Below are 98,256 nucleotides of genomic sequence, written 5' to 3'. Positions count from 1 at the left end.
ACCCCAACCCCTCCCCTGAAGGGAAGGGGTTTTGATAGGGTTACGCCTCCTGGGCGAGCTTCTCGGCCTTGGCGACCACCTCGTCGATGCCGCCGACCATGTAGAAGGCCGCCTCGGGCAGGTGATCATATTCGCCGTCGACCACCGCCTTGAACGAGCGGACGGTGTCCTCGATCTGCACGAACTTGCCGCTGATGCCGGTGAAGACCTCGGCGACGTGGAACGGCTGGCTGAGGAACTTCTGGATTTTGCGCGCGCGCGTGACGGTCAGCTTATCCTCTTCGGACAGTTCGTCCATGCCGAGGATGGCGATGATGTCCTGCAGCGACTTGTAGCGCTGGAGCAGCGACTGGACCGCACGGGCGGTGTCGTAATGCTCCTGGCCGACGACGCGCGGCTCGAGCACGCGGCTGGTCGAATCGAGCGGATCGACCGCCGGATAGATGCCGAGTTCCGAGATCGCGCGATTGAGCACGGTGGTCGCGTCCAAGTGGGCGAAGGACGTCGCCGGCGCCGGATCGGTCAGATCGTCCGCGGGAACGTACACGGCCTGCACCGAGGTGATCGAGCCCTTGTTGGTCGAGGTGATCCGCTCCTGCAGCGCGCCCATGTCGGTCGACAGCGTCGGCTGATAGCCCACCGCCGACGGGATGCGGCCGAGCAGCGCCGACACTTCCGCGCCCGCCTGGGTGAAGCGGAAGATGTTGTCGACGAAGAACAGCACGTCCTGCCCTTCCTGATCGCGGAAATATTCGGCGATGGTCAGGCCCGACAGCGCGACGCGGGCGCGGGCGCCCGGCGGCTCATTCATCTGGCCGAACACCAATGCGACCTTCGAGCCCTCGCTGATCGGATTGCCCTCGGCATCCTTGGCGATGACGCCCGCGTCGAGGAATTCGTGATAGAGGTCGTTGCCCTCGCGGGTGCGCTCGCCGACGCCGGCGAACACGCTGGTGCCGCCGTGGCCCTTGGCGATATTGTTGATCAGCTCCTGGATCAGCACGGTCTTGCCGACGCCGGCGCCGCCGAACAGGCCGATCTTGCCGCCCTTGGCGTAGGGCGCGAGTAGGTCGATCACCTTGATGCCGGTGACGAGGATCGCGCTCTCGGTCGACTGGTCGACGAACTCGGGCGCCTTGGCATGGATCGGCGCGCGCAGATCGGTGGCGACCGGGCCGCGCTCGTCGATCGGCTCGCCGACGACGTTCATGATGCGGCCGAGCGTCGCCGGGCCGACCGGGACGCTGATCTGCGAGCCGGTGTCGCGCACCGTCTGGCCGCGGGTCAGCCCCTCGGTCGCGTCCATCGCGATCGTGCGGACGGTGTTCTCGCCGAGATGCTGCGCGACTTCGAGCACCAGCCTATTGCCGTTGTTGTCGGTCTCTAGCGCCGAGAGGATCGCGGGCAGATTGTCCGGGAAGTGGACGTCGACGACGGCGCCGATGACCTGGGCGATCGTGCCGGTGGTGTTGCTGCTGCCCGTCGACTGGGTCGGGCGGATGTCGTCTGCGGCGGTGGCCATGGCGGTTCTTCCTGCTTCGGATTCGTTAGAGCGCTTCGGCGCCGGAGATGATCTCGACCAGTTCGGTCGTGATCGCGGCCTGGCGCGTGCGGTTGTACTGGATCGACAGGCGATTGATCATGTCGCCCGCGTTGCGGGTGGCATTGTCCATCGCGTTCATGCGGCTGCCCTGTTCCGACGCGGCGTTCTCGAGCATCGCGCGGAAGATCTGGATCGCGACGTTGCGCGGCAACAGGTCGGCGAGGATCTGTTCCTCGTCCGGCTCATACTCGACCACGGCGCCGGCTGAGGTGGTGGCGACGGGCGCATTGCCCTCTTCGACCGCGACCGGGATGATCTGACGGCCGACCGGCAGCTGGACCAGCGCCGAGACGAACTTGGCGTAGAACAGATGCGCGACGTCGAACTCGCCCGCGGCATAACGCGCCAGCAGATCGTCGGCGACTTCGCGCGCCTGTTGGAAGCCGAGCGTCTTGTGGCCGCCAAGCTCATGATCGGCGAGGATCGCCTTGGGGTAGAAGCGGCGCAGCACCCGCCCCTTCTTGCCGGCGAGATAGAAGCGCACGGTCTTGCCCTGCGCTTCCAGCTCCTCCGCCTTGCGGCGGGCGGCGCGGACGATGTTGGTGTTGAACGCACCGGCGAGGCCGCGTTCCGAGGTGGCGACGACGAGCAGATGCACCTGATCCTTGCCGGTGCCCGACAGGAGCGGCGACACGCCCGGACCGCCGGCGAGCTGCCGCGACAGGCTGGAGACGACCGCCTCCAGCCGCTCGGCATAGGGACGGCCGGCCTGCGCCGCTTCCTGCGCCCGGCGCAGCTTCGCGGCGGCGACCATCTTCATCGCCTTGGTGATCTTCTGGGTCGACTTGACCGAGTTGATCCGGATCTTGAGGGCCTTCAACGACGCCATTGTTGTCCTTCATGTATCCCCGCGACGGCGGGGACCCAGTACTGGGCTCCCGCCTTCGCGGGAGCACATTGAGCGGTTACGCGAAGGTCTTCGCGAACTGGTCGAGCGCGGCTTTGAGCCCCGACTTGGCCTCGTCGCCGAGATCGCGCGTCTCGCGGATCTTGGTGAGGACGCCGGCGTGGTTGGCGCGCAGGTCGGCGAGCATCGCCGCCTCGTAGCGCGTCACGTCCTGCACCGCGACCTTGTCGAGATAGCCGTTGGTGCCGGCGAAGATCGACGCGGTCTGCTCCTCGAACGGCATCGGGTTGAACTGCGCCTGCTTGAGCAGTTCGGTCAGCCGCGCGCCGCGGTTGAGCAGGCGCTGCGTCGAGGCATCGAGGTCCGAGCCGAACTGCGCGAACGCCGCCATCTCGCGATATTGCGCCAATTCGAGCTTGATGCTGCCCGACACCTTCTTCATCGCCTTGGTCTGCGCGGCCGAGCCGACGCGGCTGACCGACAGGCCGACGTTGATCGCCGGGCGGATGCCGGCGAAGAACAGATCGGTTTCGAGGAAGATCTGGCCGTCGGTGATCGAGATCACGTTGGTCGGGATATAGGCCGACACGTCGCCCGCCTGCGTCTCGATGATCGGCAGCGCGGTCAGCGAACCGCCGCCGTTCGCGTCCGACATCTTGGCGGCGCGCTCGAGCAGGCGGCTGTGCAGATAGAAGACGTCGCCCGGATAGGCCTCGCGGCCCGGCGGACGGCGCAGCAGCAGCGACATCTGGCGATAGGCGACCGCCTGCTTCGACAGATCGTCGAACACGATCAGCGCGTGCATGCCGTTGTCACGGAAGAACTCGCCCATCGCGGTGCCGGTATAGGGCGCGAGGAACTGCAGCGGCGCCGGCTCCGACGCGGTCGCGGCGACGACGATGGAATATTCCATCGCGCCATTCTCTTCGAGCGTCTTGACGAGCTGCGCGACGGTCGAGCGCTTCTGGCCGACCGCGACATAGACGCAATACAGCTTCTTCGATTCGTCCGAGCCGGCGTTGACCGTCTTCTGGTTGATGAAGGTATCGATCGCGACCGCCGACTTGCCGGTCTGGCGATCGCCGATGATCAGCTCGCGCTGGCCGCGGCCGACGGGGACGAGCGCGTCGATCGCCTTGAGTCCCGACTGCATCGGCTCGCTCACCGACTGGCGCGGGATGATGCCGGGTGCCTTGACCTCGACGCGGCTGCGCTTGTCGGCGACGATCGGGCCCTTGCCGTCGATCGGATTGCCGAGGCCATCGACGACGCGGCCGAGCAGGCCCTTGCCGACCGGCACGTCGACGATCGTGCCGGTGCGCTTGACGATGTCGCCCTCGCGGATTTCCGCGTCCGAGCCGAAGATCACGACGCCGACGTTATCGGCTTCGAGGTTGAGCGCCATGCCCTGCACGCCATTGGCGAATTCGACCATCTCGCCCGCCTGGACGTTGTCGAGGCCGTAGATGCGCGCGATGCCGTCGCCGACCGACAGCACCTGGCCGGTCTCGGTGACCTGGGCCTCGGTGCCGAAGTTGCTGATCTGGTCCTTGATGACCTTCGAGATTTCTGCGGCGCGGATATCCATCGTGAGTTAGCCCTTCATCGCCTGCGCGAGAGAATTGAGACGGGTGCGGATCGACGAATCGATCATCTGTGAACCGATGCGGACGACGAGGCCGCCGAGCAGTTCGGGGTCGACCGACAGGTCGACGGAAACGTCGCGGCCGACGCGCTGGCGCAGCTGCTGCTTGAGCGCATCGACCTGCGCGCCGTCGAGCGGATGCGCGCTGACCACTTCCGCGGCGACCTCGCCGCGATGCCGCGCGGCGAGCTGGCGGAAGGCGCGGATGATCGCAGGCAGCTGGCCGAGACGGCGGTTCTCGGCGAGCACGCCGAGGAAATTCTTGGTGGTGCCGTCGACGCCGAGCAGATCGGCGGTGGCGAGCACCGCCTTTACCGCCGCGCCGCGTGCGACCAGCGGGCTGGTGGTCAGCGCGCGGAAGTCGGCGTTCTGCGCGAGCGCGTCGCGGACCGCAGCGAGGCTGGCTTCGACGGTATCGATCGTGCGGGCGTCGCGCGCGAGATCGAACAACGCGATCGCATAGCGCCCACCTAAGCTTGCCTGAATACCGCCGGATGTCTCCACGGAGCTGAAGTCCTCGTGCCGAAATGTTGGCCCATGGGGAAGAGGGCGCGCGATGCACGCCTGCTATGGGTGGCGGGCGGCTAGCATGAGGGGGCGGCAAGCGCAAGTACAGGGGGGTGCAAAGTGCTGACGCTTCGGCACTACCGATGCCGGCAGCCTGGGTTCAGATTGGCCGTGTTAGAGGAGCTCCCATGGCTGTGCAGCGTTTTTCGGCAGGGCTGATCGGACTGGCGATGCTGGCCGCGGCGCCGGCCGCCGCGGAGACGCTGCACGTCACCGGCGTGTTCGCGGCGGGCGCGCGCGATGCCCGCCGGCTGTCGACGATCGCGGTCGGCCCGTTCGGCGGGGCGGACGGGGCGGCGCTCGGCGATGCGATCGAGCGGCGGTTGCGCGCGCTCGACCGGGAGCCCCTGCCCCATGTCCGGGTGATCGCGGCGTCGCTGCGCCCCGATGCGGTGCTCACCGGCCGGACCAGCGTCGGCGTGGTCGACGACGCCTATCGCGAGCCGCGCGAGCGCTGTGCCGAGACCAAGGACGGCAAATGCGTGCGGCGGCAGCGCTACAGCGTTGGCTGCATCCGGCGGACGGTGACGCTGCGCGCCGACCTCACGCTCGACGGCCGCGGCCGCTATGCGCCGGTCAGGACGCGCGACGATCGCCACGACTGGTGCGAGGATGGCGGCGTTCCCGGCAATGTCGCGGCCAGCGTCGCGGCGATGATCGAATCGGTCGCCGCCGAGACGCGCGACGACCTCGCGCCGAAACCCGCCGACTATACGATCCGCCTCGACGAGACGCGCGACGGCCTGCCGCCGCCGCTGGCGGCCCGGTTCAAGGCGGCGGTGCGGCTGACCAAGCACGATCCCGCCGCCGCCTGCGCCGCCTTCGCCGCGATCGACCAGGACGCGCCCGATCACGGCCCGACGATGTACGACCTTGCGCTCTGCGCCGAGGCGGCGGAACGCTATGGCGAGGCGGCGGATCGCTATCTGCGGGCGCGGGTGCTGCTGCCGCGCGCCGGCGGCGAGATCAGCCGCGGCCTGGCGCGGGTCGCATCGCTGGCGGCGGGGGCGGAGGATGTCGCGGCGCTGCGCCGCCTGCCGCCGGTGGTCGGCAGCGGGCTTTGACCGCAAGCCGCGGGATGAGCGCCGCGGCGCGATCGGCTAGACACCTCATATGACGACGATCGATCAGGATGCGGCCTGGGCCGCCTTTGCCGCGCGCGACCGGCGCCAAGACGGCCAGTTCGTCGCGGCGGTGCGCTCCACCGGCATCTATTGCCGGCCGAGCTGCCCGGCCCGGCACCCGCGGCGCGAGAATGTGTGCTTCCTCCCCGACGGCGCGGCGGCGCGCGCGGCGGGGTTCCGCGCCTGCCTGCGCTGTACGCCCGACGCGGTCGCGCGCGACAGCCGCGCGGTCGCCGCCGCGATCGAGGCGATCACCGCCGCCGCGTCGCCGCTTCCGCTCGCCGAGCTGGCGGCGCGGGTCGGCTATGCGCCGCATCATTTCCAGCGGCTGTTCACCCGCGCCACCGGGGTCAGCCCCGCCGCCTATGCGCGCGCGCTGCGCGCCGAACGCGCGGGCAGCGCGTTGCAGCGCGAGCGGAGCGTCATCGCAGCGATCTACGACGCCGGCTATGGTGCGGCGAGCCGCTTCTATGCCGAGGGCGCGCAGCGGCTCGGCATGACGCCGTCCGCCTGGGCGCGGGGCGGCGCCGGGGTGACGATCCGCTGGACGATCGCGGCGACGACGCTCGGGCCGCTGCTCGTCGCGGCAACCGACCGGGGGCTGTGCCGCGTCGCCTTCGACGAGGATGAAGCGGCGCTGGCCGCGCGCTTCCCGCAGGCCGAGGTGACGCCGGGCGATGCGTCGCTCGCCACGCTCGCCGCCGCGGTGGTGGCGCTGGTCGAGGGGCGCAGCCAGGATACGACGCTGCCGCTCGACGTGCGCGGCACCGCCTTTCAGGAGGCAGTGTGGCAGGCGCTGCGCGCGATTCCCGCGGGCAAGACGCGCAGCTATGCCGAACTCGCCGCCGCCGCCGGCCGCCCCGGCGCGACGCGGGCGGCGGGCACCGCGTGCGGCAGCAACCCGCTCGCCGTGGTGGTGCCGTGCCACCGGATCACCCGCAGCGACGGCGGGCTCGGCGGCTATGCCTGGGGCGTCGCGCGCAAGCGCGCGTTGCTGGCGCGGGAGAGCGGCGACTGAGCCGGCTCAATCCTCGATCATAAGCGGCGCCCCCAGCGCGGCGAGCGCCTGCGGCCCGGTCTTGCCGGCGTCGAGCGCGGCGAGCAGGCGGGCGGCGGGATTGTCGGTCTGGCTGTGCGCCGAATAAGCGAGCGGGCGCAACACCAGCCGCGCCGCGTCGCGCTTGTCGTCGAGCAGCATCTGTACCGCATAGGTCAGCGCCAGGCCCTCGTCCTGCGGCACCAGCTCATGCGCGCGGCGCAGCGCCGCCTTGGCATTGTCGGTCGGCGGCGTCCCCGCCATGCGGAAGCTCTGGTAGAAGAGCTGCAGCGCATAGGCGTCGTTGGTGTCGATCTTGTTGGCGCGGAGCAGCCAGTTCCGCGCCTCGCGCCACACTGCCGGGTCCGTCGCGTGCGCGGCCGACGCGCGCCGGAGGTGTACCTGCGCCTTGTAGACCAGCGCCTGCGACGATTTCGGGTCGATCGCCAGCGCCCGGTCGGCGGCGGCATCGGCGAGGTCGAGCCGCCCGGCGTCGAGCGCCATTTCCGCGAACCAGCCCTGCACCACTGCATCCTTCGGATAGCGTTCGGCGATCGGCGTCGCCTCCGCCAGGATCGGCTGCGCGGTCTCGCGGTTGACGCCGCGGTCCGAGCGCATCCGCAGCGTAATCATCTCGCGCTCGCCCGGTGACAGCGCGCGGACGCTGACCACCGGCTTGGGCAGCCGCGTGATCGGTATCCGGTATGCCGCCATCGTCGATTTGTGCAGATAGGCGGACAGCGATTTGTCGAGCGTGCGCAGATCACCGAAGGCGGCGCGCGCCGCCTCCGCGCCCGGCGTGCCGGCGTTGAGCGCGCGCAGATAGGCGTCGAGCTGGGCCTTCCGCGTCGGGTCCATCACGAGATAATGGGTGAGCAGCCAGCCGCGGGCATAAAGCGCCGCCGTCTGCGTATCGCGCAGCTTCTGCGACATGTTGAGCGAGAAGAGCTGCTCCGCACTGAGCGGCGCGGCCATCAGCAGATCATAGGCGCGATGCTGCGCCGGCGTGCCGAGCCAGATGGCGTCCTTGTCGAACCTCGCGGTGGAGAGGAATTCCGGATAGCCCTCCCCGAACCACGCCGGCAGCGCGGTCTCGTAATTGCCTAGCAGCAGATGATGCCCGTATTCGTGGAACAGCACGACCTGCGGGTGGAGCGCATTGATGTCGTCGGGCCGCTCGTCGCGCGCCGGGGTGAAGGCGACCGATCCGCTCGCCCGCCCCTGGTAGAAGCCGGCGATATGGTCGCCGCCCTTGCCGAACAGCCGGCGGACGGCGCTGTCGTCGGCGACGACATAGACGGTGAGCTTGTTCGATCCGTCCCCCTCGTTCGCCGGGATGGCGTTGAACATCCGCACGAGGCCGTCGAACCATTCGAGCCGCTCGGCGCGCTTCTGGACGAGATCGGCGCTGCCTTGCGCATAGACGATGAAATGCTTCGACGTCGCCTCATACCATTCCGCCGCCACTGGCTGTGCGACGGCGAGCGCGAGCAGCGACACCCAAATTTTGCCGAACCGCATCCTCATCCCCCCCCTGCGGCACGAGGGTAAACCCGTGTCAGCCCGCATGGCAATTATAGACGAGCTTCTCATTGGGCAGCGGCGGCAGCAGCGCGCGGATCGCCGCCTGCTGCTGCGCGATCCGTTCGATCGCGGCGGGATCGACGGTACATTGCGACGCCTTGCCCTGATCCGCCTGCGCCTGCTGCTTGCGAACCTGCGCCATCGCCTGCGCGCCGAGCATGTAGCGCGTGTCGGTATAGCGGCGGGTGACCGGATCGAAGGTGACGACCGAGACGGTCTGCTCCTGATCGGGCACCACCACCCGCTCCCACCGGTCGGCGGTCGGCAGATATTGCACGCCGCCGGCACAGCCGCTGCGCCCCCAGCGCAACGCGACGTCGCTGGTCGGCGAAACGGTGACGCGGCTGCGATCGGGCTGGAAGGTGCAGACCAACTTGCCGAGCGGGGCATTGGGCACCGACTGGCTGACCACCACCGACACCGGCGGATGCGTCGGCTCGGCGGCCGGGCGCAGCACGAAGACGACGATCGCGACGATCATCGTCAGGCCGCCGATGCCGCCCGCCCATAGCGCCGCGCGTCGCCGCCGCTGGATCGCGCACAAGGCCGCGGCGCCGACGCCCATCGCGCCGAGCACGAGCAGCAGCCCGGCAACGCCCATCACATTCTCGCGCCTCGTCTGCGCCGCCTGCCGAGCGCGGGCGAGCGCCTCCTCGCGATCGATCTCGGCATGGGTGGCGGCGTCGCGCTGGCGGGTCAGCGCATCGGTGCGGGCGCGGACATCCGCCTCGCTGTCGTCGCGCAGCCGTTCCTCGATCGAGGTGCAGGGCGTGCCGACCGCGACATAGGGCTGTTTCGCCTCGCGCAGGAAGGCGGCCAGCTCGGTATCGGCGATCGCGAAGCCGAACGAGCCGTCGCCCTCCTCGCCGCGGGTGATCGCCGAATTGATGCCGATCACCCGGCCGCAGCGATCGAGCAGCGGCCCGCCCGAATTGCCGCGCGCGATATTGGCGGTGTGGAGCAGCACCTCGGTGCCGGTCAGGCTGCGTCGCCCGGAGAAGACGCCTTCCGACCGCACCGGCGACGTCGGCCGGATATAGTCGGCGGCGGATTGCGCGGTGGCGAGATCGACGTTGCCGGGATAGCCAAGCGCGATCACCGCATCACCCTCCCCGACCGGCCCGGTGTAGAGCGCGGCGGGCGGCAGCCGCGCGCCGGCAAATTCGATCAGCGCGAGGTCGCGCTTGGCGTCATAGGCGACGACGCGCCCCTGATAGCTTTTGTCGCCCTCCGACGGCACGACGCCGATCACGACATTGTCGGGATAGCGTTCGGCGAGCTCCATGACGTGCGCATTGGTGACGATGCGGTTGGGCGCGATCGCGACGCCGCTGCCGTGGCCGAAGCCGACCACCTGCCCGTCGACCACCGCAATGGTGACGACACGGACGACGCCGCGCGCGGTCGCGCCGATATCGTCGGCGGCGGCGGGACCGGCGCCGAACAGCAGCCAGATCGGAGCGAGAAGAAGAAGCAGGCGGCGCATCGCGCGCCTTCGAACGGCAGCGGCGCCGCCCTGTCAAGCACGGCATCCAGGCTGCATCGCTACCGTTTTGGTTTGGTTAGGAAAATCTCAAACTCTCCTGCCTAGGCCTGAACGCCGAAGGTCGAGGATAGGTGTATGAGCGCGTTCGGACGTCGGAACGGAATGAGCGGACAGCCGGTGCGGCCGGCGTTTGGCGTGGCGCGGCCGATGCAGGGCGGCGCGATGCCGCGTGCGGAGGACGCCGCCGGCAGCCAGTTCCCGCCGATCGAGACGATCCCGCTGCCCGGCAGCGATGACGCGGGCGCGATGATGCCCGCCGGCACGGTCGACGCGATCCAGCGCCTCACCGACCGGCAGAACGCCAGCGGCGACGCCGGCAGCAGCCGTAACGAGGGCTTCGAGGCCTCGATCCACAAGATCAAGGAACAGGTGCTGCCCCGCCTGCTCGAACGGGTCGATCCGGAAGCGGCGGCGACGCTCGGCAAGGACGAGCTCGCCGAGGAATTCCGCCCGATCATCGGCGAGGTGCTCGCCGAGCTCAAGCTGACGCTCAACCGCCGCGAACAGTTCGCGCTCGAGAAGGTGCTGGTCGACGAGCTGCTCGGCCTCGGGCCGCTTGAGGAACTGCTCGCCGATCCGGCGATCACCGACATCATGGTCAACGGCCCCGACCAGACCTATGTCGAGCGCAAGGGCAAGCTCGAACTCGCGCAGATCCAGTTCCGCGACGAGGAGCATCTGTTCCAGATCGCGCAGCGCATCGTCAATTCGGTCGGCCGCCGCGTCGACCAGACCACGCCGCTCGCCGACGCGCGCCTCAAGGACGGCAGCCGCGTCAACGTCATCGTCCCGCCGCTGAGCTTGCGCGGCACCGCCATCTCGATCCGTAAATTCTCCGCCAAGCCGATCACGCTCGACATGATGGCGGGGTTCGGCTCGATGAGCCCGAAGATGGCGACCGCGCTCAAGATCGCCGGCGCGAGCCGCTTCAACGTCGTCATCTCTGGCGGCACCGGCTCGGGCAAGACGACGATGCTCAACGCCCTGTCGAAGATGATCGACCCCGGCGAGCGCGTGCTGACGATCGAGGACGCCGCCGAACTGCGCCTGCAGCAGCCGCACTGGCTGCCGCTCGAAACGCGGCCCGCCAATCTCGAGGGCCAGGGCGAGGTGAGCATCCGCGACCTCGTCAAGAACGCGCTGCGTATGCGCCCCGACCGCATCATCCTCGGCGAGATCCGCGGGTCCGAATGTTTCGACATGCTCGCGGCGATGAACACCGGTCACGACGGCTCGATGTGCACCCTCCACGCCAACTCCCCGCGCGAGGCGCTGGCGCGTATGGAGAACATGGTGATGATGTCGGACATCAAGGTGCCGAAGGAGGCGATCAGCCGCCAGATCGCCGATTCGGTCGAGCTGATCATCCAGGTCAAGCGCCTGCGCGACGGGTCGCGCCGCGTCACCAACGTCACCGAGGTGATCGGCATGGAAGGCCCGGTGATCGTCACGCAGGAATTGTTCAAGTTCGAATATCTCGACGAGAGCGCCGACGGCAAGATCATCGGCGAATACCGCTCGATGGGCCTGCGCCCGTACACGCTCGACAAGGCGAAGCAGTTCGGCTTCGATCAGGCGTTCCTGGAGGCGTGCCTGTAGGGGGCGGACGCGGGTTGTGGGAAAAGGCCTGACCGGGCCCGCATTCAACGCAATATCCGTTCCCGCACGGCGCCTTTGCCGCTATCTTCGCCGCCATGCGTATCCTGCTTCGCCCGCTCCTCGGCCTTGCCTTGCTGCTCGGGACGCTGTTCGGCGCGGGGCCGGCCTTTGCGGCGGTGACGATCACCTTCTGGAGCCATGAGCTCGGCAACAGTTTCCCGCACGCCTTCTTCACGCTGCGCGGCGTGCCGGACGCAGGCGGCGCACCGGTCGACGTCAATTACGGCTTCACTGCCAAATCGGTGTCGCCCGCCTTGCTGATGGGCAGCGTCGCCGGGCGGCTCGATATCTCCAGGTCCTTCTATATCGGCACCAGCGACGCGCAGTTCGCGGTGGTGCTGAGCGACGCGCAATATACGCAGGTGCTCGGGCTGATCGCGGCGTGGGACGAGAAGACCGGCGACGGCCGCTACAATCTCAACGACCGCAACTGCGTCCACTTCGTCAAGGAAGCCGCGCGCATCGCCGGGCTGACCGGGCTCGATCATCCCAGGCTGATGAAGAAGCCGCGCTCCTATCTGCAGGCGGTGGCGGCGGCCAATCCGGGACGCGTCACCGTCATCCACCAGCATGGCAAGGCCTATCTCGCCTCGCTGCCGCCGCTCGCCGCGCGGCCGGTGGCGCAGCCCGCGCCGGCGTTGCCGGCGGCCGCTGCCGCCGCGCCCCCGCTGGCGACGGTGCAGCCGCTGCCAGCCCGCTGACACCATTCGATTCGTCGCAGCTGTGGAGCGGCTGAACGCGGATCGCGGCGACTGACCCGCCCGTGTCGCCGGTCCATGATCCCTCCCCTCTATGATGGGGCAGGGATCATGGGGTCATGGAAGCGGGATCGCTTTGAACAAGCCGAAACCGCATCGCGCGGGCCAATCTGTCGCTCGCGTCACCGTTCGACAACGGTTGACCGACGTGCGCGCGCGCGTCGCGAACTGGTTTCCCGACCGCGAATTCATCATGCGCTCGCAGGGGCAGGTCCGCTTCCTGCGCGTCTCCGGGCGGACACAGAAGCGTGCCGCGGTCGGCGTCGTCGTGCTGACGCTCGCCTACGGCGGATCGCTGACCGCGCTGACCGTGATCCGCTGGCATGAATCCTACGATATCGACGAATTGCTCAGCCGGCAGGCGCGCGTCGAGAAGGCGGAGAATCGCGTCGCCGCCTATCGCAAGAACGTCGACGGCGTCGCGTCCGACCTGCAACGCCGGCAGGACTTCATCGAGAAGGTGACGCAGACGCGGCTCGGCGAGCTGCCCAAGGCCGCCAGACACGGCGACACCGTCACCAACAGCAGCACCGAAGCCGCCAAGACCGTCCGCAAGGTCAGCGCCGCGGTGCCGGAGGCCGCCAATCTCGCGCGGATGGAGGCGCGGCAGCTCGCCTTCGTCGAGAGCCTGACGCGCTATGCCGATCATCGCAGCGCCGCCGACGTCGCGATGCTGCGCAAGCTCGGCCTCAACCCGCAGATGATGCTCGCCGCGCTCGACGACCGCGACGCGATGGGCGGGCCGCTGTTCCCGATGTCGACCGACGCCGACGGCTCGATCGATCCGCGCTTCGCACGGCTCGGCGCCAGCCTGTCGCGGATGAGCGCGATCGAACAGGGCCTCGCCCGCGTGCCGCAGGTGCTGCCGGCGAGCATGAATTCGATCTCGAGCGGCTTCGGCTTCCGCTCCGATCCCTTCACCCATCACGGCTCGTTCCATCCGGGGCTCGATTTCCGCGGCCCGCGCGGTGCGCCGATCTATGCCGCCGCGCGCGGCGTGGTGACCTTCGTCGGCCAGCGGTCCGGCTATGGCAATTGCGTCGAGGTGACGCATGGCGATGGCCTGGTCACGCGCTACGGCCATATGTCCGGTTTCCACAGCCATGTCGGCCAGCAGGTCGCCGCCGGCCAGACGATCGGCGCGATCGGCTCGACCGGGCGATCGACCGGACCCCATCTGCATTTCGAGGTGCGGATCAACGACCGCCCCGTCAACCCTCGCCCATTCCTGGAGGCGCGCACCCATGTTTCACCGCCGATCACCCGCCCCGACTCCCGTCCATCATCATCAGCCAAGGGTAGCGACTGAGCCCATGAACAAAGCGTCCACCTTCTCGATGATCGGCGCCGACGTCTTCATCGAAGGCAATCTCTCCGCCACCGCCGACCTGCATATCGACGGCCAGGTCCAAGGCGACATCACCTGCACCTCGCTGGTCCAGGGGCCGTCGAGCGAGCTGACCGGGCTGGTCAGCGCGCAATCGGGGCATCTCGCCGGCACGGTGCGCGGCACGATCACGATCAGCACGCTCGTCATCCAGCGCAGCGCGCATATCATCGGCGACGTCCATTATGAATCGCTGACGATCGAACAGGGCGCGCGCGTCGAGGGCCGCTTCGCCAAGGCAGGCAGCGAAGTGCCGATGCCGGTGCCCATGCCGGTCGACGACCATCCGCTGATGCTCGAAAGCGACTGACGCCCGGGCCGGCGGTGCCGGGACCTCGGCGCGGTCGAGACCGCTGCGAACGTCTCGCCGCCGCCCCGGCCTAGTTCCCCGCTCCGACGAGCCGCGAGGTCAGGGGCTGATGCTCCTGCGGAACCGCGGGTGCCGGAACACGGCCGGCATGTCGGCGGCAAATTTGCAGAGGTTGCGTTCAGTCGGGCACAACCTCGATCACGTCGAGCGTCGAGTGGAAGCCGGGAAAGGGCAGCACCAGCCGCCAGCGCGCCGCGTCGATCCGTTCGACCAGCCCCGCCATGTCGCGCTGGCGGTCGCGGCCGTAGCGCATCGGCCGATCCTCGTCGCCGAGCGCGAGCGTGCCGAGGAAGATGGTGCGCGAATCGGTGCTGTCGAACAGATTGCCGCTCGCCCGCTGATCGCCGTCGGTGACGAAGCGACGCTCCATCCCCGCTTCGGTCACCCGGCAGGCGGTCCAGCTGCCGGTGAGCAGCGGCGGCCCGCCCGCGCCGATTCCGCCCAGCCGGTGCGTCCGGCAGCGGTAGCGGCCGGGATGCAGCGCCGCACCCTCGATCACCCGGTCGGGATCGAACAGCGCCGGGTCGGCAGCGAGTCGCGCCCGCCCCGCCTCGCTGCCGCGGACCTTGGCGAGCGCCTGCACCCAGGCGTCGCGCCAGCCGCGCAGCCGTTCGCGATCCTGCCGCGTCGCCACCTTGCGCCAGTCGCGGTCGCTCGTGTCCTGACCGCGCACCGCGGCGGTGGCGAGCATTGCCCCGGCGAGCGAGACGGCGATGATCCGCGCGATCCTCATGCCGCGGTCCAGCCGCCGTCGACCGACAGATTGGCGCCGGTGATCGCCTTCGCCTCGTCGCGGCACAGGAACAGCGCCAGCGCGGCGACCTGTTCGGGGGTGACGAATGCCTTGGTCGGCTGCGCGGCGAGCAGCACGTCGTTCATCACCTGCTCGCGGGTCATGCCGCGCGCCGTCATCGTATCGGGGATCTGCGCCTCGACCAGCGGCGTCCAGACATAGCCGGGCGAGATGCAATTGACGGTGACGCCATGCTGCGCGGTTTCCAGCGCGATCGTCTTGGTCAGCCCGACGAGGCCGTGCTTGGCCATGACATAGGCCGATTTGTTGGGGCTGGCGACGAGGCTGTGCGCCGAGGCGGTCGAGATGATCCGCCCCCAGCCCTTCGCCTTCATCAGCGGCACCGCGGCGCGCATCGCATACCAGGCGCTGGTCAGGTTGATCGCGAGGATCGCCTCCATCTTCTCGGGCGGAAACGACTCGATCGACGCGACGTGCTGGACGCCGGCGTTGTTGACGAGGATATCGGCGCTGCCGGTCTCGTCGGCGGCCCGCTCGACCAAAGCCGCGATCTGCTCGGGTTTCGTCATGTCGGCGGCATCGTAGAGCGCCGCCGCGCCGCTTGCCGCGGCCAGCTCGCCGCGTATCGTCTCGATCGCCTCCGCGTCGCCGAAGCCGTTGATCACCACCGCCGCGCCCTCCGCGGCGAAGGCCCGCGCATAAGCGAGGCCGATGCCCGAGGTGGAACCGGTAATCACGGCGGTCTTGCCCTTGAGGATCATCGCGCTGCTCTCCTGCTGTCGCCTGCCGTGTGCGTCGTCGGCGCGGCCGTTGCAACCGGGAGGCGGGTTGGGGCATTCGTAACGCAAGCTAAACGGAGTTCCGCATGCGCCTCGACGATTTTGACCCCAACATTGACGTCGGCGATCAGGGGAATCGCGGCGGCGGTTTCGGTGGTGGTGGCGGCGGCGGCGGTCTGCTGTTCGGCCTGCTGCCTTTGATCGGCAGTCGATTCGGCTGCGGCGGTATCGTCGTCGTCCTGCTGCTGATGGCGGTATTCGGCGGACTCGGCAATTTGGGCGGGATGCTCGGCGGCGGCGGCAGTGGCACGCAGGTGACGCGCTCCGCTCCGGCGGACGGCGGCTCGGCCACACAAGTCTGTACGTCCGACCCGGCAAAAAAGGCAGCGTGCGATGCCTTCAGCTCGGCACAGAAGACATGGACGGCGCTGTTTGCACAGAGCGGTAAGCGGTTCGAAGCGCCCGGCTTGCGGTTCTTCTCGCAGAACGGCCAGTCTGGCTGCGGCGCGGCGCAGTCGGCGATGGGGCCGTTCTACTGCCCAACGGATCAGCGCATCTATCTCGACACCAGCTTCTTCAACGAACTCGCCAACCGCTTCGGCGCCAAGGGCGATTTCGCGCAGGATTACGTGATCGCACACGAATTCGGCCACCATATCCAGAACCTGCTCGGCACCTCCGATCAGGTGCAGCGCATTCAGCGCAGCGGCAGCGAGACGGAGGGCAATGCCGCCTCGGTCCGGCTCGAGCTTCAGGCGGATTGCTATGCCGGCGTGTGGGCGGCGCAGAACCGCAGCCGGATGGACCAAGGCGATCTCCAGGAAGGGCTGACCGCGGCGCAGGCGATCGGCGACGATACGTTGCAGAAGGAATCGACCGGCCGCGTCGTCCCCGACAGCTTCACCCACGGCACCTCGGCGCAGCGCATGCACTGGCTGCAACGCGGCATCGAGACCGGCGACCCGGCGCAGTGCGATACGTTCAGCGGTGCGATCTGATCGGCGCCGCCGGCGGGGCGATCACCGCCCCGCCAGTTGCCGCGCGAAATGCACCTCGACCGCCTTGGTGACGCTGTCCGCGATCCGCTCGCGGCCTTCCTTGCTGTCGAGGAAGGCGGCGTCGACCGGGTTGGAGATATAGCCCGTCTCAAACAGGATCGAGGGCAGGTCGGGCGCCTTCAGCACCATCAGCGAGGCCATGCGGTGGAACACCGGCTTGGTCGGGATCAGCGGCTTGGCCTCGCGACCGAGCAGCCGCGCGAAGCTCGCCGAGCTGTTCATCGTCTCGCGCTGCGCAAGGTCGATCAGGATCGACGAGACGTCGGCGCCGGCATCGCCGAGATTGACGCCGGCGATCACGTCCGCCTTGTTCTCCCGCATCGCCAGCCGCGCCGCTTCCTTGTCGGAGGCGACCTCCGACAGGGTATAGACCGACGCGCCGCTCGCATCGCCGCTGCCGACGCTGTCGCAATGGATCGAGATGAACAGGCTGGCCTTCAGCCGCCGCGCGACGCCGTAGCGCTCGCGCAGCACGAGGAAGCGGTCGTCGTCGCGGGTCAGCGCCACCCGCACCCGCCCGCTGGCGAGCAGTGCGTCGCGGATCGTCCGGGCGATCGCCAGCGTCACGTCCTTCTCGCGCAGGCCGGTGACGGGGTTGATCGCGCCGGGATCGACGCCGCCATGGCCGGCATCGATCACCACCAGCGGCCGGCTGGCGTCGCCCGTCACCTCGGGTAACGGCGCGCGGCGGGCGGGCGGCGGCACCGGGATCGACAGTTTGTAGCGCGGCCGCGCGCGCCATTGGCCGAGGTCCATGGTGAAGAAGCGCAGCGGCCCTGCCGCCACCGCCGCGGCGACGCGCGCCGGATCGGCGGGTTCGAGCGACACCGTCAGCCGTCCGGCCGCGTCGAAGCCGCCGTCGCCGATCACCGCGGGACGACCGAGATCGAGCAGCAACCGCGTGCCCTGCCCCGCTCGCCATTGCCGCACGCGCGTCACCAGCCCGCCGCCGAGCGCCTGCGCACCGGGAATCGCCTGCGCGATATCGATCGCGATCTGGCGACTGTCGTGGAGCAGGACCGCGGTGGCGTCGCCGACCGGACCGTCGAAACCGATGACGACGCGCCCGCCGCTCACCGCGACGCTGCGGATCGCCGCCGCCTGCGCCGGCACGCTGGTGCACCAGCCGACGATAAGGGCGAGCAACGCAAGCATCGGGCGACCTTGCCGCGTCGCGCGGGCGCTGGTCCAGCGAAAAGCCATGACGAATTCCTTGGCCGACGGTATCTGGCCGTCGCCTGAACCCGATCGGTACGCCGCCGCCTGCCAACACCGGGTTGCCCGGCAAGGTTAAGCCGCCATTCGGCATGATCTTGCCGCAGAGTGCGGCCAATTCGTGCCAGTTGCGATACGAGAAGCGCAATGCTACCAACCGACTGCACCCATGCGTCGCGCTTCATTCGTGCAAGCGACGCATCGGTCGCCGCGCCGTCCTGGCGCGGTTTTAACCAGGTTGACGCTCGCATGACGCATTTTCTCAACGTTCGACACCGCCCGGCTCCGGCCGGCGGCGTGTCGGATGTGTGGGAGGGCCGTGCCCCCCGACATGCGCGGCGAGCAGACGCATTCTCACCATCCCGCGCCGGTCCGCCCGGCGCCACCTATCAACGCGCAAGCGCGCCCTCCGGCTTATTCCTTTCAGGACCGTCCGCAGGAGCGCCACGCGCGCGGAGACCGTTCAATGACCACGCGTATGCTGATCGACGCACGCCACCGGGAGGAAACCCGGGTCGCCGTCGTCAAGAATAACCGCATCGAGGAATTCGACTTCGAGAGCGCCGAGCGCAAGCAGCTCAAGGGTAACATCTATCTCGCCAAGGTGACGCGCGTCGAACCGTCGCTGCAGGCGGCGTTCGTCGATTACGGCGGCAACCGCCACGGCTTCCTCGCCTTCAGCGAAATCCACCCGGATTATTATCAGATCCCCAAGGAGGATCGCGACGCGCTGCTGCGCGAGGAGGCGGAGCATGCCGCCGAGGAAGCCGCGCTGCGCGCCGAGCATGACGACGACGACGCCGAGGGCGACGATCACGACGAGGGCGACGATTACGACGATCACGACGACGCCGATCATGACGAGGCGGGCACCGACGAAGGCACGCCCGACGGCACGTCGAAGAAGCCGCGCACCGCGAACGACGAGGAGGTCGAGGCGCTGCGCCAGCGCCGCATGAACCTGCGCCGCCGCTACAAGATCCAGGACGTGATCCGCCGCCGTCAGGTGCTGCTCGTCCAGGTCGTCAAGGAAGAGCGCGGCAACAAGGGTGCGGCGCTGACCACCTATCTCAGCCTCGCCGGCCGCTATTGCGTGCTGATGCCCAATACGTCGCACGGCGGCGGCATCAGCCGCAAGATCAGCAACGCGTCGGACCGCAAGCGCCTCAAGTCGATCATGGCGGACATGCAGTTGCCGCCGTCGATGGGCTGCATCGTCCGCACCGCCGGGCTGCAGCGCACCAAGGTCGAGATCAAGCGCGACTTCGATTACCTGGCGCGGCTGTGGGACGGCATCCGCGACGCGACCCTGGGCTCGTCGGCGCCGGCGCTGATCTATGGCGACAGCGACCTGATCAAGCGCGCGATCCGCGACATCTACAACAAGGACATCGACGAGGTGATCGTCGAGGGCGAGGAGGGCTTCCGCCACGCCAAGGACTTCATGAAGCTGCTGATGCCGAGCCACGCGCGGCGCGTCCGGCAATATGCCGACGCGGTGCCGCTGTTCCAGCGCGCACATGTCGAGGATCAGCTCGCCGCGATGTACCATCCGGTGGTGCAGCTCAAATCGGGCGGCTATCTGGTCATCAACCCGACCGAGGCGCTGGTGTCGATCGACATCAACTCCGGCCGCTCGACGCGCGAGCATAATATCGAGCAGACCGCGACCGCGACCAACCTCGAGGCGGCGCAGGAGATCGCGCGCCAGCTGCGGCTGCGCGACATGGCCGGGCTCGTCGTCATCGACTTCATCGACATGGACAACAATTCCAATGTCCGGAAGGTCGAGAAGGCGATGAAGGAGGCGCTCAAGGACGATCGCGCCCGCATCCAGGTCGGCCGCATCTCGTCCTTCGGCCTGATGGAGATGAGCCGCCAGCGGCTGCGCACCGGCGTGCTCGAAGCGTCGACGCGCGCCTGCCCGCATTGCGAGGGCACCGGGCTCGTCCGCACCGCCTCGTCGGCGGGCCTGTCGGCGCTGCGCCTGATCGAGGAAGAGGCGGCGCGCGGTCGCGGTTCGCTGCTGACGCTGCGCGCCAGCCAGGAAGCGACGATCTACGTGCTCAACCGCAAGCGCGCCGATATCGCCGAGATCGAGGATCGCTACGGCGTCCAGGTCGAGATCATCCCCGATCGCGAGGAGGAGGGCGCGCGCATGTCGGTCGAGGCATCCGGCCCGCCGCCCGCCTATGCGCCCAAGATCGAGGCGCTGGTCGAGGAAGACTATGACGACGTCCCCGAGGAGATCGAGGACGAGGAGGATGAGGAAGAGGTCGTCGAGGCCGAGGCGGAGCCGCGTCGCGAGGGCGGTCGCCGGTCGGAACAGCGCGAGGAGCGCAGCGATGACGACGGCGAAGGCCGTCGGGGTCGCCGCCGCCGTCGGCGCGGGCGTCGCGGTCGCAAGGACGAGAATGGCGAGACGTCGCAGGACGAAGCCGCGCTCGACACCGAGTCGGTCGACGGCGAAGCCGAAGCCGAGCCGGTCGAGGCCGATGCCGAAGCCGATGGCGACGCCGAAGCACCGGTCGAGTCGGGCGAGCGTGCCGAGGGCGAGGGTCGCCGTCGCCGCGGCCGTCGCGGTCGCCGCGGTGGCCGTCGTCAGGACGCCGCCGGTGACGTCGTCGCGACGGAGGAGGCCGACGGTGGCGCCGAAGCCGATCTGCCGCCGGCCGATCTCGAGCCGATCGTCGAGGCGGCGGATGCCGGCCCGGTGATCACCGGCCTCGATGCGCCCGAGCCTGCCGCCGTCGGGGATGCGACGCCGGTCGAAGCGCCCAAAACCCGCCGCCGTCCGCGCGCCCGTGCCGCCGCTCCGGCTGCCGAGAGCGTCGAGACGCCGGCCGCCGCCGAGCCGGTCGAGGCGGCGCCGGCCGCGCCGGCCGAGCCGCTCGCCGAAGCCAAGCCGAAGCGCACGCGCAAGAAGAAGGCCGACGCGCCGGTCGCCGAGGCGGCAGAGCCGGCCCCCGTCGCCGAGGTGGCTTCCGAGGAGAAGCCGAAGCGTCGCCGCACCCGCAAGGCGGCGACCGAAGAGGCCGCACCGGCGATCGAGACGGCCGCGCCCGCCCCGGCCGAACCCGAAGCCGCCGCAGAGCCTGCGGAAGCGGACGACGCCGCGACCGACGCCGGTGGCGAGACCCCGCGCCGCGGCTGGTGGCAGCGCACCTTCGGCGCCTGAGCCCTGCCCCTTCCCCGTCCGCGCGCCGGACGGGGAAGGAACCCGGCGAACGTCTTGACTTCGCTATATAATGTCTGAATTGGACACAATGGCTGCCGCGGTATACGATCCTGCGGCATGTTCCAGTCGCCCCCTGTCGCCGACCGCCCCCGCATGGTCGTCCGGTCGGCCGCCGTCCTGCTCGTCTATGTCGTGGCGATCGCGCTCTTCTGCCGGTCTGCGCTGGTCAGCGGTTTCGATCTGGGCTTCGGCGAGCGCGGCGATGCGATCATCCAAATCGCAATCCTCGAACATTGGCGCAACGTTCTCGCCGGTGTCGCCGCCTGGGACACCAGCTTCTACTTCCATCCCTATCACGCGACGCTCGGCTATAACGACGGCTATCTGCTCTACGGCCTCGTCTACAGCGGCTGGCGGCTGATCGCCGACCCGTTCCACGCCGACACGCTCAACATCCTCACCTTCAAGACGATCGGCTTCGCTGCGGCGTACGCCCTCGTCGCGCGCAGTCTCGGCTGGGGGCAACGCACCGGGCTGGCGGTGGCGCTGCTCTGGACGGTCGCGAGCAATATCACGCTGCAAGCGGTCCATGCCCAGTTGCAGAGCGTCGCCTTGCAGCCCGTCGCGATGATGCTCGCGATCGCCACCGTCCGCGCCGAGCAGGCCGGTCGGCCGACGCGGGCCCGGTTCGCCGCCATGGGGCTCGCGCTGCTGCTCGCCGCATGGCTGCTCACCTCTTTTACATGGCGTGGTTCACGCTCTTCTCCGCTTGTCTTTATCTCGCCTGCTGGGCGGTGGTGACGCGGACGTGGCGGCCCGCTGACTGGATCGCCCTGCTCCGCCGGCATGCCGGGACGATCCTCGCCGGCGTGGCGACGTTCGCGGTCGCGATCCTGCCCTTCCTGCGGCTGTATCTGCCCAAGGTGCGCGAGACGGGCGGCGAGGCGGTCGACGATATGCTCGGCTATCTGGTGACGCCGGTGATCGACATGATCAACGTCGGTCCGGGCAATATCGTCTGGGGATGGCTGTTCCTGCCCCTGTTCGTGCTCGTCCACCGCCTGCTTCCCGACGATCCGGCCCTCCCCGGCCGTGTGCTCGGCGGCGAACATGAGGCGGGGTTTCCGCTGCTGTTCTCCGCGCTGGCGCTGCTCGCCGCATGGCGGATCGTCGCGACGCGGCGGATCGACGGCTGCCGTCCGGCGCCTGCGACGCTGCGCGCCTTCGCCCTGGCGATGCTCGTCGCCTGGCTGTTGACGATACAACTCTGGAAGGCCTCGCCGTGGCTGCTGGTCTTCCACCTCGTCCCCGGCGCCAAGGGCCTGCGGACGATCTCGCGCTACCAATTGTGGCTGACGCTGCCCTTGCTGCTGATCGCCGCCGCGGTCTGGCGGCAGCGGGCGCGGCGGCTGTTCCGCCGCCGACCGTGGCTCGCGACAGGGCTCGCCGCGCTGCTCGTCGCCGAGAATCTCAGCGCCGAGACGCCGGCGCAGCTCAGCCGCGCCGAGCAGCGCGCCGCGCTGATGCATATCCCGCCGCCACCCCCCGGTTGCGCCAGCTTCTACGTCGTCGCCACCCGCCCGACCGAGCCGCTCTACATCAGCCGCGAGTTGCACGCCCGCTACCCGCACAATGTCGATGCGATGCTGCTCGCCGAACTGTGGCGGGGGCCGACGATCAACGGGTTTTCGACCCTCCACCCGCCCGACTGGGGTTTCGCGGAGCCGCGCGCCGCCGATTACGACGCGCGGGCCCGCCGCTATGCGCAGCGCCATCGCCTGCGCGGGCTCTGCCGGCTCGACGTTCGCGCGCGGCCGCCCTGGTCGCGGGTTACACCTTGACCAGCATCTTGCCGGTATTGCCGCCCGAGAAGAGGCCGAGGAATGCCTCTGGCATATGGTCGAGGCCGTCGATCACCGTCTCGTGACGCTTGAGCCGGTCTTCCTTGAGCCAGCCGCCCATGTCGCGATAGAAATCGGCGGCACGATCGGTGAAGTCGCTGACGATGAAGCCTTGGATGCGGATGCGATTGCCGATCAGACGGGCGAGGTAGCGCAATGCGGTCGGCTTGCTGCTGTTGTAGACGTCGATCATCCCGCAGATCGCGAAGCGCGCGCGGAGATTGGCGTGCGCCAGCGCCGCATCGAGATGATCGCCGCCGACATTGTCGAAATAGACGTCGATGCCGTTGCGCGCGACCTCGCCAAGCGCCTTCACCACCGGCGTGCCGCTCTTATAGTCGATCACCGCATCCGCGCCGAGCGACTGGACCCAGGCGCATTTCTCCGCGCCGCCGGCCGAGCCGATGACGTGACAGCCCTTGGCCTTGGCGATCTGCACCACCGTCGATCCGACCGCACCCGCCGCGGCGGAGACGAAGACGGTATCGCCCTCCTTCGCCTGCGCGACCTCGAGCAGCCCGAAATAGGCGGTCATCCCCGGCATGCCGAGCTGGCCGAGAAACGCCTGCGGATCGACGTCGAGCTCGGGCAGTGGCTGGACCTGCGACTCGGGCAGCACCGCCTCGTCGCGCCAGCCGGCGAAATGCTGGACGGCATCGCCGGGCTTGAACCGCTCCGACCGGCTTTCGGTGACCGTGCCGATCGCACCGCCTTCCATCGGCTTGCCGAGCGCGAACGGCGGCGTGTAGCTTTTCACGTCGTTCATCCGGCCGCGCATATAGGGATCGACCGACAGCCATTGATTGGCGATGCGCACCTCGCCCTCGGCAAGATCGCGCTGCGGCAGGTCGATCAGGGCGAAATGCTCGTCGCTCGGCAGCCCCTCGGGCCGGGAAGTCAGGCTCCATGCACGTGCCATCGTATCAATCTCCGTTGCTGGTGATGAAGGGGGATCGGGTTGCGCCGATCCCCTGTCCACCGCAACGCAAAAGGCCCGGGACATGCCCGGGCCTTCGCGTGACGGTCGCTCGGGCTCAGTAGGTGCCCGAGAAGCTCTTGTTGAGCGTCTTGCCGTCGCCGTCGGTGCTGCTCGTGCTGGTGCTCGTGCTGCCCGTGGCGGTCGACTGCGTGTTCGACGTCGGGTTGGACGATCGCGTATTCGCATAGGGCTCGCGACGCGACTGGTCCTCGCCGAACATCGCCTGGCTACGCTCCTCGTCGCGCCACGCTTTCTTCGCCTCGGCAGCTGTCTTGCTCAGCGTCACCTTGCCATCGACGCTCTGCAGCCAGTTCGACGGGATCGAATGGTGGCGGCCGCCGGCATCGACATCGTTCTTGGTCAGGATGATGCGATCGCCGCGCACCTTGTCGACGGTGCCGACATGCTCGCCGTCCGAGCCGACGACGTCCATATGCTCCTCGACCTTGTTGAGCGAGTCACGCTGCGTCTGACGGTTCGAACGCCACGAGCTGAACTCGTTTTCGAACTTGGTACGGTTTTCCTGGCGATACTCGTGGTAATCACGGTCGAGCGCGTCGATCTGGCCACGGCGCCAGCTATGATAATCGTTGTCGCGATCATGGTTGGCTTGCTGATCCTGGCGCGAATCGAACTCGCGGCGACGCTCGGCGTCCTCATCCCCGAACCACGAGCGGACCTCGTCCCCGGCACGCGCCAGGAAGCCGCGGTCTTCGTAATCATAGCCCTGCGGCTGGCGGCCATAGCCCGGCTGGCCGCGGCCGCCGGCGTTGCGGTTGCGATCGCGGTAATTGTCGTCGTCGTCGTGACGGTGCGACCCGAAATCCTCGAACCGGCGGCTGCCGCTGCCGTAGCTGCCGTGATATTCCTGCTCGCTGCCGCGATACTGGCCCGCATCGGCGCCGTAGCGGTTGCGATTGTCGGAGCGATCCTGGCCGTAGCGGTCGTCCTGGCCGTAGCTGCTGCGCCCGTAGTTGCTGCGACCATAGTCGTTGCCCGAGGCGCCATAGCCGCCGCGTCCGCCCTCATAGCCGCGATCACCGTCATAACCGCGCCCGCCGCCATAGGACTGGTCGCGCTGGCCGTACCGCTGGTTGCCATAGTCGCGTGCGCCATAGTCCTGACGATCGTTCCGGCCGTCATTGCCGTACCGCCCCGCGGCCTGATAGTCGCGTGCGCTCGAATAGGTGTAATCGCGGCCGTAGCCCTGATTGCCGCCGCTGTTGTAATCGTCGCCGTGCGCGTCGCCTCGGGTATTGCGTTCGTAGACCATGATCGTCTCCTTCGACAAAAGCTCCTGCGGGTGCCGACCGCGTCGTTGCTGCGCGACCGTGCTCCTGATCGAAATAAAGATTAAAATGGCCCTTCGTTCCGACTGTTAGCGCCGCGTAACGGCTTTGCGTCGCAACCAGCCATCGGCCTGCCGCAGCATCGGAAACGCGGGCGCCCACACGCCCCGGGGGATTTTTTGGCAGCAGGCGCAAGCGGCTGTTGCATCGCCCGGATCGTGCGGCTAATGGCGTCGCTCTCGGGCTGGTCCCGAGCCGGGGTGCGGGGCTGTAGCTCAGATGGGAGAGCGCTGCAATCGCACTGCAGAGGTCAGGGGTTCGATTCCCCTCAGCTCCACCACCGCACCCCCATCTTCCGCCTTGTGCTTCCATCGCCGCCGCTGAGACGTTCTGCGTGCGATGACCGATCCGATCCCCGCCGCGACACTGATCCTGCTGCGCGACCGCGACGCCGCGCCGCCCGACGTGCTGATGGTCGAACGCGCGCGTGCGCTGGCGTTTGCCGGAGGCGCGATGGTGTTTCCCGGCGGGCGGATCGATCCGGGCGACGTAGCGCTGGCCGCGGCGATCGGCGCGGGCGCGGACGGCGCGGCGCGGATCGCGGCGATCCGCGAGACGATCGAGGAGGCGGGGCTGGCGATCGGGCTCGATCCGCCCCCCTCGCCCGCCGTGGTCAAGACGATCCGCCGCCGCCTGCATGGCGGCGAGCCGTTCGGCGCGATCCTCTCCGACTATGGCATCGCGCTCGATCTCGCGGCGCTGGTGCCGTTCGCGCGCTGGTTGCCCGATCACGTACCGGTGCGCGTCTTCGACACCCTGTTCTTCCTGGCCCGCGCGCCCGCCGATGCGACGGCGAGCGCCGACGCCACCGAGACGGTACGGCTGTGCTGGAGCAGCGCGGCGGCGGTGTTGCGCGAGGCGGATGCGGGCGCGGTGACGCTGATCTATCCGACGCGGCGGACGCTCGAACGGCTTGCTCTGTTCCCCGACCATGATGCCGCGGTCGCGCAGGCGCGGCGCCACCCGGTCCGCACCATCACGCCCTTCGTCGAGACGCGCGACGGTCAGGACTGGCTCTGCATTCCGGACGATTGCGGCTATCCGATCACCGCAGAGCCCGTCTCGCAGGTGCAGCGCGGCTGATGCGGGCGCTGCGCCGGCTGATCGGCGGCCTCGCGCTCCTCGTCGCGCTCGCCGCCGCGGCGCTGCTGCTGTGGGGGCTGCTGCGCGGGCGGTCGGAGGATCTGCCGTGGACGCCGCTCGATCTCGCCGCGCCGGTCGGGCTGTCGACGGGGCGCAAGCTCACCGCCCTGACGCGTGACTTTCCGCTATGCCGCGCGCTGCTCGACCAGGCGGGGGTGCGGTATCGGGTGCTGCCGCCGCGTGAGGAGGGGCGGTGCGGCTATCGCGACGGGGTGCGCTTCGCCGACGGGGGCGCGCGCGCGATCGACTATCGCCCGGCGGGGCTCGGCATCGCCTGCCCGGTCGCCGCGGCGCTGACCGTATGGGAGTGGCAGGTGGTGCAACCCGCCGCGCAGCGCCGCTTCGGCAGCCGCGTCGTCGCGATCGACCATTTCGGCAGCTATGCGTGCCGGCGCATCTATGGCCGCGACGCAGGGACGTGGAGCGAACATGCCACCGCCGACGCGGTCGATATCGCCGGCTTCCGCCTCGCCGACGGCCGCCGCATCACCGTCGCGCGGGACTGGCGCGGCGACGGCGATGATGCGGCCTTCCTGCACGAGGTGCGCGACGGCGCCTGCCGGCTGTTCGCGACGACGCTGTCCCCCGACTATAACGCCGCGCATCACGACCATCTGCACCTCGATCAGGCCGACCGCACCGCCGGCTGGCGCGCCTGTCGGTGACGCCGCCGCCGGCGTGATCAGTGCGGCGCGGCGGCCGATCCCGTGTCGACCTTCTCGACCCAGTGCGGGAAGAACGCCGGCTTGCGGTTCGACCAGCCCGAGGCGGTCGCCGCCGCTTCGCTGATCGACTGGAGCAGCTTGCGGCGCAGCTCCGGGTGAAGGTGCGGCAGCGCCGCCGCGGCGCAGAAGGCGCTCGGCAGCCACGGCCGCGCCGCCGCGCCGATCAGCCGCTCGTAGAGGAAGCGGAACGCGGAAAAGCTGGTCAGCCGCCCCTGCCCCAGATCGAAGCCGACCAACGTCACCAGCGGCGCGAGGAACGGCTCGACCGCGGCGAGATCGGCGTCATCCGGCACCAGCAGCCGCAGATCGGGGAGTGCCCGATACAGCCGCGCCTGCGCGCGGATGCTCGCCGCCTCGACCACGTCGCGCGACCAGCGGACCATGGCGTCGTCGCGATCGAGCCCGATATCGAGGCTGCGCCGGATATAGCGCTGCGTCGAGCTGGGGAAGCTCGCGAATTCCTTCATTTCGGCCAGCGTCATCGCGCCTTCCGCCGGTCTGTTCTTGGCACCCATGTCGTCACCCCACCCGCCAGAGAAGTCGGCACGATCCTCGCTCATGTTGGTTAACAACATCCTGAACGTGGGACGCCCCGCGTCACAAAAGCATCATGAAAGCTGCTGCGGCGCAACATAGATTGCGACGAGCGGAGTGATTTTGGTCGCAAACGTCGCAGGATAGCCGGATCGCCCATAGCAAGACGGCGGCCCCTCGCGGAGCCGCCGTCTTTATCCAATCCGATCGGTGCGTGCGTTACCGGTTGCGCTCGGCCTCTTCGTCGAAGCCCGACGAAGGCGCCGGCTCACGATCGTGACCGGGCTGCGTCATCGAGGGCGGATCGCTCGCATCCATCGATTCGTCGAGACCGGCATCGAGCCGGGCGTCGGCGCTGTCTGGGTTCTTCTCGAGCCGCTTGTTGATCGACTTGTCCTGGCCGGCATCCTGGCGCGGGTCACGCTCCTGGTTGCTGGCGTTCGGCGCGACCGACAGGCTGTCGAGAGCCTTTTCGTCAATTCCGGTCATGATGACACCCTCCTGAGTTTACCAACCAGCAACGTTCGCCCGCGCCGTTCCGTTCCTGCCGGTCAGTCACGCCGCGGTGACCCGGACCGTCTGATTGACGAACTGCGCGATGCCGAACACCGTCATGAAGGCGATGTCGGTCGCGTCGCGTCCGACGCAGACGCGCGCGATCGTCTCGGCGGGCGCCATCCGCGTCGCATCGACGAGCCGCCACGCGCCGTCGAGCCACAGTTCGGCGACCGCATGGAAGTCCGGCGGATCGACGCCGGGTGCGTAGGCGGCGACGCAGCGGGCCGGGATCTCGCCCGCCCGCGCCAAGGCGACGAGCAGATGCGCGTAATCCCGGCAGACGCCCGACCGGCTGGCGAAGGTATCGATCGCGGTCGTCTCGCCGCTGCTGGTATTGGCGCGATAGTCGAGCGACTCCGCCACCCAGTCGGCGAGCGCCGTGGCAAGCGCGCCGCCGCCCATGCCGCCGAAGCGACGGCGGACGAATCCTTCGAGCCGGTCCGACTGGCAATAGCGGCTCGGCAGCAGATAGGGGATGAGCGCGCCGTCGAGCGCGCGCGCCGGCGTCGCCGGCAGGCTGGCGAGATCGACCGGCGCGCGCGTCACCTCGACCTCCGCCCGATAATGCGCCTTGAGCCAGCCGTCGGCGCGGATCCAGCAGCGCTGGCCGATCCCCTCCTCGCCGCGCGCCGCCACCACCGGCGTGTCGCTCCACACGGTCAGCGATTCGGAGACGATCCGCTGGTCGGGCATCGCCGCCGCCTCGATCTGCAACAGCACGTCGCTCGGCGGGCCGAGGATGGCGTAATCGAGCGCGACGTCGATCGAGAGGCGCATCGGCCTATTCCTTCACACGAAAAAGCCCGGCGGCCGTGGCCACCGGGCTCGTTGAACCAGACGGAGGTCCGGTCGGATCAGTTGCGCTGCGAACCGAAGAGACGCAGCACGAAGAGGAACATGTTGATGAAGTCGAGGTAGAGCGACAGCGCCGACATGACCACGGCCTTGCCGACCATGTTGGTGCCCGCGACCTGGAAATACAGGCTCTTGGTGCGCTGCGTATCGTAAGCGGTGAGGCCCGCGAACAGCAGCACGCCGACGATGCTGATCACCAGATTGAGCACGCTCGACTGAAGGAACAGGTTGATCAGGCTGGCGACGATCACGCCAACGAGGCCGATGATCAGGAAGGTGCCGAATGCCGACAGATCCTTCTTGGTCGTATAGCCATAGAGGCTGAGACCGGCGAAGCCCGCCGCGGTCGAGAAGAACGCACCGGCGATCGACGTCCCGCTATAGACGAGGAAGATCGTCGACAGCGACAGGCCCATCAGCACCGCAAACGCCCAGAACAGCATCTGCAGCGTCGAGGTCTGCATCCGCCCCTGCCCGAAGCTCATCGCGAAGACGACGCCGAGCGGCGCGAACATCAGCACGTAGCGCAGCAAGCCGCCGCCCATGAACACCTGGGCCGCGGGCGACGAGGCCCCGCCCCAGGCGAACAGCAGCGCGACGATGCCCGTCAGCAGCACGCCCGAGCCCATGTAATTATAGACCGACAGCATGTACGAGCGCAGACCCGCGTCATAGGCACCGCTGCGCGCTGTGTCGGTGCGCGTGGCCCCGAACGGCGCGGCGCTCGGCCGGGGGTCAGACCAGTTAGCCATGGTATCCAAAACTCCTTTACCGACCACATGCCGGATGACCGAAATATCGGCCTGCCGTGGTCCCATTTCAAGCGAAACCGGCTAAGTCCCGGTTCCAAAGCAACAGAACTTTACAAAGAGGCGTTACCCTCGCCATGCGTCTGTTCGTCGCGCTCCGCCCGCCCGCCGCGATCCACGATTCGCTGCTCGACGCGATGGACGGCGTACCCGCCGCGCGCTGGCAGGACGATGCGCAATTGCACTGCACGTTGCGCTTCCTCGGCGATGTCGACCGGCCGCAGGCGGAGGATGTCGCCGCGGCGCTCGCCGCGCTCTATGCGCCGGCGCCCTGCGTCCGGCTGCACAGCGTCGGCCAGTTCGCGCACAAGGGGCGAACCGATACCTTGTGGGCGGGGCTCGCCCCGACCGCGGCGCTGCACCACCTCGCCCGCAAGGTCGAACAGGCGTGCACGCGCGCCGGCCTCGCGCCCGAGCGGCGCGCCTATCTGCCGCACGTCACGCTCGCCCGGTTGCCGCGCAGCGCCGGTGCCGCGCCGGAGATCGATGCCTGGCTGGCGCGCCACGCCGCGCTCGCCAGCGATGCCTTCGTGCTGCCGCATCTCATCCTCTACCAGAGCCATCTCGGCCACGGCGGCGCGCTGTACGAGCCGGTGATGCGCTGGCCCCTTGCGCCGCCGGCGGAACCGCCGCAGGTCCTGCCGGTTCGTTCGGAAACCTCGGGAGACCCTTGATGCGCGTTATCCTCGTCCTTGCCGGCCTGTCGTCGCTCGCGCTTGCCGCCTGCGCGCAGAAAGACCCGGTCGCCGTCGGCAGCGCCATCTCGGGCGGCGCCCGTGCCACCGCGAGCCTGCGCACCGCCAACGGCCTCGACGCTGGCCACGCCAATGTTGCCGAGGTGGCCGGCGGGCTGCGCTACACGGTCGACGTCAAGGGCCTGCCGGCGGGGACGCATGGCGCGCATATCCACACCACCGGCCGCTGCGACGCGCCCGACTTCACCACCGCGGGCGGCCATTGGAACCCGACGTCGGCAAAGCACGGCAGCATGAACCCGCAGGGGCCGCATGAGGGTGACCTGCCCAATCTGATCGTCGGCACCGACGGCCGCGGCACGCTCGGCGTGACGGTGCCGGGCGCGACCATGGCGGGGCTGCTCGACGCGGATGGCGCCGCGATCGTCATCCATGCCGGCGCCGACGATCTGATGACCGATCCGTCGGGCAACAGCGGCGGCCGTATCGCCTGCGGCGTCTTCACCGCCGCCTGATCGACGCGGCGGCGGGTCATTCCACCGCCGCCGCCCTCGCCTCGCGCGTCGCCTCCGCGGCCGGCACCAGCCGGTAGGCGGCGACCGCGCAGGCGACCGTCACCGGCACGACGGCGAGCAGCGACAGCATTCCGATCGACAGGCTGCTCGACAGCGTCGAGATCCGCCCTGCCGCATAGGGACCGAGCGCGAGGCCGAGCAGCGTCGTGCCGATGAAGAAGGTCGCGGTCGCCGCACCGCGCATCCGCGGCAGCACGAGGTCCTGCGTCGTCGCCGCCGCCGCGCCGAGCGCGCCGCTCGCGGTCAGCCCGGCGAGGAACAGGCTGGGATAGAACACCCACACGTCGCCCGCGGTGAAGGCACCGATCAGGAACGGCACCGGCAGCGTCGCGCCGGCGAGGACGACGATCAGCCGCCCCGCCGGATTGCGCCGCCGCAGCCGGTCGGCGACCAGCCCGCCGATCGTCACGCCGAGGAAGCCGGCGAGCGCCCCGCTGCTGCCCAGCCACAGCCCGGCATGCGCCGGCGTCTCGCCGAGCACACGCAGCGCGTAGGGCGCGGCCCAGAAATTGGCGGCATAAGCGAGGAAGGCGATCAGCCCGTACGCCACCACGGTGCAGACGAACGCCGGCGTGCCGACGATCAGCGCAAAGGTCGCCGGATCGCGCCGCCGCAGCGCGCTGCCCCAGGAGAAGACCGCATAGACGCCGGTGCCGACCGCGATCCACTGCGGCGCCGGCTCGCCCAGCGCGATCAGCAGCGTCACCAGCGCCGCCACCCCGGCCAGCGCGGCGAGATTGACGAACAGCGCGCGCGCCCCGCCCTGCCACGCGCCCAACAGCGTCAGCGGCGGCAGGATGGTGAGCAGCTCGGCGGCGAAGGCGCGAAACGGCGCGGGATGCGGCGGCGGTGCGGGCAGCCCCTCGACCAGCCCGCGTACCGGCTCCCGCAGCGTCGCGATCCACAACGCGACGAGCAACCCCGGCAGGCCGACCACGAGGAACGCCGCCTGCCAGCCGACCAGCCCGAGCGGGCCGCCGGCCGGAAAGGCGCGGTTCCAGTTCTGCACGACCATCCCGCCGAGGAACAGCGACACGCCGCCACCGACGTACAGGCCCGCCGAATAGATCGACAGAGCGGTCGCCCGCAGCCGTTTGGGGAAATGGTCCGAGATCAGCGAATAGGCGGCGGGCGATGCCGTGGCCTCGCCGACCCCGACACCGATCCGCGCCGCGGCAAGCTCGCCCCCGGTCCGCGAGAAACCCGACAGCGCGGTCATCGCCGACCATAAGGCGAGCCCCACCGTCATCAGCCGCACCCGATGCCAGGTGTCGGCGAGCCGCCCGAGCGGGATGCCGAACAGCGCGTAGAAGACGCCGAATGCGGTGCCGTAGAGGAAGCCGAGATCCTCGTCCTTGAGCCGCAGGTCCCGCTTGATCTCCTCGGCGAGAATGGCGATCACCTGCCGGTCGATGAAATTGAGCACATAGACGACGAACAGGATGCCGAGCACGTACCAGGCATAAGGCGACGCCCGCTGCTCGCCTGCCCCCGCCGTCGCCTCGGCCATCGCCACCCCCTCGCCTTGCCGGCTCACGCTAGCAGAGGCGTGGCGGGAAGACGATACCCGATGCTCTAAACTGGTCGGGCGCGGTCGGCGGGCGGGTTAGGGATGCACGCGGAAGCGCAGAGGACGCAGAGAGAATGGGGTGAAGCGTCCGTGCAGCATCGGCGAGGAGAGGAAGCGCCCGCAGCACACCTCTGCGCCCCCCGCGCCTCTGCGCGACAACATTCGTCGCGGTGCTAAGCGCGCCGTCGCTGCCGCGTGCCGCGCTCGAGCCGGTCGAGCAGCGATTCGATCGATGGCACTTCCGCAGGCGCAGACGCGGGTGCGGGTGCGGGTGCGGGTGCGGGTGCGGGTGCGGGAGATGCAGCGGGGGCTTCGACTATCGGCTCAGCGACAGGTTCGGTGATGGCCGGCGCGGCTTCGACAATCTCTTCGTCTTCCGGCTTCACCTCGGGCTCAGGCTCAGGCTCAGGCTCAGGCTCAGGCTCAGGCTCAGGCTGAGGCTCAGGCTCAGGCTCGATCGCCACCGGCTCCGGCTCCACGACCGACACCGGCGGGCGGAGCGGCATCACCGGGCGGACGGGTTCGCGCGGCACGTCGGGCAGCGCGCCGGGGTGATAGGCGGCAAGCGGCTGGTTGAGATCGACCGGGATCGATTGCACCACCGGCGGCTCGCCCGCCTCCGTCTCGTCCGCAGCGGCCGGCGGCGTCGGCGGCGGCAGCGGCGTACCGAGATCGGCCGCCGACATCGGCCGGCGCGCCGGCGCATCGGGATGCGCGTCGGCGCGGCGCAGCACCGGCACGCCGGTGTCCGCCGCAGCCGTGCGCGCGAACAGACCACCCGCGCCGAACAACAGGAACAGCGCCGACCAGACCACCGCCGCGGTGACCAGCCCGCCGCCGAGCGCGAGCAGCGCACGCGCCGTCGCGCCGAGCGGCGGCGCGGCGGCGGCGATCAGCGCCGGCATGCCGCTCTGCCATACCCAATCCTCCAGCACGGTCTGCGGCACGAGCAGGAAGAGCGCCGCCACCGCGATGCCGCCGGCGATGCCGCCGGTCGGCGCGATCCAGGCGGTGGAGCGTGCTGTCATCGATTGGCCGGGGAACGCTGCCATGATCCATCCACTGTCGCGGCCATGGTCAGCCGCTGGTAAATTGGTTCGTAACGACCAATGTTTGACGACCAGTTACGCTCCTGTTCGACGAAGGCGCGCGCCGCCGTCCGCCGCCGCGCCCAGCCGCTGCGATCGGCGAGCAGCCCGGCGAGCGCTGCCGCGATACCCGCCGGATCGTCGGCGGGAAAGAGCGTGCCGATGACGCCGTCGCGGATCAGCTCGCGATGCCCGCCGACGTCGGACGCCGCGACCAGCTTGCCCTGCGCCATCGCCTCGAGCGGCTTGAGCGGCGTCACCAGGTCGGTGAGCCGCATCGCCTTGCGCGGATAGGCGAGCACGTCGACCAGCGCATAATAGCGCTCCACCTCGGTATGCGGCACCCGGCCGACGAAGCGGATCGCCGCCGCCACCGGCGACGCCGCCGCCTGCGCGCGCAGCGCCGCCTCCATCGGCCCGCCGCCGACGAGCAGCAGCCGCGCCTTGGGCCGTGTCGCGACCAGCGCCGGCATCGCCGCGATCAGATCGTCGAGCCCTTCATAATCGTAGAAGCTGCCGATGAAGCCGATCGTCTCGGCATCGCCGAGCCCGAGACTGTCGGCGAGCGCGGCGTCGCGCGCGGCGGGCTCACCGAACAGGTCGAGATCGACACCATTGGGCGAGACGACGATCTTCTCGCGGTCGATGCCGCGTGCGATCAGGTCGTCGCGCAGCCCGTCGCAGATCACCGCCACCGCATCGGCGCGCTGCACCGCCCAGCTTTCGAGCGCCCGCGTCGCGCGATAGCGTGCCGAGCCCTCGCGCCCGGTACCGTTGCCGACCGCGGCGTCCTCCCAAAAGGCGCGTATCTCATAGACCAGCGGCAGGCCGCGCTGCCGGGCGACGCGCAACGCGGCGAGCGCGCCGAGCACCGGCGAATGGGCGTGCAGGATATCCGGCCGGAAGGCATCCACCGCCGCCGCGATCCGCCGCGCGAAGGCGGCGATCCCCGCCACCTCGCCGACCAGCCCCGCCGGGCGCTTCGCCAGCGTGCGGTGGAAGGTCAGCCCGTCGACCGACTCGACCGCATCGGCCACCGCCCCCTGCCGCGGCCCGGTCACCGCCGCCACCTGCCACCCGCGCGCCTCCTGCGCCTTGAGGATCGCGCGGGTGCGGAAGGTATAGCCGCTCTGCAGCGGCAGGCCGTGATCGAGGACGTGAAGGATGCGCATCGCCACGCCTTATGCCACGCGGGTTTAAGGACGCGTCAATCGCGGCGACGCGCGGGACTTAACGTGACATCAACCCGGTGCGCCGCATAGGCTGCGGCCATGCGGACCGGCGCCCTTCGATGATCGACAATCTGTCGCTGGCGATCACCCATGCGCTGATGCTGCTCGCCGCCTGGCTGCTGCTCAAACGGCCGGACCTTGATTCGGAATCGCCGGCGCCGCGTCACTGGCGCGCACGCGGGCGCGGCGCGACTCCGCCGCCGCCGCAGGATCTGCCGCCCGGTGCGTGACCTCGTCTTCGTCGCCTTTCTCGCCGCGATCTTCGGCATGGGGTTGCGGCGGCCGTTCCTGCTCGTGCTCGCCTATGTCTATATCGACATCGTCTCGCCGCAGCGGCTGACTTATATCCTCCTCAACAGCGTGCCGATCTCGCTGATCGCGGTGGCGCTGGCGGTGGGCGGCTGGCTGCTGATCGACGACAAGAGCGACAGCCGGTTCGCGCCGCGGCAGGGGCTGATCGTGCTGCTGCTGCTCTACTGTTGGGCGACCACGGCCGGCGCCGATTTCCCACACGACGCCAAGGACAAATGGGACTGGGTGTGGAAATGCCTCGCCTTTGCCGCCTTCCTGCCGCTGACGCTGCGGACGCGGCTGCGCATCGAGGCGCTGCTGCTGTTCATGATCCTGTCCGCCGCGTCGATCATCATCGTCGGCGGGATCAAGACCGCGGCGGGCGGTGGCGGCTATGGCCAGCTCGACCTGATGGTCAACAACAATTCGGGGCTGTACGAGGGCAGCACCATCTCCACGGTCGCGGTGGCAATCGTGCCGCTGATCGTCTGGTTCATGCGCCACGGCACGATCTTCCCGCCCGACTGGAAGGTGAAGGGCTTTTGCCTGTGCCTGGTCTTCGCCTGCCTGCTGATCCCGGTCGGCACGTCGACGCGGACCGGGCTGCTCTGCATCCTGCTCGTCGCGGCGCTCTCGTTGCGCAACACGCAGCGCAAGCTGCTCTACCTCGCGATGATCGGCGCCGCCGGCTTGCTCGCGGTGCCGTTCCTGCCGGCGAGCTTCACGCAGCGGATGAGCACGATCAAGAGCCATGACGCCGACGAATCCGCCTCGACCCGGATCGCGGTGTGGCAGTGGACGATCGACTATGCCAAGACCCACCCGTTCGGCGGCGGCTTCGACGCCTATCGCGGCAACCATATCCGCTACGAGATCCGCAAGACCGACGGCAGCGGCGCCGACCCCGGCATCACCGACCAGGCGATCACCGACAAGGCGCGCGGCTATCACAGCGCCTATTTCGAGATGCTCGGCGAACAGGGTTATCCGGGGCTGTTGCTGTGGCTGAGCATCAGCGTGATCGGGCTGGTCCGGATGGAGGTGCTGCGCCGCCGCTACCGCGATCCGGCGGGCGAGTTCGGCTGGGCGGGGCCGCTGGCGGCGGCGTTGCAGACCGCGCATCTCGTCTATCTGCTCGGCGCGGCGTTCATCGCCATCGCCTTCCAGCCCTTCGTCTACATGCTGATCGGGGCGCAGATCGGCCTCGATTCCTATCTGTCGCGGCGGCGCGCGGAAGCGGGGCAGACGCCGATGCGGCGGCCGCGCCCGGTGGCGGCGTGAGCGACGCGATGGCGGGCCGCGATCGGCTTGGGGTACCCGTGCTCCTGCGAACGCAGGCGCCCAGGGTTGCGGGCGTGACGCGCCGTTGCGCGGCGTGGCTGCGGATTGATGCTCGCGCGGGACCACGGCGACACCCCTGCCGTCATGCCGGACGTGGTCCGGCATCCACGGTTCAGCAGGAGCCAGAGCCGTCAGATTTGCGGCACGGTGGACCCCGGACCAAATCCGGGGTGACGGCGTGGTTCGGGCCCGGTCGAGACGGCCGCGGCGCTCGCGCATGTACGGCGATATGGGATAAGCATCGTCGGCGATTATCCCGGCGCCGCCGCCTTGTCCGTGATGCCGGCCCGGCGCCTAGCAGCCGCCTTCCATGACCGAGCTGCGCGCGCTCACCAGCCTGCGCGGGATCGCGGCGTGGCTGGTCGTCCTCTACCATATCCGCGGCGGGATCGCCGGTCTGCCCGCTGCCGGCGAGCGCCTCCTCGCCAAAGGCTATTTGGCGGTCGACGTGTTCTTCCTGCTGTCGGGCTTCGTCATCTGGCTGACCTGGCATGCGCGGCTCGCTGCGCCGGGCGCGGTGGCGCGGTTCCTGCGCAAGCGGGTGGCGCGGATCTGGCCGTTGCACACGGTGATGCTCGCCGCGGCGGTGGCGCTCGCGCTCTTGTTGCGCGCGACCGGGCGCAGCGACCCTGCCTTTCCGTTCGCCGAGCTGCCGCTGCACCTGCTGCTCGTCCAGAATTGGGGGCTGACCGACCGGCTGCACTGGAATGATCCCGCATGGTCGATCAGCTGCGAACTTGCCGCCTATCTGCTCTTCCCGCTGCTGGTGCGCGCGATCGACTGGCGGCGGGTGCCGCTGGCCGCGCTCTGTGCGGTCGCCGCGGCGCTGCTGCTCGCGCTGCATGGTGCTATGCGCGGGGCGCCGACGCTCGGCACCGATATTCCGCGCTTCGGGCTGGTCCGCTGCCTCGCCGAATTCGGCGCCGGGACGATCCTCGCGGCGATCTTCCTGCGCCGGCCGCCACTCGTCGCGCCGGTCGCGATCGGCGTGATCGCCGCCATCGGCTGGGCGCTTGGCGCACCCGAAACGCTCGTCGCGCCGGCGACCTTCGCCGCGTTGCTGCTGGCTCTCGCCCTTACCGCCGGACGTCCGCGCCATCCGTTGGAGGGGCGCCTGCTGCACGGTCTCGGCGAGATCAGCTATGCGACCTATCTCGCGCATTTCCTGCTGTGGAAGGCGTTCCGCATCCCGCTCGCCGCACCGGTGCTCGGGCCGGGGCTGATCGCGGTCTATCTGCTGCTGCTGCTGGTCGCTTCGGTCGTGCTCTACCGGTGGGTCGAGCGTCCGGCGCAGCGCTTCATCAACGGAGCGTCGCTCTAGAGTATCGGGTTCGCGCGGAGGCGCGGAGGGTCAGGTTTCGGAGACGCTTTGCCTCTCCTCAACTGAGTCAAAGCCGCTGCGCGGCACCTCTGCGTCCTCTGCGCGAACCGATACGGGCGAGCAAGGCTCGCCCGCAGGACTTCAGGCGTCCTCGCTTTCCTCTTCCAACTCGTCCGCCAGCGCGTCGAGGATCGCCTGGTTGAACGCCGGGATATCGTCCGGCTTGCGGCTGGTGATGAGGTTGCCGTCGACCACCACAGCCTCGTCGACCACATCGGCGCCGGCGTTCTCCAGATCGGTGCGTACCGACGGCCAGCTCGTCACGCGACGGCCGTCGACCACGTCCGCCTCGACCAGCAGCCACGGCGCGTGGCAGATCGCCGCGACGATCTTGTCGTCTTCCATGAATTCGGTGACGATCTCGATCGCACGCTCCTGCAGGCGCATCTTGTCGGGATTGCCGACGCCGCCCGGCAGCAGCAGCGCGTCGTAATCGTCGGTATCGACGGCATCGAGCGTTAGCTCGGGGGTGATGCTCTGCCCCTTTTCGCTGTCGTTGATGACGCCGGTGATCGGATCGGTCTTGATCGAGGCCAGCGTGATCTGCACGCCGGCGTCGAGCAGCGCCTGACGCGGCTTGAACAATTCGTCCTGTTCGAACCCGTCGGTGGCGAGGATCAGCACGCGCGCTTGGGCAAGGTCGGCCATGTCATGTCTCCTGGGATGCGCGGCACCAACCGCCACCCCGGCCCGACGTTCCCGGAACACTCCGCATGGTCCACGCATTTCCTCTTTCCCCGTCGACGAGGAGCAAAGGGTGGCAGCGCGTCTGGTCTATTGCGACGATTCGAAACCCGGCATCACCCGGCGCAAGATGCGCCACGGCTGGGGCTATTTCGATGCGTCGGGCGCGCGCATCACCGACCGCGACGAGATCGACCGGCTCAATGCGATCGGTCTGCCCCCTGCCTATCGCGACGCCTGGTTCTGCCCCAAAGCCAACGGCCATATCCAAGCGGTCGGCTGGGACGAGAAGGGCCGCAAGCAATATCGCTACCACACCGGCTTCCGTGAGGCGCAGGAGGCGGCGAAATACGAGAAATGCGCCGATTTCGGCCATTGCCTGCCGCGCATTCGCAAGCAGGTGGAGGCCGATCTCGCCAGCCGCGGCCTGACCAAGGACCGCGCCGTCGCCGCGGTCGTCCGCCTGCTCGACATCGGCCATATCCGCGTCGGCAACGAAGCCTATACGCAGGCGAATGCCAGTTATGGCGCGACGACGCTGCGCAAGCGCCATGGCGAGGTGCGCGGCGCGACGCTCAAGCTGCGCTACAAGGGCAAGTCGGGCAAGGAACGCGACATGCGCGTCACCGACAAGCGCCTCGCCGCGGCGGTGCGCAAGATGCAGGACCTCGACGAACAGCATCTGTTCGCCTGGGTCGACGACGATGGCATGGCGCATCCCGTCACCTCGTCCGACGTCAACGACTATATCCGGCGCGTCGGCGGCGGCGACTTCACCGCCAAGCATTTCCGCACCTGGGGCGCGAGCGTCACCGCGTTCGAGGCGCTCGCCCATGCGCAAGCCGACCTCAGCCTCAAGGCGTTGCTCGAGCCGGTCGTCGCGCGGCTCGGCAATACGCCGGCGATCGCGCGCAAGAGCTATGTCCACCCCTCGCTCATCGGCCTCGTCAAACAGGGCCAGAGCGCATTCCGCAAGGCGCTGCGTCTGCCGCGTTCCGCCCGCTACCTCAGCCGCTGCGAACGCGGTCTGATCGCCTTCCTGGAGGCGGGCACCCCCGCGGCGCTGCCGATGCTCAAGGCAGCCGCCTGACAAGGTCGATCATGTCCAATACCACCTCCGCCGCCGCCAAGGCGCCGATCTTCGACGCCGGTTCGGTCCAGAACCAGATCGGCGACTTCTACACCGCCAGCGAGATCTGGCTGCACACCCACTGGCTGCAGATCCTGATTGCCTTCGCGATCGGCACGGTGATCGTGGTCGCGTTGCACGGGCTGCGCCGGCTCGGCCAGAAATTGTGCGGCGCGGAGGTCGGCCGGCGCGGCTGGGGGACGATCCTCGGCCGGGCGGTGACGCGGACCAGCAACTTCTTCATCATCATGCTCGCCGCCAAACTGGTCGTCGGCTATGCCGGCGCGCCGAGCCAGGTGGCGACGACGGTCAATTTCCTGTGGACGGTCGCCTCGGTCTTCCAGGCGGCGATCTGGGCGCGTGAGCTGATCCTCGGCGCGATCGAGCATCGCACCAGCGGCGAACATTACAGCGGCGAGGCGTTGCTGTCGGCGATGGGGCTGATCCGGCTGCTCGTCACCGTCGCGCTGTTCGCCATCGCGCTGGTCGTCGTACTTGATAATTTGGGCGTCAACGTCACCGGCCTCGTCGCCGGGCTCGGCGTCGGCGGCATCGCCATCGGTCTCGCCGCGCAGGGCATCTTCGGCGACCTGTTCGCGGCGCTGGCGATCATCTTCGACCGGCCGTTCCGCCGCGGCGACAAGATCAGCTACGGGACCACCAACGGTGTGATCGAATCGATCGGCCTCAAGAGCACGCGCATCCGCGCCTTTACCGGCGAGCTGCGGGTGATCAGCAACAAGCAGCTGCTCGACAAGGAAATCCAGAACACCAGCGTACGCGACCATATCCGCATCGCCTTCACCATCGGCGCCGCCTACGAGACGCCGCCCGAGACGCTGGCACGCATCCCGGCGATGCTGAGCGAGATCGTCGTCGCGGAGGGCGGCAAGGTCGCCCGGTCGGGCTTCGAGACGTTCGGCGCGTCGAGCCTCGACTTCGCGCTGCAATTCGACATTCCGGGCGACGACTGGGCGACCGCGCATCCGATGCGCGACCGGATCATGGTGGCGATCATGACCCGCTTCGCCGAGGAAGGCATCACCATTCCCTATCCAACGCAGACCAACTACACCGCCGCACCCGACGGCACGCTGGTGATGCCCTATGCCGCGGGGGGTGAGCCGGGCGCCAAATAGTCGCGCTCGTCATTCCTTCGTGTCGGGCTCGTCCTCTGCATCGCTCCCACCCTGTGCGCGTCCGCGCAGACGGCCGGCAAACCCCTTGGCGTAGCGGGTGATGGCGGCGCCGGCGGCGAGGAAGAGGATCAGGAACTTCTTGCCGAAGGCGAGCAGGATCGCGAGCAGGCCCAGCTTCTTCGCCACGGCGACGCCGGCGCCCGCCGCGACCAGTCCGGCAAGGCCATAGGCCGCCGTCTTGTCGACCGAGGGGTCGTAATCGGCATAGGCGGCGCCCCTGGCGAACTGCGCCGCGCCGGCGAGCGCCTGCGCCGCGCCGCGCACCTCGACGAGCTGCGGCATGCCCGAGATCATGTTGAGGCTCAGCACGCCGTCGCGGCCGAGCAGCCGCACGTCGTAATTGAGGACGTTGGTCTTGCTGTCGGAGAAGCGGATATTGCGCGCCCAGATCAGTGCGTGGCGCGCCGAATCGTAGGTCGGCGCCTGCGCCCAGCCGACGAAATATTCGGTCGGATAGCCGGCCTTCTGCCGCTTCGGATTCTCCGCCTGTTCGTTCGCCCGGATCTCGGCGACCAGCGCGTCATAATCCTCGGACGCCGCGTCCTCGTCGCTGACGTGGCCGGTCCGATCGTAGGTGACGACCGCGCCCCAATCGTTGTCATAGCTGGTGCGGTCCTTTTCGAAGACGATGCCGAGCACGCCCTCCCCCGCGTCGGGCGGGTTGCCCCATAATTTGACGATGACCGCCTTCGCATCGTCGGCCGGGACGAAATAATAGCGGGTCCCGAGATGCAGCGTCGCCTTGGCGGGGCCGACGACGACATCGCCATATTGCCGGGTGAGCGCCTTGTCGAAGGCGACGATCGCCGCCTTGTCGTGCAGCACCCCCGGTTGCGCCGCCGCCGGCACGGCGGCGCCCTGCAAGCCGAGACACACCGCCAGCGCTGCCACCCACGTCTTCATGATGCCCCCCCGTCTGATCCGTTATAGAGGATCATTCCGGTGGGCCGTTCACGCCGGGGCGCAGGTGTGCGGGAGGGCAGCTGGGTGACCCGGCGCGGCTGATTTCATCCTGCCGCTTGTGGGTTCATGTGGCCCGGACGCGCATCTCCGCGCCTCCGCGCGAACTATATTGCGGCCGTCTTTCAGATTTTTGCGTCCGCCCGTCTTTGCGGGACACTTGCTCGCAATGCTCCCGCGAAGGCGGGGAGCCCAGGTTCTTCTTGCCGCAAGCCGTTGTTCTGCTTGGATACTGGGCTCCCTCCTTCGCGAGACCTCTGCGAAAGTAGCAACCTGACCTGCTCACGCACCACCCCGGCGCAGGGCGGGGTCCAGTTTGGTGAAGCTTTGCAATCAGTTACAACGGCCTCCCGACTGGGCCCCGGCCTTCGCCGGGGCGGTTTCGAATCTTTCGCAGAGGTCTCGCGCAGGCGGGAACACTGGTCTTCTGGCGGGAGGCGGGTTTTCACGGGCCCTGAGCATGCGAAGCGATGCGTCTCAGGACTTTCTAGAGCCGCCACGGCCGGGCTATCCGGCGCGGCAATCGCGGCCACTCTTCCGCACGATCCGCCCGCGCCTCCCACACGCGGGCCGCCGCTCAGATCCCCCCTTCGTCGAGCGAGAGCAGCGTCGCATTGCCGCCGGCCGAGGTGGTGTCGACCGATACCGCGCGCTCGGCGCAGAAGCGGTAGAGATAATGCGGACCGCCCGCCTTGGGGCCGGTGCCGGACAGGCCCTCGCCGCCGAACGGCTGCGAGCCGACCACCGCGCCGATCATCGACCGGTTGATGTAGAGGTTGCCGACCGCCGCCGCTGCCTCGGTCACCTCGGCGGCGCGCGCGATACGGCTGTGCAGGCCCATCGTCAGGCCATAGCCCTTGGCATTGACCCGCGCGATCGTCTCCTCGAGCTTGCCCGCCTCCCAGGTCGCGACGTGCAGGATCGGGCCGAACCATTCGCGGTCGAGGTCCTCGATCCGGTCGATCCGCACCAGTGTGGGCGGCACGAACAGACCCTCGGCCGGCGCGGGCAGCGTCTTCACCGTGCGGTCGGCGACGCTGGCGCGATAGGCCATCAATTTGTCGTAAGAGGCGCGATCGATCACCGGCCCGACGTCGGTCGCCGGATCGGCCGGATCGCCGAGCCGCAGCGTGTCCATCGCGCCGGTGAGCATCTCGATCACCGTCTCCGCGACATCCGCCTGCACCAGCAGCAGCCGCAACGCCGAACAGCGCTGCCCCGCCGACCGGAAGGACGAGGTGACGACGTCCGCCACCACCTGTTCGGGCAGAGCGGTGCTGTCGACGATCATCGCGTTGATCCCGCCGGTCTCGGCGATCAGCGGCACGATCGGGCGATCGTCGTCCGCCACCAGCGTGCGCGCGATCCGCTTGGCGGTGGCGGTCGATCCGGTGAAGGCGACGCCGGCGATGCGCACGTCCGCGGTCAGCGCCGCGCCGACCTGCGGCCCGCCGGGGACGAGGATCAGCGCGTCGCGAGGCACGCCGGCCTGATGCGCGAGCTCGACCGCGACGCGGGCGATCTCGGGCGTCTGCGGCGCCGGCTTGGCGACGACGGTATTGCCGGCGACCAGCGCCGCGACCGTCTGGCCGAGGAAGATGGCGAGCGGGAAGTTCCACGGCGCGATCGTCGCCCAGACGCCGCGCCCCTCGATATGCAGCATGTTGCGCTCGCCGGTCGGTCCGGGCAGTTCGACCGCGCGCAACCGGCTGCGCGCCTCGCCGGCGTAATAGCGGCAGAAATCGGCGGCCTCGCGCACCTCGCCGATCGCGTCGGGGATGGTCTTGAACGCCTCCTGCACGCAGATCGCCATCAGCCGGTCGCGATGCGCTTCGAGCAGGTCGGCGAGCCGTTCGAGGCACGCGGCGCGCTCGTCCACCGGCGTGCGCGACCAGGCGGGGAAGGCGGCGTGGGCGCGGGAGACGGCCGTCGTGACGATCGCCGCATCATCCTCGCCGCCGGCAGCACGGGCCAGCGGCTGTCTGACCGCGGCGACCGTCGCCTCCAGCGTCGCGACATCGCTGAGGTCGAGCCCGCTCGAATTGCGGTGGCCCGGCGCGAACAGATCCTTGGGCAGCGGGATGCTGGGATGGCGCGCGCCGCCGACCGCGGCGATCTTCGCGACCGGATCGGCGAGGATCTCGTCCTCGCTCAGCCGCGCGTCCGCGAGCTGGTGGACGAAGCTCGAATTGGCGCCATTTTCCAGCAGGCGCCGCACCAGATAGGCGAGCAGGTCGCGGTGCCCGCCGACCGGCGCGTAGATGCGGCAGTGATAGCCGTTCTCGCGCACCAGCCGCTCGTACAACCCGTCGCCCATGCCGTGCAGCCGCTGGAATTCGAAGTCGCGCGCATTGCCCGCCCATTCGAGGATCGTCGCGACGGTCAGCGCATTGTGGCTGGCGAAGGCGGGGCGGATGTTCTCGGCAGCCAGCATGTCCTTGGCCACCGCCAGATAGGAGACGTCGGTCGCCGCCTTGCGGGTGAACAGCGGATAGTCGCTCAGCCCCTCGACCTGCGTGCGCTTGATCTCGCTGTCCCAATAGGCGCCCTTGACCAGCCGCACGTTCATCACCCGGCCGAGTTCGTTCGCCCAGGCGACCACCGGTCGCGCGCGCTTGCCATAGGCCTGCACCGCCATGCCGAAGCCGTCCCAGCCCTTGAGGCTGGGCAGCGCCGCGACCGCGCCGATGATGTCGAGGCTCATCTCGAGCCGCTCGGATTCCTCGGCGTCGACGGTGAGCGCGATGCCCTTGCCCGCCGCCTGCACCGCCAGCGCCTCGAGCATCTCGGTCAGCGCGGGGACGCATTCGCTCCACCGCGCGACTTCGTAGCGTGGGTGCAACGCCGACAGCTTGACCGAGATCGAATGGCCCGCGGCGGGATCGCGCCCGACCGCGTCGATCGCGCCGACATAGGCCTCGTAATAGCGGCGCCCGTCGGCAAACGTCCGCGCCGCCTCGCCCAGCATGTCGAAGCTGGCGGTGAAGCCCTTGTTGTCGGGCTTCTTCATCCGCCGCATCGCCTCGTCGATGGTGCGGCCCATGACGAAGATCTCGCCCATCCGCTTCATCGCCTCGCCGACCGCCATGCGGACGAACGGCTCGCCGGCGCGGCCGATCAGCCGGCGCAGCGGTCCCGACGGCCCTTCGCCGACGAGCACGCGGCCGACCACCAGCCCCCAGGTGGCGCCATTGACCAATTTGCTGTTCGACTGGCCGGCATGCGCGCGCCAGTCGGCGTCGCCCAGTTTGTCCGCGATCAGCAGGTCGGCGGTCTCCGGATCGGGAACGCGCAGGAACGCTTCGGCAAGGCTGAGCAGCGCCACGCCCTCCGACGAATTGAGCCGATATTCCTGGAGGAACTGGTTGACCCAGCCGCGGTTCTGCGCCGCGCGCAGATCGGCGAGCAGGCCGGAGGCGTGGCCGATGATCCGCTCGCGCGAATCGGGCGACGCGGAGGCGCGGTCGATGAGCGGCTTTAGAACATCGGGTTCGCTGGCCCGATAGAGTTGGGCCATCGATTTGCGGGCAGCGGAGGCGGAAGCAGCGGACATTTTCAAGCTTTCGGTCGGTCCAGGCTTGCGAGGAACACCCTGCCGTGCCTAGAAGATGCGCCGCCTCTAGCGCCCCAGGCCAGCGAAGGAAATCCGGTGACGTTTCTCAACGCCGAGCAGATGCGGGCCCGGATCGGTAGCGAGACGGTGTCCGACTGGGTCGAGGTCAGCCAGGCGATGATCGATCGTTTCGCCGCAGCGACCGGCGATGACCAGTTCATCCATGTCGATCCGGTCGCCGCCGCGGCGACGCCGTTCGGCGGCACGATCGCGCATGGTTTCCTGACGCTGTCGCTGATGCCGCTGCTCGCGTCGAAGGTGCCGGATGCGCCGCGGCTCGCGGGTGCGCGGATGGGGATCAATTACGGCGGCAACAGCGTCCGCTTCCTCACCCCGGTACGCGCCGGCAGCCGCGTCCGCGGCCGGTTCCGCCTGCTCGCCTTCGACGAGAAGAGTCCCGGCCGCTTCCAGCAGACCACCCAATTCACTGTCGAGATCGACGGCGTCGAGAAACCGGCGCTGGTCGCCGAATGGATCGGCCAGATCGTCACCTAACCCGCCCCCGCACGTCCGTGCCTTGAGGATCAACCGTCTATGCGTTCCGCCGTCATCGTCTCCACCGCCCGCACCCCGATCGGCCGCGCCTATCGCGGCGCGTTCAACGACACCACGCCGCAGGCTCTCGCCGGCCATGCGATCCGCCACGCCGTCGAGCGTGCCGGGATCGACGGCGCGGAGGTCGCGGATGTCGTGCTCGGCGCGGCGCTCCAGCAGGGGCATCAGGCGGGCAATATCGCCCGCCAGGCGGCGTTGCGCGCCGGGCTGCCGACGTCGGTGCCCGGCATGTCGCTCGACCGGCAATGCGCCAGCGGCCTGATGGCGATCGCCACCGCCGCCAAGCAGATCGTGCTCGACGGCATGGACATCGCGGTCGGCGGCGGGGTCGAGAGCATCAGCCTCGTCCAGACGCCGCAGATGCGCGTCGCGCCCGACCGGCAGCTGATCGCGATGCACGGCGACATCTACATGCCGATGCTCCAGACCGCGGAGATCGTCGCCAGCCGCTACGGCATCAGCCGCGAGGCGCAGGATGCCTATGCGCTCCAGTCGCAGCAGCGCACCGCCGCCGCCCAGGCCGCCGGCCGTTTCGACGCCGAGATCGTGCCGCTGCCCGCGACGATGACCGTCACCGACAAGGTCACCAAGGCAGTGAGCCAGCAGGAGGTGACGCTCGACAAGGACGAGGGCAATCGCGCCGATACGACGATCGAGGGGCTGCAGAAGCTGCAACCCGTCGTCGGGCCGGACGGCGTCATCACCGCCGGCAACGCCAGCCAGCTCTCGGACGGCGCCTCCGCCTGCGTGCTGATGGAGGAAGGCGTCGCCGCCGCGCGCGGCCTGACGCCGCTCGGCCGCTACGTCGGCATGGCGGTGGCGGGGACCAAGCCCGACGAGATGGGCATCGGCCCGGTCTATGCCGTGCCCAAATTGCTCGAAGCGAACGGGCTCACGATGGCCGACATCGGCCTGTGGGAACTCAACGAGGCGTTTGCGGTGCAGGTGCTCTACTGCCGCGATACGCTCGGCATCCCCGACGAATTGCTCAACGTCAACGGCGGCGCGATTGCGATCGGCCACCCCTATGGCATGTCGGGCGCGCGGATGACCGGCCATGCGCTGATCGAGGGCAAGCGGCGCGGCGCGAAATATGTCGTGGTGACGATGTGCGTCGGCGGCGGCATGGGCGCGGCGGGGCTGTTCGAGGTGCTGTGAGGTTGATCGCCAACCGGCCCGACGGTATATATCGTCGTCGGAAGGGTCATGCGCTCTCTCTATCGAGCCCCGGTCGCTGCTACGGCCGGGGCTCAAATCGTTTGGAGCTCAGGCTGCTACCCGAGCCCCGCCCGTGCACCTCTTGCCTACGTGCCACTTCCACGATCTTCAGAACGAAGGTTCCGAAGCCGCAAAGCGCACCCAGGAACAGGCACAGTTCGGAAAGAGTCATGCATGCGCTTTTCCATCACGACGGCGGGATTGCCGCCGGCCCGATCATGACCGGGCCGGCCCTACCGCGCAACCAACCCACGGCGCGCTCGTTCTCCCGCAAACCCCCGCACAAGGAGACGCGTCATGGCCGATCACGACAATCCGCAGGAAATCGCTGCCAAGTTCCTCGACAAGCTGCGCAGCAGCCCGTTCGTGATGATCGGCCTGACGGACGGCGAACATGCCGAGCCGATGACCGCGCAGATCGACGACGATCAGCCCAACACGCTGTTCTTCTTTGCCGGCCGCGACAATCGCATCGCCAAGGGCGGCGACGCGATGGCGCAGTTCGTCGGCAAGGGGCATGATTTCTTCGCCTGCCTCGCCGGCACGGTCAGCACCGACAACGATCGGGCGCAGATCGACAAATTGTGGAATAACCAGGTCGAGGCGTGGTTCCCCGGCGGCAAGCAGGACCCGAACCTGACGCTGCTCCGCTTCGACATCGACAGCGCCGAGCTGTGGGAGACCGACATCTCGATCTCGGGGCGCGTCAAGATGCTGTTCGGCGGCACGATCCGCGGCGATGAATCGAGCAGCCACGCGGTGGTCGACTCGGTCGCCTGACCCGCGCCGGGGGCGGCGTCTGCCGCCCCCGATCGGTCAGGCGTTGGCGGCGATCCACTCCTCGACCACCGGCGCGACCCTGTTGCGCCACTTGGAGCCGTTGAAGATGCCGTAATGGCCGGCACCTTCCGCCATATAATAGCGCTTCTTGTCCTCGGGGAGCGCGGTCGCCAGCGTCAGCGCGGCGCGCGTCTGCCCCAGGCCGGAGATATCGTCGCGCTCGCCCTCGATCGCGAGAATGCCGACATCGGTGATCGCCGCCGGATCGACGCGCCGGCCACGATGCATCATCTCGCCGCGCGGCAACGCATGGCGCTGGAACACCAGTTCGATCGTCTGCAGGTAGAATTCGGCGGTCATGTCGCAGACCGAGCGATATTCCTCGTAGAAGTTTTTCGTCGCATCGGCGCTCTCGCCGTCACCCTGGACGAGGTGTTTGAACATCTCCCAATGCGACATCATGTGGTTGCCGAGGTTCATCGACATGAAGCCGGCGAGCTGGAGAAAGCCGGGATAGACCTTCCGGCCGGCGCCCGGATACATCATCGGCACGGTGACGATGACATTCTGTTCGAACCAGGCATGCGGCCGTTCGGTGGCGAGCGTGTTGACCGCGGTCGGCGCCTCGCGCGTGTCGACTGGGCCGCCCATCATCGTCAGCGTCTTCGGCCGGCAGGGATGACGGTCGGCGCTCATCAGCGCCACCGCCGCATAGCAGGGCACCGACGGCTGGCACACGGCGAGCATATGCGTGCCGCCCTGTCCCTCGTTCGGCCCGATCGCTTCGAGGAAGGCGACGAGATAGTCGATATAATCGTCGAGATCGAAGCTGCCGTCGCCGAGCGGCACCAGCTTGGCGTCGCGCCAGTCGGTGATGTAGACGTCCGCGCTCGGCAGCATCCGCTCGACCGTGCCGCGCAGCAGCGTCGCGAAATGACCCGACATCGGCGCGACGATCAGTAGCTTCGGCCCGCCCTCGACACCGTCGCGGCGAAAGCGCTTCAACTGGCCGAACGGCTTTTGCAGCACGATCTCCTCGTGCACCGGCACCGTCCGGCCGTCGATCACCGTCTCGGTCAGCCCGAAGGCGGGCTTGCCGCGCGTCGCCGAGGCATGCGCGAAGACCTCGAGCGCCGAACTGACCACCGATCCGCCGTCGAGGTACGACCAGGGGTTGGCGGGGTTGCGCATCCAGTCGGCGCCGAAGCTCGCCATCGCGCTGGCGCCGGCGAGCATCGAGCGCTGCATTTCATAGGCATCGTAGAGCATGGTCGGGATCTTCGCCTGAAAAGGTTTCCGTATACGTAATGTATTTTCCGCAAGGTGCAAACGAACCATTCGCACCCGCACAATCGGCTGAACGCCCGACACGGCCGACAGGGCCCCTGCCGCCGGAGTGGGCGGCGTTGAGCCGGTCCGCCCCGCCTGCTAGGCGCGGGGACGATGGCCCGTACCCCGCTCCCGACCAACCGCCGCCTCGGCGACCTTCGCCTCGTCTGGGATCGCGTGCTCTGCTACCCGCGCCAGTTGACCGTGGCGCTGCTCGCGCTCGCCACCACCTCCGCGGCGACGATCGGCATCCCTTATGGGTTCAAGCGGGTGATCGACCGCGGCTTCGCCCCCGGCGGCGAAGGCTCGGTCGCGGCGTCCTTCCATTATCTGCTGATGATCGTCGCGGTGCTCGCGGTGGCGACGGCGATCCGCTTCTACTGCGTGTCGTGGCTCGGCGAGCGCGTCGTCGCCGACATCCGCACCCGCGTCCATGCGCATCTGCTCGCGCTCACCCCGCGCTTCTTCGAGGAGAACCGGCCGTCGGAGATCGCCTCGCGCCTCACCGCCGATACCGTGCTGATCGAGGGCGTCGTCGGCAGCACGGTGTCGATCGCGCTGCGCAACACCTTCACCGGCGTCGGCGGGATGATCTACCTGTTCGCGCTGTCGCCCAAGCTCGCCGGCATGCTGCTGCTCGGCATCCCGCTGATCATCCTGCCGGTGACGATCCTCGGCCGCCGCATCCGCAACCTGTCGCGCGCGTCGCAGGATCGCGTCGCCGACGTCAGCGCGCTCGCCACCGAGATGCTCGGCGCGATGAAGATCGTCCAGGCGTTCGGCCAGGAGCCGCGCGAGGCGCAGCGCTTCGCCGGGGCGGTGGATGCGACCTTCGCCGCCGCGAAGCGGCGCATCGGCCTCCGCGCGGTGATGACCGCGATCATGATCTTCCTGATCTTCGGCTCGATCACCCTCGTCCTGTGGGAGGGGGCGACCGACGTCGCGGCGGGGCGCATCTCGGGCGGGGCGATCGCCGCCTTCGTGCTGACCGGCGGCATCGTCGCCGGCGCGTTCGGCGCGCTCACCGAAGTCTATGGCGACCTGCTGCGCGGCGCCGGCGCCGCCGGCCGGCTCGCCGAGCTGCTGCGCGAACAGCCCGAGATCACCCGCCCCGCGGCGCCGATCCCGCTGCCCGTGCCGGTGAGCGGTGCGCTGACTTTCGATCATGTCCGCTTCCACTATCCGACCCGACCCGACGTCGCCGCGCTCGACGACGTCACGCTGGCAATCCGCGCCGGCGAGACGGTGGCGGTGGTCGGCCCGTCGGGGGCCGGCAAGTCGACCTTGTTCCAGCTCGCCGAGCGTTTCTACGATCCGGCCGAGGGCCGCATCCTGCTCGACGGCGTCGACCTGCGCGAGGCGGACCCCGCCGCGATCCGCGCTCAGATCGCGATCGTGCCGCAGGACAATGTCATCTTCGGCGCGAGCGCGCGCGACAATCTGCGCTACGGCCGCTGGGAGGCGGGCGACGACGAGCTGTGGGCCGCCGCGGAGGCCGCCAATGCCGCCGACTTCCTGCGCGCCCTGCCCGAGGGACTCGACACCAACCTCGGCGAAGGCGGCGCGCGTCTTTCGGGCGGCCAGCGCCAGCGCATCACCATCGCTCGCGCGCTGCTCCGCGACGCGCCGATCCTGCTGCTCGACGAGGCGACCAGCGCGCTCGACGCGGAGAGCGAGCGGCTCGTCCAGCAGGCGCTGCAACGGCTGATGGAGCATCGCACCACCCTGGTGATCGCCCACCGCCTCGCGACGGTGCGCGCCGCGCAGCGCATCGTGGTGATGGACGCCGGCCGCATCGTCGAGGAGGGCAACCACGCCTCGCTCATCACCCGCGGCGGTCTCTACGCACGGCTGGCGAGCCTGCAGTTCAGCGAGGCGGCGTAGGGGCGGGCTTCTTCCGCGGACACTCTACCGTTGACCGCCATCCCTCGCCATCCCATCATTCGGACCCTGCATTCGTGTGAGCGCGCCGCTAGACTAGTCCGCGCCTTGATCCCCCGCCCCCGGCGGCGCATCATCGTCGCGCACAGAGCAGGAGGCACAGATGCGCGACCATGACCTGATCGTCTATGGCGCGACCGGCTTCACCGGCCGGCTCGTCGCCGAATATTGCGTCGAACGGAAGCTGGAGCGGTGGGCGATGGCCGGGCGCAGCCGCGCCAGGCTGGAGGCGGTGCGCGATGCGATCGGTGCGCCTGCGGACACGCCGCTGATCGTCGCCGAGGCCGACGATCCCGCCGCGCTCGCGGCGCTCGCCGCCTCGACCCGCGCGGTGATCACCACGGTGGGGCCGTATCAGCTCCACGGCGCGCCGCTCGTCGCCGCCTGTGCCACGGCGGGCACCGGCTATCTCGACCTGTGCGGCGAGCCGGCCTGGATGCGGCAGATGATCGACGCGCATCAGGCGGCGGCGCAGGCGAGCGGCGCGCGCATCCTCTTCTCGTGCGGCTTCGATTCGATCCCCTTCGATCTCGGCGTGCTGACCTTGCAGGAGTGCGCGCTTGCCCAGCACGGCCGCCCCGCGCCGCGCGTCAAGGGTCGCGTCCGCGCGATGCAGGGCGGCTTCTCCGGCGGCACCGCGGCGAGCCTCAAGGCGACGCTCGCCGCCGCGGCGCGCGATCCGTCGATCCTCGGGCTGCTCGCCAATCCGTTCGCGCTGACGCCGGGATTCAGCGGCCCGCATCAGCCGACCGGCCTGTTCCCGGAATTCGACGCGACGCTCAACACCTGGGTGGCGCCGTTCATCATGGCGGCGATCAACACCAAGAACGTCCACCGCACCAACTTCCTGCTCGGCCACCGCTACGGCACCGACTTCGTCTATGACGAGATGGTCGTCGCCGGACTGGGCGAGATGGGCAAGGCCGCCGCCGAGGCGATCGCCAAGCTCAATCCCCTGCTCGGCAAGGGGCCGCAGCCCGGCGAAGGCCCGAGCAAGGCGGAGCGCGACGCGGGCCATTACGACCTGCTGTTCGTCGGCCTGATGCCGGACGGCACACGCCTCGACGCGGTCGTCACCGGGGATCGCGATCCGGGCTATGGCTCGACCAGCCGGATGATCGTCGAGACCGCCTTATGCCTGCTCGACCGGGAGGGCGAAACCGTCGGCGGTGTCTGGACGCCCGCCGCGCTGCTCGGCACGGCGCTGCGCGACCGGTTGCAGGCGCGCGCCGGCCTCGGCTTCACCGCGGGCTGACGCACCGGCGCGCGGCCCCCGCGCCGCCAGCGAGGGTGGCAAGCGCGCGCGAACCTGCTACACGCCCGCGGCGTTATGGCGTCCGAAGCTCCCCGATCCCGCCTCCAGGCGTTCCGCGACACCGGCGGCCTCCGCGGCGCGGTGCGGCGTGCGTGGCGACGCTGGTGGATCAAGGGACTGGCGATCCTCGCGGTGCTCGCGGCGATCGGCTATGGCGTGCTGTGGGTGACGATCCTGCGCGCCTTGCCTTCGGTGGACCAGTTGCGCACCTATGAGCCGCCGCTGCCGACCAACGTCCGCGGCATCGACGGCACGCCGATCCAATCCTATGCGCGCGAGCGCCGCGTCGAGCTGAGCTTCGCCGAATATCCGCCGCTGCTCGTCCGCGCCTTCCTCGCCGCCGAGGACAAGACCTTCTTCGAGCATCACGGCGTCGACTATCCCGGCCTCGGCGGGGCGGTGATCGATTACGCGCGCAAGTTCGGCAGCGGCCGCCGCGCCAAGGGCGGTTCGACCATCACCCAGCAGGTCGCCAAGAACCTGCTGATCGGCGCCGAATATTCGCCGACGCGCAAGATCAAGGAAGCGATCCTCGCCTATCGGATCGAGGATACGCTGACCAAGCCGCAGATCCTCGAACTCTATCTCAACCAGATCGCGCTGGGGCGGAACGCTTTCGGCGTCGAGGCGGCGAGCCACGCCTATTTCGACAAGGAGCTCGACGAGCTCGATCTCGCCCAGCTCGCCTATCTCGCCATCCTGCCCAAGGGGCCGTCCAACTACGATCCGGTCCGTCATGCCGATCGCGCGCTGGCGCGGCGCAATTACGTGCTCGGCGAGATGCTGCGCAACGGCTTCATCAACCAGGCGCAGCATGACGAGGCGGTCGCCGAGCCGCTCGGCACGATCCTGCGCCGCACCCCCAAGTTCGAACGCGTCGGCGGCTATTTCGTCGAGGAGGTCCGCCGCCAGCTGATCGGCAAGTTCGGCGAAACCGCGCGCGACGGGCCCTATGGCGTCTATCAGGGCGGGCTGTGGGTGCGCACCTCGCTCGACACGCGTTTGCAGGACCTCGCCGCGCAGGCGCTGCGCGACGGGCTGCTCCGCTACGATCGCGGGCGCGGCTGGGCCGGGCCGATCACGCACAAGGAGGTCGACGCCGATTCGTGGCAGCAGACGCTGCTCAACACCAACATCGGCCTCGACTACAGCGACTGGCGCGCCGCGATCGTCATCGCGCGCGACGGCGATGCGTGGCAGCTCGGCTTCGCCGACGGCCAGACCGGCCGCCTGCCGCGCAGCGGCGCGCAGATGCCGGTCCGCGGCAAGGGCGGCACCAGCTTCGCCGCGATCCGCGCCGGCGACATCATCGCCGTCGCGCCGGAGGGCAGCAGCTACGGCCTGCGCTCGGTGCCGAAGATCTCGGGCGGCTTCGTCGTCGAGGAGCCGGCGACCGGCCGCGTGCTGGCGATGCAGGGCGGCTTCGACAGCCGCCTGCAGCCGTTCAACCGCGCGACGCAGGCGCTGCGCCAGCCGGGATCGACGATCAAGCCGATCGTCTATTCTGCCGCGCTGGAGAACGGCATGACGCCCGCGTCGATCATCATCGACGGCCCGTTCTGCGTTTACCAGGGCGCGGCGCTCGGCAACAAATGCTTCCGCAACTTCGGCAATTCGCGCGGCGCCGGGCCGCATACGATGCGCTGGGGGATCGAACAGTCGCGCAACCTGATGACGGTGCGCGCCGCCGCCGCCACCGGCATGCCCAAGGTGGTCGACGTGATGAAGCGGATGGGCGTCGGCGACTATCAGCCCTATCTCGCCAATGCGCTCGGCGCGGGCGTCACCACCGTCAGCCGGATGGTCAACGCTTATGCGACGCTCGCCAACAACGGCCGCGCGCACAGTCCGACGCTGATCGACTTCGTCCAGGACCGCCACGGCAAGGTGATCCTGCCGGAGAATTGGCGCGCCTGCGACGGCTGCAACGCCCCCGACTGGGACGGCAAGCCGATGCCGCGGCCGGGCGATCGCGCACGCCAGGTGATCGACGCGATGACCGCCTATCAGATGGTCCATATCACCGAAGGCGTCGTCCAGCGCGGCACCGCGGTGGTGCTGCGCGACCTCGACCGGCCGATGTTCGGCAAGACCGGGACGACCAGCGGCCCGACCGACGTCTGGTTCATCGGCGGCACGCCGCAATTCATCGGCGGACTCTATGTCGGCTATGACACGCCCAGCAATCTCGGCGGCTATGCGCAGGGCGGCACCTTCGCCGCGCCGATCTTCAAGGACTTTGCGGTCAAGGCCTATGAAGGGATGGAGAAGATCCCGTTCCGAGCGGCGCCCGGCATCCGCATGGTCCGCATCGATCGCGCCAGCGGCAAGCCTGTGTTCGGCACCTTCCCGACCGACGCCGATCCCAAGGCGGCGGTGATCTGGGAAGCGTTCAAGCCGCAGAGCGAACCGCGCCGCGCCATCCACCGCGGCCCCGCCCCCGCCGCCGCGGCGACCACCCCGGCACGCGCCCGCGCCGCACCGCGCGACAGCGATTTCTTGCAAAGACAAGGCGGAATCTACTAGCGCCTGCTCCTACATAGGCGTCATCGCCCCGTTCCTTCGCTTACCGGAGACTTCCCATGCGCGCCGAAGCGCAGTCCCACGTCGACAGCATCAAAGAGGCGCTGGCGCTGCTGCGCCGGTTCCTCGATTGGGACCGTGCGCTCCGCCGTCTCGACGAGCTCAACGCCCGCGTCGAGGATCAGGCGCTGTGGAGCGACCCCAAGGCGGCGCAGGAGGTGATGCGCGAACGGCGCCGGCTCGACGAGGCGATCACCGCGACGCGCGCGATCCAGTCCGAACTCGACGACACCGTCGAGCTGATCGAGATGGCCGAGGCCGAGGGCGACACCGCGATGGAGGCGGAGGGCGTCGAGGCGCTCGCCGCGCTGGCGCAGCGCGCCGATCACGACAAGATCCAGGCGCTGCTCGCCGGCGAGGCGGACGCCAACGACACCTATATCGAGATCAACTCGGGCGCCGGCGGCACCGAGAGCCAGGACTGGGCGGGCATGCTGCAACGCATGTACACGCGCTGGGCGGAGCGCCGTGGCATGAAGGTCGAACTGATCGACTATCACGCGGGCGAGCAGGCGGGCATCAAGTCGGCGACGTTGCTGGTCAAGGGCGAGAACGCCTATGGCTATGCCAAGACCGAGAGCGGTGTGCATCGCCTCGTCCGCATCAGCCCCTATGACAGCGCGGCACGGCGCCACACCAGCTTTTCGAGCGTGTGGGTCTATCCGGTGATCGACGACAATATCGAGGTCGAATATAACGAAAGCGACCTGCGCATCGACACCTATCGGGCGAGCGGCGCCGGCGGCCAGCATATCAACACCACCGATTCGGCGGTGCGCATCACGCACATCCCGACCGGCATCGTCGTCCAGTGCCAGAACCAGCGGTCGCAGCACAAGAACAAGGCGGAGGCGTACAACCAGCTGCGCGCGCGCCTCTACGAACGCGAACTCGCGATCCGCGAACAGGCGGCCAATGCGGAAAATGCCACCAAGACCGATATCGGCTGGGGCCATCAGATCCGCTCCTACGTTTTGCAGCCGTATCAGCTGGTCAAGGACCTGCGCACCGGCACGACCTCGACCGCGCCGGGCGACGTGCTCGACGGGGCGCTCGATCCGTTCATGGCGGCGGCGCTGTCGCAGCGCGTGACGGGCGAGAAGGTCGAGGTGGAGGACGTCGATTGAGCCTGCGCCCGGCCTTGCTGCTGACCTTCGCGACGATGCTCGCCGCGACCGCGTGCGACGGTTCGAAACCGCTGATCCGCCAGGATGAGAAGCCGATGCTCTTCCCCGCCGCGGATCGGCCGGTGGCGCATATCGTCTCGGCGCGCTGGTCGAACGAGGAAGCGCGCGACCGCGTCAACGAGGCGGGCGAGGTGATGAGCAAAGCGGGGATCGCCAAGGGCATGACCGTCGCCGACATCGGCGCGGGCGAAGGCTATTACACGATCCGCCTCGCCAGCCGCGTCGGCAAGGACGGGCGCGTGCTCGCCGAGGATATCGTCGCCAGCGTCCGCGACACGCTCGCCGAACGCGTCGCGCGCGAGGATCTGGAGAATGTCTCGGTGCGGCTCGGCACGCCGGACGATCCCAAATTGCCCGACGCGAGCTTCGATCGCGTGCTGATGGTGCACATGTATCACGAGATCGCGCAGCCCTATGAATTCCTCTGGCGGCTGCGGCCGTCGCTCAAGCCCGACGGGCTGGTGGTGGTGGTCGACGCCAATCGCCAGACGCAGAACCACGGCACCCCGCCCGCGCTGCTGCGCTGCGAGTTCGAGGCGGTCGGCTATCGCCAGGTGTCGATGAGCGACATGCCCTCGGCCGGCGGCTATCTCGCCACCTTCCGCGCCGTCGGCCCCCGCCCCGAACCCGAGGCGATCAAACCCTGCGTCCTGCGCTAGCGACGGTCGTATCGCCGCGGTGACGGAAGTGGGCGGATGCCGCGCAGTGCCGTGTCCGCGCCTCTGTGCGAACCCGCCTCTCCACCATCCGAGCTGACGCCCGAATCTCAGAGCAACCGAACGTCGAACAGGCTTGTCACCTGCCCTGCGGCGAGGATCAGATGATCGGCGAGCATCATGTCGAGCGCCTCGGCGACGCGCGCCAGCGTGCGGGTATAGTCGAGATCGGCGGCGCTCGGCCGCGGATCGCCGCCGGGATGATTGTGCGCGAGGATCAGCCGCGCGGCATCGAGCCGCAGCGCCTCGGCGATGATCGCGCGCAGTGGCGGCGCGACCTGCTCGCTCGTCCCGTCGAAATCGAGCCGGCCGAGATATATCCAATTCGGATCAAGATACAGGACGGTCGCGCGCTCGAGCGTCGCGTCACCCAGGTCCGCGAGCAGACGGATGACGGCGTGAGGATCGGTGATGAGGATCGGGACAGGATCATCCGGCACGACGGTTTGTCGCGCACGCGGCGGATCGTCGCAGCAAAAAGCTCGCCCAAAACGGCGCCACGCGATAGGCGGTCGCGATGCGCCAATATCTCGACCTGATCGATCGCGTGCTGACCAGCGGCACCACCCAGATGGACCGGACCGGCACCGGCACGCGCGCCGTCTTCGGCGCGCAGATGCGATTCGACCTGGCGCAGGGCTTTCCGGTGCTGACCACCAAGAAGCTGCATCTGCGCTCGATCATCATCGAATTGCTGTGGTTCCTGCGCGGCGACACCAACGTGCGCTGGCTGCAGGAGCAGAAGGTCAGCATCTGGGATGAATGGGCGGACGAAGCGGGCGATCTCGGCCCGGTCTATGGCAAGCAATGGCGCGACTGGGCAACCGCCGATGGCCGCCATATCGACCAGATCGCCGAGCTGATCGCCCAGATCCGCAGCCAGCCGGCCTCGCGCCGCCAGATCGTCTCGGCATGGAACCCCGGCGATCTCCACGCGATGGCGCTGGCGCCCTGCCATTGCCTGTTCCAGACGCACGTCGCCGACGGCCGCCTCTCGCTCCAGCTCTACCAGCGGTCGGCGGACATCTTCCTCGGCGTGCCGTTCAACATCGCCAGTTATGCGCTGCTCACCCATATCCTCGCGCAGCAATGCGATCTGGCGGTCGGCGAGTTCATCTGGACCGGCGGCGATTGCCACCTCTATACGAACCACCTCGATCAGGCGCGGCTGCAACTGACGCGGACGCCGGGGCCGCTGCCGCGACTCGAGATCACCCGCCGCCCCGATTCGATCGACGCGTATGCCTATGAGGATTTCGTGCTGCACGATTATGTCGCGCAGCCGCATATCAAGGCGGCGGTGTCGGTGTGATCAGCTTCCACCTCGCCCGCGCCGACAATGGCGTGATCGGCCGGGACGGTCGCCTCCCCTGGCATCTTCCCGCCGACCTCAAGCGGTTCAAGGCGATGACATTGGGCCGAGCGATGCTGATGGGGCGCAAGACGTTCGACAGCTTCCCGGCGCCGCTGCCGGGCCGCCGCCATATCGTGCTGACCCGCGACCGCCAGTGGTCTGCGCCCGGGGCCGAGGTCGCGCATGATGTCGACGCGGCGCTGGCGCTCGCCGGTGCGGATGTCGCGGTGATCGGCGGCGCGGAGATCTTCGCGCTGCTCCGCGACCGCGCCGACCGGATCGAATTGACCGAGGTCCATTGCGACGCCGACGGCGACGTCACCATGCCCGGCTTCGCCGACTGGCGTGAGATCGCCCGTGAGGACATCGCCGCAGCGGACGGGCGCCCCGCGTACAGCTTCGTGACGCTGATACCGCGATAGCCGCGGCAATTTGACCGACGGCCGGGTCGGAGGCCGCTGCGGCGCCCCGCCCCACCGCTTTCGCCGTGACCTTCCTCCGCCGCCTGCCTATATGGAGCGGGTGATCGCCCGCTCTCCCCGCATCATGCGACTCGCTATGTGCACCGCCGCCGCCGCGCTGGTCTGCGCCGCGCCGGTGCAGGCGCAGTCGATCCTGCGCGATGCCGAGACCGAGGCGATGTTCAGCGACATGTCCGTGCCGCTCATCAAGGCCGCCGGCCTCTCCCCGCGCGACGTCAAGGTCGTGCTGATCAACGACGATTCGATCAACGCCTTCGTCGCCGGCGGCCAGACCGTCTACGTTCATTCCGGTCTGCTCCAGGCAGCGGTCAACGCCAATCAGGTGCAGGGCGTCATCGCGCACGAACTCGGCCATATCGCCGCCGGCCACGTCGTGCTGGCCGACAATGGCATCAAGCCGGCGATGCACATCACCTTGCTGTCGATGGTGCTCGGCCTCGCCGCGGTGGCGGCCGGCGCGGGCGAGGCGGGCGCGGGGCTGATGGCGCTCGGCCAGTCCGCCGGCATGGCCAAATATCTGTCGTTCAGCCGCACGCAGGAAAATGCCGCCGATGCCGCCGGTGCGCGCTTCCTCAACAGCGCCGGCGTCACCGGCAAGGGCATGCTGAGCTTCTTCGGCACGCTCCAGCAGCAGGAATATCGCTACGGCGTCGAGAATATCGATCCGTTCATGCAGACGCACCCGCTGTCCGGCGACCGCATCGCCAGCCTCACCGCGGTGCTCAAGGCGTCGCCGTCGTGGAACAAGCCGTCCGACCCGGCGATCGAGGAACGCTTCCGCCGCGTCAAGGCGAAGCTCGAAGGCTATGTGATGAGCCCGGAGCGGACGCTCAAGGACTTTCCGGAGAGCGACACCAGCATCTACGCGCATTACGCCCGCGCCTATGCCTGGCATAAGGCGGGCTATCCCGACAAGGCGGATGCCGAATCGGTCGCGCTGATCAAGGCCAAGCCCGACGACCCCTATTTCCAGGAGATCCGCGGCCAGATCCTGCTCGAAGCGGGCCATCCCGCCGACGCCGTCGCGCCGTTGCGCGCCGCCACCGAAGGCTCGCGCAACAATCCGCTGATCGCCACCACCTTCGGCCACGCGCTGATCGCCACCGAGGACAAGGCCAATTATCCCGAGGCGGTGCGCGTGCTGCGCGTCGCGGTCGGCCGCGATGACGAAAACCCCTTCGCCTGGTATCAACTCGGCACGGTCTATGAACTGACCGGCGACACGCCGCGCGCCGCGCTTGCCACCGCCGAGCGCGCCAGCATGGAGGGCGATCAGCGGACCGCCGCACAAAGTGCGCGCTATGCGCTCGCCAACCTTCCCGCCAACTCGTCCGACTGGATCCGCGCGCAGGACATTGCGATGGCCGCACAGAACGACATGGACGACAATCCAAAGAAATATAAAAAACGATGACGCGTTTTACCTTGCCGCTGGTCGCGGCGCTCGGCGGCCTGATCGGCGCCGGCGCGGTGTGGAGCTATGAGCGGTTCGCCAGCCCCGGCGGTGCCGATCAGGCGCGGATCGAGCGTGTCGTCCACGATTACGTCCTCGCCCATCCCGAGATCATCCCGCAGGCGATGCAGGGGTTGCAGGAGCGTCAGTCGGGCGAATTGGTCGCCGCGAACCGCGAGGCGATCGTCACGCCGTTCGGCAGCGCCTGGGCGGGCAATCCGCAGGGCGACGTCACGTTGGTCGAATATTTCGACTATAATTGCGGCTATTGCCGCGCATCGCTGCCGATGATCGCCGATCTGCTCAAGCGCGACGGGAAATTGCGCATCGTCTATCGCGACCTGCCGATCCTGTCCGAGGCGAGCCGCACCGCCGCCCGTGCCAGCCTCGCCGCGGCGCAGCAGGGCAAGTTCCTCGCCTTCCATGACGCGCTCTACGCCGGCGGCCCGGTCAGCGACGCCTCGATCACCGCCGCCGCCGCCAAGGCCGGCGTCGGCCTCGGCGCGGTCGACAGCGGCACGATCGACGCCGAGATCGCCAAGAACATGACCGTCGCCGCCAAGCTCGGCATGAACGGCACGCCGAGCTGGGTGGTCGGCAACCGCGTCCTGTCCGGCGCGCTGCCGATCGAGGAACTGGAGAAGGCGATCGCCGCCGCGCGGGGGGTGTAGAGGCTTCGAGTCGGGTGTGGGGTGTCGGGCGCGAGGCGTCGGATGTTGAGCGCGGGGCGTCAGCCGTCAGTCGTTGGCTGGAACGCCCCTCTCCTTCGTCATCCCGGCGCAGGCCGGGATCCATGGATACGGCGCCACCCATGGCAGCACGCGCCATCAGCCGACCGCCTCCATGGATCCCGGCTTCCGCCGGGATGACGAATGGGGGGGAGCGACCCGGCCAAGACAATGGAATGGACCCTCAATACCCTAGGGTTCCGTATCGCGTTCATTGTCCTCTCGCCGTCCCGCGCGCGGAGCGAACCCGGCTGCACGCTCCGACAGCCTCCGACGCGAGAGGAGCGCCTGAGGCCCCCCTCATCCAGCGCCATCCCGCCGAGGCCCCTTATCAACCCGCCCTCGCCCCCCTATCTGCGGCGCAACCGGGGGACGTCCGCATGCCAGAACCGATACTCGCCGTCGCCGGCGTGTCCAAGACGTACAAGGGCGGCTTCACCGCGCTCCACCATGTCGACCTCGCCATCCGGAAGGGCGAGATCTTCGCGCTGCTCGGGCCCAATGGCGCGGGCAAGACGACGCTGATCAGCATCATCTGCGGCATCGTCACGCCGAGCAGCGGCACGATCACCGTCGCCGGCCACGATGCGCTCGGCGATTATAAGGCCGCACGGCGCCGCATCGGCCTCGTGCCGCAGGAGCTGTCGGTCGACATGTTCGAGACGGTGCTCGCCACCGTCACCTTCTCGCGCCGGCTGTTCGGTCATCCCGCCAACCCCGCGCATATCGAGCGCGTGCTGCGCGACCTGTCGCTGTGGGACAAGCGCAATACCAAGATCATGGCGCTGTCCGGCGGGATGAAGCGCCGCGTGCTGATCGCCAAGGCGCTGGCGCACGAGCCGGAAATCCTGTTCCTCGACGAGCCGACCGCCGGCGTCGACGTCGCGCTCCGCCGCGACATGTGGAAGCTGGTGCACGGCCTGCGCGAACAGGGCACGACGATCATCCTCACCACCCATTATATCGAGGAGGCCGAGGAGATGGCCGACCGGGTCGGCGTGATCGACAAGGGACGGCTGCTGCTCGTCGAGGAAAAGGCCGCGCTGATGCACAAGCTCGGCAAGCGCGAGCTCGACCTGACGCTGGTCGAGCCGCTCGCCGCGGTGCCGCCCGGCCTGGAGCGCTGGCAGCTCAGCCTCGTCAACGACGGCAAGGTGCTGCGCTACGTCTTCGACGCGACCGAGGAGCATACCGGCATCCCGTCGCTGCTGCGCGCGCTGGCGGAACAGTCGATCTCCTTCAAGGATCTCGAGACGTCCAAGTCGAGCCTCGAAGACATTTTCGTCGATCTGGTGGGGGAACGCGCATGAACCTGCACGGTGTCTGGGCGATCTATCGCTTCGAGATGGCGCGGGCGCTGCGCACGCTCTGGCAGAGCCTCGTCGCGCCGGTGCTGACCACCAGCCTCTATTTCATCGTCTTCGGCGGCGCGATCGGCAGCCGGATGCAGACGGTCGACGGCGTCGGCTATGGCAGTTTCATCGTCCCCGGCCTGATCATGCTGTCGCTGCTGACGCAGAGCGTCGGCAATGCCTCGATCGGCATCTACTTCCCCAAGTTCACCGGCACCGTCTTCGAGCTGCTGTCCGCGCCGATCTCGGCGATGGAGATGGTGCTCGGCTATGTCGGTGCGGCGGCGACCAAGTCGGTGGTGCTCGGCCTGATCATCCTCGCCACCTCCGCCTTCTTCGTGCCGATCACGGTGCTGCATCCCGGCGCGATGATCGCCTTCCTGCTGCTCACCGCGCTCGCCTTCAGCCTGTTCGGCTTCATCCTCGGCATCTGGGCGGGCAGCTTCGAACAGCTCAACTTCGTGCCGATGCTGCTGATCACGCCGCTGACCTTCCTCGGCGGCAGCTTCTATTCGATCGACATGCTGCCGCAGCCGTGGCGGACGGTCAGCCTGTTCAACCCGGTCGTCTATTTGGTCAGCGGCTTCCGCTGGAGCTTCTTCGGCAAGGGCGATGTCGACATCGCGCTCAGCCTCGGCGTGACGCTCGGCTTCCTCGTCGTCTGCCTCGCGATCATCGCCTGGATCTTCAAGAGCGGCTGGCGGCTCAAGAGCTGAGCCGCCGCCGCACCCGCGCCGACAGCGCCGGCCGCAGCACCAGCGCGTTGAGGTCGACCAGCACGTGCACCGCCATCGGCACCCACAGCGCGCCGGTGCCCATATAGAGCGCGGAGAGCAAAGCGCCGCCGACGAAGGTCGCGGCGACGCCGATCCAGCCCTGATAGCGGTGCATCGCCGCAAAGGCGGTATTTGCGACGATCACGCCGGCAAGCCCCGATCCGCTCGCCATCGCCACCACCACCGGCAGATGCAGCCGGTAGAAGAGCTCCTCGGCCGTCCCCGCCGACAGCGCGAGCGCGGCGGCGGGCCACAAATCGGCATCGCTGGTCGGCATCACCGCTCGCGCATCGCCCGCGGTCCACGGCGCCCGGCCGCGCCGCGCCCGCCACCAGGTCAGCAGCAGCCCGAGCAGGCTGCCGCCGACAAGCCCGATCGCCACCGTATCCGCGCCGATCGAGCCGGGCGGCACCTCCGCGACGACGGCGAGCGCCCAGAACTCCGCCGGCAGTCGCCAGATGCCGGACAGGCGCTGCACCGCCGCCAGCCCGGCGAGCGCGACGAGGCCATAGCCGATCCACAAGGTCAGCGCCCAGCGCAGATGCCGCGCCTCGAACCGCACGCGCGCCCAGACGAACATCCGCCCGCGCCGCAACAGGGCGATCTGATAGGCGAGCGTCAGGACGAGGATGATGGCGAGCATGTCCGTCCATCACCCCGGACGCACGGCGAAGTCCATGGGTGAGAGCGTCACAGCCACTCCTTCAATCGTCATCCCCGCGAAGCCGGGATGACGATTGGGAGGGAGAGGGCGCCGGCCCCGACGTCCGAGCGGCACCGGCATCGGCCTGGCACGGCACAGACACGCCAACGCCACCGGCACCCCGCCCCGGTCAATCGGTGCGGTGTTCGCCCTTGACCCAGCGCACCGTGCCGGTCGAGGCGCGCATCACCACGCTCTCGGTGGTCATCTTGCCCTTCCTGCGCTTGACGCCGGCGAGCAGCGAGCCGTCGGTCACGCCGGTCGCGGCGAAGATGCAGTCGCCGCGCGCCAGCTCCTCGAGGTCATATTGCTTGTCGAGATCGGCGATGCCCCATTTGCGGGCGCGGGCGCGCTCGTCGTCGTTGCGGAACAGCAGCCGGCCCTTGAACTGGCCGCCGACGCAGCGCAGCGCGGCGCAGGCGAGCACGCCCTCCGGGGCGCCGCCCGAGCCCATATAGACGTCGATCGTCGTGTCGGGATCGGCGGTGGCGATCACCCCGGCGACGTCGCCGTCGCCGATCAGCATCACGCCGCAGCCGATCGCACGCAGTTCGGCGATCAACGCCTCGTGCCGCGGCCGGTCGAGCACGCAGGCGATGATCTCATTGGGGGCGACGCCCTTGGCGGCGGCAATCGCATGTATGTTCTCGGTTGGCGTACGGTCGAGGTCGATCACCCCCGCCGGCAGGTTCGGCCCGACCGCGATCTTGTCCATATAGACGTCGGGGGCGTTGAGCAGGCCGCCCTTTTCGGCGATCGCCAGCACCGCGAGGCTGTTCGGCCCGGCCTTGGCGCAGATCGTCGTGCCTTCGAGCGGATCGAGCGCGATGTCGATCGCCGGGCCGTTGCCGGTACCGACCTTCTCGCCGATGAACAGCATCGGCGCCTCGTCGCGCTCGCCCTCGCCGATCACCACCGTGCCGTCGATGTCGAGTTCGTTGAGCGCGGCGCGCATCGCCTCGACCGCGGCGGCATCCGCCGCCTTCTCGTCGCCGCGCCCGGTCAGCGTCGAGGCGGACACCGCCGCCGCCTCGGTGACGCGCACCATCTCGAGGACGAGGACGCGATCGAGGACCTGGCTGGCGGTTTGCATGCTATACCTCTGTTTAACGTGTATAACACCGGTCTACCCCGGCCGCGGCGGCACGACAAGCACGGATCGCGTCCCGGCGCGGGTCAAGGCGAGCCGACGCGACGCGCCGGCCAGAGCGTCACCGCCGACCGGCGCCCCTGCTCACAGCGTCACCGCCGCCTTCATCCCCAGGATGCCGACGTCATGCGCTTCCCGGATGCCGCCGGGTTGGTGGATATATTGCAGATTGGGACGCAGCTCGAGCCAGGCGGCGGGGTGAATGCTGTAATAGACCTCGGCGGCATATTCGGCGTCGCGGACCGGCGTGTCGGGCACCAGCCGGTCGGCGATCGCGGCGCGGCCGTTGACGTTGGTCCGCGCCGCCGCGACGCCGAGCACGTCGCCCGGCACCGCCGGCACCAGCCCCTTGTAGAACAGGCCGAGCGACACCTGATTGTCGGTTACCGAGGTCGCCCGGTCCGCCTGCGTGACGTTGGCGAACATCGACAGCCCGGTCAGCGCCTTGCCGTCCTTCGACTCGCCCGTCAGCTGCTGCTGCACCGTCGCATAGACGCCGTACCGGCTGGCATGTTCGAGCGGCGACAGGCCGGTGACGACGCGCGGCGCGCGGTTCACGTCGAGCAGCACGTCGTCGCCGCGCGCCGTGCCGATCCAGCCGCCGACCTTGTACGATCCGACATGGCCGTCGTCGCCGCCGCGCGTCCAGCCGACCTCCGCCGGGATCAGCGCGCCGGTCGCGCCATGCAGCCGCCACAGGAAGAAGCCGGTGTCGAGATTGCGCGGATTGATCTCATAGACCCCGCCCTGCACGTAGAGGTCGTGCGGCAGGTCGACGCGGACCCGCCCGCCCCATTGGCCGACCGGCCAGTTCTGCCAATAATCGCCGACCAGATTGCCCGGCTGCGCGCCGCAGAAGCTGAGATTCATGAAGTGGCAGGAGAAGACCGCGAAATCCTCGCCCGGGTTGGTGCGGCCGAGCTTGACCTCGACGCGCTGGCCGAGCCTTTGCTCATACCATAATTGCGTGACGCGGACGGTCTGGCCGCGGCCATAGACCTCCTGCACCTGTTGCAGCGCATCGATCCCGGCGTCGGCGGTCAGGTTGCGACCGCGCCGCCACGTCACCGTCGCCTGGAAGGCGCCGCCGGTCAGCCCGACGAGCTTGTCTAGGTCGAGCAGCATGCCCGCGTCGAATTGCCCCGTCTCGCGCAACAGCTTCCGCGTGCCGCCCGCGATATTATAGCCGCTCTCCGACGCATAACGCGCGGTGACGCCGATGCCGCGGGCGCCGAGCCGGGTGCGGATCGTCTGCCAGTCGCCGATCAGCCCCGGCGGCGGCGCGCTCTGCGTATCGCCGATCAGCGCCGATGGCGACGTGTCGCGCGCGCGGCGGATCGGCGTGCGCGGCCGGTGCTGGGTATCCGCCTGGCCGTTGGTGGGCGTCGCCGCGTCCGGGGCTGCCGGAGCGCCGACATCCACCTGTTGCGCCTGCACGGGTGCGGCCGACAGCGCGGCGCACGCCGCGAGCAGGAAAGATCGTGTCATCATGCTCGTCCCCCTCATTGGCGAGGGGTAGAACCGTTATGAACGATGTTTGTTCTACCTGCGCAACGACAGGGTGCGATGGACGGCGGCTCGGTCGCGCTCAGCTGCGGCAGCCGACCAGCCCGGCGACGGGGAGGACGAGCGCGTCCTGCCCCGGTCGGTCGACCTGCAACGAGGCCTGCGGCACGCGCGCGCCGGCGGTGAGGCCGTCCTGCTGGACGATCGTCATCGCCAGCCGGACGTGGAGGTCGCCGCCGACATAGTCCGTCGCCTCGGCAAAGCCGAGCGCCGCCGCCGCCCCGCCGCCGCTGCGCGCGAGATCGATCGTCTTGCCGCCGACCGCGATGCGCAACGTCGCCGGGTCCGCGGTCGCCATCGCGACGAGCTGGCGGTCGGCCGGGTTCCACAGATAGGCGGCACACCCCTTCGCAGGCAGATGCTGCTGGCCGATCGCGCCAAGCCCGGTCGGGGCGGCGGGCGCGGCGGTCTGCAGGGCGGCGGCGAGCAACAGCGCGATCATGGCGCCCACCCTACCATGGCGAGCCACGCGGGGTAAGCCGCGACTCCCAGCAACGCGCCGAACGGCAGCGCCGTATCGCGCGCGATCGCCCGGCCGGTGACGCGGGCGAACAGCGCGACGCCGAGCCCGACGAGGCTGGCGATCACCAGCACCGCGGGCAGCATCCGCCAGCCGAGCCACAGGCCGATCGCGCCGAACAATTTGGGATCGCCGCCGCCCATGCCGTCATGCCCGCGCCACGCCTTGTAGCCCCAGGCGATCGCGGCGAGCGCACCATAGCCGGCCCCCCCGCCGATCAACCGGTCGGTCCAGCCGGGGGGCAGATCCGTGAGGCCGCTCGCCAGTCCCGCCGCCGCGAGCAGCGCGGTCAGCCGGTCGGGCAGCCACAAGGCGACGATATCGAGCGCGGCGAGGGCGAGCAGCAGCCAGCCGAAGGTCGCGCCGGCGATCCCGCCCCAGCCCGGCGCCACCGCCCCCGCCGCCGCGCCGATCGCCACCGCCGCCAGCTCGATCCACAGATGCGTCGGCTCGATCCGCGCGCCACAGGCGCGGCAGCGTCCGCGCTGGGCAAGGAAGCTGACGATCGGCACCAGCTCGAGCGGCGACAGCGTCCGCTCGCATGCATCGCACGCCGACCGGCCCTGCAGCACCGATCGGCCCGCCGGCCAGCGGATCACCAGCGCGGCGATGAAGCTGCCGAAGATCGCGCCGAGCCCGCCGAGCGCGAGCGCCCAGCCGACGCTCACGTCACGCCTCGCCGGGAGCCGGCTCGCGAATCAGATAGCGGTAGACGCCGAGCAGATCGATCAGCAGCAGCACGATGTTCTGCGAGCCCAGCGCCCAGTCCCGCATCATCGCCGCGCCGGCGAGCCACGCCACTGCCGACAGGCAGAACAGCACCATCGCCCAGCCGGTATCGCGCCGCCCCCAGTCCAGTGCCACGATGGTCGCCGCGATCATCCCGCTGATCGACGCGAACCAGCGGATCGGCTCGATATACGTCTCCATCCCCGCTGAGCGAGTGGTGCCGCAAAAGTATCCCGTGGAAATAAAGGCTTACGGACGATTTGCCGTGCCGCGAAGGTATCTCCGCCGCGAAACCCGACGGCGGCGCGACGGCGCTCGCAATGTCGCTGACGAGAAGGGGGGACCTCGGCAAAACCCCCGCCGTCATGCCGCACCCGGTCCGGCATCCACGCCGCAGGAGCGTCAGCCGGTGATGGCGCGGCAGGGTGGACCGCGAAACACGTCCGGGGTGACGGCGCGTTTCGGGTGATGCCGAGACTTTTGCGAGAGCCTCGTCAAAACATGAGTCTGCCGATCGTCGCGCCTCAACCAGTCGCTCTGCCCGGCTCCCGCAACTCCGCCTGCGCACGACCGCTGCGACACCCTCCCGACCACCCCGGCGGAGGCCGGGGTCCAGTTGGAGACCCGTACTGAGGCAGGACAACGCTTCACCCGACTGGACCCCGGCCTCCGCCGGGGTGGTAAATCGGTGAGTGCATCCGTCCGAGGTTCGCCAGGCTCTCAACTCGGTCCGGCAGCCACAAGCACGCAGCCGCCGAGCTTCATGCCGGCGCGGCACGGCGGGCGCCCGGACGGGTCCGGCATCCCCCCTCCAACCAAGGGAACGCACGCCCGCCGGCCGGCACCGCCCGGCCGCTTTCACCGCACACCGCATTGCCCCGCCTCCCGCCACCACCTAGATCGCACGTAACTAGAAACACCGGAGAGCGCATGTCCACCGATCCCGTCGTCATCGTCAGTTATGCCCGCACGCCGATGGGCTCGTTCCAGGGGTCGCTCGCCGGCGCCTCGGCGACCGAGCTCGGTGCCGCCGCCGTCGCCGCGGCGGTCGCGCGCGCACAGGCGCCCGCGGAGGCGATCGAGCGGATCTACATGGGCTGCGTGCTGCCCGCCGGGCTCGGCCAAGCGCCGGCGCGGCAGGCAGCGATCGGCGCGGGGCTCGGCACGCATGTCGAGGCGACGACGGTCAACAAGATGTGCGGATCGGGGATGCAGGCGGCGATCATGGCCGCGGATGCCCTCGCCGCGGGCTCTGCCGACCTGCTCGTCGCCGGCGGAATGGAGAGCATGACCAATGCCCCCTATCTGTCCAAGACGCATCGCAGCGGCGCACGCATCGGCCACGACACGATGTATGATCATATGTACCTCGACGGGCTGGAGGATGCGTACGAGCCGGGCCGGCTGATGGGCCATTTCGCCGAAGAAACCGCGGCCGATTACCAGTTCACGCGTCAGGCGATGGACGATTATGCGATCGAATCGCTGCACCGGGCGCAGCGCGCGCAGACCAGCGGTGCGTTCGATCGGGAGATCGTTGCGGTCGAGGTCAAGGGCCGCAAGGGCAGCACGACGGTGGCGCGCGACGAGCAGCCGGCGCGCGGCGACGTCGCCAAGATCCCGACGCTCAAGCCCGCCTTCTCGCGCGACGGCACGATCACCGCCGCCAACGCCTCGTCGATCTCGGACGGCGCCGCCGCACTAGTGATGACGCGCGCCAGCGTCGCCGAGCGGCTCGGCCTCTCGCCGGTCGCGCGGATCGTCGCACATGCCGCGCATGCGCATGCGCCGGCGAAGTTCACCACCGCGCCGGTGTTCGCGATGCGCAAGGCGATGGAGCGCGCCGGCTGGAGCCGCGACGACGTCGACCTGTTCGAGGTCAACGAGGCGTTCGCGGTGGTGTCGATGATTGCGATCCACGATCTCGGCCTCGATCCGGCGCGGCTCAACGTCCATGGCGGCGCCTGCGCGCTCGGCCATCCGATCGGCGCGAGCGGCGCGCGCATCCTCGCGACGTTGCTATCGGCGCTCGAGACCAACGGCCAGCGCCGCGGCCTCGCCTCGCTGTGCATCGGCGGCGGCGAGGCGACGGCGATGGCGGTCGAACTGGTGTGACCTAGCGGTGTCGCGCGGAGGCGCGCAGGGAGCGCTCGGGACTTGCCGAGACCTTGCGGGTCGCCGCGGCGCCAGCCGCTACCCGGGCGAAGCCCCACCCTTTCGTGTTCGCGCCTCCGCGTGAATCATTGGCCCGTGCTGTGAACGCACGTCGTTGCGGATCCACGCGACGCCGCGAAGACGCGAAGATAAGAAGAGGTTCACGCGGAGGCGCGGGGGCGCGGGGGCGCGGAGAAGAAGGAGGGATTGGCGCAGTCCAGCCGTCGCTCACACAGGTCGAGGGAGTGCGCTCACGCGCACCATCTTCTCGTCTTCGCGTCCTCGCGTGCATCATTCGGCGTCAGCCGTCTGACCGGGCGAGGCGGTCGCGCCGTTCCACCAACGACCCTACTCTGGCTCTCTGCGCCTCTGCGCCTCTGCGCCTCTGCGCCTCCGCGCCTCCGCGCCTCCGCGCGAAAACATCCGGCCGCGATAAGCGCTGCGGCAGGAAAATGGAGGACGGCGCACAGGGGCACTTGGACCGCGGCAGACGCGGTTACGGCAGCTGCTCGCCCGGCTCGACGCCCCACAGGCCGCTCGACTCGACATAGCCCGCTTGACCGTGGACGTCGAAGCGGCACCAGCCGCCGCCGCAGGCGCTGAGCCGGCCGACGACGCCCGGCGCCGCGCGCCACAGCAGCTTGGTGCCCGACGAGGCGCGTTCGTGCATCTCGAGCGGCTGGGGGCCGCGGACGATCGCGGTGCGTCGGTCGCTGAGCAGCGCGGCGAGCATCCACCCCTGCGTGCCGCCGGGGTCCTCGACCTTGCGCCATTGCTTGAACACCGCGACCACCCGCACCGGCAGGTCGGCACGCTGGTAGAGCCAGCTCGCCGGATAGGTGCGGTCCGGCCCGGTGCGCATCCGCGCGCGGCCGGCGCTGATCGACGCGTAATAGGGGAGCGTCCGCTTCGCTTCGGCTGCCTGCGCGCTGCCGTCCGCCGTCAGCATCGCCAGCCCTGCGATCGCTAAAGCCCGAAGGCGCATGGTAACATTCCTTGACCGTGAAGCCCCTCTCTAGCGCAGGCGCCGGCCGGAGCAACGATCCGTTGACGCGGCGGATAGGCTCCGCCAAGCCGCTGGACGCGATGCCACAGCCCCGCCAGACCCCGACGGTGATCGTCACCCGCGAACTCGCCGACACGGTGATGGACCGGCTGGAGGCGCTGTTCGATACGCGCAACAACCGCGGCGACACGGTGATGAGCCGCGCGGCGCTCGCCGCGGCGATGGCGGAATGCGACGTACTCGTCCCCACCGTCACCGACGATATCGACGCCGCGCTGATCGCGGGCGCCGGCCCGCGCCTCAAGCTGATCGCCAATTACGGCGCGGGCGTGAATCATATCGCGCTCCAGGCGGCGCGCGCGCGCGGCATCATCGTCACCAACACGCCCGGCGTGCTGACCGAGGATACCGCCGACGTCGCGATGGCGCTGATCGTCTCGGTGCCGCGGCGGCTGGCGGAGGGCGAGAAGCTGGTGCGCGAGGGCGGCTGGCACGGCTGGAGCCCGGGGGGCATGCTCGGCCACCGCATCGGCGGCAAGGCGCTCGGCATCGTCGGCATGGGGCGGATCGGCCAGGCGGTGGCGCGGCGCGCGCGCGCCTTCGGGCTCGCCATCCATTACCACAACCGCCGCCGCCTGCCCGCGGTGCTCGAGGACGAGCTCGCCGCGACCTATCACGCCGATCTCGACGCAATGCTCGGCGCGATCGACATCCTCAGCATCCATACGCCGCTCAACGCCGACAGCCGCGACCTGATCGACCGGCGCCGCATCGGGCTGATGCGGCGCCACGTCCATGTCATCAACACCTCGCGCGGCGGCATCCTCGACGAAGTCGCGCTGGTCGATGCGTTGGAGGCGGGGCAGCTCGCCGGCGCGGGGCTCGACGTATGGGAGCATGAACCGCGCATCGATCCGCGCCTGCTCGCCCTCCCCAATGTGGTGATGACGCCGCATATGGGATCGGCGACGTTCGAGGGCCGCCGCGCCTCGGGCGAGCGGGTCATCCAGAACATCCGCATGTGGGCAGACGGCCATCGCCCGCCCGATCAGGTGCTCGACGGCTGGGCGTGAGCCGATTGGCTCACCGATCGTGAGAAAATGTGTCTGATCGGAACACTTTGCTGCGCAGCACCATTTAGGGGCCTTCCAGTCAGAACAAGGATTAGCCCCATGTCCCGCAAGCCGCTCGCCTCCGTCGCCCTGCTCGCCGGCGTCGCGCTCAGCCTGTCGGCCTGTTCGACGCTCAAGGGCGCCGGCATCGGCGCGGCGGGTGGCGCGGGCGTCGCCGCCGCCACCGGCGGCAGCGTCGAAAAGGGTGCGGCGGTCGGCGGCACCGCCGGCGCCGTGGTCGGCACCGTCGCCGACTGAACCAGGTTCGGGAGCGCCGAGCGCCTCAACCCGGCGCTCCCGTACACTCTAGAATGTGCGCCCGTTCCCGGTCCTTGTCGCGGCCGAAGCGGGTGAGGATCGCGATCATCTCCGCCCGTCCGGGAACGTAGACGGTCGATGTCGCGACGGGCCGGGCTTGGCGCGTGCGCGGTGTCATCGACTGCCACGCCGGGCCGTCGGCGAGCATCAGCTCACCCATGATCTCGACGTCGCGATCCGCCCGCTGCCAGCGGGCGAAGAGCCGCGACCGAAACTGCGGATGGCGATCGGGCGCGGCGACCGTGAGCCCGAGCCGCAGCACCAGCGCCTCGGCATCGCGCCGGCTCGTCAACACATCGATGTCGGCGACACTGGTCGCACCGCCCAGCAGGACGGCCGCGGCGCTGCCGATGATCCACCACGGATCGCGCGCCGGCCGCATCGCCTCCGCGACGGCAATCAGCGCGGTGGCGATATCCAGGTCCATCGCCACCGGGCCGCCGTCCTCAGTCCCCGGTCAGGATGCGATCGACCAGCTGCTTCACCGTCGGCACGAAACCGTTCGAATAGAAGGGATCGCGCTTGAAGTTATACGCCGCATGGCCGGCGAACATCAGGTTCTGGTCGATGTCGCCGCCATGCGCGATGTCCTGCAACGTCTTCTGAATGCAGAAGCTGCGCGGATCGGCGAGTCGGCCGGTCGAATTGGTTTCGCTGTCCGCCCAGCTTGAGAAGGAGCATTGCGACAGACAGCCCATGCAATCGGCCTGGTCCTTGCGGATGATGCCCTTTTCGGTCGGCGTCACGAACACCAACGTATTATCGGGCGTCTTGAGCGCGTCGGTGAAGCCCTCGCCGAACCACTGCCGCGCGCGGAGCAGGTCGTTGCGCGTCACCCAGAAGTTCTTGCCCTTCACGCCGACGTCGAGCTGGAAGACGTGGTCGCCGGCCTCCTGCGTCGAAAAGGCGATCTGCCGCTCGGAGCGCGCTTCGAGATTGCGCAGGAAGGGATTGCGCACCGCCGACGAATAGAAGCCGGTCGGCGAGAAGCGATGGAGCAGCACCTCGCCTTCCTCGATCTCGGTCAGCTTCGCCTTCCACGCCTCGGGGATCGGGCTTTCCTGCGTCAGCAGCGGGCGGGTGCCGTATTGGAAGGCGATCGTGCCGAGTTCGGGATGGTCGATCCAGTCGTTCCAGTCGCGCAGATACCAGACGCCGCCCGCCATCACGATCGGCGTCGTGTCGGGGATGCCGCCTTCGCGCATCACCGCGCGCAGCTCGGCGACGCGCGGGAACGGGTCCTGCGGCTTGAGCGGGTCTTCGGCGTTAGACAGGCCGTTGTGGCCGCCGGCGAGCCAGGGGTCTTCATAGACCACCGCCGCCAGCCATTCCGCCGCCTTCGAATAGGCGCGCTTCCACAGCGCGCGGAAGGCGCGGCCCGACGAGACGATCGGCAGATAGGACACACCGTAGGAAGCGGTGATCTCGGACAGCTTGTACGGCATGCCCGCGCCGCAGGTGACGCCCGCGACCATGCCGCGGGTGCGTTCCAGCACGCCGTGCAGGATCCGCTGCGCGCCGCCCATCTCCCACAGCACGTTGATGTTGATCGCGCCCTTGCCGCCGGCGATCTCGAACGCGCGATGGACCTGCTGCACCGCGCCCTCGATCGCATAGGCGATCAGTTCCTCGTGCCGCTCGCGCCGGGTCAGCGCGCGATAGACCTGCGGGATGATCTTGCCCTCGGGGTCATAGCTGTCGGCATTGACCGCGGAGACCGTGCCGATCCCGCCCGCTGCGGCCCAGGCGCCGGCGGAGGCGTGGTTGGTCGCGGCGACGCCCTTGCCCCCCTCGACCAGTGGCCAGACCTCGCGGCCATTGTAGACGATCGGCTTCAGGCCCTTGAACACGGAAAATTGCACCTCATCCGGGGTAAATGCGGCCGGCTATACAAGAAGCCGGCGGCGAAGCGAAGCAATTGCGCGTTGCGCGCGATCAGACCGACCTGCTGCCCTTTAGCCGACGGTTAACGCCGATGCGCCACAAGCCCCGCTCGACACGCGATGCGAGGGGGGAAGGACGGGCGATGGGGATCCTCAATCATCTGATTGCGCCGCGCCGCGCCGGGGCGATGCACGCCGCACTGGCGCAGGTGCCGCTCGGTGCGCTGCTGCTGCCGCAGTTCGAACGGCTCGGGCGTGCGGCGGGGCGGCTGCCGGAGGGTGGGCCGACCGGCTCGGCCTGGTCGCGCGCCTATGTGCTCGGCGCGGCCTGCGCGTCGTTGCAGCAGCCGGGCGGTGCGCCGATCAGCGACCAGACCTGCTTCGCCACCGCGCTCGACGCCTTCACGCTGACCTATGGCGCACGCCGTGCCCGCGCGATCCTCGCCGCCACCATCGCCGCCGCCGAGGCGCAGGAGCCCGAGGTGGAGGACGGCCTGTTGCAGGGCGCTGCCGATCTCGCTTTGGTCGCGGCGGGCGCACCGGGCGCATCGCTCCATTTCGCGACACGGATCGTGGAGGAACTCGCCGAAGCGGCATGAGGCGCCACCTACGTCCGGTCGACATCGAGTCGCCGGCTAAGCCGCGGGCTGCGGCCGAAAATTGGTTCGCGCGGAGGCGCAGAGGACGCGGAGAGACTGGATTCGGGCGACGCGCGCCTGCATGTCGGTGGCGTGAGATCGCAGGTGCCAGCGCGGCGCGCGCACCCCTCCGCGCCTCTGCGCGAACCCCTTCGACGCATCCGGATCTTGCGCGGCGGTGATCGCCGATCCGGCTAGAACCCCCGCCCCAGCGCCGCACCGTACAGCGACTCGTAGCGCGCGATCATCGCCGCTTCGTCATAGGCGGCGTTCGCCTTCTCCCGGTTCGCCGCGCCGATCCGCGCCCGCAGGGCGGCGTCCGAGACCAGCGCCTGCAACGCATCGCGCAACAGCACCTCGTCGCCACCGGTGACATAGGGCGCATTCTCCGCGGCGACCATCTGCGGCACGTCGCCGACCGGGGTGCTGACCACCGGCAGCCCCGCCGCCATCCCCTCGACGACGCTGATCGGGAATTGCTCGCTCGCCGACGACAGCGCGAGGATGTCGAAATGGCCGATGTAGCGGTGCGGGTCGGCGAGGAAGCCCGGCAGCACAACGCGGTCGGCGATGCCCATCGCGCGCGCGGTCGATTCGATCGCGGCGCGTTCCGCTCCCTCGCCGACGATCACCAGCCGGAACTTGCCGGCGATGCCGCCGCAGGCCCGGACCAGCAGCGGCAGGTTCTTGACCGTGCGCAGGCCGGCCAGCGCCCCGATCACCACCTCCTTGCCGTTGGCGACGAAGCCGGGGATCGCCCGCGGATCGGGCTTCTTCGCGTAGAGCGCGGTGGGAATGCCGTTGCTGATGCGGTGGACGCGCGCGGGCGGCTGCTTCCACGTCCGCAGCGCGATCCGTTCGAGCGATTCGGACGGCACGACCAGCGCCTGCGCCGCACTCAGGGCGATGCGACGGTAGACGTTGCGCTCGATCTTCAGCCCCTGCGCCTCGTCGGCGTTGAAGCCGTCCTCGTGATGGATCAGCGGCGGCGCGCCCTTGGCGAAGACGCGCCGCGCCATCACCCCGTCGATCGCGCCCCAATTATACGTCAGCACCAGGTCGAAGCGCCGCATGAACCGCGCCAGCGCCTCGTAGCGCGCCACCGACGGGCGTCCGGTCAGCGCCGGCGGATCCTGCGCGATCTCGTAGCGCACGCCCTTGGCGATCGCGGCGCGCGCGCCGAGCTGGTCGGGAACGCCGCTGACGATGGTATGGCGCAGCCGATCGCCGAAGGCGTTCATCAGCCGTATGGCACGCGCCTCCTTGCCGCCCAGGCTGAAGCTCGAATGAAGGTGGAGGACATGCGGCGTCATGCGCATCGATCTACCCGCGTCCGCCGCCATTCGAAAGCGTTAGCGCAAGCGCAGCAGCCGCCCCTCGACCAGCGATCGCCACAGCCATTCGACCGGCGCGATGCGGAAGCGGCGCAGCCACCCGACCGCGGCGGCGAGCAGCAGCGCGTCGACGGCGAACGCCACCGCCATCATCGCCGCCCAGCCCATCCGTCCGTAGAGTCCGAGGCCATAGGGCGAGAAGATCAGCCACGAGACGATCAGCGTCTGCGCGATATACACGGTCAGCGCGCATCGCCCCGCCGCCGCGAACGGTACTAGCCAGGCGCGACCGCGCGGATGCGACAGCAGCAGCGCCAGTCCCGCGACATGACCCGCGGTCGTCGCCAGCCGCGCGATGTCCTCGACCATCCAGACATGGCCGACCTGCCCGTCGAAGCGCGTCGCCTCCCACGCGCCGGCGATGCGCAGTGGCAGGCCGATGCCGTACCCCCAGGCGAGCATCCGCCGATAGCGACGCCGCGACCAGCCGCCCTGCAACGCCCCCATCCGGAACAGCGCCGCGCCGACCAGCATCGTCGCCGCCGCCTCCCAGACATAGACGATCTCCTCGCCGCCCAGCCGCTCCAGCGCGACGCGCCGCTGCCCGGCGGTCCAGGCGGCGCGATCGCCGTGGCCGAAGGCGTCTTCGCGCACCACCGCCGCCGCATCCGCCGCCGCCGCCTGCGCGCGGGCCGCCGCCGGCACCTGCGTCGTCAGCCCGGCGGCGAGCGTGAAGGCGGCATAGGAGAGCCCGAGTACGATCAGCGCGCGGGTCGACACCCGCCGCGCCGCGCACGCGAGCAGCGCGGCGACCGCATAAGTGTGAAGGATATCGCCCGGCCACAGCAGCAGGAACATATGCGTGATGCCCAGGGCCCACAGCACGAGGTTGCGCCAGCCGTAGCGCAAGGTCACCCCGAGCGGATGATCGCTCGCCGCCGCGAAGCGATCGGTGAGGATCAGCATCCCCGCACCGAACAGCATCTCGAGCAGCGCGCGTGCCGTCCCCTCGACGAGCAGCGTCTGCGTCCACCAGGCGATCCGGTCGGCGCCGCTCCAGCCGATATGGCGGATGTCGGACCAATTGGCGGTCATCGACGCGCCCATCTCGCCGATGTTCATGAACAGGATGGCGAGGATTGCCACGCCGCGCAGCACGTCGAGCTGGATCAGCCGCGGCGCGCCGTCGGGCTCGTCCGCGGGCGGCGCGGCTGCGGTCATGCCGCAGCGCGCGCGAGCAGCCGGTCGATCGGATCGTGCAGCGCCGCCTCGGCGAGGGTCGGCGCGTGGCCGAGGCCCGGCAGCGTCACCAGCTCGGCCCGGTCGAGCGCGGCGACCATTCGCTCGGCGACCGGCTGCGACAGCACGTCGGATCGCCCGCCGCGCACGACCAGCACCGGCACGTCGCGCAATGCCGCCAGCGCCGTCCACATGTCCGGCTCGCTCTCGTTGCCGGGGGTGCGGAACGGCTCGGCGATCTTGAGGTCATAGTCGAGCACGATGCGCCCGCTGCTGGTCAGCCGATAGACGCGCTTGGCCATCGCCAGCCAGTCCTCGATCCGCCAGTCGGGATAGATGTCGGCATTGCCGTCCTGCAGCGCGCGCGCGGCGTGCATCCAGGTCGGACAGCTGCTCGCCTTGCCGACATAGCCGCGGATGCGGCTGATCCCGCCCGCCTCGATCTCCGGGCCGACGTCGTTGAGCAGCGCCGCGGCGATCCCCGCCCCGGCCTGCGCGAGCAGCATCGTCACGATCCCGCCGAGCGAGGTACCGACCGCGACGAAGCGGGTGATGCCGCGCTCGGCAAGCAGGGCCTGCACGTCGGCGACATAGGTGGCCGGGACATAGGTCGCCGGGTCCTTGGCATAGTCGCTGCGGCCGCGACCGCGGAAATCGACCGCGATGACCTGCCGCGGACCGGCGAGCCGCGCGGCGAGGTGATCGAAGTCGCGCGCATTGCGGGTCAGCCCCGGCAGGCACAGCACCGGCGGCGCCGCGGCATCGCCGGGATAGAGCCGATAATGCAGCTTGAGCCCGTCGGCGGACGACCAATAGCAATGTTCGTAGGCGGCCATATCGGTATCCCGGGGTTGCGCGCGGCGATGCGCGCCCTCCATATCCACGGATGCCCACCGACCCGCAAGCATACCACCCCGCCGCCGCACTGCTCGATCTCGGCACCACGCTGTCGGACCCGGTCGAGGCGGCGCGCTTCCCCGCGACGCGGCTGCGCTTCCGCAACGATCGCGCCGCCGCCGAGGTCGGGCTGGCGACGCTCGACGACGGCGAATGGATCGACGCCTTCGGCCGCTTCGTGCCGCTGCCCGGCACGCTGCCGCAGCCGCTCGCGCTGCGCTATCACGGCCATCAGTTCCGCCAGTATAATCCGGACATCGGCGACGGCCGCGGCTTTACCTTCGCCCAGTTGCACGATCGCGACGGCCGGCTGATGGACCTCGGCACCAAGGGGTCGGGCACGACGCCGTACAGCCGCTTCGGCGACGGTCGGCTGACGCTCAAGGGCGGCGTGCGCGAGATCCTCGCCACCGAGATGCTCGAGGCGCTCAACGTGCCGACCAGCCGCACGCTGTCGCTGATCGAGACGGGCGAGGAGCTGGTCCGCGGCGACGAACCCTCGCCGACCCGTTCGGCGGTGCTCGTCCGGCTGAGCCACGGCCATATCCGCATCGGCAGCTTCCAGCGGCTCGCCTATCATCAGGACGAGGCGGGGATGCGCGCGCTCGTCCGCTACGTGCTCGCCAACCTCTACGGCGAGGAGTCGGACGATCCGATCCGCCTGCTCGACCATGTCGTCGGCCGCACCGCGACGCTCGCCGCGCGCTACATGGCGGCGGGGTTCGTCCATGGCGTGCTCAACAGCGACAATATCAACATCACCGGCGAGAGCTTCGACTATGGTCCGTGGCGGTTCGCGCCGACCTGGGACGCCGCCTTCACCGCCGCCTATTTCGATCACGCCGGCCTCTACGCCTTCGGTCGCCAGCCCGAAGCGATCCACTGGGACGTGATGCAGCTCGCCAGCAGTCTGCGCCTGATCGCCGAGAGCGACCCGCTGATCGCGACGCTCGAAACCTTCGCGCCGCGCTATCAGGAGGCGATCACCGCCGCCCTGCTCTGGCGGCTCGGCGTCGTGCCGCACACGCCCGACGCCGACCGCGCGCTCGTCCAGACGATGGAGCGGGCGCTGCGGACCACGCAGGTGCCGCTCGACCGTTTCTTCTTCGACGTGTTCGGCGGCGTGCTGCCGGCGGACTATGGCGAGGACTGGCAGGCGCTGCGCGCGGCGCTCGCCGGTTATGCGTCGCGCACGTCGCGCGACCATCGTTACTGGCGAGGCGAACCCTGTGGCCTGCTGATCGACGAGGTCGAGGCGATCTGGGCGCCGATCGCCGCCGCGGACGACTGGACCGCGCTCAACGACAAGGTCGCGGCGATCCGCGAGATGGGCGAGGCGCTCGCCTAGTGGCAAGACGGATTGAGCGAGCGCAAACGCCCGTGATATATTCAGGGCCGTGCGCGCGGCTCATAACGAAATAACGCCTTCTATTTCGACGTATGCCTCTCCAAAATTCGGACGATGAGCCGATCGACAAAGCAGGCCGTTCGGAGCGGTGACGACCCGTGCGCCATTCATCTTCAACGCGTGAGCAACGGCGTCAACAGCAAAGAAAACTTCCTTCCATTTAATTTCTTTTGGCGGGGAAAAACAGATCTGGAAAGCCTGCAGCCTATCCCCCATCCAGTTATCGACGGCGTTCTTGACCACACCCAGCTGGTCTGGCGTCAGCTCGCTTTGATCGCCGAACCGGACGATGAAGGGCCCTGCAATTGGATCGTATGTCCTCATCACCGGCGGTGGCGACAGCGTTCGCGCCTGATCTGCCGGCGGCGGCAATAGCCCGATTGCAGCAACCACTAGAATGCGCTGGGACAGAGCAAAAAGAGAGAAGATATCGACCATGCGCGCAATGGTAATACGGCGCTGCCGCCTTACAACGCCCGATCTTGCCGCCCCGCCGTCATTCGCCTAACCCGCTGCGCATAAACGACGGGACAGGCATGGCTGACGCGATCAACTCCCACGAACCCGCCACCGGCGCGCTGCTCTGGAGCGGCGCGATCGGCGATGTCGACGCCGAGGTCGCCGCCGCGCGCAACGGCTGGGCGCAATGGGCGGCGCTGCCGCTGACCGTGCGGATCGAGACGTTGCGCCGCTTCGGCAACGTCGTCCGCCAGCGCCACGAGCCCTTCGCCGACCTGATCGCCCGAGAAACCGGCAAACCCCTGTGGGAGGCGCGGACCGAGGTCGACAGCGTCATCGCCAAGGTCGACATTTCGGTGACCGCCTATGCCGAGCGGAGCGCGCAGCGCCGGCTCGAATCGCCGATGGGCAGCCGCATGGCGCTGCGCCACAAGCCGCACGGCGTGCTGGCGGTGCTCGGCCCGTATAATTTCCCGGCGCATCTGCCCAACGGCCATATCGTCCCCGCGCTGCTCGCCGGCAATGCGGTGGTGTTCAAGCCGTCCGAGAAGACGCCGGCGACCGGCGCCTATCTGGTCGACTGTTTCCGCGCCGCCGGCGTGCCCGAAGCGTGCATCCGCCTGCTCGTCGGCGGACCGGCGGAGGGCAAGGCGCTCGCCGACCATGACGATATCGACGGGCTGCTGTTCACCGGCTCGGCGCGCACCGGCCTGGCGCTCAACCGCGCCTTCGCCACCAAGCCCGAGAAGATCCTCGCGCTGGAGATGGGCGGCAACAATCCGATCCTCGTCTGGGACACGCCCGACCTTCATTCCGCGGCGGTGCTGGTCATCCAGTCCGCCTTCACCACCGCCGGCCAGCGCTGCACCGCCGCGCGTCGGCTGATCGTCGAGGAGCGGCTGTACGAACCGCTGATCGAGGCGATCTGCGGACTGGTCGGCCGGCTGATCGTCGGCAGCCCGCACGACGATCCGCAGCCGTTCATGGGGCCGGTGATCGACAATGACGTCGCCGACCAGCTCGGCGAGAGCTTCCTCGAACTGCTGATGCGCGGCGGCCGGCCGATCCGCCACCTCGAACGCCCGGTCGCCGACCGCCCCTTCCTCACCCCGGCGCTGATCGACATGACCGCGGCGACCGAGCATCCCGACATCGAGCTGTTCGGCCCCATCCTCCAGGTGTATCGCGCCACCGACTTCGACGAGGCGATCGGCATCGCCAACACCACCCGCTACGGCCTGTCCGCGGCATTGGTCAGCCAGACGCCGGCGCTCTACGACCGCTTCTGGGCGAGCATCCGCGCCGGCATCGTCAACTGGAACCGCCCGACCAACGGCGCCTCCTCCGCCGCGCCGTTCGGCGGCATCGGCTGGAGCGGCAACCACCGCCCGAGCGCCTATTACGCCGCCGACTACTGCGCCTATCCGGTGGTCAGCAACGAAGCCGAAGCCGCACGCGCCAACCTCGGCATCGGCCTGCGCGACGCGTGAGGAGGGTGGCACCCGAAGAATCTCTGAAGGAGGGGTAGGTCCGCCCCGGCAAGGGAGACTTCTGTGACAATCCATTAGGCTGCCAAACGCACCGGCTTTCCCGCGCATGCGGGCACCTAGTGGCCAAGCAGAACAAACACCCGATGCAAGAAGAGAACCGGGCTCCCGCCTTCGGGAGCACTGATGGGACTGGACAGATTGGCGGCAAGCATCCCTGGATCGGCGATCAGCCACTTCTGATACCGCGGCGCGCGGCGCGCGCCTAAGATGAGGCCATGCCCCTCACCGCCCTTGGCCAGCGTATCTGCATCATCGGACCGTCGAACAGCGGCAAGTCGACGCTGGCGCAGGCGATCGGCCGTGTGCGGGAGCTGCCGGTGGTGCATCTCGACCGCCTTTACCATCTGCCCGGCACCGACTGGCAGCCGCGCGCCACCGCCGACTTCGTCGCGCTGCACGATGCGGCGATCGCCGGCGAGCGCTGGGTGATCGACGGCAATTACGCGATCTGCCAGCCGCAGCGGCTGGCGCGCGCCACCGGCGTCATCCTGCTTGACGTGCCGACGCTGACCAGCCTGCGCCGCTATGTCCTGCGCTGCTGGTCGGCGGGGATTCACGTCGGTGGCCTCGACGGCGGGCGCGACAGCGTCAAATGGGCGATGCTCCGCCATATCGCCGGCCCCACCCGCGCCAACCGGCGCCGCTACGCCGCGCTGGCCGGCACGCTTGCCGTGCCGCACATCCGCCTTGCTGGTCCGCGCGCGATCGCCGCTTTCTACCGCCGCACCGGGCTCACGCCGCGGTGACGTGGCGGACGGCGGGCATCGTCACCGCCGGCAGGCAGCGGAAGCCGGGTCGGGCGAGCAGATAGCCCTGGATGTAGCGGATGCCGAGGCCGCGCAGCACGTCATATTCCGCGATCGTCTCGATCCCCTCGGCGATCACCGTGATGCCGAGCGACCGCGCGATCCGCACCACGCCTTCGACGATCATCCGGCGCGGCAGGCTAGTGTCGATGTCGCGGATCAGGTCCATGTCGAGCTTGAGGAAATCGGTCTGGAAGCGGGCGAGCAGCGCGAGCCCCGCATGGCCCGCGCCGAAATCGTCGACCGCTGTGCCGAAGCCCATCGCCGCATAGGATTCGACGATCGACTTGACGTGCGCGGTGTCGGCCATCTCCTCATTCTCGGTGAATTCGAAGATCAGCCGGTCGGTCGGCAGGCCGGTGGCATGTGCGGTGCGCAGCGTCAGCTGGATGCAGGCGAGCGGCGAATAGACGGCATTGGGCAGGAAGTTGATCGACAGCCGCGCGTCGCCGTCGAGGATTCCCGCCGCCACCGCGCCCTCGATCGCCGCGACCCGGCATTGCTGGTCGAAGGCGTAGCGATTGTCCGGCGTCACCTGCGCCAGCACCGCCGCCGCCCCTGCCCCGTCGGCGCCGCGGACCAGCGCCTCGTAAGCGAAGGGCCTGCCGGTCTCGACATCGACGATCGGCTGGAACGCCATGGCGATGGCGAAGCGATGCTGCTCCGATTGACATCCCTGACATCCGGCGGACTGAACGTGCTGCATCGGTTCAGCTAGGACCGGGGGTGCTAAACTTTCGTGAAGATGACTTTAACCGGTGAAACGGGCGCAAGGGCCGCCGTCCCAAGTTCGCCTAGTCCGCGGCCAAGCAACGCTGGCTTGTTCCGCTGCCGCCGTCGCGCCATCTGCTCACCATCATGGCCACGCTTCTCGATCCCAATGCCCGCGGGCGCGTCATCCTGGTCGGTGCCGGCCCCGGCGATCCCGGTCTGCTCACCGTGCGCGCGGTCGAGGCGCTGCGCAGCGCCGACATCGTCGTCCACGACGGGCTGATCGACGCGCGCGTGCTCGACATCGCGCCACCGCAGGCGCAGCGCATCTCGGTCGCGAAGCGGCGCGCGCGGCATACGCTGCCGCAGGAGGCGATCAACGCGCTGATCGTCGCGCATGTGAAGACCGGCGCGATCGTCGTCCGGCTCAAGGGCGGCGACCCGTTCATCTTCGGACGCGGCGGCGAGGAGGTCGAGGCGGTGCGCGCCGCCGGTCTGCCGGTCGAGGTGATCCCCGGCGTCTCGGCGGCGCTCGGCTGCGCGGCGGAGGCGATGCTGCCGCTCACCCATCGCGACCACAGCAGCGCGGTCAGCTTCGTCGCCGGCCAGTGCAAGGGGCTGGCGGATCAGGACTGGGCGGGGCTCGCCGGACAGGGTCGCACGCTCGTCATCTACATGGGCGTCGCCACTGCCGCCGACATCGCCGACAAATTGATGGCGGACGGCGTCGCGCCCGACATGCCGGTCGCGGTGCTCGAACGCGGCACGCTCGCGGGCAGCCGCGCGCTGCGCACCCTGCTCGCCGATCTCGGGCCGATGGTGGCACGCGAGGCGGTGCAGAGCCCGGCGATCATCGTCGTCGGCGAGGTGGTCGAACTGTCCGACGCCGAGGACAAGCTCGCCCGCTGGGCGCGCGTCGCCGAGGGGATGGTGGCATGAGACTGCTCACCGGCAACGACCTGCCGACCGGCGACGTCGTCTGGTGGACCGGCAGCGGCTGGTCGCGCCACGTCGAGGACGCCGCCGACGTCGGCCAGGAGGGCGAGGCGATCCTGCGCCGCGAGGAAGGCGCGCGCCGGGTCAACGTCCCCTATCTGATCGACGCGATCGCGACGCCCGACGGGCCGCGGCCTGCGCATATCAAGGACCGTATCCGCGCGCTCGGCCCGACGGTGCGGCCCGACCTGACCTTGCGGCCGGCCGATCCGGCGGCGGGGAGCTGGGTGATATGAGCGGGCGACGAGCGGTACCCGGCGGTCGTCGGGCCCGTGCGAGAATGTGGAAGCCGGCCCCCCTCCCCATCGTCATCCCGGCGCAGGCCGGGATGACGATGGAGGAAAGGTCTCCCGTACCGACACAGTCTCACCCCCGCCCCGTCTTCATCGGCACGAACCAAGGCCGGACCCAGAATGTATAGATACGACCAATATGACCAGGCGATCGTCGATGCCCGCGTCGACGAGTTCCGCGACCAGGTGGAGCGCCGCCTGTCGGGCCAGCTCAGCGAGGATCAGTTCAAGCCGCTGCGGCTGATGAACGGCCTCTACCTGCAGCTTCATGCCTATATGCTGCGCGTCGCCATTCCCTATGGCACGCTCGATTCGCGGCAGATGCGCATGCTCGCCGGCATCGCCCGCGACTATGATCGCGGCTACGGCCATTTCACCACGCGCCAGAACCTCCAGTTCAACTGGATCAAGCTTGCCGACACGCCCGACATCCTCGCGCGGCTGGCGACGGTGCAGATGCATGCGATCCAGACCAGCGGCAATTGCATCCGCAACATCAGCGCCGATCAATATGCCGGCGCCGCCGCGGACGAGGTCGCCGATCCCCGTCCCTGGGCCGAGCTGATCCGCCAGTGGAGCACCTTCCACCCCGAGTTCAGCTACCTGCCGCGCAAGTTCAAATTCGCCGTGATCGCCGCCGAGGAGGATCGCGCGGCGATGCGGCTGCACGACATCGGCATCCGGCTGGTGACGCGCGACGGCGAGCTTGGCGCGTCGATCTATGTCGGCGGCGGCATGGGACGCACGCCGATGATCAGCCATCTGGTGCGCGACTTCGTCGGCTCCGACGATCTGATGAGCTATCTGGAGGCGTGCCTGCGCGTCTACAATCGCTACGGCCGTCGCGACAATATCTACAAGGCGCGGATCAAGATCCTGCTCCACGAGATCGGCGCCGACGAATATCGTCGCCAGGTCGAGGAGGAGTTCCTGCTCGTCAAGCAGCTCGGCATCGACCCGCCGCGCGCCGAGCTGGAGCGGATCACCGCGATGTTCGCGCCTCCCGCCTTCGACCCGGCGGCGCCCGATGCCGTCGACCGCAGCGACCCCGATTTCGCCGTCTGGCTCGACCAGAACGTCGCCGCGCACAAACAGCCCGGCTATGCGATCGTCAACGTCAGCCTCAAGCCGATCGGCGGCATCCCCGGCGATGCCGATGCCGATCAGATCGCGCTGCTCGCCGATCTCGGCGCCGCCTATTCGTTCGACGAATTGCGCGTCACCCATGCTCAGAACATCGTCCTGCCGCACGTCGCCAAGCGCGACCTGTATGCGGTATGGCGTCGCCTCACAAAGGCTGGTCTCGCCGAGCCCAACCTCGACCTGATCACCGACATCATCGCCTGCCCGGGGCTCGATTATTGCAGCCTCGCCAATGCGCGCTCGATCCCGCTGGCGCAGAAGATCGCGACCCGCTTCGCCGATCGCCAGCGCGAACTCGGCGAGCTGAAGCTCAAGATCTCGGGCTGCATCAACGCCTGCGGCCATCATCACGCCGGCCACATCGGCATCCTCGGCGTCGACAAGAAGGGCACCGAAAACTACCAGCTGTCGCTCGGCGGATCGGGGGCGCAGGACGTCAGCCTCGCCAAGATCACCGGTCCCGGTTTCTCCGAGGATGGCGTCGTCGACGCGATCGAGCGGGTCACCGACCGCTATCTCGCGACGCGCGAGCCGGGCGAACGCTTTCTCGACACCTATCGCCGCGTCGGGTTCGAACCGTTCAAGGACGCCATTTATGGTTGATGCCCCGCTGCGCTTCCGCGACGACGAGCCGCACGACGAACCGGCGGTGACGCTCGACGCCTTCCTCGGCCAGAGCAACGCCACGGCGGTTCGGCTCGAGGCGGGCGAGGACGCGCGCGCGCTGCTGCCGCAGATCGGCCAGATCGCCCTGGTCGAGGTCAGCTTCCCGAGCTTCCGCGACGGCCGCGGCTACAGCGCCGCGCGCGTGCTGCGCGAGGCGGGCTATACCGGCGAATTGCGCGCGGCGGGCGATGTGCTCGTCGACCAATTGCCGCTGATGCGCCGCTGTGGCTTCGACAGTTTCGCGCCGGAAGCGCCGATCGATCCGGAGGCGTTGCAACGCAGCCTCGACCGCTACGACTATCGCTACCAGCCCGCCGCCGACGGAATCGTGCCGGTGTGGAAATTGCGCCATGGCTGAATCTGCGCGCGCGGCCGACGTGATCGACGTCGCGCCGCCCTTCACCACCGCCGATGCCGCGGCGATGCAGATCCGCTTCGCCGGCGTGCCCGCCGCGGCGATGCTGCGCGAGCTGCTCACCGGCGAGCTCGCCGGGCGGGTCGCGTCGGTCTCCTCCTACGGCGCCGAATCGGCGGTGCTGCTGCATATGGTGGCGAGCATCGACAAGGACGTGCCGGTAATCTTCACCAACACGCAGAAGATGTTCGGCGAGACTTTGGCCTATCGGGACGAACTGTCCGAGCGGCTCGGCCTCACCGACCTGCGCGTCTTCCGTCCCGATCCGCGCATGCTCGCGCTGCGCGATGCGACCGGCATGCGCTGGTCCTACGATCCCGACGGCTGTTGCGAGATCCGCAAGGTCGAACCGCTGCGCCGCGCGCTGGCGCCGTTCGACGCGTGGATTTCGGGACGCAAGGGATTCCAGGCGGGGACGCGCACCGCCCTGCCGCGGTTCGAGGAGGATGAGGGCCGGTTGAAGCTCAACCCGCTCGCCGACTGGAACAAGGATCAGCTCAACGCCTATTTCGAGGAGCATGACCTGCCGCGTCATCCGCTGGAGGCGCAGGGCTTTCTGTCGATCGGCTGCGCGCCGTGCACCAGCAAGGTCAAGCCCGGCGAGGACCCGCGCGCCGGCCGCTGGCGCGGTTGGGACAAGGTGGAATGCGGCATCCATGTCGCGACGACCGGCGAGGACGACCCGGCGTTCTGAGCCCGACCGTCTTATGCCGGGAACATCGTTGATCTCGATGGGTTTTCCGATCGACCCGGCAATGTCATAAGGCCCGGCCTGACTCTAGCGCTTGGATCCCCATGGCCGACGGAACGCCGGAAAAGCCGCGGGGCGGTCCGCCCCCGCATCTGCAACGCGTCACCAATCACGATATGGCGGACGACCGCAACGGCATCTTCTTCGCCGCGGTGTCGACGACGCGGATGCCGATGATCGTCACCGATCCCAATCAGCACGACAATCCGATCGTCTTCGCCAATCCCGCCTTCATCACCATGACCGGTTATGCGCGCGACGAACTGATCGGCCGCAACTGCCGGCTGCTCCAGGGGCCGGAGACCGATCCGGACACCGTCGCCGAGCTGCGCCGCGCGATCAGCCAGCAGCGCGAAACCTCCGTCGAGATCCTCAATTACAAGAAGAACGGCGCCGTCTTCTGGAACGCTTTGTTCGTATCGCCGGTGTTCGATTGCGACGGCAGGGTCGTCTATCATTTCGCCTCGCAGCTCGACGTCACGCGGCGCCGCGATGCCGAGGAAGGGCTGCGCCGGGCGCAGACGATGGAGGCGGTCGGCCAGCTCACCGGCGGCGTCGCGCATGATTTCAACAATCTGCTTACCGTGATCCAGGGGTTCGGCGACATCATCCTCGCCAATCTCGAACGCGACGGCGAGTTCGACCGCCGCAAGGCGGCCCGCTCGATGCGCGCGGTGCTGCAGGCCGCCGAACGCGGCGCGACGCTGACCCAGCAATTGCTCGCTTTCTCGCGCCGGCAGAAACTGCAAGGCCGCGTCGTCAATCTCGGCGATCTGCTCGACCATCTCCAGCCGCTGATCGAGCGCACCGCCGGCGGCGCGGTCACCGTCGCCGTGCGCAGCGATCCGCATATCTGCAACGCCCGGATCGATCCGACGCAGGCCGAACTCGCCGTCATCAACATCCTGCGCAACGCGCGCGACGCGATGCCCGATGGCGGCACGATCACGATCGAAGCGAGCAACCGCTCGATCGAGGCCGGCGACAAGGGCTTCGGCGAACTCGCGCCCGGCACCTATGTCATGCTGACCATCACCGATCAGGGCATCGGCATGTCGCCGGACATCCTCGCCCGCGTCACCGAACCGTTCTTCACCACCAAGGATCAGGGCAAGGGCACCGGGCTCGGCCTGTCGATGGTCTACGGCTTCATGAAACAGTCGGGCGGCTTGCTCCGCATCACGTCCGAAGAGGGGCGCGGCACGACGGTACGGATGCTGTTCCCGTGCGAGGCGGCGGCGGCGGAGCCGCAGGGCGCGCCGGCGTCGCGTCCGCTCGCCGACAAGCGCGGACATGAGACGGTGCTGGTCGTCGAGGATCAGGTCGACGTCGGCGACTATGCCGAGGCGGTGCTCACCGACTTCGGATATACCGTGCTGCGCGCCGACAATGCCGATGCCGCGCTCGAACTGCTCGATGGCGCCGGTCCTATCGATCTGCTGTTCAGCGACCTGATCATGCCGGGCGGGACGAACGGCGTGATGCTGGCGCGCGAGGTCAAGCGCCGGCGGCCAAGGATCTGCGTGCTGCTGACGACCGGTTATGCCGAATCCTCGATCGAGCGGGTCGACGCGCGCGGCGCCGAATTCGACCTGATCCAGAAACCCTACAAGCGCAGCGAACTCGCCATCAAGGTCCGCCGCGTCATCGACGGACCGACCGGGGTCGGCTGACCGGCGACGGCGGCCGTGCACCGGGGCACGGCATTGCACCATCCCGGCGAACCGGGATGGTGCTCTTGATCGCCTCAGACAAGCGGCTCGCGCGGCGCATCGAGATCCGCGGCACGCTCGGCCGTGCGGGTGTCGCGACGGCTGCCGTCGAGCATCCGTCGTACCGCCTGCCCCGCCGCCTCGCGGCCGCCAAGGCCGAAGGCGAGCGCGAAGGCGACCGCGATCGCGCCGAGCAGCAGCCCGAAGGCGAGATTGATGATGTCGTCGGCAAGACCCATGAAGCGCAGGCCGATCGCGGTGCCGAGGACGATGATCGCCACCCGGACGATCGGCGCGGCGATGCGCGTGCCGCTGTCGCCGCTGCTGCGCGCGATGGCCTGTGCGACGAAGCGGGCGATGATCACCGCGGCGACGATGATCACCGTACCGAAGACGACCTGGCCGAACAGCGCCAGCACCTCCGCCATGATCTTCGATCCATAAGCGAAATTGAGCTGGCGAAAGGCTTCCATCAGCCCGAAGATAAGGATCGCGACGAACGCGCCGGTCCCCGCCGCCTTGGACGGCACGATGGCGGGCGCCTCGCCCGGTGCGGTGTTGAACAGGCGCAGCGCGCCGACGCTGCGGTCGAAGGCGGTGGTGGCAAGGAACTGCGTCAGCAGGCGCGACGCGAACCGCGCGATGACATAGGCGACCGCGAGGATCATGCCGGCGGCGATGACGTGCGGGATCGCATCGAGGATGATGCGCAGCATCGCGGTGGCGGGCTGTGAGATGGCGGCGATGTTGAGCGTGTCGAGCGCGGCGATGGCGACCGGGATGATGATCAGCGCGAAGACGATGGCACCGACGGTGCGCGGCAGCATCGTCGGATCGGCCGGCGCGGCGGCGCCGATCCGCGTCGAGAAGCGCTCGACATGGCTGGCGGTGATCACCGCCTCGACCGCCTTCTTCGTCACCTTGGCGAGCACATAGCCGAGGAAGAAGATGAGGCCGGCGCCGATGATCCGCGGCACCGCGGCGCCGAAGCCGCGCAGCATGTCGCCGAGCGGGCCGGTCGCGCCGGTCAGGCCGAGCGGCTGCGTTGCGAGGAACAGCGCGATCAGCAGCACCACCCAATAGACCGCATCGCCGACCTGCGCGCCGATCGACGAGGGATGCCGGTCGCCGACCTCGGCCGCATTGGCGTGATGGGCGAGCGGCGTGCGGTTGACGAGCTTCGCCACGCCCCATTTCGCCGCGCGCGCGATCAGCCAGCCGATCGCCAGCACGAGCAGCGCCGCGACGATGCGCGGCCCCCAGATTTCGATCAGGTCGAGCGCGCGCGCGCCGAGGTCGCGGGTCTGTGACACCATCGTGTCACCCGCATAGTCTACACCTTGCATGGTCCTTGGTCCCTTTTACGTAACGAGGCACGGCGACCGCGGCCGCCGCGCATGGCCGCTCACAATGGCGAGGCGGGGTCGGTGAGGATGCCGCAGGCCGCCGCGGCCTTGCCGACTTCGAGCGGCACCTTGGGGTCCTTGACCTGACCGGCAACGCGGACGAAGTCGCTCACCGTCAGCCGGCCCGGCGTGGTGTCGCCCTCGCGCGAGGCGCGGGCGGCGCGACCGAGCTGCTGGAGCTGGCCGAGCGACAGATTCGCCTCCAGCCGGTCGCCGACACATTGCGACTGCGCCGGCTGGAAGCCATAGCCTTCGAGCGACGTCGCGATCTTCTCCGACGGGTTGACGCAACCGGCGATCGCCAGCGCCGTGATCCCGGCGCAGAGCAGGCCGACGCGCCCGCCCGGCAGACTATATGTCGTCATCGCAAACCCCTGTCGTTCTGGTGATGCTTCGCCGCGCCACGCGGGGCATCCTATCCGATCGACCAACCGTTCGTGCCGGCGAAGTATCCGAGGTATTGATGCACTAGATAGGGGTATATCCAAGCCAATGGATTAGCCGAAAAACGTCAGTTTCTACGTCGTTTCAGACTGTTTATTGCCAACTATACTGTCCTAAATCGTTGCCGAATTTTTGACTATCTTACTTCGCCCGGTGGGAGTCCCAGCGCGCGCCGCCGGGTTCCGGCGAGAGCGCCGCACGGGACATCGAGCCGGGCGGGTGATAGGCTGCGGCAATGTTCGCGATCTTCCTCACCCCCGCCTATCTGCCCTTCGCGATCGCCTTCGTCGTGATGATCGGCATCGGGCTGATCGAGGCGATCGGGCTCGGGCTCGGCCATCTCGATCTCGACGGCGACGTCGGCGCGGACGGGCACGGTGGCGTGCTCGACTGGCTCGGCCTCGGCGGCGAATTGCCGATCCTGATCTGGCTGACCTCGCTGCTCGGCTGTTTCACGCTCGCCGGCGTGGCGATCCAGCAGCTCGCCGAGAGCCTGCGCGGCGCGCCGCTCGGCGGGCCGGCGGCGAGCGGTGTGGCGCTGGTCGTCGGCCTGATGCTCAACACGCTCGCCGCCAACGGGCTCGCGCGGATCATGCCGGGGTTCGAGACGAGCGTGATCTCGAGCGACGACCTGCTCCGCCAGCGCGCCACCGTGCTCGAGGGCGTCGCGCGGCGCGGCGCGCCGGCGCGCGCCAAGATCGTCGATCGCCACGGCCAGGCGCACGTCATCCTGATCGAGCCGCACGACGACGCCGATGCGATCCCCGCCGGCGCAACGGTGCTGATCGTCCGGCGCGACGGCGCCCGTTTCTTCGCGCTCGCCAGCGAGGACACCTTTCTTCAACCCCTATGATGGACAGACGGGGGGGAACGCCGGGGGATATGCTCATGCCTGCATCATTGTATAACATACTGATCTACGCAGGGATCGTCCTGCTCGCCCTGGTCGTGATCGGGATCATCCTGACCCGCCTCTACCGCCGCGCGACCAAGGACGTCGCGCTGATCCGCACCGGCTTCGGCGGCGAGAAGGTCGTGCTCAACGGCGGCATCATGGTGATCCCGGTGCTGCACGAGCTGATGCAGGTGCGGCTGACGACGGTGAAGCTGGAGGTGTCGCGGCTCAACAAGGACGCGCTGATCACGCTCGACAAGCTGCGCGTCGACGTGGTCGGGCTGTTCCACATCAAGGTCAAGCCGGACGCCGAATCGATCGCCGCCGCCGCGCAGACGCTCGGCAACGCGGTCAACAGTCCGGAGGCAGTCAAGTCGCTGCTCGACGGCAAGCTGGTCTCGGCACTGCGTTCAGTCGCCGCGACGATGACGATGGAGCATCTCCACGCCAACCGCGCCGACTTCATCCAGAAGGTGCAGGAGGCGCTGCTCACCGACCTCGACATGAACGGCTTCCATCTCGAATCGGTGTCGATCACCCATTTCGACCAGACCGCCTTCGAGCATTTCAACGAGAACAACGCCTTCGACGCCGAAGGTCTGACCGTGCTGACCCGCACGATCGAGGAGCGCAAGAAGACGCGCAACGACATCGTCGCGACCAACCGCGTCGCGATCGAGCAGCGCAACCTGGAGGCGAACAACCAGTCGCTCGAAATCGCGCAGGCCGCCGAACAGGCGCGGCTGACGCAGGAACAGGCGCTCGCCGCCCGCCGCGCCGAACAGGCGACCGCGATCGCCACCGCCACCGCCGAGCAGACGCGCCTCGCCGAGATCGCGCGGATCACCGCGATGCAGGCGCAGACCGTCGCGCAGACCGAGGCGGACAAGGTGGTCAAGACCGCGACGATCGCGCGCGACGGTGCGATCCAGACCGCGACGATCGAACGCGACCGCACGATCGAGATCGCCCGCATCACCACCGCGGTGCAGACCGCGCAGAAATCGGAGGAGGAATCGACTGCGGCGGCGGCGGCCAACGAGGCGCGTGCCCTCGCCGTCCGCGCCGAGGAAAGCGTCGCCACCGCCAAGGCGACCGAGATCGCCAACCGCAACAAGAACGTCGCGGTGATCGCCGCCACCCAGCGGGCGCAGGAGGAAGCGGTGCAGATCACCGTCGCCGCCTCCGCCGAGAAGGAAGCCGCCGAAGCGCGCGCGATCGCGCTGCGCACCGAGGCACAGGCCGAGGCGGACGCCGAAAAGGCGCGCGCCGAAGGTCGCGAGGCAGCGTTCAGGGTCGATGCCGCGGGTCAGGCGGCGATCAACGAGGCGACCAATATCCTCAGCGAAGCGCAGACCGCGCTGCTCGTCCGCAAGGCGATGCTCGACGCGCTGCCGGCGATCATCGCCGCCGCCGCCAAGCCGATCGAGAATATCGACCGGATCAGCATCCTCGATGCGCGGGGGCTGCACGGCGACGGCGGCACGGGGGACGCAGCCGCGGCGACGGGTCAGGGCAATCTCGCCGATGCCGCGGTCGCCGCGGCGATGCGCTATCGCGTCGGCGGGCCGCTGATCGACGGACTGATGGCCGAGCTCGGCATGACCGGCGGCACGCTCAACGGCATGCTCGCCGGCAGTGACGCCGCGGGCAAGGCGGCGCCGGATCAGGGTCAGGACTGATCCGCCGCGCAGGTCCGGTCAGCCGGCATAGTCCATCGCGGCAAGGTCGCTGAGCAGATCGGGGCCGCCCGGCTGCCAGCCGAGCCGCTCGCGCGTCCAGGCACTTGACGCGGTCATGTCGAGCGCGGCGAACGGCGCCATCCAGCCGAAATGCTGTGCGACCGCCTCGGCGTCGATCGAGCGCACCGGCAGGCCGGTCCCCTTGCCGATCGCCTCGGCGATCGCACGCGCCGATACGCCCTCCTCGACCGAGGCGTGGTAGCGCGCGCCCGGCTCGCCGCGGTCGAGCGCCAGGGCGTACAGCCGCGCGACATCGCTGACATGCGCCGCCGCCCAGCGCGTCTCGCCCGCGCCCAGATAGGCGATTGCGCCGGCGCGGCGCGCCTCGGCGATCAGCGGCGTGATCAGCCCCGCCTTGCGCGTATCATGCACCTGCGGCAGCCGGATCGTCCGCACGTCGATCCGTCGCGCGAGCAGCGCCGCGCCGGCGAGTTCGGTGGCGATGCGCGGATTGGCATGATGCGGATTAAGCACGTCCTCGCGCGCCGGGCCGCCGTCGCGCGGCGCGCCGATGCCGACGCCCGAGGTGATCAGCAGCGGCTTGCGCGTCCCGGCGAGCGCCTCCCCCATCGCCAGGATGTTGCGCTCGTCCTTGCCGGTATTGGCGACGAAGTTGCTGAAGTCGTGATCGAAGGCGCAATGGATCACCGCCTCGGCCGCCGCCGCGCCGGCCGCCAGCGTCTCGGGCTGGTCGAGGTCGCCGCGATGCACCGCCGCCCCCGCCGCTTCGAGCCGGTTCGCCCCCTCCGCCGAGCGGGCGAGACCGAGCACCTGATGCCCGCGGGCGAGCAGTTCGGGAATGACGTGCGAGCCGATGAAACCGGTGGCACCGGTGAGGAAGATGCGCATGGGACTTCTCCTTGTGTCCCGCCGCTATCGGACCGCCGCACACCCTGTTAAAGTAGTGTCCGTATCGTGGTATAACGAACAACAGGATCGATCATGGCCAGCGCTGCGGACAATCCGCTCGGCACCTATCTGCGCGATCGCCGCACCCGGCTCGATCCGGCGGCGTTCGGCTTCGGCGGCGGCCGGCGGCGCACCCCCGGCCTGCGCCGCGAGGAGGTGGCGAGCCGCGCCAATATCAGCGCGACCTGGTATACCTGGCTCGAACAGGGGCGCGGCGGCGCGCCCTCCGCCGACGTGCTCGACCGTATCGCCAAGGGGCTGATGCTCACCGAGCCGGAGCGCGAACATCTCTATATGCTCGGCCTCGGCCGGCCGCCCGAGGCGCGCTATCGGCCGGTCGACGGCATATCGCCGCGGTTGCAGCGCGTGCTCGACGGCATGACGCTGAGCCCGGCGATCATCAAGACGGCGATGTGGGATGTCGTCGGCTGGAACCGCGCGGCGACGCTGCTGCTCACCGATTATGCCACTCTGCCGCCGGACGGGCGCAACATCCTCCGCCTGATGTTCGGGAACGCGCAGGCCCGCGCGCGCAACGCTGACTGGGACAGCGTCGCGCGCTTCGTCGTCGCCGCCTTCAGGGCCGACATGACCCGCGCCGGCGGCAGCGCCGCGGCAGCCGGATTGGTCGCCGAACTCAGCGCGCTCAGCCCCGATTTCGACCGGCTGTGGCGCGACAATGACGTCGTCGCGCACAACGAAGGGGTGAAGCGCCTCCACCATCCCGTCGCCGGCCCGCTGGCGATGGAATTCGCCACCTTCACCGTCGAAGGGCGGCCCGATCTCGGCATGATCGTCTACAATCCCGCCACCGCCGCGGATGCCGAGCGGTTGCACCGGCTGCTCGCCGCCGCGCCGGACGGCTGATCGCAGCGGCCACGACCGGCGCCGCGCCTAGCGCCGCGCCGCGTCCGTCTTGGCGCGCTCCGCCGCAAAGGGTTCGGTGGCGTTCCAGCCCGGCCAGTTTCGCCCGTTCGCGATCTCGCGGCCGAGCGCATAAGCGACGCTGCCCTCCTGCGCCGCGCCGGTCATATCCCAGCGCGGATCATATTCGTCGCAGGTCTGATGATAGCATTGCGCATTGTAGCGCGCGCGCTTGCGCTCGCCCGCCGCCATGCCGCCGTCGACCAGATCGCGGCCGGCGCGGAAGTAGACGCCCGGCACGCCTTTCTGCGCGAAGGCGAAATGATCCGATCGATAATACCAGCCCGCCTCCGTATTCTCCTCGGGTACGATCCGCAGCCCCTGCGTCGCCGCGACGCGGGCGAGGTCCGCCTCGAGCGGCGTGCGGCCGACGCCGATCAGTTCGAGGTCGCGCGTCCGCCCGAGCACGACATGCGGGTCGAGGTTGAACTGCGCCGCGGTGGTGGCGAGCGGCAGAGCGGGATGATCGGCATACCAGCTCGCGCCGAGCAGCCCCTTTTCCTCCGCCGTCCACAGGGCGAAGACGATCGAGCGGCGGGTGCGCGGTGCCGCCGCGAAGGTGCGGGCGATCTCGAGCAAGGTCGCGGTACCGGTGCCATTGTCGATCGCGCCGTTGCGGATGCGGTCGGCGGGCGGATCGAAGTCGTTCTCGCCATAGGCGTCCCAATGCGCGCCGTAGAGGATGCTGCCCGCCGCCGGATCGCTGCCCGGCAGGATCGCGACGACATTGTGGCTGACCGCGCGGTCGAGGCTGGTCTGGACCGTGCCCGACAGCGTCACCCCGGCAAGCGCGACGCCGCGGAAGTCGGCCGCCTGCGCCGCGCGCTTGGCGGCGGCATAGTCGAGCCCGCCCTGCCGCAGCATCGCGACGCCGATGTCGTTGCGCAGCGTGCCGCGGATGCCGAATGCGGGCGGCACCGTGCCCGTGTCGAGCGCATAGCCCGGCACCGCATCGCCCTTGGCCAGTTGCAGCCACGGGTAGCTCGACGGAAAGGTGTCATGGATCTGGAAGAAGGCCGCGGCGCCGCGTTTCTGCGCCTCGGCGAGCTTGGTGCGCGAGGCGGGGCTCGTCGCGCGCCCGCCGAAGCCGAGATCGCGCCCCGCCTCGACATCCGGATCGCCGGCGAGCGCCACCACCACCTTGCCGCGCACGTCGAGCCCGCGATACGGATCATAGCCGAGCCGCGGCTCGACCACGCCATAGCCGACGAACACCACCGGTGCCTGCGCCAGCGTCGTCGTCCCGACGATCCGCGACGACACCGCGACCTCGACGCCCGGCGTCAGCGCCCGCGTCGCGCCGCCGATCGCCAGATCGAGCCGCGCCGCCTCGCGCGTCCAGCGCAGCAGCGGCACCGTCTGACGGTAGCCCGCATCACCCGCCGGCTTGAGACCGAGCGCGGCGAAGCGCTTGTCGAGGAAATCGAGCGTCACCGCCTCGCCCGGCTGGGTCGGCCCGCGGCCGTGGAAATCGTCGGCGCTGAGCGTGTGCACATCGGCCTTGATCCGTTCGGGCGACAGGATCGGCACGCGCGGCCCGCCCGGAGCGGCGGCGACGGTGAGCAGGAGAAGCGGGAGCCAGCGTTTCATGGCACCAGCGTGACGGCTCGCGACGGACGGCGCAAGCGGGATATGCCGGTCGCCGGACGCGCTTACCGGGTGGTGTCGGCTGGGTCGCTGACGTGCTGATCGTCATGGCAGATCGCCTGACGGCGCACGCCTTCCGATGCCGGCCGCCGCCGTCACAGCCGCCGGCGTACCGACAGGTTGATCGTGCGGCCGTAGGGATCGATCGCGTCGGGCTGGTAGAGCAGCGGCGTCGCGCCGGTCGCGTCGGTGACGCGCTGGCGCGTGTTGAGGACGTTGCCGAGGGTCAGCGATACCCGCGTGCCGCGCGCCCAGCCGCGACCGGGGAAGCGATTGGCGAGTTCGGCGAACAGCCGCAGGTCGAACGTCGCCAGCGCGTGGAAGCGCAGGTCACCCGCCGCGCTGCCGGCATCGGTGCGGACGCGGGTGGCGCTCTTCCAATTGCCGCTCAGCCGCAGGCCGACGCCATTGTCGATCAGCCCGGCGTTGAGCTGAACGGTATGACGCGCCTGTCCGCCGGCGCCGATCGTCCCGCCGTCCAGCAGATCGATCGTCGGGCCGCCGTCCTTCAGCAGAATGGCGTCGCGGAAGAACCAGCTGTGATAGAGCGACATCTGGACACGCGCGCCATTGTCGCTGCCGCCGAACGCGTCCGGCCCGCCCGGTGGTCCCCCGCCTGGCGGTCCGCCCCCGGATGGAC

At 69.2% G+C, this 98,256-nt stretch carries 90 protein-coding genes, 1 tRNA gene and 1 pseudogene; 50 read left to right on the top strand and 42 right to left on the bottom strand.

What is annotated here, in order from left to right; translation table 11 throughout:
* Window positions 1-40: 40 nt before the first annotated feature.
* The 4 genes from atpD to BW41_RS05520 form a co-directional block, all read right to left on the bottom strand.
* Entirely contained in the window at window positions 41-1,522 is a 1,482-nt protein-coding gene (atpD, locus tag BW41_RS05535) for a F0F1 ATP synthase subunit beta (RefSeq protein WP_037532219.1), read from the bottom strand.
* A gap of 25 nt (window positions 1,523-1,547) precedes the next feature.
* Window positions 1,548-2,432 (bottom strand): F0F1 ATP synthase subunit gamma, encoded by an 885-nt coding sequence (locus tag BW41_RS05530; RefSeq protein WP_037532215.1) that lies wholly within the window; start codon window positions 2,430-2,432, stop codon window positions 1,548-1,550.
* A gap of 76 nt (window positions 2,433-2,508) precedes the next feature.
* Window positions 2,509-4,038 carry a F0F1 ATP synthase subunit alpha gene (gene atpA, locus BW41_RS05525; protein ID WP_037532212.1) on the bottom strand — a complete coding sequence of 510 codons (1,530 nt, stop codon included), beginning with the start codon at window positions 4,036-4,038 and terminating at the stop codon, window positions 2,509-2,511.
* Between the two features lie 6 nt (window positions 4,039-4,044).
* On the bottom strand, window positions 4,045-4,599 hold the full coding sequence (locus BW41_RS05520; RefSeq protein ID WP_037532210.1) for a F0F1 ATP synthase subunit delta: 555 nt from the start codon (window positions 4,597-4,599) through the stop codon (window positions 4,045-4,047).
* 191 nt (window positions 4,600-4,790) lie between these two features.
* Between BW41_RS05520 and BW41_RS05515 the strand changes: the two genes are divergently transcribed.
* The gene (locus BW41_RS05515) at window positions 4,791-5,726 is read left to right on the top strand and encodes a hypothetical protein (RefSeq protein WP_235199560.1); all 936 of its coding nucleotides are present in this window, start codon (window positions 4,791-4,793) and stop codon (window positions 5,724-5,726) included.
* Window positions 5,727-5,775: 49 nt separating this feature from the next.
* On the top strand, window positions 5,776-6,804 hold the full coding sequence (gene ada / locus BW41_RS05510) for a bifunctional DNA-binding transcriptional regulator/O6-methylguanine-DNA methyltransferase Ada (RefSeq protein WP_037532208.1): 1,029 nt from the start codon (window positions 5,776-5,778) through the stop codon (window positions 6,802-6,804).
* A 6-nt stretch (window positions 6,805-6,810) separates the two neighbouring features.
* Here the strand turns inward: ada and BW41_RS05505 are convergent, their stop codons facing one another.
* Entirely contained in the window at window positions 6,811-8,349 is a 1,539-nt protein-coding gene (locus tag BW41_RS05505; protein ID WP_235199551.1) for a hypothetical protein, read from the bottom strand.
* A 31-nt stretch (window positions 8,350-8,380) separates the two neighbouring features.
* Complete coding sequence (locus BW41_RS05500; RefSeq protein ID WP_037532204.1) at window positions 8,381-9,892, bottom strand: S1C family serine protease; 1,512 nt, start codon at window positions 9,890-9,892, stop codon at window positions 8,381-8,383.
* A gap of 135 nt (window positions 9,893-10,027) precedes the next feature.
* Between BW41_RS05500 and BW41_RS05495 the strand changes: the two genes are divergently transcribed.
* The 4 genes from BW41_RS05495 (at window position 10,028) to BW41_RS05480 (ending at window position 14,066) form a co-directional block, all read left to right on the top strand.
* Window positions 10,028-11,551 carry a CpaF family protein gene (locus BW41_RS05495; RefSeq protein WP_200870351.1) on the top strand — a complete coding sequence of 508 codons (1,524 nt, stop codon included), beginning with the start codon at window positions 10,028-10,030 and terminating at the stop codon, window positions 11,549-11,551.
* A 95-nt stretch (window positions 11,552-11,646) separates the two neighbouring features.
* A complete protein-coding gene (locus tag BW41_RS05490; RefSeq protein WP_037532201.1) occupies window positions 11,647-12,312 on the top strand; it encodes a hypothetical protein in 666 nt (221 codons plus the stop codon).
* 205 nt (window positions 12,313-12,517) lie between these two features.
* On the top strand, window positions 12,518-13,678 hold the full coding sequence (locus BW41_RS05485; RefSeq protein WP_327195569.1) for a peptidoglycan DD-metalloendopeptidase family protein: 1,161 nt from the start codon (window positions 12,518-12,520) through the stop codon (window positions 13,676-13,678).
* Between the two features lie 4 nt (window positions 13,679-13,682).
* Window positions 13,683-14,066, top strand: coding sequence for a bactofilin family protein (locus BW41_RS05480; RefSeq protein ID WP_037532199.1), 384 nt, complete (start codon window positions 13,683-13,685; stop codon window positions 14,064-14,066).
* Between the two features lie 178 nt (window positions 14,067-14,244).
* Here the strand turns inward: BW41_RS05480 and BW41_RS05475 are convergent, their stop codons facing one another.
* Window positions 14,245-14,859 carry a DUF4893 domain-containing protein gene (locus tag BW41_RS05475; RefSeq protein ID WP_037532197.1) on the bottom strand — a complete coding sequence of 205 codons (615 nt, stop codon included), beginning with the start codon at window positions 14,857-14,859 and terminating at the stop codon, window positions 14,245-14,247.
* Window positions 14,856-15,641, bottom strand: a complete 786-nt coding sequence (locus tag BW41_RS05470) for a 3-hydroxybutyrate dehydrogenase (protein ID WP_037532194.1) — start codon at window positions 15,639-15,641, stop codon at window positions 14,856-14,858. The genes BW41_RS05475 and BW41_RS05470 overlap by 4 nt, the downstream gene beginning before the upstream one ends.
* Window positions 15,642-15,745: 104 nt before the next feature.
* Here BW41_RS05470 and ypfJ point away from each other — a divergent pair, with 104 nt between their 5' ends.
* Complete coding sequence (ypfJ, locus tag BW41_RS05465; RefSeq protein WP_037532191.1) at window positions 15,746-16,657, top strand: KPN_02809 family neutral zinc metallopeptidase; 912 nt, start codon at window positions 15,746-15,748, stop codon at window positions 16,655-16,657.
* 21 nt (window positions 16,658-16,678) lie between these two features.
* Here the strand turns inward: ypfJ and BW41_RS05460 are convergent, their stop codons facing one another.
* Window positions 16,679-17,920, bottom strand: coding sequence for an N-acetylmuramoyl-L-alanine amidase family protein (locus BW41_RS05460; protein ID WP_037532190.1), 1,242 nt, complete (start codon window positions 17,918-17,920; stop codon window positions 16,679-16,681).
* 490 nt (window positions 17,921-18,410) lie between these two features.
* On the opposite strand from BW41_RS05460, the gene BW41_RS05455 reads away from it, so the two are divergent.
* From BW41_RS05455 to BW41_RS05450, 3 genes are all read left to right on the top strand, one after another.
* Entirely contained in the window at window positions 18,411-21,110 is a 2,700-nt protein-coding gene (locus BW41_RS05455; RefSeq protein ID WP_037532260.1) for an Rne/Rng family ribonuclease, read from the top strand.
* Between the two features lie 117 nt (window positions 21,111-21,227).
* Entirely contained in the window at window positions 21,228-21,911 is a 684-nt protein-coding gene (locus BW41_RS21720) for a hypothetical protein (protein WP_235199550.1), read from the top strand.
* Window positions 21,833-22,951, top strand: coding sequence for a hypothetical protein (locus tag BW41_RS05450; RefSeq protein WP_235199548.1), 1,119 nt, complete (start codon window positions 21,833-21,835; stop codon window positions 22,949-22,951). Before BW41_RS21720 ends, BW41_RS05450 begins: the two co-directional genes overlap by 79 nt.
* Here BW41_RS05450 and BW41_RS05445 read toward each other — a convergent pair.
* Both BW41_RS05445 and BW41_RS05440 read right to left on the bottom strand, forming a co-directional pair.
* The gene (locus BW41_RS05445) at window positions 22,941-23,930 is read right to left on the bottom strand and encodes an NADP-dependent oxidoreductase (RefSeq protein ID WP_081792915.1); all 990 of its coding nucleotides are present in this window, start codon (window positions 23,928-23,930) and stop codon (window positions 22,941-22,943) included. The genes BW41_RS05450 and BW41_RS05445 overlap by 11 nt on opposite strands.
* A 115-nt stretch (window positions 23,931-24,045) precedes the next feature.
* Complete coding sequence (locus BW41_RS05440; protein ID WP_037532188.1) at window positions 24,046-25,263, bottom strand: DUF2171 domain-containing protein; 1,218 nt, start codon at window positions 25,261-25,263, stop codon at window positions 24,046-24,048.
* A gap of 280 nt (window positions 25,264-25,543) precedes the next feature.
* On the opposite strand from BW41_RS05440, the gene BW41_RS05435 reads away from it, so the two are divergent.
* The 3 genes from BW41_RS05435 (at window position 25,544) to BW41_RS05425 (ending at window position 27,147) form a co-directional block, all read left to right on the top strand.
* Window positions 25,544-25,619, top strand: a tRNA-Ala gene (locus BW41_RS05435).
* A 59-nt stretch (window positions 25,620-25,678) separates the two neighbouring features.
* Complete coding sequence (locus BW41_RS05430) at window positions 25,679-26,422, top strand: NUDIX domain-containing protein (RefSeq protein WP_037532186.1); 744 nt, start codon at window positions 25,679-25,681, stop codon at window positions 26,420-26,422.
* A complete protein-coding gene (locus BW41_RS05425; protein ID WP_051583269.1) occupies window positions 26,422-27,147 on the top strand; it encodes an extensin-like domain-containing protein in 726 nt (241 codons plus the stop codon). Before BW41_RS05430 ends, BW41_RS05425 begins: the two co-directional genes overlap by 1 nt.
* Before the next feature lie 17 nt (window positions 27,148-27,164).
* Here BW41_RS05425 and BW41_RS05420 read toward each other — a convergent pair whose 3' ends face one another.
* From BW41_RS05420 to BW41_RS05405, 4 genes are all read right to left on the bottom strand, one after another.
* Entirely contained in the window at window positions 27,165-27,722 is a 558-nt protein-coding gene (locus BW41_RS05420) for a hypothetical protein (RefSeq protein ID WP_037532184.1), read from the bottom strand.
* Window positions 27,723-27,960: 238 nt separating this feature from the next.
* Window positions 27,961-28,230, bottom strand: a complete 270-nt coding sequence (locus BW41_RS05415) for a hypothetical protein (RefSeq protein WP_037532183.1) — start codon at window positions 28,228-28,230, stop codon at window positions 27,961-27,963.
* Window positions 28,231-28,296: 66 nt separating this feature from the next.
* Window positions 28,297-29,076: a transglutaminase-like domain-containing protein gene (locus tag BW41_RS05410; protein ID WP_037532180.1), complete on the bottom strand. Its 780-nt coding sequence runs from the start codon at window positions 29,074-29,076 to the stop codon at window positions 28,297-28,299.
* Between the two features lie 77 nt (window positions 29,077-29,153).
* The gene (locus BW41_RS05405; RefSeq protein WP_037532177.1) at window positions 29,154-29,906 is read right to left on the bottom strand and encodes a Bax inhibitor-1/YccA family protein; all 753 of its coding nucleotides are present in this window, start codon (window positions 29,904-29,906) and stop codon (window positions 29,154-29,156) included.
* A 134-nt stretch (window positions 29,907-30,040) separates the two neighbouring features.
* Here BW41_RS05405 and thpR point away from each other — a divergent pair, with 134 nt between their 5' ends.
* A complete protein-coding gene (thpR, locus tag BW41_RS05400) occupies window positions 30,041-30,637 on the top strand; it encodes an RNA 2',3'-cyclic phosphodiesterase (protein ID WP_037532174.1) in 597 nt (198 codons plus the stop codon).
* Window positions 30,637-31,173, top strand: a complete 537-nt coding sequence (locus BW41_RS05395) for a superoxide dismutase family protein (RefSeq protein ID WP_037532173.1) — start codon at window positions 30,637-30,639, stop codon at window positions 31,171-31,173. The genes thpR and BW41_RS05395 overlap by 1 nt, the downstream gene beginning before the upstream one ends.
* Window positions 31,174-31,189: 16 nt before the next feature.
* Here BW41_RS05395 and BW41_RS05390 read toward each other — a convergent pair whose 3' ends face one another.
* From BW41_RS05390 to BW41_RS05380, 3 genes are all read right to left on the bottom strand, one after another.
* Window positions 31,190-32,743 carry a spinster family MFS transporter gene (locus tag BW41_RS05390; RefSeq protein ID WP_037532252.1) on the bottom strand — a complete coding sequence of 518 codons (1,554 nt, stop codon included), beginning with the start codon at window positions 32,741-32,743 and terminating at the stop codon, window positions 31,190-31,192.
* Window positions 32,744-32,976: 233 nt separating this feature from the next.
* Window positions 32,977-33,831, bottom strand: a complete 855-nt coding sequence (locus tag BW41_RS21490) for a hypothetical protein (RefSeq protein WP_200870350.1) — start codon at window positions 33,829-33,831, stop codon at window positions 32,977-32,979.
* Window positions 33,828-35,063, bottom strand: a complete 1,236-nt coding sequence (locus BW41_RS05380) for a TIGR04063 family PEP-CTERM/XrtA system glycosyltransferase (protein ID WP_037532246.1) — start codon at window positions 35,061-35,063, stop codon at window positions 33,828-33,830. Before BW41_RS05380 ends, BW41_RS21490 begins: the two co-directional genes overlap by 4 nt.
* Before the next feature lie 119 nt (window positions 35,064-35,182).
* Between BW41_RS05380 and BW41_RS21485 the strand changes: the two genes are divergently transcribed.
* The 3 genes from BW41_RS21485 to BW41_RS05370 all read left to right on the top strand — a co-directional run bounded on the left by BW41_RS21485 (window position 35,183) and on the right by BW41_RS05370 (window position 38,076).
* Complete coding sequence (locus BW41_RS21485; RefSeq protein WP_200870349.1) at window positions 35,183-35,353, top strand: hypothetical protein; 171 nt, start codon at window positions 35,183-35,185, stop codon at window positions 35,351-35,353.
* Window positions 35,346-36,695 (top strand): DUF5935 domain-containing protein, encoded by a 1,350-nt coding sequence (locus BW41_RS05375; protein WP_037532171.1) that lies wholly within the window; start codon window positions 35,346-35,348, stop codon window positions 36,693-36,695. The genes BW41_RS21485 and BW41_RS05375 overlap by 8 nt, the downstream gene beginning before the upstream one ends.
* A gap of 370 nt (window positions 36,696-37,065) precedes the next feature.
* Entirely contained in the window at window positions 37,066-38,076 is a 1,011-nt protein-coding gene (locus BW41_RS05370; RefSeq protein ID WP_037532170.1) for an acyltransferase family protein, read from the top strand.
* Between the two features lie 141 nt (window positions 38,077-38,217).
* On the opposite strand, the gene BW41_RS05365 is transcribed toward BW41_RS05370, so the two are convergent.
* The gene (locus BW41_RS05365) at window positions 38,218-38,784 is read right to left on the bottom strand and encodes a type 1 glutamine amidotransferase domain-containing protein (protein WP_037532167.1); all 567 of its coding nucleotides are present in this window, start codon (window positions 38,782-38,784) and stop codon (window positions 38,218-38,220) included.
* A 166-nt stretch (window positions 38,785-38,950) separates the two neighbouring features.
* On the opposite strand from BW41_RS05365, the gene BW41_RS05360 reads away from it, so the two are divergent.
* Window positions 38,951-39,910 carry a DNA topoisomerase IB gene (locus tag BW41_RS05360; protein ID WP_235199562.1) on the top strand — a complete coding sequence of 320 codons (960 nt, stop codon included), beginning with the start codon at window positions 38,951-38,953 and terminating at the stop codon, window positions 39,908-39,910.
* 11 nt (window positions 39,911-39,921) lie between these two features.
* On the top strand, window positions 39,922-41,088 hold the full coding sequence (locus BW41_RS05355) for a mechanosensitive ion channel family protein (protein WP_037532162.1): 1,167 nt from the start codon (window positions 39,922-39,924) through the stop codon (window positions 41,086-41,088).
* A 9-nt stretch (window positions 41,089-41,097) separates the two neighbouring features.
* Here BW41_RS05355 and BW41_RS05350 read toward each other — a convergent pair whose 3' ends face one another.
* Window positions 41,098-42,051, bottom strand: coding sequence for a DUF2167 domain-containing protein (locus BW41_RS05350; RefSeq protein WP_081792914.1), 954 nt, complete (start codon window positions 42,049-42,051; stop codon window positions 41,098-41,100).
* A gap of 634 nt (window positions 42,052-42,685) precedes the next feature.
* Complete coding sequence (locus tag BW41_RS05345; protein WP_037532159.1) at window positions 42,686-45,625, bottom strand: L-glutamate gamma-semialdehyde dehydrogenase; 2,940 nt, start codon at window positions 45,623-45,625, stop codon at window positions 42,686-42,688.
* Window positions 45,626-45,781: 156 nt separating this feature from the next.
* Between BW41_RS05345 and BW41_RS05340 the strand changes: the two genes are divergently transcribed.
* The 3 genes from BW41_RS05340 to BW41_RS05330 all read left to right on the top strand — a co-directional run bounded on the left by BW41_RS05340 (window position 45,782) and on the right by BW41_RS05330 (window position 48,274).
* On the top strand, window positions 45,782-46,216 hold the full coding sequence (locus BW41_RS05340) for a MaoC family dehydratase (RefSeq protein ID WP_200870352.1): 435 nt from the start codon (window positions 45,782-45,784) through the stop codon (window positions 46,214-46,216).
* Window positions 46,217-46,255: 39 nt separating this feature from the next.
* Window positions 46,256-47,434 carry an acetyl-CoA C-acyltransferase gene (locus BW41_RS05335; RefSeq protein WP_037532154.1) on the top strand — a complete coding sequence of 393 codons (1,179 nt, stop codon included), beginning with the start codon at window positions 46,256-46,258 and terminating at the stop codon, window positions 47,432-47,434.
* 357 nt (window positions 47,435-47,791) lie between these two features.
* Window positions 47,792-48,274, top strand: coding sequence for a pyridoxamine 5'-phosphate oxidase family protein (locus BW41_RS05330; RefSeq protein WP_037532152.1), 483 nt, complete (start codon window positions 47,792-47,794; stop codon window positions 48,272-48,274).
* Window positions 48,275-48,310: 36 nt separating this feature from the next.
* Here the strand turns inward: BW41_RS05330 and BW41_RS05325 are convergent, their stop codons facing one another.
* Entirely contained in the window at window positions 48,311-49,543 is a 1,233-nt protein-coding gene (locus BW41_RS05325; RefSeq protein WP_037532150.1) for a polyhydroxyalkanoate depolymerase, read from the bottom strand.
* A gap of 174 nt (window positions 49,544-49,717) precedes the next feature.
* Here BW41_RS05325 and BW41_RS05320 point away from each other — a divergent pair, with 174 nt between their 5' ends.
* The 5 genes from BW41_RS05320 (at window position 49,718) to BW41_RS05300 (ending at window position 57,288) form a co-directional block, all read left to right on the top strand.
* Window positions 49,718-51,487 carry an ABC transporter transmembrane domain-containing protein gene (locus BW41_RS05320; RefSeq protein ID WP_037532147.1) on the top strand — a complete coding sequence of 590 codons (1,770 nt, stop codon included), beginning with the start codon at window positions 49,718-49,720 and terminating at the stop codon, window positions 51,485-51,487.
* Between the two features lie 160 nt (window positions 51,488-51,647).
* Window positions 51,648-52,799: a saccharopine dehydrogenase family protein gene (locus BW41_RS05315; protein WP_037532146.1), complete on the top strand. Its 1,152-nt coding sequence runs from the start codon at window positions 51,648-51,650 to the stop codon at window positions 52,797-52,799.
* Window positions 52,800-52,874: 75 nt separating this feature from the next.
* On the top strand, window positions 52,875-55,385 hold the full coding sequence (locus BW41_RS05310) for a penicillin-binding protein 1A (protein WP_037532145.1): 2,511 nt from the start codon (window positions 52,875-52,877) through the stop codon (window positions 55,383-55,385).
* 56 nt (window positions 55,386-55,441) lie between these two features.
* A complete protein-coding gene (gene prfB / locus BW41_RS05305; protein ID WP_037532143.1) occupies window positions 55,442-56,569 on the top strand; it encodes a peptide chain release factor 2 in 1,128 nt (375 codons plus the stop codon).
* 35 nt (window positions 56,570-56,604) lie between these two features.
* Window positions 56,605-57,288 carry a class I SAM-dependent methyltransferase gene (locus BW41_RS05300; RefSeq protein WP_051583271.1) on the top strand — a complete coding sequence of 228 codons (684 nt, stop codon included), beginning with the start codon at window positions 56,605-56,607 and terminating at the stop codon, window positions 57,286-57,288.
* Between the two features lie 107 nt (window positions 57,289-57,395).
* On the opposite strand, the gene BW41_RS05295 is transcribed toward BW41_RS05300, so the two are convergent.
* On the bottom strand, window positions 57,396-57,785 hold the full coding sequence (locus tag BW41_RS05295; RefSeq protein ID WP_051583267.1) for a JAB domain-containing protein: 390 nt from the start codon (window positions 57,783-57,785) through the stop codon (window positions 57,396-57,398).
* Between the two features lie 77 nt (window positions 57,786-57,862).
* Here BW41_RS05295 and BW41_RS05290 point away from each other — a divergent pair, with 77 nt between their 5' ends.
* The 6 genes from BW41_RS05290 (at window position 57,863) to BW41_RS05265 (ending at window position 63,430) form a co-directional block, all read left to right on the top strand.
* Window positions 57,863-58,657, top strand: a complete 795-nt coding sequence (locus tag BW41_RS05290) for a thymidylate synthase (protein ID WP_037532139.1) — start codon at window positions 57,863-57,865, stop codon at window positions 58,655-58,657.
* Window positions 58,654-59,121 carry a dihydrofolate reductase gene (locus BW41_RS05285; RefSeq protein ID WP_037532137.1) on the top strand — a complete coding sequence of 156 codons (468 nt, stop codon included), beginning with the start codon at window positions 58,654-58,656 and terminating at the stop codon, window positions 59,119-59,121. Before BW41_RS05290 ends, BW41_RS05285 begins: the two co-directional genes overlap by 4 nt.
* A gap of 136 nt (window positions 59,122-59,257) precedes the next feature.
* Window positions 59,258-60,595 (top strand): M48 family metalloprotease, encoded by a 1,338-nt coding sequence (locus BW41_RS05280; protein ID WP_235199546.1) that lies wholly within the window; start codon window positions 59,258-59,260, stop codon window positions 60,593-60,595.
* Window positions 60,592-61,305 carry a DsbA family protein gene (locus tag BW41_RS05275; RefSeq protein WP_037532134.1) on the top strand — a complete coding sequence of 238 codons (714 nt, stop codon included), beginning with the start codon at window positions 60,592-60,594 and terminating at the stop codon, window positions 61,303-61,305. The genes BW41_RS05280 and BW41_RS05275 overlap by 4 nt, the downstream gene beginning before the upstream one ends.
* Window positions 61,306-61,742: 437 nt before the next feature.
* Window positions 61,743-62,672 carry an ABC transporter ATP-binding protein gene (locus BW41_RS05270; protein ID WP_037532131.1) on the top strand — a complete coding sequence of 310 codons (930 nt, stop codon included), beginning with the start codon at window positions 61,743-61,745 and terminating at the stop codon, window positions 62,670-62,672.
* Window positions 62,669-63,430, top strand: coding sequence for an ABC transporter permease (locus BW41_RS05265; protein WP_037532128.1), 762 nt, complete (start codon window positions 62,669-62,671; stop codon window positions 63,428-63,430). Before BW41_RS05270 ends, BW41_RS05265 begins: the two co-directional genes overlap by 4 nt.
* Here BW41_RS05265 and BW41_RS05260 read toward each other — a convergent pair.
* The 6 genes from BW41_RS05260 to BW41_RS05235 all read right to left on the bottom strand — a co-directional run bounded on the left by BW41_RS05260 (window position 63,420) and on the right by BW41_RS05235 (window position 68,359).
* Window positions 63,420-64,133, bottom strand: a complete 714-nt coding sequence (locus tag BW41_RS05260; RefSeq protein WP_037532127.1) for a CPBP family intramembrane glutamic endopeptidase — start codon at window positions 64,131-64,133, stop codon at window positions 63,420-63,422. The two genes, BW41_RS05265 and BW41_RS05260, sit on opposite strands and share 11 nt — an antisense overlap.
* A 190-nt stretch (window positions 64,134-64,323) precedes the next feature.
* Window positions 64,324-65,286, bottom strand: a complete 963-nt coding sequence (glpX, locus tag BW41_RS05255) for a class II fructose-bisphosphatase (RefSeq protein ID WP_037532126.1) — start codon at window positions 65,284-65,286, stop codon at window positions 64,324-64,326.
* A gap of 141 nt (window positions 65,287-65,427) precedes the next feature.
* A complete protein-coding gene (locus tag BW41_RS05250) occupies window positions 65,428-66,834 on the bottom strand; it encodes a carbohydrate porin (protein ID WP_037532123.1) in 1,407 nt (468 codons plus the stop codon).
* Between the two features lie 97 nt (window positions 66,835-66,931).
* Window positions 66,932-67,351: a hypothetical protein gene (locus BW41_RS05245; RefSeq protein ID WP_037532239.1), complete on the bottom strand. Its 420-nt coding sequence runs from the start codon at window positions 67,349-67,351 to the stop codon at window positions 66,932-66,934.
* A complete protein-coding gene (locus BW41_RS05240) occupies window positions 67,348-68,097 on the bottom strand; it encodes a prepilin peptidase (protein ID WP_037532121.1) in 750 nt (249 codons plus the stop codon). Before BW41_RS05240 ends, BW41_RS05245 begins: the two co-directional genes overlap by 4 nt.
* 1 nt (window position 68,098) lies before the next feature.
* A complete protein-coding gene (locus BW41_RS05235) occupies window positions 68,099-68,359 on the bottom strand; it encodes a hypothetical protein (protein WP_235199541.1) in 261 nt (86 codons plus the stop codon).
* A gap of 729 nt (window positions 68,360-69,088) precedes the next feature.
* Between BW41_RS05235 and BW41_RS05230 the strand changes: the two genes are divergently transcribed.
* Window positions 69,089-70,273: an acetyl-CoA C-acyltransferase gene (locus BW41_RS05230; RefSeq protein WP_037532118.1), complete on the top strand. Its 1,185-nt coding sequence runs from the start codon at window positions 69,089-69,091 to the stop codon at window positions 70,271-70,273.
* A 535-nt stretch (window positions 70,274-70,808) separates the two neighbouring features.
* On the opposite strand, the gene BW41_RS05225 is transcribed toward BW41_RS05230, so the two are convergent.
* Window positions 70,809-71,297, bottom strand: a complete 489-nt coding sequence (locus BW41_RS05225) for an SH3 domain-containing protein (RefSeq protein WP_037532116.1) — start codon at window positions 71,295-71,297, stop codon at window positions 70,809-70,811.
* A gap of 101 nt (window positions 71,298-71,398) precedes the next feature.
* On the opposite strand from BW41_RS05225, the gene BW41_RS05220 reads away from it, so the two are divergent.
* The gene (locus BW41_RS05220) at window positions 71,399-72,391 is read left to right on the top strand and encodes a 2-hydroxyacid dehydrogenase (RefSeq protein WP_037532234.1); all 993 of its coding nucleotides are present in this window, start codon (window positions 71,399-71,401) and stop codon (window positions 72,389-72,391) included.
* Between the two features lie 99 nt (window positions 72,392-72,490).
* Complete coding sequence (locus tag BW41_RS05215; RefSeq protein WP_037532114.1) at window positions 72,491-72,688, top strand: hypothetical protein; 198 nt, start codon at window positions 72,491-72,493, stop codon at window positions 72,686-72,688.
* Window positions 72,689-72,713: 25 nt separating this feature from the next.
* On the opposite strand, the gene BW41_RS05210 is transcribed toward BW41_RS05215, so the two are convergent.
* Window positions 72,714-73,175, bottom strand: a complete 462-nt coding sequence (locus tag BW41_RS05210) for a hypothetical protein (RefSeq protein ID WP_235199561.1) — start codon at window positions 73,173-73,175, stop codon at window positions 72,714-72,716.
* A 19-nt stretch (window positions 73,176-73,194) separates the two neighbouring features.
* Entirely contained in the window at window positions 73,195-74,598 is a 1,404-nt protein-coding gene (locus BW41_RS05205; RefSeq protein WP_037532111.1) for an NAD(P)H-dependent flavin oxidoreductase, read from the bottom strand.
* Window positions 74,599-74,774: 176 nt separating this feature from the next.
* Between BW41_RS05205 and BW41_RS05200 the strand changes: the two genes are divergently transcribed.
* Window positions 74,775-75,230, top strand: coding sequence for a hypothetical protein (locus BW41_RS05200; RefSeq protein ID WP_235199539.1), 456 nt, complete (start codon window positions 74,775-74,777; stop codon window positions 75,228-75,230).
* A gap of 233 nt (window positions 75,231-75,463) precedes the next feature.
* Here BW41_RS05200 and BW41_RS05195 read toward each other — a convergent pair whose 3' ends face one another.
* From BW41_RS05195 to BW41_RS05185, 3 genes are read right to left on the bottom strand one after another with little or no spacing between them, the layout of a single operon-like run.
* On the bottom strand, window positions 75,464-76,582 hold the full coding sequence (locus BW41_RS05195) for a glycosyltransferase family 4 protein (RefSeq protein ID WP_037532109.1): 1,119 nt from the start codon (window positions 76,580-76,582) through the stop codon (window positions 75,464-75,466).
* Between the two features lie 39 nt (window positions 76,583-76,621).
* A complete protein-coding gene (locus tag BW41_RS05190) occupies window positions 76,622-77,824 on the bottom strand; it encodes a DUF418 domain-containing protein (protein WP_037532107.1) in 1,203 nt (400 codons plus the stop codon).
* Window positions 77,821-78,678 (bottom strand): alpha/beta fold hydrolase, encoded by an 858-nt coding sequence (locus BW41_RS05185; protein WP_037532227.1) that lies wholly within the window; start codon window positions 78,676-78,678, stop codon window positions 77,821-77,823. Before BW41_RS05185 ends, BW41_RS05190 begins: the two co-directional genes overlap by 4 nt.
* Window positions 78,679-78,728: 50 nt before the next feature.
* On the opposite strand from BW41_RS05185, the gene BW41_RS05180 reads away from it, so the two are divergent.
* A complete protein-coding gene (locus BW41_RS05180) occupies window positions 78,729-80,087 on the top strand; it encodes a protein adenylyltransferase SelO family protein (protein ID WP_037532103.1) in 1,359 nt (452 codons plus the stop codon).
* Between the two features lie 60 nt (window positions 80,088-80,147).
* On the opposite strand, the gene BW41_RS20860 is transcribed toward BW41_RS05180, so the two are convergent.
* Window positions 80,148-80,585 (bottom strand): hypothetical protein, encoded by a 438-nt coding sequence (locus BW41_RS20860; RefSeq protein ID WP_152542124.1) that lies wholly within the window; start codon window positions 80,583-80,585, stop codon window positions 80,148-80,150.
* A gap of 98 nt (window positions 80,586-80,683) precedes the next feature.
* Here BW41_RS20860 and astD point away from each other — a divergent pair, with 98 nt between their 5' ends.
* Both astD and BW41_RS05170 read left to right on the top strand, forming a co-directional pair.
* Window positions 80,684-82,096, top strand: a complete 1,413-nt coding sequence (gene astD, locus BW41_RS05175) for a succinylglutamate-semialdehyde dehydrogenase (RefSeq protein WP_037532100.1) — start codon at window positions 80,684-80,686, stop codon at window positions 82,094-82,096.
* A 275-nt stretch (window positions 82,097-82,371) separates the two neighbouring features.
* Complete coding sequence (locus tag BW41_RS05170; RefSeq protein ID WP_037532097.1) at window positions 82,372-82,902, top strand: ATPase AAA; 531 nt, start codon at window positions 82,372-82,374, stop codon at window positions 82,900-82,902.
* Here the strand turns inward: BW41_RS05170 and BW41_RS05165 are convergent.
* Entirely contained in the window at window positions 82,889-83,602 is a 714-nt protein-coding gene (locus BW41_RS05165; protein ID WP_037532095.1) for an EAL domain-containing protein, read from the bottom strand. The genes BW41_RS05170 and BW41_RS05165 overlap by 14 nt on opposite strands.
* Before the next feature lie 218 nt (window positions 83,603-83,820).
* Here BW41_RS05165 and cobA point away from each other — a divergent pair, with 218 nt between their 5' ends.
* From cobA to BW41_RS05135, 6 genes are all read left to right on the top strand, one after another.
* Window positions 83,821-84,612, top strand: coding sequence for a uroporphyrinogen-III C-methyltransferase (cobA, locus tag BW41_RS05160; RefSeq protein WP_037532092.1), 792 nt, complete (start codon window positions 83,821-83,823; stop codon window positions 84,610-84,612).
* A complete protein-coding gene (locus tag BW41_RS05155) occupies window positions 84,609-84,905 on the top strand; it encodes a DUF2849 domain-containing protein (RefSeq protein WP_037532090.1) in 297 nt (98 codons plus the stop codon). Before cobA ends, BW41_RS05155 begins: the two co-directional genes overlap by 4 nt.
* A gap of 177 nt (window positions 84,906-85,082) precedes the next feature.
* Window positions 85,083-86,708, top strand: a complete 1,626-nt coding sequence (locus BW41_RS05150; protein ID WP_037532088.1) for a nitrite/sulfite reductase — start codon at window positions 85,083-85,085, stop codon at window positions 86,706-86,708.
* A complete protein-coding gene (locus tag BW41_RS05145) occupies window positions 86,701-87,129 on the top strand; it encodes a DUF934 domain-containing protein (protein WP_037532085.1) in 429 nt (142 codons plus the stop codon). The genes BW41_RS05150 and BW41_RS05145 overlap by 8 nt, the downstream gene beginning before the upstream one ends.
* Window positions 87,122-87,880: a phosphoadenylyl-sulfate reductase gene (locus BW41_RS05140; protein ID WP_037532082.1), complete on the top strand. Its 759-nt coding sequence runs from the start codon at window positions 87,122-87,124 to the stop codon at window positions 87,878-87,880. Before BW41_RS05145 ends, BW41_RS05140 begins: the two co-directional genes overlap by 8 nt.
* Before the next feature lie 101 nt (window positions 87,881-87,981).
* Window positions 87,982-89,610, top strand: coding sequence for a histidine kinase famiy protein (locus tag BW41_RS05135; protein WP_037532080.1), 1,629 nt, complete (start codon window positions 87,982-87,984; stop codon window positions 89,608-89,610).
* 74 nt (window positions 89,611-89,684) lie between these two features.
* Here the strand turns inward: BW41_RS05135 and BW41_RS05130 are convergent, their stop codons facing one another.
* Together BW41_RS05130 and BW41_RS05125 are read right to left on the bottom strand one after the other, a co-directional pair.
* Window positions 89,685-90,965, bottom strand: coding sequence for a mechanosensitive ion channel (locus BW41_RS05130; protein ID WP_051583265.1), 1,281 nt, complete (start codon window positions 90,963-90,965; stop codon window positions 89,685-89,687).
* Window positions 90,966-91,054: 89 nt separating this feature from the next.
* Window positions 91,055-91,420 carry a hypothetical protein gene (locus BW41_RS05125; RefSeq protein WP_051583264.1) on the bottom strand — a complete coding sequence of 122 codons (366 nt, stop codon included), beginning with the start codon at window positions 91,418-91,420 and terminating at the stop codon, window positions 91,055-91,057.
* A 314-nt stretch (window positions 91,421-91,734) separates the two neighbouring features.
* Between BW41_RS05125 and BW41_RS05120 the strand changes: the two genes are divergently transcribed.
* Window positions 91,735-92,352, top strand: coding sequence for an OB-fold-containig protein (locus BW41_RS05120; protein WP_037532077.1), 618 nt, complete (start codon window positions 91,735-91,737; stop codon window positions 92,350-92,352).
* Window positions 92,353-92,387: 35 nt separating this feature from the next.
* Window positions 92,388-94,076 carry a flotillin family protein gene (locus BW41_RS05115; protein ID WP_037532221.1) on the top strand — a complete coding sequence of 563 codons (1,689 nt, stop codon included), beginning with the start codon at window positions 92,388-92,390 and terminating at the stop codon, window positions 94,074-94,076.
* An 18-nt stretch (window positions 94,077-94,094) separates the two neighbouring features.
* Here the strand turns inward: BW41_RS05115 and BW41_RS05110 are convergent, their stop codons facing one another.
* A complete protein-coding gene (locus tag BW41_RS05110) occupies window positions 94,095-94,985 on the bottom strand; it encodes an SDR family oxidoreductase (protein ID WP_037532074.1) in 891 nt (296 codons plus the stop codon).
* Window positions 94,986-95,078: 93 nt separating this feature from the next.
* On the opposite strand from BW41_RS05110, the gene BW41_RS05105 reads away from it, so the two are divergent.
* A complete protein-coding gene (locus BW41_RS05105) occupies window positions 95,079-95,912 on the top strand; it encodes a helix-turn-helix transcriptional regulator (RefSeq protein ID WP_037532072.1) in 834 nt (277 codons plus the stop codon).
* 27 nt (window positions 95,913-95,939) lie between these two features.
* On the opposite strand, the gene BW41_RS05100 is transcribed toward BW41_RS05105, so the two are convergent.
* Together BW41_RS05100 and BW41_RS05095 are read right to left on the bottom strand one after the other, a co-directional pair.
* Window positions 95,940-97,559 carry a M28 family peptidase gene (locus BW41_RS05100; RefSeq protein WP_037532070.1) on the bottom strand — a complete coding sequence of 540 codons (1,620 nt, stop codon included), beginning with the start codon at window positions 97,557-97,559 and terminating at the stop codon, window positions 95,940-95,942.
* Between the two features lie 152 nt (window positions 97,560-97,711).
* Window positions 97,712-98,256, bottom strand: a pseudogene (locus BW41_RS05095) (TonB-dependent receptor); the annotation flags it as partial.

Source organism: Sphingomonas sp. RIT328 (assembly GCF_000632225.1).
Classification (GTDB): Bacteria; Pseudomonadota; Alphaproteobacteria; order Sphingomonadales; family Sphingomonadaceae; genus Sphingomonas; species Sphingomonas kyungheensis.
This window is presented reverse-complemented; position numbering and strand designations above follow the sequence as displayed.

What these genes read in the sequence shown, in the direction of transcription:
- BW41_RS05170 (WP_037532097.1), top strand. Translation starts at nt 82,372, where the DNA reads ATGCCCCTCACCGCCCTTGGCCAGCGTATCTGCATCATCGGACCGTCG.
- BW41_RS21490 (WP_200870350.1), bottom strand. Translation starts at nt 33,831, where the DNA reads ATGACAGCACGCTCCACCGCCTGGATCGCGCCGACCGGCGGCATCGCC.
- BW41_RS05455 (WP_037532260.1), top strand. Translation starts at nt 18,411, where the DNA reads ATGCTGATCGACGCACGCCACCGGGAGGAAACCCGGGTCGCCGTCGTC.
- BW41_RS05190 (WP_037532107.1), bottom strand. Translation starts at nt 77,824, where the DNA reads ATGACCGCAGCCGCGCCGCCCGCGGACGAGCCCGACGGCGCGCCGCGG.
- BW41_RS05115 (WP_037532221.1), top strand. Translation starts at nt 92,388, where the DNA reads ATGCCTGCATCATTGTATAACATACTGATCTACGCAGGGATCGTCCTG.
- BW41_RS05300 (WP_051583271.1), top strand. Translation starts at nt 56,605, where the DNA reads ATGCTCGCCGCGACCGCGTGCGACGGTTCGAAACCGCTGATCCGCCAG.
- astD (WP_037532100.1), top strand. Translation starts at nt 80,684, where the DNA reads ATGGCTGACGCGATCAACTCCCACGAACCCGCCACCGGCGCGCTGCTC.
- BW41_RS05530 (WP_037532215.1), bottom strand. Translation starts at nt 2,432, where the DNA reads ATGGCGTCGTTGAAGGCCCTCAAGATCCGGATCAACTCGGTCAAGTCG.
- BW41_RS05360 (WP_235199562.1), top strand. Translation starts at nt 38,951, where the DNA reads ATGCGCCACGGCTGGGGCTATTTCGATGCGTCGGGCGCGCGCATCACC.
- BW41_RS05155 (WP_037532090.1), top strand. Translation starts at nt 84,609, where the DNA reads ATGAGACTGCTCACCGGCAACGACCTGCCGACCGGCGACGTCGTCTGG.
- BW41_RS05460 (WP_037532190.1), bottom strand. Translation starts at nt 17,920, where the DNA reads ATGGCTTTTCGCTGGACCAGCGCCCGCGCGACGCGGCAAGGTCGCCCG.
- BW41_RS05270 (WP_037532131.1), top strand. Translation starts at nt 61,743, where the DNA reads ATGCCAGAACCGATACTCGCCGTCGCCGGCGTGTCCAAGACGTACAAG.
- BW41_RS05505 (WP_235199551.1), bottom strand. Translation starts at nt 8,349, where the DNA reads ATGAGGATGCGGTTCGGCAAAATTTGGGTGTCGCTGCTCGCGCTCGCC.
- BW41_RS05315 (WP_037532146.1), top strand. Translation starts at nt 51,648, where the DNA reads ATGCGCGACCATGACCTGATCGTCTATGGCGCGACCGGCTTCACCGGC.
- BW41_RS05110 (WP_037532074.1), bottom strand. Translation starts at nt 94,985, where the DNA reads ATGCGCATCTTCCTCACCGGTGCCACCGGTTTCATCGGCTCGCACGTC.
- cobA (WP_037532092.1), top strand. Translation starts at nt 83,821, where the DNA reads ATGGCCACGCTTCTCGATCCCAATGCCCGCGGGCGCGTCATCCTGGTC.
- BW41_RS05500 (WP_037532204.1), bottom strand. Translation starts at nt 9,892, where the DNA reads ATGCGCCGCCTGCTTCTTCTTCTCGCTCCGATCTGGCTGCTGTTCGGC.
- BW41_RS05480 (WP_037532199.1), top strand. Translation starts at nt 13,683, where the DNA reads ATGAACAAAGCGTCCACCTTCTCGATGATCGGCGCCGACGTCTTCATC.
- BW41_RS05265 (WP_037532128.1), top strand. Translation starts at nt 62,669, where the DNA reads ATGAACCTGCACGGTGTCTGGGCGATCTATCGCTTCGAGATGGCGCGG.
- BW41_RS05450 (WP_235199548.1), top strand. Translation starts at nt 21,833, where the DNA reads ATGGCTGCTCACCTCTTTTACATGGCGTGGTTCACGCTCTTCTCCGCT.
- BW41_RS05380 (WP_037532246.1), bottom strand. Translation starts at nt 35,063, where the DNA reads ATGCGCATCCTTCACGTCCTCGATCACGGCCTGCCGCTGCAGAGCGGC.
- BW41_RS05200 (WP_235199539.1), top strand. Translation starts at nt 74,775, where the DNA reads ATGGGGATCCTCAATCATCTGATTGCGCCGCGCCGCGCCGGGGCGATG.
- BW41_RS05125 (WP_051583264.1), bottom strand. Translation starts at nt 91,420, where the DNA reads ATGACGACATATAGTCTGCCGGGCGGGCGCGTCGGCCTGCTCTGCGCC.
- atpD (WP_037532219.1), bottom strand. Translation starts at nt 1,522, where the DNA reads ATGGCCACCGCCGCAGACGACATCCGCCCGACCCAGTCGACGGGCAGC.
- atpA (WP_037532212.1), bottom strand. Translation starts at nt 4,038, where the DNA reads ATGGATATCCGCGCCGCAGAAATCTCGAAGGTCATCAAGGACCAGATC.
- BW41_RS05410 (WP_037532180.1), bottom strand. Translation starts at nt 29,076, where the DNA reads ATGCGCCTCTCGATCGACGTCGCGCTCGATTACGCCATCCTCGGCCCG.
- BW41_RS05105 (WP_037532072.1), top strand. Translation starts at nt 95,079, where the DNA reads ATGGCCAGCGCTGCGGACAATCCGCTCGGCACCTATCTGCGCGATCGC.
- BW41_RS05220 (WP_037532234.1), top strand. Translation starts at nt 71,399, where the DNA reads ATGCCACAGCCCCGCCAGACCCCGACGGTGATCGTCACCCGCGAACTC.
- BW41_RS05350 (WP_081792914.1), bottom strand. Translation starts at nt 42,051, where the DNA reads ATGAAGACGTGGGTGGCAGCGCTGGCGGTGTGTCTCGGCTTGCAGGGC.
- BW41_RS05330 (WP_037532152.1), top strand. Translation starts at nt 47,792, where the DNA reads ATGGCCGATCACGACAATCCGCAGGAAATCGCTGCCAAGTTCCTCGAC.
- BW41_RS05415 (WP_037532183.1), bottom strand. Translation starts at nt 28,230, where the DNA reads ATGACCGGAATTGACGAAAAGGCTCTCGACAGCCTGTCGGTCGCGCCG.
- BW41_RS05135 (WP_037532080.1), top strand. Translation starts at nt 87,982, where the DNA reads ATGGCCGACGGAACGCCGGAAAAGCCGCGGGGCGGTCCGCCCCCGCAT.
- BW41_RS20860 (WP_152542124.1), bottom strand. Translation starts at nt 80,585, where the DNA reads ATGGTCGATATCTTCTCTCTTTTTGCTCTGTCCCAGCGCATTCTAGTG.
- BW41_RS05215 (WP_037532114.1), top strand. Translation starts at nt 72,491, where the DNA reads ATGTCCCGCAAGCCGCTCGCCTCCGTCGCCCTGCTCGCCGGCGTCGCG.
- BW41_RS05260 (WP_037532127.1), bottom strand. Translation starts at nt 64,133, where the DNA reads ATGCTCGCCATCATCCTCGTCCTGACGCTCGCCTATCAGATCGCCCTG.
- BW41_RS05335 (WP_037532154.1), top strand. Translation starts at nt 46,256, where the DNA reads ATGCGTTCCGCCGTCATCGTCTCCACCGCCCGCACCCCGATCGGCCGC.
- BW41_RS05515 (WP_235199560.1), top strand. Translation starts at nt 4,791, where the DNA reads ATGGCTGTGCAGCGTTTTTCGGCAGGGCTGATCGGACTGGCGATGCTG.
- BW41_RS05470 (WP_037532194.1), bottom strand. Translation starts at nt 15,641, where the DNA reads ATGATCCTCAAGGGCAAGACCGCCGTGATTACCGGTTCCACCTCGGGC.
- BW41_RS05425 (WP_051583269.1), top strand. Translation starts at nt 26,422, where the DNA reads ATGCGGGCGCTGCGCCGGCTGATCGGCGGCCTCGCGCTCCTCGTCGCG.
- BW41_RS05430 (WP_037532186.1), top strand. Translation starts at nt 25,679, where the DNA reads ATGACCGATCCGATCCCCGCCGCGACACTGATCCTGCTGCGCGACCGC.
- BW41_RS05370 (WP_037532170.1), top strand. Translation starts at nt 37,066, where the DNA reads ATGACCGAGCTGCGCGCGCTCACCAGCCTGCGCGGGATCGCGGCGTGG.
- ypfJ (WP_037532191.1), top strand. Translation starts at nt 15,746, where the DNA reads ATGCGCCTCGACGATTTTGACCCCAACATTGACGTCGGCGATCAGGGG.
- BW41_RS21485 (WP_200870349.1), top strand. Translation starts at nt 35,183, where the DNA reads ATGATCGACAATCTGTCGCTGGCGATCACCCATGCGCTGATGCTGCTC.
- BW41_RS05185 (WP_037532227.1), bottom strand. Translation starts at nt 78,678, where the DNA reads ATGGCCGCCTACGAACATTGCTATTGGTCGTCCGCCGACGGGCTCAAG.
- BW41_RS05120 (WP_037532077.1), top strand. Translation starts at nt 91,735, where the DNA reads ATGTTCGCGATCTTCCTCACCCCCGCCTATCTGCCCTTCGCGATCGCC.
- BW41_RS05245 (WP_037532239.1), bottom strand. Translation starts at nt 67,351, where the DNA reads ATGATCGCGCTGTTGCTCGCCGCCGCCCTGCAGACCGCCGCGCCCGCC.
- BW41_RS05150 (WP_037532088.1), top strand. Translation starts at nt 85,083, where the DNA reads ATGTATAGATACGACCAATATGACCAGGCGATCGTCGATGCCCGCGTC.
- ada (WP_037532208.1), top strand. Translation starts at nt 5,776, where the DNA reads ATGACGACGATCGATCAGGATGCGGCCTGGGCCGCCTTTGCCGCGCGC.
- BW41_RS05355 (WP_037532162.1), top strand. Translation starts at nt 39,922, where the DNA reads ATGTCCAATACCACCTCCGCCGCCGCCAAGGCGCCGATCTTCGACGCC.
- BW41_RS05345 (WP_037532159.1), bottom strand. Translation starts at nt 45,625, where the DNA reads ATGGCCCAACTCTATCGGGCCAGCGAACCCGATGTTCTAAAGCCGCTC.
- BW41_RS05250 (WP_037532123.1), bottom strand. Translation starts at nt 66,834, where the DNA reads ATGATGACACGATCTTTCCTGCTCGCGGCGTGCGCCGCGCTGTCGGCC.
- BW41_RS05365 (WP_037532167.1), bottom strand. Translation starts at nt 38,784, where the DNA reads ATGGCCGACCTTGCCCAAGCGCGCGTGCTGATCCTCGCCACCGACGGG.
- BW41_RS05165 (WP_037532095.1), bottom strand. Translation starts at nt 83,602, where the DNA reads ATGGCGTTCCAGCCGATCGTCGATGTCGAGACCGGCAGGCCCTTCGCT.
- BW41_RS05195 (WP_037532109.1), bottom strand. Translation starts at nt 76,582, where the DNA reads ATGACGCCGCATGTCCTCCACCTTCATTCGAGCTTCAGCCTGGGCGGC.
- BW41_RS05290 (WP_037532139.1), top strand. Translation starts at nt 57,863, where the DNA reads ATGCGCCAATATCTCGACCTGATCGATCGCGTGCTGACCAGCGGCACC.
- glpX (WP_037532126.1), bottom strand. Translation starts at nt 65,286, where the DNA reads ATGCAAACCGCCAGCCAGGTCCTCGATCGCGTCCTCGTCCTCGAGATG.
- BW41_RS05445 (WP_081792915.1), bottom strand. Translation starts at nt 23,930, where the DNA reads ATGGCACGTGCATGGAGCCTGACTTCCCGGCCCGAGGGGCTGCCGAGC.
- BW41_RS05320 (WP_037532147.1), top strand. Translation starts at nt 49,718, where the DNA reads ATGGCCCGTACCCCGCTCCCGACCAACCGCCGCCTCGGCGACCTTCGC.
- BW41_RS05145 (WP_037532085.1), top strand. Translation starts at nt 86,701, where the DNA reads ATGGTTGATGCCCCGCTGCGCTTCCGCGACGACGAGCCGCACGACGAA.
- BW41_RS21720 (WP_235199550.1), top strand. Translation starts at nt 21,228, where the DNA reads ATGTTCCAGTCGCCCCCTGTCGCCGACCGCCCCCGCATGGTCGTCCGG.
- BW41_RS05325 (WP_037532150.1), bottom strand. Translation starts at nt 49,543, where the DNA reads ATGCTCTACGATGCCTATGAAATGCAGCGCTCGATGCTCGCCGGCGCC.
- BW41_RS05490 (WP_037532201.1), top strand. Translation starts at nt 11,647, where the DNA reads ATGCGTATCCTGCTTCGCCCGCTCCTCGGCCTTGCCTTGCTGCTCGGG.
- BW41_RS05495 (WP_200870351.1), top strand. Translation starts at nt 10,028, where the DNA reads ATGAGCGCGTTCGGACGTCGGAACGGAATGAGCGGACAGCCGGTGCGG.
- BW41_RS05420 (WP_037532184.1), bottom strand. Translation starts at nt 27,722, where the DNA reads ATGGGTGCCAAGAACAGACCGGCGGAAGGCGCGATGACGCTGGCCGAA.
- prfB (WP_037532143.1), top strand. Translation starts at nt 55,442, where the DNA reads ATGCGCGCCGAAGCGCAGTCCCACGTCGACAGCATCAAAGAGGCGCTG.
- BW41_RS05440 (WP_037532188.1), bottom strand. Translation starts at nt 25,263, where the DNA reads ATGGTCTACGAACGCAATACCCGAGGCGACGCGCACGGCGACGATTAC.
- thpR (WP_037532174.1), top strand. Translation starts at nt 30,041, where the DNA reads ATGCGTCTGTTCGTCGCGCTCCGCCCGCCCGCCGCGATCCACGATTCG.
- BW41_RS05280 (WP_235199546.1), top strand. Translation starts at nt 59,258, where the DNA reads ATGTGCACCGCCGCCGCCGCGCTGGTCTGCGCCGCGCCGGTGCAGGCG.
- BW41_RS05180 (WP_037532103.1), top strand. Translation starts at nt 78,729, where the DNA reads ATGCCCACCGACCCGCAAGCATACCACCCCGCCGCCGCACTGCTCGAT.
- BW41_RS05390 (WP_037532252.1), bottom strand. Translation starts at nt 32,743, where the DNA reads ATGGCCGAGGCGACGGCGGGGGCAGGCGAGCAGCGGGCGTCGCCTTAT.
- BW41_RS05130 (WP_051583265.1), bottom strand. Translation starts at nt 90,965, where the DNA reads ATGGTGTCACAGACCCGCGACCTCGGCGCGCGCGCGCTCGACCTGATC.
- BW41_RS05405 (WP_037532177.1), bottom strand. Translation starts at nt 29,906, where the DNA reads ATGGCTAACTGGTCTGACCCCCGGCCGAGCGCCGCGCCGTTCGGGGCC.
- BW41_RS05100 (WP_037532070.1), bottom strand. Translation starts at nt 97,559, where the DNA reads ATGAAACGCTGGCTCCCGCTTCTCCTGCTCACCGTCGCCGCCGCTCCG.
- BW41_RS05475 (WP_037532197.1), bottom strand. Translation starts at nt 14,859, where the DNA reads ATGAGGATCGCGCGGATCATCGCCGTCTCGCTCGCCGGGGCAATGCTC.
- BW41_RS05275 (WP_037532134.1), top strand. Translation starts at nt 60,592, where the DNA reads ATGACGCGTTTTACCTTGCCGCTGGTCGCGGCGCTCGGCGGCCTGATC.
- BW41_RS05225 (WP_037532116.1), bottom strand. Translation starts at nt 71,297, where the DNA reads ATGCGCCTTCGGGCTTTAGCGATCGCAGGGCTGGCGATGCTGACGGCG.
- BW41_RS05235 (WP_235199541.1), bottom strand. Translation starts at nt 68,359, where the DNA reads ATGGAGACGTATATCGAGCCGATCCGCTGGTTCGCGTCGATCAGCGGG.
- BW41_RS05395 (WP_037532173.1), top strand. Translation starts at nt 30,637, where the DNA reads ATGCGCGTTATCCTCGTCCTTGCCGGCCTGTCGTCGCTCGCGCTTGCC.
- BW41_RS05210 (WP_235199561.1), bottom strand. Translation starts at nt 73,175, where the DNA reads ATGGACCTGGATATCGCCACCGCGCTGATTGCCGTCGCGGAGGCGATG.
- BW41_RS05310 (WP_037532145.1), top strand. Translation starts at nt 52,875, where the DNA reads ATGGCGTCCGAAGCTCCCCGATCCCGCCTCCAGGCGTTCCGCGACACC.
- BW41_RS05340 (WP_200870352.1), top strand. Translation starts at nt 45,782, where the DNA reads ATGCGGGCCCGGATCGGTAGCGAGACGGTGTCCGACTGGGTCGAGGTC.
- BW41_RS05140 (WP_037532082.1), top strand. Translation starts at nt 87,122, where the DNA reads ATGGCTGAATCTGCGCGCGCGGCCGACGTGATCGACGTCGCGCCGCCC.
- BW41_RS05230 (WP_037532118.1), top strand. Translation starts at nt 69,089, where the DNA reads ATGTCCACCGATCCCGTCGTCATCGTCAGTTATGCCCGCACGCCGATG.